This is a genomic window from Alteromonas gracilis, from assembly GCF_002993325.1.
In the GTDB taxonomy this organism is placed as follows: Bacteria; Pseudomonadota; Gammaproteobacteria; order Enterobacterales; family Alteromonadaceae; genus Alteromonas; species Alteromonas gracilis.
In genome coordinates this window covers 288,358-376,819 of the sequence record NZ_PVNO01000027.1, presented here as the reverse complement: position 1 = coordinate 376,819, position 88,462 = coordinate 288,358, and the positions used below count along the sequence as shown (strand labels likewise).

72 protein-coding genes and 2 tRNA genes are annotated in these 88,462 nt (G+C 44.4%); 37 read left to right on the top strand and 37 right to left on the bottom strand.

What is annotated here, in order from left to right:
* The first annotated feature begins 96 nt into the window (after positions 1-96).
* The 3 genes from C6Y39_RS14995 (at position 97) to C6Y39_RS14985 (ending at position 2,009) form a co-directional block, all read left to right on the top strand.
* A tRNA-Leu gene (locus C6Y39_RS14995) sits at positions 97-181 on the top strand.
* A gap of 3 nt (positions 182-184) precedes the next feature.
* Positions 185-260: transfer RNA gene (locus C6Y39_RS14990), tRNA-Gln, on the top strand.
* A 342-nt stretch (positions 261-602) separates the two neighbouring features.
* Positions 603-2,009 carry an alanine/glycine:cation symporter family protein gene (locus C6Y39_RS14985; RefSeq protein ID WP_105932032.1) on the top strand — a complete coding sequence of 469 codons (1,407 nt, stop codon included), beginning with the start codon at positions 603-605 and terminating at the stop codon, positions 2,007-2,009.
* 145 nt (positions 2,010-2,154) lie between these two features.
* Here C6Y39_RS14985 and C6Y39_RS14980 read toward each other — a convergent pair whose 3' ends face one another.
* Positions 2,155-2,811: a cupin domain-containing protein gene (locus C6Y39_RS14980; RefSeq protein WP_105932031.1), complete on the bottom strand. Its 657-nt coding sequence runs from the start codon at positions 2,809-2,811 to the stop codon at positions 2,155-2,157.
* A gap of 50 nt (positions 2,812-2,861) precedes the next feature.
* The gene (locus C6Y39_RS14975; protein WP_105932060.1) at positions 2,862-3,482 is read right to left on the bottom strand and encodes a flavin reductase family protein; all 621 of its coding nucleotides are present in this window, start codon (positions 3,480-3,482) and stop codon (positions 2,862-2,864) included.
* 92 nt (positions 3,483-3,574) lie between these two features.
* On the opposite strand from C6Y39_RS14975, the gene C6Y39_RS14970 reads away from it, so the two are divergent.
* Positions 3,575-4,168 (top strand): acyl-CoA thioesterase, encoded by a 594-nt coding sequence (locus C6Y39_RS14970; RefSeq protein ID WP_105932030.1) that lies wholly within the window; start codon positions 3,575-3,577, stop codon positions 4,166-4,168.
* Between the two features lie 115 nt (positions 4,169-4,283).
* Here C6Y39_RS14970 and C6Y39_RS14965 read toward each other — a convergent pair whose 3' ends face one another.
* Entirely contained in the window at positions 4,284-4,766 is a 483-nt protein-coding gene (locus tag C6Y39_RS14965) for an Lrp/AsnC family transcriptional regulator (RefSeq protein WP_268891183.1), read from the bottom strand.
* A gap of 152 nt (positions 4,767-4,918) precedes the next feature.
* Here C6Y39_RS14965 and C6Y39_RS14960 point away from each other — a divergent pair, with 152 nt between their 5' ends.
* The 3 genes from C6Y39_RS14960 (at position 4,919) to C6Y39_RS14950 (ending at position 9,024) form a co-directional block, all read left to right on the top strand.
* Positions 4,919-6,262, top strand: a complete 1,344-nt coding sequence (locus C6Y39_RS14960; protein WP_105932028.1) for a purine-cytosine permease family protein — start codon at positions 4,919-4,921, stop codon at positions 6,260-6,262.
* Between the two features lie 73 nt (positions 6,263-6,335).
* Entirely contained in the window at positions 6,336-7,919 is a 1,584-nt protein-coding gene (locus C6Y39_RS14955) for a hydantoinase/oxoprolinase family protein (protein ID WP_105932027.1), read from the top strand.
* 1 nt (position 7,920) lies between these two features.
* Complete coding sequence (locus tag C6Y39_RS14950) at positions 7,921-9,024, top strand: DUF917 domain-containing protein (RefSeq protein ID WP_105932026.1); 1,104 nt, start codon at positions 7,921-7,923, stop codon at positions 9,022-9,024.
* A 100-nt stretch (positions 9,025-9,124) separates the two neighbouring features.
* On the opposite strand, the gene C6Y39_RS14945 is transcribed toward C6Y39_RS14950, so the two are convergent.
* Together C6Y39_RS14945 and C6Y39_RS18800 are read right to left on the bottom strand one after the other, a co-directional pair.
* Entirely contained in the window at positions 9,125-11,686 is a 2,562-nt protein-coding gene (locus tag C6Y39_RS14945) for a TonB-dependent receptor plug domain-containing protein (protein ID WP_105932025.1), read from the bottom strand.
* A gap of 495 nt (positions 11,687-12,181) precedes the next feature.
* Positions 12,182-12,352: a hypothetical protein gene (locus tag C6Y39_RS18800; protein WP_167390667.1), complete on the bottom strand. Its 171-nt coding sequence runs from the start codon at positions 12,350-12,352 to the stop codon at positions 12,182-12,184.
* A gap of 184 nt (positions 12,353-12,536) precedes the next feature.
* Between C6Y39_RS18800 and C6Y39_RS14940 the strand changes: the two genes are divergently transcribed.
* Together C6Y39_RS14940 and C6Y39_RS14935 are read left to right on the top strand one after the other, a co-directional pair.
* Complete coding sequence (locus tag C6Y39_RS14940; RefSeq protein ID WP_105932024.1) at positions 12,537-12,719, top strand: hypothetical protein; 183 nt, start codon at positions 12,537-12,539, stop codon at positions 12,717-12,719.
* 14 nt (positions 12,720-12,733) lie between these two features.
* Complete coding sequence (locus tag C6Y39_RS14935) at positions 12,734-13,162, top strand: hypothetical protein (RefSeq protein ID WP_105932023.1); 429 nt, start codon at positions 12,734-12,736, stop codon at positions 13,160-13,162.
* 157 nt (positions 13,163-13,319) lie between these two features.
* Here C6Y39_RS14935 and C6Y39_RS14930 read toward each other — a convergent pair whose 3' ends face one another.
* Entirely contained in the window at positions 13,320-13,871 is a 552-nt protein-coding gene (locus C6Y39_RS14930) for a carboxymuconolactone decarboxylase family protein (RefSeq protein ID WP_105932022.1), read from the bottom strand.
* A gap of 152 nt (positions 13,872-14,023) precedes the next feature.
* On the opposite strand from C6Y39_RS14930, the gene C6Y39_RS14925 reads away from it, so the two are divergent.
* Positions 14,024-14,614: a TetR/AcrR family transcriptional regulator gene (locus C6Y39_RS14925; protein WP_105932021.1), complete on the top strand. Its 591-nt coding sequence runs from the start codon at positions 14,024-14,026 to the stop codon at positions 14,612-14,614.
* 81 nt (positions 14,615-14,695) lie between these two features.
* Here C6Y39_RS14925 and C6Y39_RS14920 read toward each other — a convergent pair whose 3' ends face one another.
* The 3 genes from C6Y39_RS14920 to C6Y39_RS14915 all read right to left on the bottom strand — a co-directional run bounded on the left by C6Y39_RS14920 (position 14,696) and on the right by C6Y39_RS14915 (position 16,629).
* Entirely contained in the window at positions 14,696-15,169 is a 474-nt protein-coding gene (locus C6Y39_RS14920) for a hypothetical protein (protein WP_105932020.1), read from the bottom strand.
* Positions 15,170-15,253: 84 nt separating this feature from the next.
* Positions 15,254-15,430 carry a hypothetical protein gene (locus C6Y39_RS18795; RefSeq protein ID WP_167390666.1) on the bottom strand — a complete coding sequence of 59 codons (177 nt, stop codon included), beginning with the start codon at positions 15,428-15,430 and terminating at the stop codon, positions 15,254-15,256.
* Positions 15,430-16,629 (bottom strand): FAD-dependent monooxygenase, encoded by a 1,200-nt coding sequence (locus C6Y39_RS14915; RefSeq protein WP_105932019.1) that lies wholly within the window; start codon positions 16,627-16,629, stop codon positions 15,430-15,432. The genes C6Y39_RS18795 and C6Y39_RS14915 overlap by 1 nt, the downstream gene beginning before the upstream one ends.
* A gap of 307 nt (positions 16,630-16,936) precedes the next feature.
* On the opposite strand from C6Y39_RS14915, the gene miaB reads away from it, so the two are divergent.
* From miaB to lnt, 5 genes are all read left to right on the top strand, one after another.
* Entirely contained in the window at positions 16,937-18,370 is a 1,434-nt protein-coding gene (gene miaB, locus C6Y39_RS14910) for a tRNA (N6-isopentenyl adenosine(37)-C2)-methylthiotransferase MiaB (protein ID WP_105932018.1), read from the top strand.
* Positions 18,371-18,399: 29 nt separating this feature from the next.
* Positions 18,400-19,563 carry a PhoH family protein gene (locus tag C6Y39_RS14905; RefSeq protein WP_105932017.1) on the top strand — a complete coding sequence of 388 codons (1,164 nt, stop codon included), beginning with the start codon at positions 18,400-18,402 and terminating at the stop codon, positions 19,561-19,563.
* On the top strand, positions 19,560-20,036 hold the full coding sequence (gene ybeY, locus C6Y39_RS14900) for an rRNA maturation RNase YbeY (protein WP_105932016.1): 477 nt from the start codon (positions 19,560-19,562) through the stop codon (positions 20,034-20,036). The genes C6Y39_RS14905 and ybeY overlap by 4 nt, the downstream gene beginning before the upstream one ends.
* Before the next feature lie 115 nt (positions 20,037-20,151).
* Entirely contained in the window at positions 20,152-21,009 is an 858-nt protein-coding gene (corC, locus tag C6Y39_RS14895; RefSeq protein WP_105932015.1) for a CNNM family magnesium/cobalt transport protein CorC, read from the top strand.
* A gap of 104 nt (positions 21,010-21,113) precedes the next feature.
* On the top strand, positions 21,114-22,628 hold the full coding sequence (lnt, locus tag C6Y39_RS14890; RefSeq protein WP_105932059.1) for an apolipoprotein N-acyltransferase: 1,515 nt from the start codon (positions 21,114-21,116) through the stop codon (positions 22,626-22,628).
* Between the two features lie 77 nt (positions 22,629-22,705).
* Here the strand turns inward: lnt and pta are convergent, their stop codons facing one another.
* Positions 22,706-24,847 carry a phosphate acetyltransferase gene (gene pta / locus C6Y39_RS14885; RefSeq protein ID WP_105932014.1) on the bottom strand — a complete coding sequence of 714 codons (2,142 nt, stop codon included), beginning with the start codon at positions 24,845-24,847 and terminating at the stop codon, positions 22,706-22,708.
* 44 nt (positions 24,848-24,891) lie between these two features.
* Positions 24,892-26,073 carry an acetate kinase gene (locus tag C6Y39_RS14880; protein WP_105932013.1) on the bottom strand — a complete coding sequence of 394 codons (1,182 nt, stop codon included), beginning with the start codon at positions 26,071-26,073 and terminating at the stop codon, positions 24,892-24,894.
* A gap of 390 nt (positions 26,074-26,463) precedes the next feature.
* On the opposite strand from C6Y39_RS14880, the gene C6Y39_RS14875 reads away from it, so the two are divergent.
* Positions 26,464-26,916, top strand: a complete 453-nt coding sequence (locus C6Y39_RS14875; RefSeq protein ID WP_105932012.1) for an Hsp20 family protein — start codon at positions 26,464-26,466, stop codon at positions 26,914-26,916.
* Positions 26,917-27,068: 152 nt separating this feature from the next.
* On the opposite strand, the gene C6Y39_RS14870 is transcribed toward C6Y39_RS14875, so the two are convergent.
* The 8 genes from C6Y39_RS14870 to dapB all read right to left on the bottom strand — a co-directional run bounded on the left by C6Y39_RS14870 (position 27,069) and on the right by dapB (position 38,324).
* Complete coding sequence (locus C6Y39_RS14870) at positions 27,069-27,461, bottom strand: DUF3224 domain-containing protein (protein WP_105932011.1); 393 nt, start codon at positions 27,459-27,461, stop codon at positions 27,069-27,071.
* Between the two features lie 91 nt (positions 27,462-27,552).
* Positions 27,553-28,092, bottom strand: coding sequence for an NUDIX domain-containing protein (locus C6Y39_RS14865; RefSeq protein WP_105932010.1), 540 nt, complete (start codon positions 28,090-28,092; stop codon positions 27,553-27,555).
* 72 nt (positions 28,093-28,164) lie between these two features.
* Complete coding sequence (locus C6Y39_RS14860; RefSeq protein ID WP_105932009.1) at positions 28,165-30,165, bottom strand: methyl-accepting chemotaxis protein; 2,001 nt, start codon at positions 30,163-30,165, stop codon at positions 28,165-28,167.
* Positions 30,166-30,440: 275 nt separating this feature from the next.
* Positions 30,441-31,850, bottom strand: a complete 1,410-nt coding sequence (locus C6Y39_RS14855) for a cytochrome-c peroxidase (RefSeq protein WP_105932008.1) — start codon at positions 31,848-31,850, stop codon at positions 30,441-30,443.
* A gap of 347 nt (positions 31,851-32,197) precedes the next feature.
* Entirely contained in the window at positions 32,198-32,674 is a 477-nt protein-coding gene (greA, locus tag C6Y39_RS14850; protein ID WP_105932007.1) for a transcription elongation factor GreA, read from the bottom strand.
* Positions 32,675-32,791: 117 nt separating this feature from the next.
* Positions 32,792-36,013 (bottom strand): carbamoyl-phosphate synthase large subunit, encoded by a 3,222-nt coding sequence (gene carB / locus C6Y39_RS14845; RefSeq protein WP_105932006.1) that lies wholly within the window; start codon positions 36,011-36,013, stop codon positions 32,792-32,794.
* 13 nt (positions 36,014-36,026) lie between these two features.
* Complete coding sequence (gene carA, locus C6Y39_RS14840; protein ID WP_105932058.1) at positions 36,027-37,157, bottom strand: glutamine-hydrolyzing carbamoyl-phosphate synthase small subunit; 1,131 nt, start codon at positions 37,155-37,157, stop codon at positions 36,027-36,029.
* A gap of 363 nt (positions 37,158-37,520) precedes the next feature.
* Positions 37,521-38,324: a 4-hydroxy-tetrahydrodipicolinate reductase gene (gene dapB / locus C6Y39_RS14835; protein WP_105932005.1), complete on the bottom strand. Its 804-nt coding sequence runs from the start codon at positions 38,322-38,324 to the stop codon at positions 37,521-37,523.
* A gap of 365 nt (positions 38,325-38,689) precedes the next feature.
* Here dapB and C6Y39_RS14830 point away from each other — a divergent pair, with 365 nt between their 5' ends.
* Positions 38,690-39,373 carry a cytochrome b/b6 domain-containing protein gene (locus tag C6Y39_RS14830; RefSeq protein ID WP_105932004.1) on the top strand — a complete coding sequence of 228 codons (684 nt, stop codon included), beginning with the start codon at positions 38,690-38,692 and terminating at the stop codon, positions 39,371-39,373.
* 68 nt (positions 39,374-39,441) lie between these two features.
* On the opposite strand, the gene C6Y39_RS14825 is transcribed toward C6Y39_RS14830, so the two are convergent.
* The 6 genes from C6Y39_RS14825 to grpE all read right to left on the bottom strand — a co-directional run bounded on the left by C6Y39_RS14825 (position 39,442) and on the right by grpE (position 49,268).
* Positions 39,442-41,358 (bottom strand): propionyl-CoA synthetase, encoded by a 1,917-nt coding sequence (locus C6Y39_RS14825; RefSeq protein ID WP_105932003.1) that lies wholly within the window; start codon positions 41,356-41,358, stop codon positions 39,442-39,444.
* 149 nt (positions 41,359-41,507) lie between these two features.
* Positions 41,508-44,078 carry a GGDEF domain-containing phosphodiesterase gene (locus C6Y39_RS14820; RefSeq protein ID WP_105932002.1) on the bottom strand — a complete coding sequence of 857 codons (2,571 nt, stop codon included), beginning with the start codon at positions 44,076-44,078 and terminating at the stop codon, positions 41,508-41,510.
* Between the two features lie 381 nt (positions 44,079-44,459).
* Positions 44,460-44,942, bottom strand: coding sequence for a c-type cytochrome (locus tag C6Y39_RS14815; protein WP_105932001.1), 483 nt, complete (start codon positions 44,940-44,942; stop codon positions 44,460-44,462).
* A gap of 325 nt (positions 44,943-45,267) precedes the next feature.
* Positions 45,268-46,401 carry a molecular chaperone DnaJ gene (gene dnaJ, locus C6Y39_RS14810; RefSeq protein ID WP_105932000.1) on the bottom strand — a complete coding sequence of 378 codons (1,134 nt, stop codon included), beginning with the start codon at positions 46,399-46,401 and terminating at the stop codon, positions 45,268-45,270.
* A 204-nt stretch (positions 46,402-46,605) separates the two neighbouring features.
* Entirely contained in the window at positions 46,606-48,528 is a 1,923-nt protein-coding gene (dnaK, locus tag C6Y39_RS14805; protein ID WP_105931999.1) for a molecular chaperone DnaK, read from the bottom strand.
* 116 nt (positions 48,529-48,644) lie between these two features.
* Positions 48,645-49,268 (bottom strand): nucleotide exchange factor GrpE, encoded by a 624-nt coding sequence (gene grpE / locus C6Y39_RS14800; protein ID WP_105931998.1) that lies wholly within the window; start codon positions 49,266-49,268, stop codon positions 48,645-48,647.
* A gap of 491 nt (positions 49,269-49,759) precedes the next feature.
* Between grpE and C6Y39_RS14795 the strand changes: the two genes are divergently transcribed.
* Complete coding sequence (locus C6Y39_RS14795) at positions 49,760-53,200, top strand: PAS domain-containing hybrid sensor histidine kinase/response regulator (RefSeq protein WP_105931997.1); 3,441 nt, start codon at positions 49,760-49,762, stop codon at positions 53,198-53,200.
* Here C6Y39_RS14795 and C6Y39_RS14790 read toward each other — a convergent pair whose 3' ends face one another.
* The 3 genes from C6Y39_RS14790 to C6Y39_RS14780 all read right to left on the bottom strand — a co-directional run bounded on the left by C6Y39_RS14790 (position 53,201) and on the right by C6Y39_RS14780 (position 57,417).
* Entirely contained in the window at positions 53,201-54,091 is an 891-nt protein-coding gene (locus C6Y39_RS14790) for a retroviral-like aspartic protease family protein (RefSeq protein ID WP_105931996.1), read from the bottom strand.
* Between the two features lie 122 nt (positions 54,092-54,213).
* Positions 54,214-54,879, bottom strand: a complete 666-nt coding sequence (locus C6Y39_RS14785; RefSeq protein WP_105931995.1) for a response regulator transcription factor — start codon at positions 54,877-54,879, stop codon at positions 54,214-54,216.
* A gap of 177 nt (positions 54,880-55,056) precedes the next feature.
* Entirely contained in the window at positions 55,057-57,417 is a 2,361-nt protein-coding gene (locus tag C6Y39_RS14780) for a TonB-dependent receptor (RefSeq protein ID WP_105931994.1), read from the bottom strand.
* Positions 57,418-57,679: 262 nt separating this feature from the next.
* On the opposite strand from C6Y39_RS14780, the gene C6Y39_RS14775 reads away from it, so the two are divergent.
* From C6Y39_RS14775 to C6Y39_RS14760, 4 genes are all read left to right on the top strand, one after another.
* Positions 57,680-58,975, top strand: a complete 1,296-nt coding sequence (locus C6Y39_RS14775) for a GntP family permease (RefSeq protein ID WP_105931993.1) — start codon at positions 57,680-57,682, stop codon at positions 58,973-58,975.
* A gap of 282 nt (positions 58,976-59,257) precedes the next feature.
* Complete coding sequence (locus C6Y39_RS14770) at positions 59,258-60,475, top strand: E22 family MetX-like putative esterase (RefSeq protein ID WP_240618909.1); 1,218 nt, start codon at positions 59,258-59,260, stop codon at positions 60,473-60,475.
* Entirely contained in the window at positions 60,475-61,533 is a 1,059-nt protein-coding gene (locus C6Y39_RS14765) for an extracellular catalytic domain type 2 short-chain-length polyhydroxyalkanoate depolymerase (protein ID WP_420808495.1), read from the top strand. The genes C6Y39_RS14770 and C6Y39_RS14765 overlap by 1 nt, the downstream gene beginning before the upstream one ends.
* Positions 61,526-62,293, top strand: a complete 768-nt coding sequence (locus C6Y39_RS14760; RefSeq protein ID WP_105931991.1) for a 3-hydroxybutyrate dehydrogenase — start codon at positions 61,526-61,528, stop codon at positions 62,291-62,293. Before C6Y39_RS14765 ends, C6Y39_RS14760 begins: the two co-directional genes overlap by 8 nt.
* 102 nt (positions 62,294-62,395) lie before the next feature.
* Here C6Y39_RS14760 and C6Y39_RS14755 read toward each other — a convergent pair whose 3' ends face one another.
* Positions 62,396-63,556: an iron-containing alcohol dehydrogenase gene (locus C6Y39_RS14755; protein WP_105931990.1), complete on the bottom strand. Its 1,161-nt coding sequence runs from the start codon at positions 63,554-63,556 to the stop codon at positions 62,396-62,398.
* 271 nt (positions 63,557-63,827) lie between these two features.
* On the opposite strand from C6Y39_RS14755, the gene C6Y39_RS14750 reads away from it, so the two are divergent.
* From C6Y39_RS14750 to tmpT, 6 genes are all read left to right on the top strand, one after another.
* Positions 63,828-66,185 (top strand): fatty acid cis/trans isomerase, encoded by a 2,358-nt coding sequence (locus C6Y39_RS14750; RefSeq protein WP_105931989.1) that lies wholly within the window; start codon positions 63,828-63,830, stop codon positions 66,183-66,185.
* Positions 66,186-66,275: 90 nt separating this feature from the next.
* Positions 66,276-67,151, top strand: a complete 876-nt coding sequence (gene nadK / locus C6Y39_RS14745; RefSeq protein ID WP_105931988.1) for an NAD(+) kinase — start codon at positions 66,276-66,278, stop codon at positions 67,149-67,151.
* Positions 67,152-67,423: 272 nt separating this feature from the next.
* A complete protein-coding gene (gene dps / locus C6Y39_RS14740) occupies positions 67,424-67,933 on the top strand; it encodes a DNA starvation/stationary phase protection protein Dps (RefSeq protein ID WP_105931987.1) in 510 nt (169 codons plus the stop codon).
* A 303-nt stretch (positions 67,934-68,236) separates the two neighbouring features.
* Complete coding sequence (recN, locus tag C6Y39_RS14735; RefSeq protein ID WP_105931986.1) at positions 68,237-69,922, top strand: DNA repair protein RecN; 1,686 nt, start codon at positions 68,237-68,239, stop codon at positions 69,920-69,922.
* Positions 69,923-70,046: 124 nt separating this feature from the next.
* Positions 70,047-70,403, top strand: a complete 357-nt coding sequence (locus C6Y39_RS14730) for an outer membrane protein assembly factor BamE (RefSeq protein ID WP_105931985.1) — start codon at positions 70,047-70,049, stop codon at positions 70,401-70,403.
* A gap of 100 nt (positions 70,404-70,503) precedes the next feature.
* Entirely contained in the window at positions 70,504-71,157 is a 654-nt protein-coding gene (gene tmpT / locus C6Y39_RS14725) for a thiopurine S-methyltransferase (RefSeq protein ID WP_105931984.1), read from the top strand.
* 96 nt (positions 71,158-71,253) lie between these two features.
* Here tmpT and C6Y39_RS14720 read toward each other — a convergent pair whose 3' ends face one another.
* Positions 71,254-72,540, bottom strand: a complete 1,287-nt coding sequence (locus tag C6Y39_RS14720) for a DUF445 domain-containing protein (RefSeq protein WP_105931983.1) — start codon at positions 72,538-72,540, stop codon at positions 71,254-71,256.
* Between the two features lie 1,026 nt (positions 72,541-73,566).
* On the opposite strand from C6Y39_RS14720, the gene C6Y39_RS14715 reads away from it, so the two are divergent.
* Both C6Y39_RS14715 and C6Y39_RS14710 read left to right on the top strand, forming a co-directional pair.
* A complete protein-coding gene (locus C6Y39_RS14715) occupies positions 73,567-74,238 on the top strand; it encodes a DUF4097 family beta strand repeat-containing protein (protein ID WP_105931982.1) in 672 nt (223 codons plus the stop codon).
* A gap of 39 nt (positions 74,239-74,277) precedes the next feature.
* The gene (locus C6Y39_RS14710; RefSeq protein ID WP_105931981.1) at positions 74,278-74,844 is read left to right on the top strand and encodes a sugar O-acetyltransferase; all 567 of its coding nucleotides are present in this window, start codon (positions 74,278-74,280) and stop codon (positions 74,842-74,844) included.
* Between the two features lie 156 nt (positions 74,845-75,000).
* On the opposite strand, the gene dkgB is transcribed toward C6Y39_RS14710, so the two are convergent.
* From dkgB to C6Y39_RS14680, 6 genes are all read right to left on the bottom strand, one after another.
* On the bottom strand, positions 75,001-75,804 hold the full coding sequence (gene dkgB / locus C6Y39_RS14705; RefSeq protein WP_105931980.1) for a 2,5-didehydrogluconate reductase DkgB: 804 nt from the start codon (positions 75,802-75,804) through the stop codon (positions 75,001-75,003).
* Between the two features lie 219 nt (positions 75,805-76,023).
* Entirely contained in the window at positions 76,024-76,920 is an 897-nt protein-coding gene (rluB, locus tag C6Y39_RS14700) for a 23S rRNA pseudouridine(2605) synthase RluB (RefSeq protein WP_105931979.1), read from the bottom strand.
* A gap of 39 nt (positions 76,921-76,959) precedes the next feature.
* Positions 76,960-77,553, bottom strand: a complete 594-nt coding sequence (scpB, locus tag C6Y39_RS14695; protein WP_105931978.1) for an SMC-Scp complex subunit ScpB — start codon at positions 77,551-77,553, stop codon at positions 76,960-76,962.
* On the bottom strand, positions 77,540-78,400 hold the full coding sequence (locus C6Y39_RS14690; RefSeq protein WP_105931977.1) for a segregation and condensation protein A: 861 nt from the start codon (positions 78,398-78,400) through the stop codon (positions 77,540-77,542). Before C6Y39_RS14690 ends, scpB begins: the two co-directional genes overlap by 14 nt.
* Before the next feature lie 110 nt (positions 78,401-78,510).
* The gene (locus C6Y39_RS14685; RefSeq protein ID WP_105931976.1) at positions 78,511-79,131 is read right to left on the bottom strand and encodes an L-threonylcarbamoyladenylate synthase; all 621 of its coding nucleotides are present in this window, start codon (positions 79,129-79,131) and stop codon (positions 78,511-78,513) included.
* 156 nt (positions 79,132-79,287) lie between these two features.
* Complete coding sequence (locus C6Y39_RS14680; protein WP_105932056.1) at positions 79,288-80,145, bottom strand: PHP domain-containing protein; 858 nt, start codon at positions 80,143-80,145, stop codon at positions 79,288-79,290.
* A 278-nt stretch (positions 80,146-80,423) separates the two neighbouring features.
* On the opposite strand from C6Y39_RS14680, the gene C6Y39_RS14675 reads away from it, so the two are divergent.
* Genes C6Y39_RS14675 through C6Y39_RS14645 form a run of 7 tightly spaced genes read left to right on the top strand, consistent with a single transcriptional unit; the run spans position 80,424 to position 87,483 of the window.
* The gene (locus C6Y39_RS14675; RefSeq protein WP_105932055.1) at positions 80,424-82,112 is read left to right on the top strand and encodes an anthranilate synthase component 1; all 1,689 of its coding nucleotides are present in this window, start codon (positions 80,424-80,426) and stop codon (positions 82,110-82,112) included.
* The gene (locus C6Y39_RS14670) at positions 82,109-82,741 is read left to right on the top strand and encodes an aminodeoxychorismate/anthranilate synthase component II (RefSeq protein WP_105931975.1); all 633 of its coding nucleotides are present in this window, start codon (positions 82,109-82,111) and stop codon (positions 82,739-82,741) included. The genes C6Y39_RS14675 and C6Y39_RS14670 overlap by 4 nt, the downstream gene beginning before the upstream one ends.
* Positions 82,734-83,765, top strand: a complete 1,032-nt coding sequence (trpD, locus tag C6Y39_RS14665; protein ID WP_105931974.1) for an anthranilate phosphoribosyltransferase — start codon at positions 82,734-82,736, stop codon at positions 83,763-83,765. Before C6Y39_RS14670 ends, trpD begins: the two co-directional genes overlap by 8 nt.
* Positions 83,758-85,167: a bifunctional indole-3-glycerol-phosphate synthase TrpC/phosphoribosylanthranilate isomerase TrpF gene (gene trpCF, locus C6Y39_RS14660; protein WP_105931973.1), complete on the top strand. Its 1,410-nt coding sequence runs from the start codon at positions 83,758-83,760 to the stop codon at positions 85,165-85,167. Before trpD ends, trpCF begins: the two co-directional genes overlap by 8 nt.
* A gap of 21 nt (positions 85,168-85,188) precedes the next feature.
* Positions 85,189-86,370 carry a tryptophan synthase subunit beta gene (gene trpB / locus C6Y39_RS14655; RefSeq protein ID WP_105931972.1) on the top strand — a complete coding sequence of 394 codons (1,182 nt, stop codon included), beginning with the start codon at positions 85,189-85,191 and terminating at the stop codon, positions 86,368-86,370.
* Entirely contained in the window at positions 86,370-87,179 is an 810-nt protein-coding gene (gene trpA, locus C6Y39_RS14650; RefSeq protein WP_105931971.1) for a tryptophan synthase subunit alpha, read from the top strand. The genes trpB and trpA overlap by 1 nt, the downstream gene beginning before the upstream one ends.
* 4 nt (positions 87,180-87,183) lie before the next feature.
* Positions 87,184-87,483, top strand: coding sequence for a YciI family protein (locus C6Y39_RS14645; RefSeq protein ID WP_105931970.1), 300 nt, complete (start codon positions 87,184-87,186; stop codon positions 87,481-87,483).
* 288 nt (positions 87,484-87,771) lie between these two features.
* Here the strand turns inward: C6Y39_RS14645 and C6Y39_RS14640 are convergent, their stop codons facing one another.
* Complete coding sequence (locus C6Y39_RS14640) at positions 87,772-88,236, bottom strand: pyridoxamine 5'-phosphate oxidase family protein (RefSeq protein ID WP_105931969.1); 465 nt, start codon at positions 88,234-88,236, stop codon at positions 87,772-87,774.
* Positions 88,237-88,462: the final 226 nt, after the last annotated feature.

Below are 88,462 nucleotides of genomic sequence, written 5' to 3'. Positions count from 1 at the left end.
TTGGTTAGAGCACATCACTCATAATGATGGGGTCGCAAGTTCGAATCTCGCCGTAGCCACCAACTTTTACTTATTCCTTAATTGGAAGTCTACATTGCGGAAGTGGTGGAATTGGTAGACACGCTGGATTTAGGTTCCAGTGCTTCACGGCGTGAGAGTTCAAGTCTCTCCTTCCGCACCAAATTGGGGTATAGCCAAGTTGGTAAGGCAGCGGGTTTTGATCCCGCCATTCATAGGTTCGAGTCCTGTTACCCCAGCCATATTCTTGAAAAAGCCGCTCTATTGAGCGGTTTTTTTGTTTATGATTCCCGTTTTTAAACAGTGACGATAGATTTAAGATTTAAATCTCAACGCCCTTCCCTCCTAAATGAATAAATTTGCTATAAGTGAGCATAAAACGTCATAGTTTCAGGTCGTTTTCATTGTCCAATCATTTAATTGTCGTGCTAGTATTGTTGCTTTATCGATATAGCTCGGCATACTCAACGTTTTAGCAAACCCCGTTTTGCATAAACCTTACGTTCGTTCTGACAACACACCTGTCATGTTCAGTTCATTTTTGCACGTCGAGCCACCATTAAAACAATAACGAAGGAAAGTGCGTGATAAACGAATTCGTTTCATTAGTTAACAATATTCTATGGGGTGACGGCCAGGTACTGATTATCATGCTGCTGGCATGTGGTATTTGGTTTACTGTAAAACTCGGTGGCGTTCAGCTGCGACACTTCGGCCATATGTTTAGCTTGCTAAAAGGCAGCACAACAGCGAGTAAAGATGGCATCAGTTCTTTTCAGGCCTTGTGTACCAGCTTATCTGCTCGGGTAGGCACAGGAAACTTAGCAGGTGTTGCAGTAGCTATATCGTTAGGTGGCTCTGGTGCTATCTTTTGGATGTGGATGATTGCCCTTTTGGGTATGGCTACGGGCTTTGCAGAAAGCGTATTGGGTCAGCTTTATAAAGTACGCGACGAAAACGGCGAGTTTCGTGGTGGTCCGGCCTACTATATCAAACAAGGTTTGAACAAAACTTGGCTAGCCGTCGCGTTCTCACTGTGTTTGTTTTTTGGTTACGGATTTGTCTTTAGTGCCGTTCAAGCCAACACTATTACCGATGCATTAAACAATGCTTACTCTTTTCCAAGTGAGTATGTAGGTTTAGCCATTATTGCACTGGCAGCCTTAATTGTGGTGGGCGGCCTTAAGAGCATTGCACGCTTTGCCGAGTTTGTGGTGCCATTTATGGGAATAGGCTATGTGCTTGTGGCATTGGCCATTACCTTTATCAATATTTCAGAACTGCCTGCTATGCTGCTTGATATTGTGAAGTCGGCATTCGGTTTACAGGAAGCTGGCGCTGGCGCGCTAGGTGCGGCTATTAAAAACGGTATTCAACGTGGGCTTTACTCAAACGAAGCGGGCAGCGGTTCAGTACCTCACGCAGCGGCCAGTGCGGTACCAAATCCAAACCACCCCGTATCGCAAGGTTATATTCAAATGCTGGGGGTTTTCTTAGACACTCTAATATTGTGTACGTCTACAGCCTTTATCATTCTGCTTGCTGGCGGTTCAAATTCTGACCAAATGGAAGGCATCCGTTTAACGCAAGATGCTATGAGCAGTCACTTAGGTGAAGGCGGTACCGATTTCGTAGCAGCCGCTATCAGTTTGTTTGCGTTTACGTCTGTTGTAGCAAACTATGCCTATGGCGAGAGTAACCTGCACATGTTTAAGCTAGATAACAAAATAGGCCGTGCGGCTTATACCATAGGTTATCTAGGCATGATTTATTGGGGCGCTCAGGCAGCACTACCTCAAGTATGGGCAATGGCTGATATGGCGTTAGGTTTAATGACCGTTATTAACATCATCGCTATTGTATGGATGACGCCAACTATTGTGTCTATCAGCAAAGACTACTTTAAGAAAAAAGACAGTGGCCAAACAGTAGAGTACAAGGTTGGTGACTGTGAGATACAAGGGAAGTCTGAAGATGGTGTGTGGGATTAACCTTACGCCTTCATTTGGTTAATTAGTACAAGAAAGGCTAACCCTCGCGTTAGCCTTTTCGCTTCTAGTAATTCATTACACGCCATTTTTTAGCCATACCCTCTCAAAAAAGAACGCTTAATTTTATAAATGAAGCTATCAAAACCTACAACGCCACTGGCAAATGCCCTGTCTTTACCCAAATCACCGTTTCTTCATCAACAAACGGATGATGCTGGCTCATATGCGGGCTTCTAATCCAGGTACCTTTTGGGTATTCACCGTGCTCGTCTTTAAATGTACCCGACAGCACGAAAATTTCTTCACCGCCAAAGTGCCTGTGAGGTTTAAAAACTTCTCCAACTGGCCATTTCACTAGGGCTACGTGTTCGTGTTCAAAGTTATGTAACGGCATCACTTTTAAACCACCCTGCCCTTGTAGCCATTCTGCTGTATTTGTATTTACCCTCACCTCAGCCAAATCGCGCTTATCAAACTGATTCAGTTTGACCAGGATCACACAACCTTCTTTACTGAACGGGCTGTGTTTACTGTCTGGAGGATTACGCAGGTATGTCCCTGCCGGATAGTCTCCGTGCTCGTCGGAAAAAACGCCCTCTAACACAAAGATTTCTTCACCGTAAGGGTGGCCGTGCTCTTTAAAGCTGGCGCCCGGCTCGTACCTCACAACGCTAGTCGTGTGTCCCGACTCCTTTGCTTCTCGTTCCAATGGCTTGCGCCAAACCGTAGCGGACGGCGACGGCTGCCATTCTTGTTTTTGTGTATTAATGGCTAAGCGTTCATCGAAGTTCATATTTAACATTCTGGTCACCGATTGATATTCGAGCTTTATCGCTATTTTGCAATAGACCGTTACTCAGGTCTTAGCATTTCAAAGAAGTTTTGCTGAGAGATGGTGTAGTAATCGCCTCTCCCGCCCCCACGACTTACAGGTGCGCTTTTTAGCGTACTGTAAACGCCATTTTCAATTAGCGATTTATCGATGTGCACACCTACCACTTCGCCCATGATAAACCAGCTATTCACCTCATCGCCTGAGGCTGATTTTAGCTGCACTACGTCGGTAAGCTTACACTCCATGCTCACCTTACTCGCTTTTACACGGGGAACCCGAACTATCTCACTGTCTACGGTCTGCAGACCAGCATGGTCGAACTCGCTTTCCTCTGGTGCTAGAGGCTTACTTGTTGAATTCATTGCGTCAACCAAATCTTCCGATACCAGATTCCAGCAAAACTCTCCGGTTTCCTGCACGTTTACCAAAGAATCTTTTTTACTGCCCACTACAGAAAAGCCAATAATAGGCGGTGTATAGTTCAAAGCGTTAAAGAAGCTGTAAGGAGCAAGATTTAACACGCCCGCTTTCGACTGAGTAGATATCCATCCAATTGGTCGAGGCGCAATAATGGCGTTAAACGGGTCGTGAGCCAGACCATGACCTTCTTTTGGTTGATAAAAATGCGTTTGTGACAAAACCATTCCTTATTTTTTATGGTAGGGTGAAACTAATACTGATATGAACGCTTAAATGGCTCTTTTCAAGTGCTAAAAATTAAAGGTTGTTTATGACTGCACGTAGTGTTGCGTTTTCAAGAACAAGACTCACTGAGTTAATGGTGCCTTCTTTCGCTAACTTTGGCGGCAAAGTGCATGGTGGTGTTATTTTATCCCTAATGGATAAAGTTGCGTACGCGTGTGCAAGTAAGCACGCTGGCGCTTATTGCGTGACCGTCACGGTTGATGGGGTTGAGTTCTTACAGCCTGTTGAGGTTGGCGATTTACTTCATCTAGATGCAACGGTTCATTACGTGGGAAATACATCGTTGGTTGTGGGAATAAAAGTCACAACGGAAAACATTAAAACGAATGAAGTTAAGCACACCAACAATAGCTTTTTTACCATGGTCGCCAAAGATGACAGCGGCACGCCGGTTACTGTGCCTGAACTGGAGCTCACGAACCACCACGAAATGCGAAACTTTGTGACCGCTATTCGCCGAAGTAAAATTCGAAAAGAAGCACAGGTCAAGCTTCAACGTGATTACGACGCTTTCATTCCCAAAGAGGATTTTGCGCTTATCGATGCCCACCGATGTACAATTAGTTTTGAAAGAGATAGCGCTTTTGATAAAACTAATTCTCAATGTGATGGAAAGTAGAGAGATAACTTGGGCGCCCGTTTATGTCAGTTACATAGCCGTTAAACGGCATATGAGAACACGGGCGAGTTACTACTTAGGCATTAATAGCGTTATATCTTGCGGACGGAAATCGTTAGTCAATCCATTTCAGTTTTTCCAGAGGGTACCCTAAGTACCACTTAGTACGCTCTAGCACTGGACGGATAACAATTCGGTTTATCCCCAAATTTGGATCGTCAGATAAACTGTCGCACATTTGCTTAAGTGCGTTGTAGTTAGGGAAACAGGTGAATGAAATATAATCAACATCACCGCTCATTCTTAAGCAGTCCATAAATTCAGGAATGCCTTGCAATGCGTTTTCAAACTGTCGCCGCTGCTGCGCTGTATTGCTTTTAAGATAAAACTCTACGTATGCCAACACATGCTCACAGATACGATCTAAATCCATCTCAGTATGAAAATTAAAAAAGTACCCTGCTTCCTGCAGTGCTTTCTTTCGTTGAAAGCATGCGCTTGCCGACAAGCCAACACGATCTGCTAATTCTTGATTAGAAATATCTGCGTATTTATGAATGGTAGCTAGGATTTTTTTATTGTACTCATCTAGCTTAATGGTCTTTTTGGCGATGCGATGTCTCCTACCAAATTTATCTTTTGTTTTGCGACTGTACTTAAAAAGAAAGTTTTTGAAAAGCGCTAAACATCCGTCAGAAATTCACCGTTAACTCACTTACACTAGGTTTTCTTTTCATCAGAGCAGAAGATATGGAACCACCATACGATACATCACAACAAGACATTGAAGGCGACGCATTAGTTTCATGGCCAAGAGTTGCTGCCGTGTCAGCTATGGTGTCATTTTCAATACCGACATTTATGACTGGCATAGAGCTATTCGCATTACTCTCTTGGCAACAAACTGTAATAACACTGCTTATAGGAGGTATGCTGCTCACCCTCGTTGGCGGGTTAATGGGTTCTATCGGGGCTATAACGCGTAAAAACTCTTACATGCTCGTTCGGGTAGCCTTTGGTAGTTTGGGGGCTCAAATCCTCAATTTACTTTTTGCCGTTTCACTGGTGGGCTGGTTTGGCTTAAATTTAGACTTATTTTCATCGTCTGTTGCCGCCATTTTAAATCACGACACTTCAGAGCTCCCCCTTACCATAGGCATAGAAGCTATTGTGGGCATACTGATGATACTTACCACTATGTATGGATTTAACGTCATCAACCGTTTGTCGGTAGTTCTGGTGCCTATCATGATGGCCGTAAGTGCCGTTCTTTTGTATCAGTCTCTTGCAATCACCTCGTTTGAACACTTTACCAATGACATGAGCCAAGCCCAAAGCTCTATTAGTCAAGGGGTCAGCCTTATTGTCGGAGTGATTATTATTGGTGCCATTATATTGCCTGATATTACTCGCTTTAGTCGTCAGCGTAGAGGCGGTGTATATACCGCATTTTGGTCATATTTAATTGCTCAAAGCGCCGTAATTGTTATTGCCGGCTTCGCCGCTTATGCGCTTGAAGCGAACAATATACTTGATGTATTGCTGGCTCTGGGAATAGGCAGCTGGTCACTGCTTATCATTGTCGCAGGCAGCTGGATTTTAAATGCGCTGAACCTTTACAGCGCGGAGCTTGCGGTCAATGCAAGCTTGCCCCGCTTAAAACAAAATCTTGTGGCTATTGGTTTAGGTGTGGTGGGCATGTTCGCCGCTTTTGCTAATATTCTCGAAATATTCGTGTTGTTCTTATCCGTTCTAACAGCCGTGTTTATTCCTGTGGCCGGTATAATCGCCGTAGACTTTTTTGTGCTAAATAAAAGCGCGTATTTTGTGAAACTAAATTCTGAGTCACACCATGCTAACTCTCTTTCTTCTGAACAAATGTCATCCGATGCGCAAAACCTTGACCATTCCGGCCACAAAAGCGCGTTAATAGCTTGGGCAGTAGGCGCGGGAATTGCCGGCTATGACTTGTTCGAGCCGATCTCCCTTGTAACAGGGATTGCCGCGTTAGACGCAATTTTAGTCAGTGCGATATTACACTTTGTCGTTTATTCAGGCTTACGCTTGCTTGTAGTTAGACGAGTTTCACTATGAATTTAGATGACATAACACAACCTGTAATTATCTGCTTTCTTACTACTTCATCTTACCATTTTGAGGCACACTTATGCGTATAGGCATTGATGTTGGCGGTACACATACTGATGCTGTACTACTCGACAATGAGACGATTATAGCCACTAACAAGTCATTAACGACTGCAGACGTGGCAAGCGGAATTATAGATAGCCTTAACGCCCTCCTTAACAAGGCATCGGTATCTGCAAACAGTATTAATGCGGTAATGATTGGTACAACGCAATTTACTAACGCTATCGTAGAACGTCGCCAGTTATCTAACATTGCTGTTATTCGCTTAGCTCTTCCTAGCGGAAAAGGCTGCCCTCCTATGATTGAGTGGCCTGAAGATTTGGTCAACGCCATAAACCCCAGTATTTACGAATGTCATGGTGGCTACTTGTACGACGGCAACCCTGTTGCGGATATCGATATTCAAGAAATAGAAGCCGTCATTGCTGATATCAAACAAAAAGAGATAAAGTCGGTTGCAATTGCGTCAGCATTTTCAACCATGAATGCTGAGCCGGAATTGCTGGTAGCTAACCTTATACGCACGGAAATTCCCGACTGTGAAATCACGTTGTCTCACCAAATTGGTAGCATTGGCCTGCTTGAGCGAGAAAATGCCGCCATCTTAAATGCGACGTTACGCCCATTTGCTCAATCTGTGGTTAATGCATTTGAAAACGCGTTGACGAAGCATGCCTTTAACTGCCCATTTTTTATTAGCCAGAACGACGGAACACTCATGAATGCCGACTTCGTGCGAGCGTATCCGGCTCTTACTTTTGCATCTGGGCCCACAAACTCACTCAGAGGCGCCTACAAACTTACCGGCAAAGAAAACGCAATCGTCGTAGATATTGGCGGCACCACATCAGATATTGGTGTTCTACAAAACGGGTTCCCGAGGGAGTCAAACCGAATTATAAAAGTAGGCGGGGTGCGAACGAATTTTCGCATGCCTGATATTAATGCTGTTGGACTTGGTGGTGGGAGTATTGTACGTGATGAAGGCAAGCGCATTGGGCCAGATTCCTGTGGGCACAAGTTGGTAGACGAGGCATTGATATTTAACGGCAACACCTTAACTACCACAGACATTATTGTTGCCAGTGGCCATGCAGACATTGGTGATAGTGAGAAAGTGAAGCATGTATCCAGTGACGTCATCCAAAGCGCCATAACAACCATGCGTGAAACCCTGAATTATCACATTGAAATGATGAAACCCGACGACAAACCAGTACCGGTAATTTTAGTGGGTGGAGGAGCCGTGTTGATACAAGGCGACTTACCTGCTGCCAGCGAAGTTATTCGGCCCGTAAACGCTGGTGTAGCTAATGCCATCGGCGCTGCTATTGCGCAAATTGGCGGGGAAGCTGAGAGCATGTTGTCGTACCGAGCGATGTCACGCGACGACGCAATAAAAGGTGTAACCCAGCTTGCCATAGACAAAGCCGTTACCGCTGGTGCCGACAAAACCACAGTACGTACTATCGATATAGAAGAAATAGAGGTGCCTTACATGGAAGGTGATATGCGACGTGTAAGAGTGAAAGTCGTGGGTGACATCGCCACTGACGACGCTAGTGTCAAAACCGCTGAACACCACACAGGAGCCTACTAACATGCAGCGTAATTCATACGTAACGATAGACGATTTAGACGCGCTAAGTATGGGCTCAGTTTTTCTGGCAACGGGTGGCGGTGGTGACCCCTACTTGCCCATGCTCTTAGCTAAGCAAGCTTTGTTAGAATACGGCCCGGTGTCCCTTATCGCGCCTGATGAGTTAAACAGCGAAGACTACGTGGTAGCACTTGGCGCCGTTGGTGCGCCCACGGTCAGTCTAGAACTGCTGCCCTCTATTGATGAGGCTGGAGACACACTTCGGGCATTTGAAAAGCATACCAGCAAAAAAGTAAATGCCATTGCATCGTTTGAAATCGGTGGAGGAAACTCACTATTACCGCTTGTGGCCGCTGCCGGTGCTGGCATTCCCATGATAGATGGTGATGGTATGGGCCGCGCTTTACCCGAAGCGCAAATGATGACCTATGCTATTGCTGGCGCAAAGCCGACCCCTGCGGTAGCACGAGATTACGCAGGAAACACAGCTGCGTTTTCGACATCAGATACAACAACTTATGAGCGCCATATTAGAAGCTTTTCTATGGCGGCTGGCGGCATGATAACCGCGGCAGAGCACCCTATGTCAGGCGCGTTTGTTAAAACAGCGATTATTCCTCACACAGTTTCGTTCGCCATAAATTTGGGCAAGGTGCTGATAAAGCATCGAGGTCACGTTCAACAAATGATGCCACATTTGAAAGCGTGCTTTGAGAAATCAGTTTACGGGCAGTGCAAACTGCTATTTGAAGGTAAGATCACCGATAAAAGTGTAGCTATTGTTGGAGGGTACGACGTTGGTGAGCTTACTGTAGCGGGCTTTAATGGCCAACCTCCCGTGACCGTAAACATCAAAAATGAATATCTGATTGCAAAACAAAGCGACAAGGTGTTAGCAAGTGTTCCCGACTTGATCGTACTTGTAGATATTGAAACTAGCGAACCTATTAATGCTGAACGCATAAAATACGGACAACGGGTAGCAATTATTGCCGTGGAATGCCCAGCGTTTTACAAATCGAAACGAGCCCTTGCTGCGGTTTCGCCCAGAGCCTTCGGTTTTGATTTTGACTATGTTGCGCTGTCTGAAAAACAAACGTTTTAAGTATTAATACAAAAAGCCCCTGATAGATGATGTATTCTCCTATCAGGGGCTTTTTCATTGCAGTTTACCTCTTTTTTCAAACCGTATTGCTACGCCTTAATTAAAAGCTGTAAGACACTTTTCCGTAAACGAAACGGCCAGTAAAACCGTAAGGCGAGAAACCAGAATATGAGAATAAGCGAGAGAATGTAGTTACATCATCTACCAAATCTCGGGTTGGTTCTGGGTATACATCAAAGATATTGTTAGCACCTACAGAAACAGTAAGCCCTTCTGTTAGCGCAATGCGAACGTCAAGATCTGTGATCCATTCTGAAGGAATAATTTCGTTGCGCGCTTCAATGGACGACGGGTCTTCCACTTCACCGTAACGCGTGGTACGTAATGTTGTTGTGTAACGATCGTAATTCCACGTAACACCTAAGTTCAGTTTGCTGTCAGGTGAAGCTGTTTCAAAACGACGAAGCTCCACATCGCTGAACAGGTTGTCTTGATCGAACCCAGCGTTTTGCAGCACATCAGGAGCATCAATGATATTCGTTACTTCGTTATCATTAAAGTTAGCGCCAGCATTAAAGTTAAACGCACCGTAATCTGCAGTATTTAGCGTATAGGTAGAAACAATATCCACACCCTGTGTGCGTGAATCTATCGCATTTAAGAAGAAACGTGCTTGATTTGCGCCGGTCCCCTCTAGCAAGGTTTCAATCGCGTCACCAGATAGGTTATTCGACAAAACAATACGATCGTCGATGTCAATACGGTAGAAATCTACGGTCAAGTTGAAGTCAGCATTTGGTGAGTAGGTGAAACCTGCGCTGTAGTTATTAGACTCTTCCGCATCTAGCCCTGGGCTACCTAATGCTTGCGCTACATCGCTTGATGGTGCGAATGTACCGGTTTCTGTCGGTTCTCCATCAACAAAAACAGTAGCAATAGACGTAAAGAACTGTTGCTGCAATGACGGCGCTCTAAAGCCTGTTGATACCGACGCACGAAGTGCAAACGCATCACTTAGCGTTACACGGTGCGACATTTTCCAGTTAAACGTGCTGCCAAAGTCAGAATAATCCTCAAAGCGCCCAGCAACAGCCACGTTCCAGTTCTCAACCACATCAGCTTCTAAATCAACATAAAAGCTGTAGTTGTGACGACTATTGTTACCTGCAGATTCTGGTGTAAAACCTGGGAACACTTGCGAGCCAGCGGCACCAAACGGGCCGTTGACCGGATCAGTTACCACACCACCTGGGCCAAAGGTACCTTGGATATAAGAATTCTCTTCACCCGCAGTAATTTCATATCCCTCGTGGCGATATTCTGCGCCCATTGCAAAGTTCATTTCGCTGTAAAACAACCCTGTATCCACAAGACGAGACGCGTCTGCGTTGATTATAGTCGTATCGTATTCAAGGGTACCCGCGTCGAATTCGGTCTGGCTTGTTGGGCCAAGTGACGTATTTAGTGTGTTTACTACGCCGTATTCTAATTCGTTACCACCGTGAGTTAACGATAGGTCGTAATTCCAGACATCGCCGTAGCCTTTGATTCCGGCTATAAGCGACATATCTGTTATATCGGTTTGAATGGCAGGTAAGAAACCATCTGGGTATATTTCGACAATGTTGCGCGAGTCTTGTGCACGGCGATAGAAGCCACTACCAAGAGAGTCTCGCGTGCTATAGCCTGCTGTAGTGTAAAACTCTACGCTATCGGAAAGCGCTTTACCTGCATTTATAAATAATGCGTAGTCTTCTACTTCACCGTTGCCGTAAACGTGGTTGTAACGGTTAACGGTAAGTTCACGAGGATCTAAGTTACCGTCGGCGTCCCGTGCATAGTTTTCACGCTGGTCGTAGTCTGCACGATTTGCTTGACCGCGGTCGCGATATTCACCAGAAACATTGATAAAACCATCGTTGCCCCATTCAAAACCCACGTTGCCTCGAAGGGTAAGAGTTTGACCATCGGTTAACTCTCTGTCACTGCCCTCTTCAAATGCTAAATTACCATCGGTACCAATGCCTACGCTCTCAAGATTTGGTACACCGTCCATGGTAGTAACGTTAGCACCGTACGTTGCCGATACTTCACCGCCTTCTGCCGCGTCTTTAAGAACAATGTTAATCACACCGGCAATAGCGTCTGAACCGTATTGCGCTGCAGCACCGTCACGCAATACTTCAATTCTTTTTATAGCGTTTGCTGGAATTGCATTTAAATCTACTGCAGAAGAACCGCGCCCCACTGAACCGTTAAGGTTAAGTAGCGCCGAAGTATGACGACGCTTTCCGTTTACCAGCACCAGCGTGTGATCTGGCGCTAAACCGCGAAGTTGGGCCGGACGAACGTGGTCTGTACCGTCAGTAATCGATGGCTGCGGGAAGTTAAAGCTAGGCAGTAACTGATTTAAAATCATGTTGGTTTCAGTAAGACCCGTCGCTTCAATAGAAGAAGCGTCGATGATATCGATAGGTACTGGAGAATCATTGATAGTGCGGCCTACACGGCGAGAACCTACAATTTGAATTTGTTCAACATCCTGCTCATCAACTGCAGTTTGTTCTTGTGCAAGCGTTGAAGTAGAAAATTGCATGCCTGCTATTGCAGAAGCAATTAAGGAAAGCTTAAAAACAGAAGCGTTAAATTTTGCCTGTTGCATTGTGATGTTCCTGAATTTTATGTGTTTAATGCATTGAAAACTGTGCTTCTTACTCTATCGAGTAGAAAAAAGACCTACAGATACATTTTCTTTTTCTGTTGTTGGGGTACTGCTAAACGCCGAATTGTCTGACTAGACTTATAATTATTAGAAGTGGTAAGCAAATATGCTATGAGGTGAGTAAATCACAAAAATATTCCACCGCACAATACTAAAGTTGTAATAATTTAGAAATATCGATGACAGGTGGGATTTAAGGGACAAAATATTGAACAAGGTTTTTCTAGTTTTGCAATGAAAAAAGGTGGCCGTAGCCACCTTCACAAGCATTACATAGCGTTATGCTTTTTTTAGCTTTTTCTTAAGCTTTTTTAGTTTGCTTTCTTGCTTAGCGATTTTTGCTTTAGCTACTTTCATCTCTTTTTTGATTTCTTTTTTCTTAGCCATTTTTTATATCCTTAATATTTTCTGTAGTGTATTGCTGTCTGCCAGCATCTATTTTCCATTGTGTTCTTCAATGAATTCACGAATAAAGCGCCTTACTTCACGAGCCGCAGACGTATCCAAAGAATCGCAAAGCGCAATAAACTGCGCTCTTTCTTCGTCATTAATTCGAATAATCATCTGACTATTCTTTTTCTTCTTTTTGTTGTTATTTTCAGACATCTCGACTGCTTTAAAAGGTAAGAAACACCAATCCGAACAATGAACGTATATCCAATGTATATACATTTCAAGGGCGATAGTGAACTTTTATTGATTTTTTTCATAAAAAAGTCACATAAACGTCACACGAGTGACTTGAGTATTCGACAAAGTTTCACTGTCAACGTAACACAATGAGAAGTATATGACACAAGCACAATCAACAACTCACCTTTCTTGTTTCATTGAAGCAATCGCCCTTGCTAAACACACCAAATGTGCATCACGCGATGATTTACAAGCCCTGCTTCAACAAAAAGGTTATGAAGAAATAGTTGCTCTTAATACTGCCGAAGAGTTAGAGCCACAGTTGCCAATCGCTTCATAAATCAACTGGTTAAAATGACCCGTTTTATACCCCATGGTGAAGTGCGTGTTCACCGAGAAGGTCGCATACTCATACTGGAAGGACATGGCCCTTGGAATGTTGAGGCACTTCAACATTCAACTGACAAGGCACAACCTATACTACAAGAACTTAGCGGCGCTCCTTGGGGAGTGATGGCGAGCATTTATGGTGAACCCATTCATGTGCCCGATGCAGAGGCACATCTGATTCAGCTTGTAAAAAAAGATATAGAAAACGGTAGAGTCGGCACGGCGCTCATTGTCGAAAAGTCCAACTCGCCCAGTTTCGCTACGCAACATTTCAGCAGTATTTATCACCGAGCTGGAGATAACGTTGAAGTGTTTAACGACATAAACGCAGCAAAACGTTGGCTAATGGAAACCATTCAGCTAGCGCAGTCAAACTTGGAAAAAATGCAGTAGAGGAAAAAACGATGCTGTCTGCAATTCTAATTTATGTATTTTTTAGTGCAGGGTTACTCGCTGCCTTACAATGCCTGTACTTATATAAAAAGTAGTGTTCATACACGCACAAAAAGAAACAAGAGGCGTACTCTTGTTTCTTTATCATTAATTCTTTTTATTTAGGTGACCACTCATATTTTTTGAAAGGCTCATCCACCGGTGTATCAGCGAGATGGTTGGTGTAATTACTCATCACCTTTTGCGCCAGAATTAGTATGATCTCCAAAAGTTGCTGATGCTTATATCCAGCTTCGTAGAAAGCATCTAGCTGAACTTGTTCAATATTGCCTCGACCACGGGTAATCGCTAGTACTGTTTCTTTTAGCGTATTTAATTTACTGTCAGACAATGTTTCATCATTGCGCAATTCTTCAATCAAATCATCACGCACCTTCATACTTTTCGCTATACCGGTGTGGGCTGGAACACAATAGTGGCAGGCGTGTTCGACGTTCACCGCTTGCCAGACCACCGTTAACTCTTCCGCATTGAACGAGGTTTCTTGCGCCAGCTTGTGCAGTACTTGATAGCCGTCAAGTAACGTTGGCGCTTCTGCCATTACCGCGTGTAGGTTAGGAATCATGCCAAACGCTGCTTGTGAATTGTCAAGCAAAGGCTTTGCGGCTTCTGGTGCTGTGTCTTTTGTATGTAATTTGAAATCGCTCATATCACTCTCCTGTTGATGTGACTAGAAATTCAAGTAACCCCTTTGATTACCCTTATCTCTGTAGTGTGTGAACAATAATAGGTTTACTTGAACGATCGTTCAAGTGATAATTGAACGCGTGTTCAAAACATTCACGTATAAGGTATGCTGCGATGAAATATGACCATGATGACATTATTGAAAAAGCCACTACACTTTTTTGGCAACGAGGCTTTCATGCAGCGGGTATGCGCGATATCCAACAAGCATTAGATATGCGCCCAGGCAGTATCTATGCTCGCTTTCAAAGTAAAGAAGGGCTATTTAAACTTGTTGTAGAACACTATGCACAAAACAGTGCAGAACGCTTAAAGCAGGTGGCAGAAGCAGCATCGCCTCTAGACGCGCTTTATCGCTTTTTTGAAACGGCATTAACTGGCCCGGATGAGCAGCGCTACATGCGTCAGTGCTTACTGGTAAAGTCTATTGCTGAATTAGAACTTATTGGTGATATTGCCAGAAAAGCAGTAATCGAAAGTATGCAAACTCTCAAGGCTGGTTTTAAAGACATTATAGAAGCCTGTATCGAGAAAGGTGAGCTGCCCGAACATACACCAACGAAACTGGCCGCAGAGTGGCTTCAAAATCAGTTCGTGGGTTTACGAGCGTTCGCCCTTATGCAAGATGAAAACACAGCAACCATTCAAATGATCGACAAGGTAATACTCGATTTAAAAGGGCAATGGCCTCAAAAAACGCATTAATGTGAATGCGGCTCAAAGAGGCTGAAACAGTATATTTTCACAATGAGTGCTTTTGAAACATTTGGATAAAATAAGGTTTAATCAAACAAACCACCTGAAATTCTTTAACCAAGCAAAAAGGTTATTTTTGCTAGTTTTCGAACTAACATAAGTTCGCTTTATTTCAACCCACTGTTCTCGGTCATCAATCACTTTGCCATGAGCAAAGGGAACATATAACTGTTCACCTTCAAAGTGAGTTCTAAACTCTAAATAAAAGTCGCCGTGTAACTCCTCAAGAAAGGCATCGGACTCTCCCAAACCGTCGGGCAGAAAATAGTAAAACTTAGTAAGAATAAGCCTTCCTTCAGCACTTAGCTGGTATTGGCCTGCGTAGCCATCCCAACAAGCAGACATTACCTGAACCTTTTCGGGGTTAGGTCTATTCTTCAACTGATAAAAGTGTTTCTCGCCTTTGTCTAGTGGGTGTCCTTGCCAAATATAGTAAAGGCTATAACCTTTTAGATTAATCCGTGGACATTGATTGGAGAACCCTTGTGAGAATTGTACGGTCATTCCTTTGAACCTTTATAGTTATGAATTGGGTTTGCTCAAGCAAGTGATAAAGCTTTACGGCTTTTCAAACTTAATCGAAAGCTTTTAAGAAAAGACCAAACGCAGTAATTGCGCAACAAGTAAAATCCCCATTAACGGCCAAATCCACTTGGCCCATTTGGCCGCATCTTCATTACTTATACGCATTTTAGAGCGCTCGATTAGCGGCACTATCAGTGCCAATGCACCGAACAACACCGCAAGCAAAATTAACACTTCCATTATCGTATCCCTATCGCATATTTAAGTACTTCTTGTTTGGCAGGCTCTATGCGCTGCGCCACAGAAAGTAGCTGATTTCTTATCCATTTTATGGGGGTAACGTCATTGCTAAACAAGGTATAAAACCCGTCCATGGCCGTCATCATCACCAAATTGTCTCGCTTTCGCGGCTTTTCATAGCTGCTGATAAGCTTTTGCGAAAATACTTTATCGGTTATCGACAATGGGCTGTCGTTACCACTAGGCTTGAATGCTGCACTTACAGAAAGAAATGTTTCTACGTCTTTAAAACCCAAGTTAACGCCCTGCCCGGCAAGCGGGTTTATAGTGTGTGCGGCATCACCAATTAGCGCGCAACAGCCTTTTACATAATGGTTAGCATGAGAACGCGTGAGTGGGAAAATTGCTTTATCAATAACCGAAAAGCTATTGTCATTTTTAGTCAGTTCATCTGGGAACGTTTTAAGGATGTCACTTTCAAGTTGGCTCGCTTTTAAACTTTTCAGACGTCTAAGTTCGTCAGGCGAGTCGTACCACACGAGCGACGCGTAGTTATCGAACATGGGCAGAAACGCTTTAGGGCCGCTTGAGGTAAACTGCTGCCAAGTTACAGGATCGACGGGCTCGTCCATTTTAATGGTGATACCCATTGCCTGTTGCGCATATTGCCAACCTATAGTGCCAATACCAATAGCGTTTCTTACCTGAGAGTTCGCACCGTCTGCGCCAATAAGCCACTTTGCCTTTATTGCTCTGCCATTCGATAGTGTAACCGTAGCAGTAGTATCCAGATTGATGTCCTGCACCGTTAGACCACTGATAAGCTCAACATTGTCAAACTGCTTTAATGCCTGATGACATCCCAGCTGTAGTAGCCGATTTTCCACAAAAAAACCCAGTTGCGGCATACTGATGCTTTGTGCAGTAAAGTCTGTTCTATGAGCGGGGTCGTCCCAAACGCTAAGCCCGCTATAAGGTTTAACGCGCATAGCAGCAATGTATTCCCACGCGCCAAGTGCTTTCAAGAGAGTAACTGAAGCATCGCTAATTGCGGAAACCCTTAAATCCGGACCGTCTGTCTGGCTAAAAGGTTTTGGCAAATGCGGCTCTACAACTACTACTTTGTATTGCTGCTGTGCTAGCCCTAATGCCAGCGCAGCCCCCACCATTCCGCCACCGTTTATACAAAAATCAATCATTTACTTTCCTTAAAACACGCATTTGCATTATGTCGCAAAATGCGAAGTCTTGTGAAGTGAAACGTACAAATACATAGAGCTAGATCAAATATAAATGAATCGTCGTATTACACTGGGAATATGGTTGTATAACAGGTAAAATATGCGGCTATTTTGAACATCTTCTTGTAACAGACATTTCCCGTGTTTCTACATGTGGGCGGTTTAAACGCAGCATGTAAATTCACTTTACGGTAGACACCTTAATTACACCGAGGTGAGTCTACTTTCACTTACAGGAACACTAACAGGTTATCGAATAGTTGTTATGACTAAAAAGCTGTATATCAAAACCTGGGGCTGCCAAATGAACGAGTATGACTCGGAGAAAATGGCAGACTTACTAGACTCAACGCATGGCTACAGTGCTGCGGAAAGCGCTGAAGAAGCCGATATTATTTTGCTTAACACGTGCTCTATTCGCGAAAAAGCACAAGAAAAAGTTTTCCACCAGCTTGGTCGGTGGAAAAACCTTAAGCAAGATAAACCTGAACTTATTATTGGCGTTGGAGGCTGTGTGGCCTCTCAAGAAGGCGATACTATTCGTCAGCGCGCGCCATTTGTTGACTTGGTTTTCGGCCCGCAAACACTGCATCGTTTGCCTGAAATGATTAATCAACTTCAAGGCGGTGCAAAGTCAGTGATTGACGTAAGCTTCCCTGAAATTGAAAAGTTTGATCGCTTGCCAGAGCCACGTGCGGAAGGTCCAACGGCGTTCGTTTCAATTATGGAAGGCTGTTCAAAATATTGTACGTTCTGCGTAGTACCTTACACCCGTGGTGAAGAAGTAAGCCGCCCTGTTGACGACGTGCTGCTTGAAATTGCGCAACTTGCAGGTCAAGGCGTACGAGAAGTAAACCTGCTCGGTCAGAACGTAAATGCATACCGCGGTGAAAATTACGACGGTACAGTATGTCGTTTTTCTGAATTGCTTGAACTCGTTGCAGCAATAGATGGTATCGACCGCATTCGCTATACTACATCACACCCAGTTGAATTCACTGACGACATCATAGATGCGTACGCATCTATCCCTGAGTTGGTAGACCACCTGCATTTACCTGTTCAAAGTGGCTCTGATCGTATCTTGAATCTAATGAAGCGTGGTCATACGGCGTTAGAGTACAAATCTAAAATGCGTAAGCTGAAAAAGATTCGCCCTAACATTAGTTTGTCTAGCGACTTTATCATTGGCTTTCCGGGTGAAACCGATGCTGACTTTGAAGCCACAATGGATTTGATTCAGGCCGTTGATTACGACTTAAGCTTCAGCTTTATTTATAGTGCCCGTCCGGGTACACCAGCCGCTGATGCGGTAGACGATGTAAGTGAAGAAACCAAAAAGCAACGTCTTCACCTACTTCAACAGCGTATTACGCAGCAAGCACTTCGTATTGCTCGCCACATGGTCGGTACAGAGCAACGAATTTTAGTTGAAGGCCCATCAAAGAAAAACCCAATGGAGCTTTCAGGGCGTACTGAAAATAACCGTGTTGTGAATTTTGAAGGTACACCAGACATGATTGGCGAGTTCGTTGATGTAAACATCACAGATGTGTTTACCAACTCACTTCGTGGTGAAGTTGTGCGCAGAGAAAGTGAAATGGGCTTGCGTGTTGCCGTTTCGCCCCAATCTATCATGGCAAAGCATCGGGCAGATCTGCCTGATGAACTTGGCGTGGGTCAATTTAACCCAGCCTAAATACATTTTAAAGCGAGGAAAAAAGTAGCTTGAGTACATTGGTTAGTAACGAATTTGATTTAGAACCGGCAGATAGCAAACGTTTGTCGAGTTTATGTGGCCCCTTTGATGACAACATAAAGCAAATTGAGCGTAGGCTGGGTGTAGAAATTACCTACCGAAATAATGCGTTCAAGGTCTTGGGTGAACCGCAGCAAATAAAAAGTGCTAGCGAACTACTTAAGCTTCTTTATATAGAAACTCAGCCAATTAAGGGCCGAGTTCCCGAGCTAGAAGCCGAACAGGTTCACCTTGCTATACAAGAAGCCCGCGTTATCGAAAAAGATGCGACGGGCGGTTATGGCGAAGAAGTGAATATTAAAACTAAACGCGGTGTAATTAAGCCGCGTAACCCTAACCAAGCGCAATATGTTGCTAATATCATCAACCATGATATTACGTTTGGTATAGGCCCTGCAGGCACAGGTAAAACCTACCTCGCTGTTGCTGCGGCTGTTGACGCACTTGAGCGTCAAGAAATACGCCGTATATTGCTTACTCGCCCTGCTGTAGAAGCAGGTGAAAAACTTGGCTTCTTGCCTGGCGACCTTTCACAAAAAGTCGACCCATATTTGCGCCCTCTTTACGACGCTCTTTTTGAAATGCTGGGCTTCGAAAAAGTTGAAAAACTAATGGAGCGCAACGTCATTGAAGTTGCGCCGCTTGCCTATATGCGCGGAAGAACGCTTAACGACGCGTTTATCATTTTGGACGAGAGCCAAAACACCACGGTAGAGCAAATGAAAATGTTCCTAACCCGTATTGGCTTTAATTCAAAGGCGGTAATTACCGGTGACATTACGCAGGTCGATTTGCCCCGTGGTGCAAAATCAGGTCTTCGCCACGCGATTGAAGTACTCAGTGAAGTAGATGATATTTCATTTAACTTCTTTCATGCAGAAGATGTTGTTCGACACCCAGTAGTGGCGCGCATTGTAAGAGCATACGAAATACACGACGCAGAACAAGAGCGTTTACGCAAAGCGCGTAAAGAAGAAGCATTGCAACTTCAGCGTGAACAAGCCGCTCAAGACAACAGCCCTGAGCGAGTAAACAACAGCACTGAGCGTTCAAACAGCCTTGAGCGAACAAGCAACCCTGAGCGAGCAAACATCGATAACGCCACGCAAACGAGAGACGACAACGCATCGTGACCGCCATAATTGACGTACAACAAGCATTTGAAGGTGACGAGACGATTTTATCAGCCATCCCCTCACCTTCAGAACTTGAGCTTTGGGCTAATGCAGTGCTCGCTTACGAAGGCTTAGATGAGCAGGAAGTGACTATTCGCTTTACTGACGAAGCAGAAAGCCAAAGCCTTAACCATGAGTACAGAGGAAAGGATAAGCCTACGAATGTGCTGTCTTTTCCTTTTGAAGCGCCTCCTGGTATAGAAATTAACTTATTAGGCGACTTGGTGATTTGTGCCCCTGTTATAAGCCGCGAGGCAGAGGAGCAGCAAAAAGCAGTGAGCGATCACTATGCGCATATGACGGTTCATGGGCTATTGCATTTAATGGGTTATGACCATATTGATGATACTGATGCCGAGGAAATGGAAGGCAAAGAGATAGATATTCTTGCGAGCCTTGGCATAGATAACCCCTACGAAATTAACAATTAATATTTAGCACAAGCGGTTGTTAAATAACAAATTTTACAGTTAACAATAATAAACCATTGACGACCAGCACGAACCATTTTAACGTTGGCGTTGAACTAACAATTAAACGGACATTATGAGCGACGATAATCCTCACTCTACCAACGGCTCATCAGGCAAGAGTTGGTTAGATAAACTAAAAAATTCAATTTCTGGCGAGCCGAGAAGTAAAGAAGAGTTAGTATCGGTTATTACTGATGCAGAACACAACGAAATCATAGACCCACAAACCCGTGAAATGATTGAAGGGGTAATTGGGGTAAATGAAATGCGAGTGAGGGATATTATGATCCCCCGCGCTCAAATGACCACCATAGATGTTGAGAAAAAGGTAGAAGAGTTTCTACCTCTTATGCTTGAATCTGCCCACTCCCGTTTTCCCGTAATAAGCGAAGATAAAGACCACATTGAAGGTATTTTACTTGCTAAAGACCTACTTGCCTTTGCCTTTAACGCAGAGAAAGAATTCAACTTAAAAGATATTTTACGCCCGGCAGTTATCGTGCCTGAAAGCAAACGTGTTGATGTTCTATTAAAAGAATTTCGTCAGCAGCGCTATCATATGGCCATTGTTGTAGACGAATACGGCGGTGTGTCTGGCTTAGTTACTATTGAAGACATTCTCGAAATTATCGTGGGTGAAATTGAAGATGAATACGATACCGAAGAAGACGGTACTGACGATATTCGCCCGTTAAATAAGTCGACCTACACAGTAAAAGCGCTAACTCCTGTAGATGACTTTAACGAATTTTTTGAAACAAAGTTTAGCGAAGAAGAAGCCGACACCATTGGTGGTATTGTGCTAAAAGCGTTTGGTCATATGCCTGAAACTAATGATGAGATCACCATTGGCGATATTCTGTTTAAGGTGACTAACTCTGATAAACGCCGTCTTATTCAACTAAAGGTTTCAGTACCTTCGCTGGAATAGTAAATCAGCGAGACCCATCTTGTTTCAGCACAAGGCTACGCAGCTTTGAACCCGTATTCTTGTGCTGAAGCTACTATCCCATTAACCACAATCAGATGACACCTATGCTGAAACGGTTTTTCCCCCACCTTATTCTTGTTTTAAGCGGTGCGAGCTTAACGCTGGCATTTGCTCCTTTTAACATGTGGCTTTTGACTATTCCTGCATTTGCACTTGCTATTCGCCAGGTCATAAAGCTTAAGCACCGCCCATTTCTTGCTGGTTGGCTATTTGGAGCGGGGTGGTTCGGCGCAGGCATAAGTTGGGTTCACGTAAGCATTGCTGATTTTGGTGGCTTACCACTTGTTGCTTCAATTGGTTTAATGGCGCTGCTTTGCGGTTATTTAGCCTTGTACCCTGCCCTTGCCACTAAACTCACCGCAAAATATTTTTCGCCCCGCTTATGGCCTATGGCACTGCCCTTTTTCTGGGTGGCCGCAGAGTGGCTTAGAAGCTGGATGTTAAGCGGGTTTCCATGGTTATCGCTGGGCTATAGCCAGCTAGAAAGCCCATTGTCTGGCTTTGCACCTATTATCGGGGAAACAGGAATAAGTGCGCTTATCGTTATTAGCGCCACCCTATTTGCATTAATAAACAATAAGCGAACCCTTGCTAACGCTACACTCGTTATACTTTGCCTGTTTATAAGTGGCTACATTTTAAAGCAGCACACCTGGGTTACGCCAGAAAAGACCTACTCGGTAGGCATGGCCCAGGGCAATATTGCGCAAAGCTTACGATGGGTACCTGAGCAAGATGGTCCTACCATGGATACATACTGGAAGCTAACCGAAAGCCTATGGGATAACGACCTTATAATTTGGCCCGAAGCTGCCGTACCGAAACTAGAACCATTAGCACAGCCTTATCTTGCTAAAGTTAACGAAAGAGCATTTCAGGAAAACACAGCGCTTATCAGCGGGATCGTAAATTATAATTGGGAAACCGATGAGGCTTGGAACAACCTAATTGTATTGGGCAAGCGAACACCCGATGCCGCCTACCCCGATTACCAGTATTTTCACAATAACCGCTTTTCAAAGCATCACCTCTTACCCGTAGGTGAGTTTGTACCTTTTGAAGACTGGCTGCGCCCCCTCGCCCCGCTGTTTGATTTACCTATGTCATCATTCTCTCGCGGTGATTATCAGCAAGCCAACCTGGAAGCTAACGGCATTCACTTAGCGCCCGCTATCTGTTTTGAAATTGCGTTTCCTCACCAAGTGATGGCAAATGTATATGAAGATACAGACATGATCATTACCGTAAGTAACGACGCGTGGTTTGGACATTCTCATGGCCCAGCTCAACATTTACAAATTGCGCAGATGCGTGCTCTTGAGCTGGGGCGGCCGGTTGTGAGAGCGACCAACAATGGTATTACTGCCTTTATCGACCATAAAGGTCAAATTACAGCGCAGTTGCCACAATTCATTACCGCAAACATTACGGCCCCCGTGGTCGCAACTCGCGGATTCACTCCTTATTACCACATTCAAGAATTTGGCGTTTGGTCTTTAGTAATTATACTTTTGCTCGGCGCAATGAAGCTTAAACGGCGTCAACCATTGCATCAGTAAAAATGTTTCAAGCAGACGATAAACAAAAAACGGCGCGTTAAGCGCCGTTTTAATTTATCTATGAACGTATTTTTACGTTAATGAGTACCCGCAGCCTGAATAGCAGTAAGTGCTATGGTAAATACAATATCATCCACCAAGGCACCGCGGCTTAAATCGTTTACCGGCTTTCTCATGCCTTGCAGCATTGGGCCAATACACACTAAGTCGAAGCTACGCTGTACCGCCTTATATGTGGTGTTACCCGTATTTAAATCAGGGAATACAAATACATTCGCTTTCCCTGCTACTGGGCTATTTGGCGCCTTGCTCTTACCTACGCTTTCAATGGCCGCCGCATCGTATTGAAGCGGACCATCAATCAGCAAATCCGGGCGTAGTTCTTGCGCGATTTTAGTTGCCTCACGCACTTTTTCCACGTCACTACCTGCACCTGACGAACCTGTACTGTAGCTGATCATAGCAACCCTTGGCTCTATGCCAAACATCTGCGCTGATTCAGCAGACTGTATAGCAATGTCTGCAAGTTGTTTTGCATCAGGATCTGGGTTAATCGCACAGTCACCGTAAACCAAAACTTGGTCAGGCAATAGCATGAAAAATACTGATGACACTAGTGATGCGTTTTCAGCAGTCTTAATTAGCTGAAGCGCCGGGCGAATCGTATTGGCCGTAGTATTAACCGCACCAGAAACCAAACCGTCTACATCGTCTTGCTGAAGCATCATCGTGCCTAAAGTCACGTTGTCTTCTAGAAGTTCTTGCGCAACCACCTCAGTCACCCCTTTGTGACCACGCAGCGCAACCAAACCATTCACATACTCGTTCTTAATGGCGCTAGGCGACAAAATTTCCACGCCATCGCTAAGTACAACACCTTGCTGTTCAGCTACGCGCCTTATCTCGGTTTCATCACCAAGTAAAACAGGTCTAGCCAACCCTCGCTTTGCGCAAATAGACGCTGCAACAACGGTTCTCGGTTCATTTCCTTCGGGCAGTACAATGCGCTTGTTAACTTGCCTTGCACGGTTAGTGAGATAAAAGCGAAACGCCGAGGGAGAAAGCTTCTTCTGACGAGATACTTTTTGGGTAAGCGAATTTACCCAACTAGCGTCCAGACTTTCCGCTGTGTGAACCATTACTTTTTCTATGCGTTGACTGTCATCAACTGGCACTTCTTGGTTAAAAGCGTGAAGCGCTTGCGCTGTTTGCCACGTATTAGAGTTTATAAGCATTACAGGCAGGCCCGTCTCCATGGCTTGGCTGCATAAGGCCATAATATTTTCATCTGGCTGGTAGCCGCCCGTAAGCAGTAATGCGCCTAACTTGGTGCCGTTTAGCGCCGCAAGACAACAGGATACAAATACGTCACCGCGATCACCCGACATCACCAATAACGCACCTGGTTTAAGGGTATGGGTCATGTTGTGAATTTCGCGCGCACAAAAGGTTACACTGCTTAAACGACGCTCAGAAAGCTCACCTTCATTAAGCAGTGTCGCTTTGAGGTGCTTAGCTACATCAGTCGCACGAGGAGATACTAAATCAGCGCTCCAATCGATGGTACCAAGTAAACTTAAGCCTTTTCTGAAGATGGGGAGTTCGCGAAGTGCTTGTGTACGCTCTTCGTCATGTTCGGGTGCTTCTATTGCGCCGATATCGGCACGAAGCCTTCCATGCTCATCAAACGGTGCATTGACTTTATTGAAGATACAACCCACTACCTTCTGCCCTTTATGACCGCCGTAAGTGTCGACCACGATTTCCAAACGATGATTGATATCAGTGATGGTATCGTTTCCAGGTACAGCGACAAACACAATGTCAGCATCAAGAGCACGGCTTATTTCTAGATTCAAACGCTCGGCGTAAGGATGGTGTCGTGTTGTCACTAAACCTTCAATGACGGTTACCGCCTCTTGCTCGCTATTTTCTTCGAAGCGTTCAATGATTTCTTCAAGTAATTCATCGGTACTGTCATTACTTATCATACGTTCAACGTAGTCAAGCTCAAATGGCGTAATAGGCGACACGCTAGCGTGATGAGCGATGATGGCGGTTGAACGTTCTTCACCGTTATCGCCTCTTCGTGGCTGAGCCACAGGTTTGAAGAAATTTAGCTTTATACCCTGCTCTTCAATTGCTCGAACAAGGCCCATGCTGACCGTTGTGAGGCCCACACTAGTGCCTACGGGGATCAACATAATTCTGCGAGACATAGTTACTCCTGGTTTTACTTATTCAATGCGCTAACGCATTTAATTTAGGCGAAGGTTGCAGCTTCTGCGGCGATAACCCACTCTTCGTTAGTAGGTACTACGTAAACGGCTGTAGATGCGTTTTCTGTTGATATTTTGCCGCCCTGACCAAATCGCGCATCGGTATTTTTTTGCTCATCTAAAGTAATGCCAAAGTGAGCAAAATATCCCATGGTCGTCTCTCTAATAAGCGAAGAGTTTTCGCCTATACCGCCTGTAAATACAATGGCATCTAATGTTGGTACTGCAACCATATAACCCGCAATATATTTTGCTAAACGATAACAAAAGATTTCTATTGCTAACTGTGCGCCCTCATGCCCTTCTAATGCTGCATCTTCTAGCGTTCTGCAATCATTACTTAGCTCTGAAATACCCAGCAATCCTGACTGTTTATTAAGAAGATCGCTGATTTCATCTGCCGTTTTACCTAACTTTTTCTGTAACGTGCCAGGTAAACTTGGATCGAGATCGCCACAGCGAGTCCCCATTACTAAACCTTCAAGTGGGATGAAGCCAAGACTTGTATCTACTGCTTGGCCTTTTTCAATAGCCGACACACTGCAACCATTACCTAAGTGCGCACTGATGATGCTGGTGTCTGACACAGGCTTATCAAGAATTTTCGCCATGCTATCGAGGATAAACTTATGACTCGTGCCGTGGAAGCCATAACGTCTGATGCCATGTTCGCGATAGAGCGACATAGGTAAGGCATAAATAAAGGCTTTCTTCGGCAAGGTTTGAAAGAAAGAAGTATCAAACACAACCACGTGAGGTAAATCTGGGTATGCCGCTTGTGCAGTGACGATACCTTTTAAATTCGCCATATTGTGAAGGGGCGCCATGCTCGCATAGTCTTCGATAGCCTCGAGGACGCTATCGTCAACCAGTGCTGCTTGCTTGAATTTTTCACCGCCATGTACCACCCTATGCCCAATGGCTATAGGCTGAACGCCTGTACTAGCGATAACCTTAGAAATTGCATCAAGCGCTTCGGTATGGCCGGCTTTTTCTGGCAACGCCTGCTTTTCTTTTTTACCGTTTAGCTTATAAGACAAACTTGCGTCGCTGTTGCCCAGTGCTTCGGCAATACCTGACAGTCCAGCTTCGCCAGTTTCAGCGTCTATAATCGCAAACTTAACGGATGAGCTTCCGCAATTTAAAACTATAACTTCTTTCTTCATGTTCAAATTTTACAAATGTAAGTGGTAAACTTTTATTAGCGCTAACTGTAGCATTTATAAACATTTTAGTTAGTTAAAGTAATGCTAAATGTTTTATAAAAACTTTCGAATATTTGTTTTACCTACGCGACTTTCCCTTGATTAAAGCGAAAAACAGGTTTATCTCTGCGCCCACCCTAATTAAAACCAAAAAAATTAGTCAATAAAATCTGAAACTTAACCATTAAAAAGAAATTAATTTGAAATTTTTTTAAATTTTTTGCTTGAAAAGCATTTCGGCCATTCCTATATATGTTTTGTCGGCGCTGAAAGGTCAGGTCGACAAAACCGCCGCCGCAAAGTCGGGGCATTTAAACTTTAAACATATTGCTTAATTTTGAGGATATGACTATGCGTACTATCGATCTATCTCCACTTTACCGTTCATTCATCGGCTCTGACCACTTAGCATCACTTATCGATGCAGCATCTCGAGCAGAGAAACAGAGTACTTATCCGCCATACAACATCGAGTTGCTCGGTGATGATAAATACCGCGTAACCATGGCAATTGCAGGTTTCAGTAAAGATGACGTTTCAATTCAAGTTGAAGAGAATACGTTAACCATTACTGGCACTAAAAAAGCGGAAACGGAAGACAAAGAAAGTAAAGAACGTAAGTTCTTACACAAAGGCATCTCAGAGCGTAACTTTGAGCGTAAATTCCAGCTTGGTGATCACGTGAAAGTGTTAGCTGCAGATATGGAAAACGGCCTACTTCATATCGATATGGAGCGAGTCATACCTGAAGCCAAGAAGCCGCGTCAAATAGAGATTGGCTCTCGCCTACTTGAAAATCAGTAATTAACTTCTTGGTTTGTTTCCCAACTTTTAACGGCGCCTTACGGCGCCGTTTTTTTGTTTTTGAAATTGATACATTTCGTTGTTTGAACATCGATAAGATTGGCCAACTAAGAAGTCAGCATGGGTATTCATGTAATATCGCTTTTAAGAACCTACCTTTCATTCAGTTCGATGACGTATTCTGCTTTACCAGACTCTCCCGACTTAAAGTTACCCGTAATTGATTTCCCAGCTAACTCACCGGTAGCCGAGCCGTCTATGGAAGCGAATTCACTACTCGCAACACCATTTTCGAACATACCAATATGTTGAAAAGTTACAGTTCCTCTTAAACCATTTATAACACCAATAAAACTTTCAAAGCCTGTGAATTTTGCAGACGTAGGCGCCTGATAAGACATCAAAAATTCAATGGTTGATTCTCCAACCATGCTGCCTGTATAAGACTGCTCGATGCTTGCATGAGATGTTTTTATCCCTTCTGACTTTTCTTTAAGTATTTCTTCATTCCATTTTAAAATGGAAAAGCTTCCCTCGAAGGCCATGGCGTTCTCTTTATAATTGTTAGTAAACCTAAGTCGGTAAACCCTAGCTTGTCAGTCACAATAAAACAGCCAGCAAATTGTAACAGAGTGTTTATATAAGCCCTTTAAGCATTGCTAAACCCACTGCGTTGCAAGTGCTCGCATCTTTAATATCACCGCTGATTATTTTTTCTTTTAGTTCGGTAAACGTAATAGGCACAACGCGCAGGTCTTCTTCCTCTTCGTCGAGCTTCTGTTTACCTTGAGTAAGTCCTTTCGCTACGTATATATGATAACCCTGGTCGCAAAACCCATAGGCTAAGTATTGGAAGCCTACGTACTCCATCGAATCTGCGATTAACCCAGTCTCTTCCTCAAGTTCACCCTTTGCGAGTTCAATAGGATCAGCGTCCGGATTCGCCTCCCACGCGCCCTGCGGTAGCTCAAGCTGACGCTGTTTAATGGTATAGCGGTATTGCTCAACCATGAAAACCGTATCGTTTTGAATAGGTAAGATAATGGCGAAATCTGGCTTCTCCACCACACCGTATATACCTTCATTCCCGCTAGCTCGACGTATCTTGTCTTCCCTTACCCGAAGCCATTTGTTCTCATAAACTATTTTTGAATGAAGTGTTTCAATGTCTGCCATTATCGTCCTTATCAGTGCATTCAAGTGGTTTAACAACATTACTCGACAGACATAGTGGGCGATGAAAATTGCTCAGTCAATTGTGAAATTAGCGATAGTTCGGCTGAGAACCAAATTATTCTCTTTCATTAAATTGGATAGTTTTGATAATGCTTGGGCTAACTCGACTTCATGCTTTGCGGCAGCTTCAACGTCAACAATGTCTTTTGCTACTTCTTGTGTGGTAACTGACTGTTGTTCTGCCGCCGCAGACATGTTGTTGGCCATAAGCTCAACGTTAGATGCGGCATCTTTTACCTTTCTAGCTGTTTCTCGCCCTCTGCCAGTAATTTCAACTGACTGATTCACTGCCAACGCATTTTTATTAACGTCTTGCACAACCACCAAACTTGCTTGCTGAAGCGCCGTAAGCAGTGTGGCTATTTGAGCTGAAGCATCTCGACTGCTCTGTGCGAGTTTGCGAACCTCATCGGCAACAACGGCAAACCCTCTGCCGTGCTCTCCTGCGCGGGCAGCCTCTATAGCTGCATTAAGCGCCAACAAATTTGTCTGGTCTGAGAGAGTGTTGATTGTTTCAAGTATGCTGCTGATATCGGTCACCTGCTTTTCCATAGCCGCAGCATTATCCTTAACATCTGTCATGTCGTCTTCTAACTGCTTCATCGCCGTTCTGATCGACTCGTTAATATCAAAAGCCTCTATTGCCAGTTGATCCAGTGATTTACTCGCAGCTAGCGTATCAAAGGCCGATTTAGCAATGTCGGTACTCGTTACCGATATTTCTTCTAACGCTGATGCGATATTAAGGGAGCGTTGTTGCGTTTTTCCCGCATCCTGTACCATTTCCGTACATGAGGCTTCTAATTCTGATGATAGACGAGAGCTTGCGTCAATAGACTGCTCTAGCCCTCTGATTAAATCTTTAAGTGCCAATATCGTTTTATTAATCGCAATAGACACGGTGCCAAGTTCATTTTGTACCTGCATCTTTACATCAACCGTCAAATCTCCTTTCTCGGCAATCTTTGAAAGATTTTGTGTAAGACGGGTGAGTTGCGTGTTGAGTATGTATAAGAGCGCGCGATAGATAAGGGTAATAACCACAATGCCAACAAAAATAATGATAAGTGTAAGTATTAATGCGAACGAGGCTTCACTGTGCATGTCTTTTGCATTTTTGTTTACTTGTACCCATATATTGTCAAGTATCGACTTTACATCATTGATTTGTGATGTCGCTGCCCCAAACCATTCGCTGTTAGTAGGAAGCATAGTAACGTCGACTTTCCCTGAATTGAGATTTTTTAGTGTTCGGTTTATCAACGTTGCTTTATCTGATGTCATTGCTCTCGTGAACATCGCAACACTGTCTTTAGATAAACTGTTTTCCAGTTTTCCTGAAATATATTGTATTTCTTGTTGATAACGCTTTAGCTCACTTATGACGGTATCACTGGCCTCTTGTTGCGCTATTATGCCATTCACTTTCCCTCGTTGCTGTCCCAATCGCTCTTTTAACTGCGCTAAAAGAATGGCGCTGGACAACTGTTCTTTTGACGCTAAGTTATTAACGTACATTGTTAATGCCGTAGCGGCATTCAGCGCTGATGCGTTAAGAGAACTGTAGAACCTAAACGCCCGCGTACCTTCTTGACTATCCACCTCTCGTCTTAGTGCATCTTTATCACCTAAATAACCTAGTAATGGGTTGAGAATTTTGGTTACCCTATTGCCGTACGCACTATCATTTTGAAGTAATAAGGATAATTGCGCTGCTGCGCGATCTGCCTGTTTGCGCTGAGCCTCAACGTTATCTCGGCCTTTAGGGGTTGGGTTACCTAAGTAGCCGGCCGTTAACCCTCGTTCAACTGCATGATGGTGCGCCACAGACTCCACGGTGGCAATTAGCGCTATCATTTCGATATCTGTTGAAGCCGCTCGGGTGTCGTCCAGCGACCGTTTGATATCTTTGAAAGCCAAATATGCAACACTAATTAATAGTATGCCCGCACCCAACACAGACAGCTGAAGAATAGAAAATCGTTGTAGCAAGCGCACTAATAAAGACTCCATATAAAACACTACTGCTCAACAAGACGGATAAGGAAAGAGATACCTCCTATAATTGCCGTAAAAATAGGCAGCTCGTTTCAGTATAGGAAACACTGGAATAAGCGCAAATCGATTATCTACGTGATGTTTTATGCGGCAAATAAAGGCAAATATAATGCAGTCATCGGTGATATGACTTACACGAAAAAATCGTAATGAAAAGACAAAAAGTAACGAACGTAAGTTCTTAGTTTATTTTCCTTTGCTTAGCGTCGCCGGTTGGCGCCTTTTTCTATCTAGAGTGCGCAGTTTAGGTCTATCTTAGATTGCTCATCTGCTACAGGAAAACATGCTCCTGATGGCAAAGCATCGGGTATATATCTTTCCAGATGCGGGTCATAAAGTCCTTCTTCCAAAAATGCGACTAAATCATCAATTTCCTCGCCATTGAGATTCAAAGGCACAAAACGATCATCTATAACGCCATCCGCCAGTCTTTTTTGTGGCACACCGGCGTTCTTGTATAACACCACCTGTTTAACACTCGTGAAACTTCCACCGTGACCAAACACATTTGAATCTTTTAAGTTATAAAGCTGTGGTACCTTAAACTTATAGTTATCTTCTGTTCGGCCAGTAAAACCACCCCTACCCTTTGCATCATTTTCAGTTACTACACCAGTTATTGTGGGGTTTGATGTATCGAGGTCAGCAAATCCAATGGCCATAAACATTTCTTCGTTAGCAGCCCCTATTTTCGAGCTCAACGCGGGGCCAGTATGACAGCTTGCGCAACCCGCTTTGCCAAAGAAAAGTAAAGCGCCTCGCTTTTCTTGGTCAGTGAGCGCTGCGTCTTCGCCTTGTAACCAACGCTGGAAAGGCGCTCGATTTGCTAGTACCGTTCTCTCATATGCGGCAATTGCCTTACCCATATTTTCAAGAATATCGTCGCCCCCCTCTGGAAATGCAGCTTCATACAACAATTGATATTCCATATTTTGCTGGACGAGTGAGTTGTTGAACGTGTTGAGTCTATGTACTTTTGTACCAGCAATTGCTTGGGTTTCTAAGCCTCCTAAACCACGAGTATTTTCAGCTTTCGGCGTACCAGGCGTAGCTAATATCTCATCAGGTAATTTAGCATTAACTAGCCCTCCATGCTGATTACCAAACTGACCGTTCCAAAGCATTACTTCTTGATACGCAGTATTTAGAATACTGGGGGAAGTTAACGGTTGAACATCGGGAACTAGACTAGGATCGGTGCTTGATTTATCAAAGCCTTCGGCTAAGACACGCATTTTTCCAGCAACACCAAAACCTGTTCCGCCTTCTCCAATTCCCTGCACAACACCGGATTTAAAGCCAGCAGCGGCATGGTGACAGCTTGCGCATGACCAAGTGTTGACCAGTTGCTCATGAACCCCTTCCGTTGCAACGGCGGTTTCATGAAAGAGCATCATACCGAGAAAAACCTTCTCTTCAGTAAGAGTGTTATTTGGATCAGCGGGAATACTTGAGAAATCTGTAGACTGAGGCAATAGAAGCCCTACCGCGCCGCCATCTAATTGCTCGTTTAAAGTTGTCATTAATTGTGTAGACAACGAACTTTCGTCGACAGTAGGCGCTTTATCTGCCCCACAACCCGATACGGTAATAACACTAGTGAGTATCAATACATTTTGAATATAAGGAATCGACTTCATGACTTCACCTTGACTACATTCAACGAAGTTTAAATTTCAAAGCATCAGGGCCACGAAGCAGCGGTGGTGCTAGTTGAAAGCACATTTATTAAAATGGTTTAATAAATAATATAGTAGGTCGAAGCAGAAACTTCGAGTGATTGTCACTATTTTTGCAAATTTAACGTAGAGCACGCGCCTTTGAAAAACTGAGGTATGTAAATCATTCGAGAAATGATGTGGGAAAGTGATTAAGAGACTTTGTGAGTTTTAAGCATGAAAAACCCCCAGTTATTGGAATATCCAATTGTGTGGGGGTATTTCGAATTGCTGCTTTTTTTAATTTTTCACTTAAATTAAAAAATAAACTAAATGTACTCGACTTCTATGATTTCCACTTCAACTGCGCCAGCTGGCGTTTGAATAGTCACCGTATCATCAAGCTCTTTACCTATTAGCCCTCGTGCAATAGGTGAGTTCACCGAAATCAGGTTATTCTTAATATCAGCTTCATCGTCACCCACAATGCGATAGGTCGTTTCTTCATCATTAGCAACATTAAGAATTGTAACCGTAGTACCGAAAATAACTTTTCCGGTGTTTTCCATTTTAGTGACGTCGATGATTTGCGCATTTGAAAGTTTGCCTTCAATATCTTGGATACGACCTTCACAGAAGCTTTGCTGTTCACGGGCCGCGTGATATTCCGCATTTTCCTTCAAATCACCATGCTCACGCGCTTCGGCGATAGACTCGATAATACGTGGGCGTGTTTTAGTTTTTAGCTCATTTAATTCGTCACGCAGCATTTGAGCGCCGCGCGCTGTCATTGGATACTGACTCATGAATACTGTCTCACTTAGCTAGTAATTTAAACAGAAAAGTGCGCCGCGAAGGCGCACTTTTTATTCGTTCACACAAATGTAATATTGCTAGGATACCTCGTATCCTAGCTTATGTCATTAGTGTTTAAGTCTAGCGTGCAGTTCTTGAACTGAAGCTACTTTATTACGGTCATCGGCAGACTTAGCTCGAATAGTAGCGAATGCTGCATTCATCGTGGTGGTGTAAGTTACCTTATTCACCAAGGCTTCACGACGAATATAAACCGAATCGGTAATAGCTTGACGACCTTCTGTTGTATTAATCAAGTAGGCGTATTCGCCGTTCTTAATGGCATCAACAATATTTGGGCGGCCTTCCGATAGTTTATTAACCACCGTGCTCATTATGCCTGCATCGTACAAAGTAGTTGCCGTACCGCGCGTTGCTTCAATGCTGAAGCCAGCGGCAACCAGCGCCTTAGCAAGTTCGATGATTTTGGGCTTGTCGGTTTCACGCACCGAGATAAGCGCTTTACCTTCTTTAGGCAAAGGTGCACCTGCGCCTAAATTCGCTTTAGCATATGCCTCTTCGAAAGTATCACCAACACCCATAACTTCACCAGTAGAACGCATTTCTGGGCCTAACAGTGGGTCAACACCTTGGAACTTAGCAAACGGAAGTACTACTTCTTTCACAGAGTAAAAAGGAGGAATAATTTCTTCCGTTACACCCTGTTCAGCAAGGCTAACGCCAGCCATGGCGCGTGCTGCGACTTTCGCTAATGGAACACCCGTTGCCTTAGACACGAATGGCACCGTACGCGCTGCACGAGGGTTAACCTCGATAAGGTATACTTCACCGTCTTTAATCGCAAACTGGGTATTCATCAAGCCCACAACGCCAAGTTCAAGGGCCATGGCTTTTACCTGTTCGCGCATCACATCCTGAATATCTTTTGAAAGCGAATGCGGAGGTAATGAACAGGCAGAGTCACCAGAGTGAACACCCGCTTGTTCAATGTGTTCCATGATGCCGCCAATCACAACCTCTTTGCCATCGCAGATTGCGTCGATATCAACTTCGATAGCATCGTCAAGGAATCGGTCTAGCAATACTGGCGCGTCGTTAGACACTTTTACCGCTTCGTTCAAGTAACGCTTAAGGTCTTTGATGTCGTAAACGATTTCCATCGCGCGACCACCAAGCACGTAGCTTGGACGAACAACCAGCGGGAAGCCAATCTCTTCGGCCATAGTTAGCGCTTGCTCAACGTTAGTTACCGTAGCATTCGCTGGCTGCTTAAGATTAAGCTTGTTAACCATTTGCTGGAAACGTTCGCGGTCTTCCGCACGGTCAATCGCCTCTGGCGATGTACCCATGATTGGAACGCCAGCGGCTTCGAGAGCACGGGCAAGCTTAAGTGGCGTTTGACCACCATACTGCACGATAACGCCTTTTGGCTGCTCTTTAGCAACGATTTCAAGCACGTCTTCAAGAGTTACTGGTTCGAAGTATAGGCGATCTGACGTGTCATAGTCGGTAGACACCGTCTCAGGGTTACAGTTAACCATAATAGTTTCGTAACCGTCTTCACGCATTGAAAGCGCTGCGTGAACGCAGCAATAATCGAATTCAATACCTTGACCGATACGGTTAGGGCCACCGCCCAATACCATAATTTTGTCTTTATCAGTTGGCGCAGCCTCACACTCTTCGTCATACGTAGAGTACATGTAAGCTGTGCTGGTAGAAAATTCTGCGGCGCAGGTATCTACACGCTTGTAGACTGGAGAGATACCAAAACCACGACGAGTTTCACGAATATCACTCTCTGCCACTTTTGTTAATTCAGCAAGACGCGCATCTGAGAAGCCTTTACGCTTAAGTGCACGCATAAAGTCAGCATCGATACCCGGTAAGCCAAGTTCAGCTACTTTCGCTTCAAGAAGAATAAGATCTTCAAGTTGAACAAGATACCAGCGGTCGATATTCGTAAGGTTAAATACTTCATCAACCGTCATGCCCATACGAAATGCATCACCGATGTACCAAATACGCTCTGCACCCGGTTGGCGAAGTTCATAAACCACTTTATTGCGTGATTCAGGGTCTTCAAGGTCAACCATAGGGTTAAGGCCTGTCGCACCCACTTCCAGACCGCGAAGGGCTTTTTGAAGTGATTCCTGCTGGTTACGACCAATGGCCATCACTTCACCTACCGACTTCATTTGGGTAGTTAATCGGTCGTTAGCACCGGCAAACTTCTCAAAATTAAAGCGTGGGATCTTAGTCACGACGTAGTCGATAGAAGGCTCGAACGACGCTGGCGTTAAGCCACCTGTAATGTCATTCGCTAATTCATCTAACGTGTAACCTACCGCAAGTTTCGCCGCTACTTTCGCAATTGGGAAACCCGTTGCTTTTGAAGCAAGCGCAGAAGAACGAGATACACGTGGGTTCATCTCGATGATAACCATACGGCCCGTTTTCGGGTCTACACCGAACTGTACATTTGAACCACCGGTTTCAACGCCAATTTCACGTAGTACAGCCATGGCTGCATTACGCATTATTTGGAATTCTTTATCGGTCAACGTTTGTGCCGGAGCAACAGTGATTGAGTCACCGGTGTGAACACCCATAGGGTCGAAGTTTTCAATAGTACATACGATGATGCAGTTGTCTGCTTTATCGCGTACTACTTCCATCTCGTATTCTTTCCAACCTAGTAACGATTCATCGATGAGTAGTTCGTTGGTTGGAGAAAGGTCGAGACCGCGGGTACAAATTTCATTGAACTCATCAATGTTATAAGCGATACCACCGCCTGTTCCACCCATGGTGAAAGACGGGCGAATAATACAAGGAAAACCGATGCGGCTAAGGACATCATGGGCTTCGTCCATGCTGTGCGCAATTTCTGCACGTGGACATTCAAGGCCAATGTTTTTCATTGCTTTGTCAAAGCGTTCGCGATTTTCCGCTTTATCGATAGCGTCTGCCGTTGCACCGATAAGCTCACAACCGAACTCTTCAAGCACACCGTGCTTATCGAGCTCTAATGCGCAGTTAAGTGCAGTTTGACCACCCATTGTAGGTAAGATGGCATCTGGACGTTCTTTTTCGATGATCTTGCGAACTACTTCCCAGTGGATAGGCTCGATGTATGTTGCATCTGCCATTTCTGGGTCGGTCATGATGGTTGCTGGGTTAGAGTTAACCAAAATAACACGGTAGCCTTCTTCGCGAAGGGCTTTACACGCTTGCGCGCCTGAATAGTCGAATTCACAAGCCTGGCCGATAACAATAGGGCCAGCACCAATGATAAGAATACTTTTTATGTCGGTACGTTTTGGCATAGCGGGCTAATTCCTACTGCTTGTGTTGTTCAATAAGTTCAATGAAGTGGTCGAATAACGGCGCCGCTTCATGAGGACCTGGGCTAGCTTCAGGGTGACCCTGGAAACTAAACGCAGGCTTGTCGGTGCGATGGATACCTTGCAACGACTTGTCGAACAACGAAATGTGAGTTACTTCTAGGTTATCTGGCAAGCTAGACTCATCCACAGCAAAACCGTGGTTTTGGCTGGTGATCATAACTACATTGCGCTTTAGGTCTTTAACGGGGTGGTTTGCGCCGTGGTGACCAAACTTCATCTTCACTGTTTTGGCACCGCTTGCAATAGCAAGTAACTGGTGACCTAAACAAATACCGAATACTGGCGTACCGGTTTCAACGATGGTTTTAATTGCGTTAACTGCGTAGTCACATGGCTCTGGATCGCCTGGTCCATTTGACAAAAATACGCCGTCTGGATTCATGGCTAGCACGTCTTCGGCAGGCGTTTGCGCTGGAACTAAAGTCACTTTACAACCGCGGTCAGCTAGCATGCGAAGAATGTTGTTTTTCACACCGTAATCGTATGCTACAACATGGTACTTAGTTTCACTTGGCGTTACGTAACCTTTGCCAAGTTCCCAACTACCTTCTGTCCATGTTTTTGGTTCAGTGATGCTTACGACTTTTGCTAAATCCATGCCTTTAAGACCTGGGAAAGCTTTTGCTTGCGCTAGGGCGCTAGACTCGTCTAATTCATCAGAGCATATAATGCAGCCGTTTTGTGCACCTTTGTCTCGCAAGATACGCGTCAAGCGACGTGTATCAATGTCAGCAATACCCACAACGCCTTTCGCTTTAAGGTATTCAGACAGTGTTTGCTGTTGACGAAAGTTGCTAGCAACAAGAGGTAAATCACGGATTATCAGACCCTTCGACCAGATTTTATCTGCTTCGACGTCTTCTTCGTTAGTTCCGGTGTTGCCAATATGTGGATAAGTAAGGGTGATGAGTTGTTCAGCGTAGGATGGGTCGGTGAGAATTTCTTGATAGCCGGTCATGGAAGTATTGAAAACAACTTCCCCGACGGCGGAGCCAGTAGCGCCTATCGCCGTACCTTTAAAAACAGAACCATCCTCTAACACCAAAAGGGCAGAATTAGCCAAGTCAACCTCCAGATTAAGGATAACTATGTGTTTGCGCATTTTTTTGCACAAACCCCACAAAAAACGGGAGTTATTGATAACAATACATCCCGTTTTACGATCTTTGCAGCTAATAAAACCGCACTCTTCAGCCGGTTTGACAGCTTCAGAATACGAAATTCTGGCAAATTCCGGCGAGTATACATTACTGACCGAAAATGGCAAATTTATTTGTAATAATTTACTAAAATAACGCTTATACCACCTTTTTTGCGCAGAACCACTGAAAGTACGGCTTATTGCTCATTTATAATGCAACTTTAGTTTAACACTTTAGTAACGCACTAACGTTAGCTTGCTTCTTACAGGGTAACAGATAGCCATTTAAAGCTTCAATTCTAGTACATCAACCATGGAGTATAGACCAGGTTGCTTACCATACAACCATTTTGCTGCATGCACTGCACCTTTAGCAAAGGTTAAGCGGCTTGACGCTTTATGGGTTATCTCTAATCGCTCACCTATGTCTGCAAATAGCGCGGTATGCTCACCTACAATGTCACCAGCTCTAATTGTCGCAAAACCAATGGTCCCTTGGTCTCGCTCTGGCTCTTTGCCTTCACGTCCATAAACTGCACATGACTTTAAATCTCTGCCCAATTCATCGGCAATTGCTTCGCCTATTGCCATTGCTGTACCTGATGGCGCATCTTGTTTAAATCTGTGATGGGCTTCAGTAATTTCGATATCTGCGGTTTCACCTAGTACGCTCGCCGCCTGTCGAACGAGTGACAACATAAGGTTTACGCCAACGCTATAATTTGCCGCAAAAACAATTGGGATATGTTTAGCCGCCTCATCTAACGCATTAAGTTGACTGTCGTTGAGACCAGTGGTCCCAATAACTACAGGCATGTTGTTGTCGACACACCACGCTAGATTGCTTTCAATAACAGAAGGTAATGTGAAATCGATCATCACGTCGGCGTCACTTCCGCTCAAGTCAGATAGCGCCGAGCAATCGATGTTTTTCTTACCAATACCTGCGAGCTCGCCTACGTTTAAACCGACCCATGGAGAATCGTCACGCACTGTTGCAACACTGAGTTCTGCATCATCACTTAAATCAAGTGCTTCAACAAGAACACGCCCCATGCGCCCATTGGCGCCAAACAATCCTACTTTCATTATTCGTATTACACTTTTATTTGCCTTCAACTAGCACGCATTTTGCCAAATACCCCCACTATTGCAATGTGAGTTTCATAATAAATACGCATAACAACAAACGTAGAAAACGCTTGGCTTCTATACAGTCCAGTATTAATTCACGGAAAAGCGTGGGTATAGGCTCAGATAACATTGTTCTAAAGACAATTCGATGAAGTTTATGCACTGTTTGCACTCTTCACACACTAAAATTCATTCTCCCCAGACTCGATAGATATTTTCGATAAATATACACACTTCGACGCTCATCAGGCTTGTTTTCTTAGCCTGGTTGAGTGACGCTGTAGTCACTTATTACTATTTTCAATGTAAATAAAAATACTATGCAGAAAGTACTCGTTTGGGATATTCCCACCCGCGTTTTCCATTGGCTTCTTGTTTCAAGTCTATTGGCCCAGTACGCCACAGCCGAATGGTTAGAAAATGCAATCCAGTGGCATTTCTATATTGGATATTTCACCCTATTCCTGGTTATCTTCAGGATTTTATGGGGTTTTGTGGGAACGCAGTACGCTAGATTCAGCAGCTTTGTTACAGGCCCGCGAAAAGTTATCCGCTACATGAAAACCTTGTTTGATAAAGACTCAGTGCCTTCAATCGGGCACAATCCATTAGGAGGCTGGTTTGTTGTCATAATGCTTGTTTTAGTAGCGGTTCAAGCAATTTCTGGCTTGTTTATGACGGACGATATATTTCTAGATGGTCCCTACCGACCGCTGGCAGATGAACAAACATTAGCGCTGATGAATTCTCTTCACCACCTTGCTTTCGACTTATTGCTCTATGTTATTACTCTTCACATTGCCGCTGTCGTTTTTTATGGCATTTATAAGAAGCAAAAATTGGTGCCAGCTATGGTACATGGAAAAAAGGTGTCAAAAACAGTGGGCATTACTGGCTCTCGATTAATTAGCGCACTTGTCGTCGCATTACTCGCCGCAGCTATTGTATATGTAGCAATTGAAGTTTATCCGCCAACCCCAGAAATAGAAGAATATTATTATTAGCTTGGCGTGCAAGGGCCTTAGACATAGCGTCCACAGGCCCAAACCATCTCCACTTCAGCAGTTAAAAACTAAGCCTCACAATTAAGTGAGTTTGATACTTCAACCAAACCTTTTTGACGCATTAAGGACTCAATTTCTTTTACGCTGGCGGGATCATCAATCGTCGATGGCACAGATACCGTCTCGTTCGCTGCAATTTGACGGAGCAGTTTCCGTAGAATTTTACCAGAGCGAGTTTTAGGTAGTCGCTCCACAACAATTGCTCGTTTAAAGCACGCTACAGGTCCAATGGCGTCACGTACACGTTGAACGAGGGCTTTCTCCAATTCTTTTTCATCAACTGAAACCCCATCTTTTAACAATACTAACCCAACGGGTAGTTGACCTTTGAGTGCATCATTCACACCAATTACACTGCACTCGGCGACGGCAGGGTGTGCAGCTAACACCTCTTCCATCTCTCCTGTTGAAAGCCGGTGCCCTGCAACGTTAATGACGTCATCAGTGCGCCCCATGATGAACACATAACCATCTTCGTCCACATAGCCATTATCGCCAGTGCTGTAGTATCCATCAAACTCACGTAAATAGCCGTCCTTAAAACGCTGATGGTCTTGCCAGATTGTTGATAAGCAGCCCGGAGGTAGCGGTAATTTAATTGCTATCGCCCCCTTTTCTCCCGTTGTTTGTTCTTCATTGGGGCCTTTTAACACTTTTACATTGAAGCCAGGTGTAGGAACACTGGAAGAACCGGGCTTGGTGTCCATGGGTTCCAACCCCATTGGGTTAGAACAAATGGGCCAACCTGTTTCTGTCTGCCACCAATGATCGATGACTGGTACACCTATTTTTTCAAGTGCCCAATAATAGGTAGGAGGATCTAGTCGCTCACCTGCCATAAACAATGTTCGTAGGCTAGATGTATCATATTTGGAAAAAAACTCAGCATCTGGATCTACTTTCCTGATTGCTCTAAACGCTGTGGGGGCAGCAAAAAGCACATTGATTTTATGGTTTTCGATCATACGCCAAAACGCACCAGCATCAGGTGTGCCGACGGGTTTTCCTTCATAAAGCACAGTAGTAGCGCCTTTAATCAGCGGCGCGTAAACAATGTAGGAATGGCCTACAACCCAGCCTACATCTGACGCTGCCCAAAATACGTCGTCCTCACTAATGCCGTAGATAGCACCCATAGAATAGTGAAGCGCGACAGCATGCCCACCATTATCCCTCACCACACCTTTTGGCTTGCCGGTAGTTCCCGAGGTATAAAGCACATAAAGTGGATCGGTGGCGTCAACCGCGACGGGTGCGGCTGGTGTACTATTTTCTACCAATGTATTCCAGTCATGGTCGGTCTCCTCGTCTACTTTTGCCGTTAGCTGCTCTCGCTGAAACAAAACACAAGCGCTAGGCTTATGGCTGGCTAACGATACGGCTTCATCAACAAGAGGTTTGTAAGGAAGTATTTTAGTTCCCTCGATGCCGCAAGATGCGGTTACAATGACTTTAGGTTTTGCATCATCAATTCGCACGGCAAGTTCATTTGCGGCAAAACCGCCAAATACGACCGAGTGAATTGCACCAAGACGAGCACAAGCAAGCATGGCAACTGCTGCTTGAGGGATCATAGGCATATAAATAATGACCCTATCTCCCTTTGACACCCCTAAGGTCGAAAGTCCGCCCGCGAATGCAGCAACCTGTGAAAGTAATTCATTGTAAGTAAAGTATTGCGTTGTCTGTGTGACCGGTGAATCATATATCAGGGCAGTCTTTTCACCTCGCCCATTTTTTACGTGATGATCTAGCGCTAGGTACGATGTGTTGAGTTGACCACCCCGAAACCAGTCATAGTAGCCATTATCTGTCGCTTGGCAGCCTTTTAAGGGAGGCTCGAACCAGGCAATGTTGCTAGCCTGTTTTAACCAAAACTCATCGGGATGCTGTGTAGAGGCAATGTATTCATTTTTATAAGTCATAACCATGTCCTGAGTAGGGTTTATGTTCAACCTACTTCAGTTCACGACAATATGGTTATAAGACTTCAGGCGTAGACTTTATAACCACATGATTTACATAATATTAAACTTTTATTTTCAATTCGGGCGCGAAATATTTACATAGAACGCTATTGCGAATTATGCCCTAACCTGTCACGCCAATCGCTAATGCTCATGGGCTTATCAAGATAAAAACCTTGAAAAGCACTGCAACCGCACGCTTTAGCTTGGTCGAGTTGCCCAGTGGTTTCAATGCCCTCTGCTACTGTATTCAAATGGAGTGCTTTGGCCATATTGCAAATACTTGTTACTAAGAGTGTTTTCTGTTCTGAACCTTCCATCGCTTCAATAAACACCTTATCAACCTTCAACTCTTTAATAGGTAAATCTTGAAGATAATTAAGGTTTGATTCTCCTATTCCAAAATCGTCGATTGATAGGGAAAAACCTTGTTCAGCAAGCTCTCTTACACGATATTGAATGATACTTACCCCCCTTATTAACGCGCCTTCTGTCAATTCCAGCGTTAAACTTTCGTGCGGTACTTGCCATTTGTTTACGATCGCTAAAAACTTGCCAACGAAATCAGCTCTCGCCAAATGCTTAGCGCTGATATTGATGGATAACTTGGTGTCGATATGCTGAGTTTGACAATCTTTCAACAACTTACATGCTTCATTGCAAACCCATAGGCCAAATTCAGCAATGTATTCATTCTCTTCTGCAATTGGAATGAATTCAGCGGGGTTGACTACGCCGAGATGTGGGTGGTTCCATCTTAATAGTACTTCAGAGCTGATAACATTATTTAGCCCATCATATTGAGGTTGTAACTCGATAAATAGCTCGTCATTGGAGATTGCTCTTCCCAATGAACGCTTCACGTAGCTGTAACGTTCGACATCGCTTGCTTTGATATGAATATAATCATTTGCACTCGGTGGTTGGTCGCTAATTACGCGCCGAGGTTTGTGCGCTAACGTCTCACGTATTTTTTTAAACGAAAAATGCGTAGTAGGCAAAGTACAGCTAATTGTTTGCGTTTCTATTGTTAGAAGGCTGTTATGAAGCGTGATTGGCAGCAGAACATGCTCTTGCAGCTGGTTTGCGTAGTTTTTTGCAACCCTTATCGCATCTGCTTCTTCGCTAAAACACTGGTCAATGTGAAGAAAAAATGCGCCCCTACCGCATTTGAATACACGCGCTTTATAACTGCCTTTATCTTCGAATACTCGAACGAACCGGCTAGCTAAAATACGTGATATGTAATCAATAGTTGGCTCTCCAAATGCTTCTTCATACTCGTTAAAGTTGCAAATATTTACGCACATAAATAGCGAGAGAGGCTCAGATGAACTCGTTAAGCGCCCTTTCTCGCCAAGATAACGCTCAAATTGGTGCTGGTTAGGAAGACCTGTTACCGCGTCTGATAGCGCTAGTTGCTTAAAGTGCTCTAACTCGAAGTGATGGGATGACACGTCTCTAATGGAAGCTACCATAAGCCGCTGCCCATCAATGACACAAGGCTTTAAGCTCACTTCGCATGAAATGCGCTTGCCACTCTTATGCCGCAAGCATTCCCTTACATCTCGTTTTTCAGCACAGGTTTTAAAAACTGCACTAAGATTCGAAAACAAAGAGAGGCTATCGCTATTTTGCACTTTTGTGGAAATCAATCTTACGTCCTGCCCTATCAACTCGTCAGGTTCGAAACCTAAAACGCTAGAAAGATGATCATTGGCTGACAAAATAGTCCCATTTTCATCTATACATAACACTACGCTATCAACACTGTTTAACAATGTGGCCAGATAATTCGTATAGTTATGTTGCGACTCAGAAAGTCGTTGAATATCAGTTTCATCCTGAGCCGTGCCATAGAAGCGCGCTATCTTGAAGCCTTGGCGTTTACTTTTTTCAATTTGTAGAAATACGGAAAGCTTAATACTTTTTGTTTGCCCTTGCTTATCTCGGAAGTTAAAGTGCATAGAAAACTGACGGTCACCCTTCAACGCTTTTATTATTTTACGCTTTAGCGTTACCTTATCGCTCGGCGCTATCATCGAAAGGACTTCACGGAGGCTGACATTTCTAATCTGTGGCAAGCCCAAGAACTGTTTCATGACCGCAGTTGAGGAAAAATTACCTGTAAATCTGTCAATCTCCCACGCGCCCACCTTAGAGATTGAACTCACTTTTTCTAAAAGGGAAAGCTGCTCAGACAGTTTATCGGAGTAAGGGTGTCTTACTAGCTCATACTGATAACTCACCTCTACCTTTTGCCGCGTGATATCAATAAGCGCGTGTTGTCGGGCATTCAGCACATTGTGTTGCACAAAGGTAAGTAAAGCGCCTATCACCTCACCTTGAACATCACGTATCATTGCCACCACAATATGGTGGTTGCAATATTGCTTGAGGGAGTCTGGCAACTCAAATTCACTGCATGGAATAGGCGCACTCAAGTGCGTAAGTGGAAACATAAGCAAAACGTGAGTGGGAAATACAATGCTTTGGGCATCATCTAATGAATGATTTGTATCGCTTGCGACAATCGTAGCTCGACCGCTATTTTGATTTATTGAAGCTAATAAAATGCAAAGGGCGTGCGCTTTCGTTTTGTTCTCAGTGAGAAGCGCAGCGAAGTTGTGCTGCGTGGTTCGTACTGTCGATAACATGCGTTCACTGCGTAAATCCATCTAAGCAAACCTTTTAATAATCCATTAATTTAAAAATAGTGACATCACATGATGTTAGTAGAGTAAAGGCAGCATTCCTTGTGTACCTTCTATTTACCTGTGTAGCTTATGTTTTAATTCACCTTTATGGAAGGTTTCATCAACATTCTAATTGCTAAATTAACTGTTTTTAATGACAAGCGACGTGTTGACATGCTCTGAAATATAGCCAACCACCGTATATTATTCCAGCAATTTCACTTAAATAAATGCTCAGACATTAGGCGAAGTTATTAAGAGAAGAAGTAAGGACTATTTACTGAAAAGGCGCTCCACCGTTCCACGTTGTAAGAAAGAAAAAATGAAATGGAAAAAAGAAGCGCCTTAAAGATATTTGATTACTTAATCTTTTTTATAATCGTCGTGACACGATTTACAGCTTGCGCCTATTTTTCCAATAGCACCGCGATACGCACTTTCATCGCCCGCTTTAACTGCCGCTTGTAAGCCTTGTGCAGCAGTTTTAAGCGCCATCACTTTTGTTTCAACATCTGAGAAATTGTCCCAAATTTTATCTTTAGCACCGGTTTCAACGTCAAACTTGCGTGTATCAACGGAAAGATAATCACCCATCATATCAGCAAGCTGTTCTAGACGTACTGCGTTGGTTTCCATAACGCTTTCATCAAACGGTAGCGCGCCTTTTGCCATTCCACCAAGCGGCCCCATATTGCTGCGTACCAGCTGAAACACTGCTTGACGGTACTGCGTAGCCGCTTTAGCGTGTTTTTCTGAAGACGCTTGTGTCACATCAGCTGCTACTGATGTTGACACTACCACACCTGCCGTTGCCGCAGCGATAATCGCTTTATTGAAAAATTTCATGCCTGTTCCCTTTGTTTGAGTTGGTTATATCTACAAAATACGTATGCAAATATCTAATCTTTTACTTATAAGTCTATCGTGACGAATAGTTTGTGCCAGCGCAAGAAATATAACGGTGAATTGACGTAGTGGAGAGATTAATCCCAATCTAAGACACCAAAAAACATCTGTAAAGTCCCACCACAGGGCAGTTTCGGACAGTCATTCAAATTTGCTCGCAACAAATTTTGTCCAGTATCATTAGCTTGTTGAACGACTTTTTAGGCATAAAAAAGCCCTCTGAATGAGGGCTTTAAAATAGAACCAATGATAATGGCATATCTAATTAGTTAGTTAAGTCATCAAAGAATTTTTTGACACCGTCGAAGAAGCCTTGCGCTTTAGGGCTGTGCTTGCTCGACGCTTTGCCCATAGACTCTTCTAACTCTTGCAATAGCTCTTTTTGGCGCGATGACAAGTTTACTGGCGTTTCAACCACAACTTTACACATCAAGTCGCCCATGGCGCCGCTGCGTACTGATTTGACGCCTTTGCCGCGTAAACGGAACATACGGCCCGTCTGCGTTTCGGCGCTAATTTTCAGCTTCACCTTACCGTCTAATGTTGGTACTTCCAGCTCACCGCCTAAAGCAGCGGTCGTAAAGCTTAAAGGAACTTCGCAGTATAGGTTGTTGCCGTCGCGCTTAAAGATCTCATGCTCACGCACGTGAACCTGAACGTACAAGTCGCCTGACGGCGCACCATTTTCACCCGCTTCACCTTCACCAGAAAGACGGATACGATCGCCTGTGTCCACGCCAGCTGGAATTTTAACGTTAAGGGTTTTGGTCTTTTCTTTACGACCATGCCCATGACAGCTGTTACAAGGATCTTCAATGATTTTGCCTTTGCCTGAACACGTTGGGCAGGTTTGCTGCACAGCAAAAAAGCCTTGGCGCATTTGAACTTGGCCGTTTCCATGACAGGTTGGACAGGTTTTAGGTGAAGAGCCTTTCTTCGCACCAGAACCATCGCACACGTCACACTCAACCAAAGTCGGTACACGAATATCGACGCTTTTACCGCGAACCGCTTCTTCAAGACTTAGTTCTAAGTTATAGCGAAGGTCTGAACCTTGACGCGCGCGAGACTGACGTCCACCGCGACCACCACCGCCAAAAATGTCGCCAAATACATCGCCAAAAATATCGCCGAAGTCGGCACCACCACCGAAGCCGCCACCACCGCGGTTTGGATCAACACCCGCGTGGCCGTATTGGTCGTATGCAGCACGCTTCTGCGAATCTGACAGAATTTCGTAGGCTTCCTGGATTTCTTTAAACTTATCTTCCAGGCCTTTATCGCCTTGCGTACGGTCAGGGTGATACTTCATCGCAAGCTTTTTGTACGCTTTTTTAATTTCGCGTTCGCCTGCGCTTTTATCTACCCCGAGTACTTCGTAGTAGTCTCGTTTCGACATATCGTTTACATATCCTACTTTTTGTCGACAAGCTTATAATGCTTATCGAATCTACATCTGACTGTTGTGAAAATAACCTGATTAAGTTCTCAATAACCCCAGGCTATTTACACCAAGTTATTTACACAACAAAGGCGCAACAAGAATGTCCTGTTGCGCCTGAACTGCTTACACAGCCCGGCGCACCGGGCTAATCACAACAGTTTATTTTTTATCGTCGTCTTTCACTTCTTCAAATTCTGCGTCAACAACGTCATCGTCTGCTTTACCAGAAGATTGCTGCTCAGCACCTTCCGCGCCACCAGCTGCTTGTTGAGCTTGCGCCGCTTCCATCAACTTGCTAGACGCTTGAATAAGTTCTTGCGTTTTTGCTTCGATTTCTGCTTTGTCTTCGCCTTTAACTGCAGTTTCAAGTGCAGTAAGCGCTTCTTCAATTGGCGCTTTGTCTTCTGCACTTAGTGCATCGCCAACTTCTTCAAGCTGCTTACGTGTGGCGTGAACCATACCGTCAGCTTGGTTACGCGCTTGAATTAGCTCTTCAAACTTCTTATCAGCTTCTTTGTTCGCTTCCGCGTCAGCTACCATTTTTTCTACTTCTTCATCGCTTAGGCCTGAAGAAGCTTTGATAGTGATCTTCTGCTCTTTACCTGTGTCTTTATCTTTCGCAGACACGTGTAGGATACCGTCAGCATCTAGGTCGAAGGTTACTTCGATTTGCGGTACACCGCGCGCAGCTGGACGAATACCTTCAAGGTTGAACTGACCAAGAGACTTGTTGCCACTCGACTGCTTACGCTCACCCTGTAGTACGTGTACTGTTACCGCAGACTGATTGTCTTCTGCCGTCGAGAACGTTTGTGACTTCTTCGTTGGAATAGTCGTGTTCTTCTCGATTAGCGCAGTCATTACGCCACCCATTGTCTCGATACCTAGAGACAGAGGCGTAACGTCTAGAAGTAGTACATCTTTAACATCGCCAGAAAGTACACCACCTTGGATTGCCGCACCTACTGCTACCGCTTCATCAGGGTTAACGTCTTTACGTGGCTCTTTGCCGAAGAACTCAGTTACATACTTCTGTACTAGCGGCATACGCGTTTGACCACCAACAAGGATGATGTCATTGATGTCGCCTACAGATAGATCTGAATCAGCTAGTGCTTGCTTAAGTGGGTTAAGCGAGTTCTTAACTAGATCTTCAACTAATGACTCAAGTTTTGCACGAGTAAGCTTAATCGCTAAGTGCTTAGGACCTGTTGCATCAGCAGTGATGTAAGGCAGGTTAACTTCAGTCTGTTGTGAAGAAGAAAGTTCGATTTTCGCTTTTTCACCGGCTTCTTTAAGACGCTGCATAGCAAGCGGGTCTTTACGAAGGTCGATGCCTTGGTCTTTCTTAAACTCTTCAACTAGGTAGTTGATAACACGGTTGTCGAAGTCTTCACCACCAAGGTGTGTGTCACCGTTAGTCGCTAATACTTCAAACGTGTGCTCGCCGTCTACTTCATCGATTTCGATGATAGAGATATCGAAGGTACCACCACCTAAATCGTAAACTGCAACAACGTTGTCGCCTTGCTTCTTGTCCATACCATAGGCAAGAGCAGCAGCAGTAGGCTCGTTGATGATACGCTTAACTTCCAGACCTGCGATGCGGCCCGCGTCTTTTGTTGCTTGACGCTGAGAATCGTTGAAGTAAGCAGGAACAGTAATAACTGCGCCAGTTACTTCTTCGCCAAGGTAGTCTTCAGCGGTCTTTTTCATTTTCTTAAGTACTTCAGCAGAAATCTGAGGAGGCGCCATTTTTTCGCCTTTTGCTTCTACCCACGCATCACCGTTATCAGCACCTACAATTTTGAAAGGCATGATGTCGATGTCGCGCTGTACTTCTTTATCTTGGAAGCGACGACCAATTAGACGCTTAATAGCGAATAAGGTGTTTTCAGGGTTAGTTACTGCCTGACGCTTCGCTGATTGACCTACAAGTGTTTCACCATCGTTTGTGTAAGCGATGATTGAAGGGGTTGTACGATCGCCTTCCGCGTTTTCAATTACGCGAGGTTTGTCGCCGTCTAGAACTGCGACACATGAATTCGTTGTACCTAAATCGATACCAATGATTCTACCCATTTCGTGTCTCCGAATGATTTTCTTAATACTGTACTTTTAGTGGGGTTATTCCCCGTCTTTTCAATAGATGCCAGTAAAAAAACTGGCATTTTTGTGTGTTCGTCGCAAAAAGCGTCTTAGGCCTGCGTATCCACACCGCCGCTTGGCGCACGCGATACCATAACCATGGCAGGGCGTAGCAAACGACCATTAATTTGATAACCTTTCTGCATAACCGCCATTACTGTATTTGGCTCGTGATCTGCACTTTCTTGCATAGACATTGCCTGATGCAAATCAGGGTTAAAGGTTTCGCCCTGCGGATTAATAAGGCTTAATCCAAATTTCTCAATAGTGCTTAAGAAAGTTTTGTGGGTCATTTCCACACCTTCTAATAGCGGCTTCACAGCTTCATTGTCACCATCGGTCATTTCGATAGCGCGCTCTAAGTTGTCGATAACCGGAAGCAATTCGCCAGCAAAACGTTCAAGCGCAAATTTACGTGCTTTTTCTACTTCGCCTTCAGCGCGACGACGTGCGTTATCAGCATCTGCGCGCGCGCGAAGTACACCATCCTGCTGTTCTTTAATCGTTGCTTGCGCTTCAGAAAGTGCGGTTTCTAGTTCGTAAATGCGCTGTGCATTTTCGTCTAGCTCTACACCTTCTGCTTCTGATGCTTCTACCTGCGCTTCATCAGCATTAATTACAGTCTCATCTACTGTGTTTTCTTGTTCTGCCTGCACGTCGCGATTATCGCTCATGCCTACCTCCAAACGTTTTTCTTAATTAGGCGATGCCCAATAACATTAAAATTACTGGGAATAACTTCGTTGCGCTTAGTTATGGGGCTAGTTTTAAGGCGATCAAGGGTAACCACAATAATTTTGTGGATGATTTTAAAAAATACTGAAGAATTTAAGTTTTAATACATAAACTACCCAGGATCCGCTTTATCAGCACCCAGCTTTCAGCCAAGGGCTAGGTAATGCTAAGCCACCTTATGTGCTTTATCGCTCCCGCTTTGAGCAATAAATATAGATAGAGAATAAAGCCTATTCTCCCTTCTTTTCCCTAATCATCACGGGGGGCCAATTAGCCCTTCACTTCTACCAATAACTGAATTTATGTGAGGAAATTCAGAGATGTGCCACATGTGAAAACCGTGTTAATGTAAACGTATGAATAAAATGAGTTTTCGAGAGAATTAATTTGTGCGTCCAACTGCACGAACTCTCTACTACACGGACTACCTATGCTAAGTATCTGGACGGTGGGCACTATCGTCGGTTTCTACCTTCTCGCGCTTTTCGCATTAGCATTTTGGGGCGACAAGCATTTGCGCGATAATCGGCAGCATCCTGTGCTTTATAGCCTAGGACTTGGCGTACACTGTACATCTTGGGCTTTCTTCGGCACCACGTCGCAGGCTGCCCAATATGGCTGGGCAGTTATTCCCACCTATTTAGGCATTATGCTCACCATGGCATTTGCCTTTCCTGTAGTGCTTCATATAAGTCGATTATGCCAGCAGCACAACATTAGTTCGCTAGCTGACCTCATCTCACTCAAGTACCAACACTCTCATCTAATCGCCGCACTTATCACGTTGCTATGCTTTTTTGGCGTTGTGCCCTATATAGCATTGCAGTTAGACGCCATTACGAAATCGATAAATTTGCTTACCGCAGAGCCACAATCAAGCACACCTTGGTTGAGTATTTACGTAGCAAGTTTACTGGCCATATTTGCCATAACTTTTGGTACGCGTACGCTAAACTTGACGGAAAAGCATCCTGGATTACTTCTAACCATTGCTTTCGAGTCGGTGATAAAGCTTGTGGCGCTTTTGGCAGTAGGCGTTTTTGTTTGCTTCTTTTTATTCGATGGCGTCTTAGATTTAGTTTCTAACGCCTCGTCAAATGACAGTGCCAGGGAGGTCATTTACGCTGATAGCGCACCCTGGGTTTATGCATCACATGTAGTTCTTGGCGTTTGTTCCATGTTCGTACTACCTAGGCAGTTTCATATGAATTTTGTCGAGCAAAACGGTGAGAGCGAGCTTCGTACTGCAAGGTGGTTGTTCCCACTCTATCTACTCGGTATGACGTTGTTTGTTATCCCCATCGCCCTTGCCGGCAAAATGCTGCTTCCATCAACAACAAGTTCAGATGCCTACGTACTTGCCCTGCCCCTATCGACCGACAACATTGCTCTTTCCGGCTTTGCTTTTATTGGGGGATTATCGGCTACCACCAGCATGGTAATTGTAGCTACTTTAGCCCTCGGGATCATGATTTCCAATAATGTGGTCACGCCACTTTGGCTAAAGGCGCGACTGAAAACGTCACCTAACCGCTCTATGGAGCCGAGCAACATTCTTTCAATCCGGCGGCTTACCGTTTTAATCGTACTTAGCATCGCACTGTGGTATCACTTAAATATTAGCCAAGCTGCGCCTTTAGTGAAAAGCGGCGTGATTGCCATTGCTTTATTGGGGCAATCTATGCCTGCACTTATGTTTGGTATTTACTGGCAACGGAGTACGAAAGCTGCAGCGATTTGCGCATTGCTAGTAGGCTTTATTTGTTGGGCTGTATTTCTGCTCTACCCCAGTTTAATGTCTAGCTACTATTTTGACCCAGTACCTACTGACCAAGCTCTAGGCCTTGGATTTGCTTATTCATTAATGGCCAACTGCATAACCTTTATTGCAGTAGCGCTGATCACATCAAAACGTGGCGCTAACGAGAATAATGTAGAAACACCACATGACGGTGCTCCTCACCTACTGGTAAAAGTCCGTGATTTAATAGCGCTTACCGAGCGTGTTCTTGATACCAGTACTCACAGTCAACTTGTGCAGCAGCTTTCTGTGGATGTTAACCGCGCCGCAAGCAGCGGATATGCCAGTCAGGCTCTTATTGACAGAGTGAACAAACTGCTTGCCGCCCAAATAGGAGCACCGAGTGCGCGAATTTTATTGGGCGCGATTGCTGATACCGGCAGTGATAGCTTGCCTGAACTGGTTGATTGGGTAGAAGAAGCGTCCCAATCGTTTCAATTCAACCATGAAGTACTTCAATCGTCTGTGCAAAATATCGAGCAAGGAATAAGTGTACTTGATGACAAGCTACAGTTACTGGCATGGAATGACAGATACGTAGAGCTTTTTGCCTATCCCAAGGGATTTCTCAAAGCAGGCATGTCTATCACTGAAATACTCAATTTCAACGCCAAGCGAGGGTTATTTAGTTCCGCTAATATAGAGCCCGAATCTATCACTATTCAGTCTGAAATTAATAAACGCGTTAGTTTTATGTTGGATGGTAGTCGCCACAAATTCATAAGAAAACAACCTGATGGAAAAGTAATAGAATTAAACGGCGCTCCGTTACCTGGTGGTGGATATGTGACTACTTACAGTGACATAACCGAGTACATCGCGATTCAGCAGCAGCTCGAAAACTCAAAATTAGAGTTGGAGGAACGGGTGGCTATACGCACCGCAGAGTTAGAGGAGGCTAAGCGTCAGGCAGTGCTGGCAAATGAGAGTAAAACAAAATTTCTCGCAGCTGCCGGCCATGACTTAATGCAACCTTTCAATGCGGCGGCACTGTTTGCCTCAATGCTTAATAAAAAAACCGAAGGCGGTGAATTGGCAGTTCTGTCAGAAGGAGTCGTCAACTCGCTTGATAGTGCTCAGAGTATACTTACAATGTTACTGGACATAACCAAGCTAGACGCTGGTGTATTAAAAGTTCAAAGAAGTATTTTTCCTTTGAATGAAATCTTATCTTCATTGGCTCAAGAATTCAGAATTATTGCTGAACAAAAGGGACTCAGCCTTAGCTACTTACCTTCAAGTTTATTTGTATATAGCGATAAAAATTTATTGAGAAGAGTTGTACAAAATTTACTGTCCAACGCCGTTCGCTATACGTCAAAGGGAAAGATAGTAATCGGTGTAAGAAGAGCAGTTTGTTCAAACGAAAACATCGAAAAGTCTAAAAAGATAAGTATAGTAGTCTGTGATACCGGTAATGGCATCGCCGCCGATGAGCAACAAAACATTTTTAGTGAATTCCACCAGTTAGATAACCCAAATAGTAGTGAAGGTATCGGTTTAGGTTTAACGATAGTCGAACGAATATGCCGCTTGTTAGGCCATCAAATATCCCTAGAGTCAACTCTAGGGAGAGGAAGCTGTTTCTCCATTCATCTAGATTTAGTGCAGAAATGTGAGCCATACAACCAACAAGATATTGCTCATACCTCAGCTTTGCCGCTAGCAAAACATGCTGAACCGAATGTCAGTTCGCCTTCTGCTTTTTTACTTGGTTGCTCTATATTGCTCATAGAGAATGATGATCAGGTCGCAGCAGCAATGCGTTCGTTGCTAGGAGATTGGGGAGCTGAGGTTTCTTGGGTTAAAGGACAGCAGGATACTCTACCTACTAGAAAAAATTTTGACGTACTAATTGCAGACTATCACCTTAATGCAGGTGAGAAAGGCATTGAATGCGCAGACGTACTCATTCAAAACGGCTTTTCGTTCCATTTCACGCTACTCATTACAGCTAATCGTAGTCATAAAGTTCGGGAGGAAGCGGCTTCACTTGGTATGGCTTACTTACCGAAACCTGTAAAACCGCTAGCGCTAAAGCGTTTATTGAAACAAGGTCTTGAAAAATAACTACTCTGGCAATCCAATATGCATTTTCGCGGTGCTATATTCTAGGGTAATAACAAAGTCTTTCAACAGGTCATAACCAATGAGTCCAACCACTTTTTTACCACCAAGTCTGCTTCCTAACTCTTTGTATTGGCTTTCTATGTGTGTCTTTTGACCCTCACCAGGAAAACTCACCTTAACATCACTGATCTCATACGGCCCAAATTTGACAGTGTCAGCTGTTGCTATCTCATTAATACCGGAACCGTTTACTCCAAAAGATTCTGACGACGCCTCAACTTTATCTAACAGACCAACTCTAGACGCCACTTTTCTGTCGACAAACAGTGATCCCGAATTACCTGTATCAATAAGAAGCCAATGTGCTTTACCGTTAATTTCAATTTCCGCAATAGGCATTCCACTTCCCTGCTGTACCACAGTGCGAACATTAGCCACATCGTACATATTTACGCTGTCTCTAGTTACCAGTCTCATTTTTTTGTTGGGATAGTCTAATTGAACAATAAAATTTTGAAAAAAGCTTGCCCCTAAAAGCAGACCGTTTGAATGATGGCCCAGATTCCCTTCGACCAAACTGTCAAGCTCGAAATCTGAGCCAAATATATTTACCTTCACATTGTTAAATGTGCTTCGCTTCTCAATTTTATATACCCCCTGAATATTGACCGCTCTTCCGCCATCTAACTCAAGGTCATGTTTTCCAATGAATGCTTTATTGATACTGTTTATCTGCGCGCCGGAATCGAGCATGACGCGAGACTCTATACCTTCTATGGTTACAGGTAAAAATACGTGGCCTCTATCGAGTGTAAAATCGGTCCAATGGGTCGCTGCTGCGCGGCAAAAGAGAGGGAAAAATAAAGCAATTAATAGTGCAGAACGCTTCATAAAAGTCCTTTTTATTAAATACAAAGTTTTTATTTTTAAATTATCCTAAGATACGCTAACACATTGCTGTTGCGTCTTCTATACCTACAAAATATTCGTTAAACCTTAATACAATCAGAGCGCTAAACATGCATCGCATTTTTAAACGCTATGCCAGCCTTGGTTCTATTGATCACGCCAAGCTTTCTTAATACGGCTGACACATGTTGTTTAACAGTGGACTCTGAAATTGCTAGCTCGTAGGCAATCTGCTTATTAAGCAAACCGTCTGATACCATGCGAAGTACTTTAAGCTGATGAGGCGTGAGTTGCTTCAATCGGCGAGTAAAATCATCGTCGCTGCTACTACTATTATCATCAAGACCCGCGGACGTATTCAGCCCGCCTGATGACATTTGTGATGTGGCAGGAACCCAAGTCTCACCTTCAAGTACAGTATTAACCGCGTCAATAATGCAATCGACAGAGGCTGACTTAGGAATAAAACCGCTTGCACCCAGCGCAAACGACTTAGCCATAACGTCGCAATCTTCCTGCGCAGTAATCACAACAACCAACACGTCGGGATGTAACGCATGCACCTCGGCAAGGCCATTTAATCCTTCGTTGCCAGGCATGGTAAGGTCTAAGAAAAGTATATCAATATCGTCATTTGACGATAAACAGTTAAGGGTATCAGGAAAGGTGGACGTTTCTACAAGCGAAATGTGCTCGATGCTATTAAGTGCATGGCACATTGCGGCCCTGAACAACGGATGATCGTCAGCAATCAGGATTTTTACAGACATAATGCTATCAACTTGTAACTACCTTGTTAATATGCATATTACCACGCCAGTGAAAAAAGTTAACGTTATTGCTTAGGTAAAAGCTCGCATGGCATGAGCATCTCTGCATTGAGAGCCAAAGCAAGCATGCCTAGGCAGTTAGGCCTAGGCATAGCAAGTGAATCTAAATAGTTTTACCTAGAATCTATAGCCAACCGTCAAGTGCACCGTGCGCGGGTCGCCATAGTAACCAATAAGCGTAGTGTCACCGCCTAGGCCGGGACCAAAGTTACCTTCGCCATCTTGAGTGACAAAGTCGTAACCGCCAACCAGATATTCTTCATCGGTCAGATTCTTAACGTGTAATCCGGCATACCAGTCGCCTTCAACACTTTCCCAGCGGGCGCTTAAATTCACCATGCCGTAGGCATCTTGCTGAATTAGGTCGCTGGTTTCAAAGATAAGGTAGTCATCGCGATAATAATAGTTGGCGTTGAACGTAACATCCCCAAAGCTTGTTTCCAGTAAGTAGTTGGCATTGAAATTAAACGTATTTTCCGGCGTGCTTGCCAAACCGATAAGCGGGGGAATCGCGTTATTTTTCTTAATCTCAAAGTCGATATAGCCATAAGCAACATCAAACTGTAGGTTATCTGACGCTACCCATGTCATTTCTAATTCTGCACCTTTTGCCGCAGTTTCCGCCGCATTGCGTAAGCGCTGATCAAGAGCAGTAGGGTCAGACAAATCTCCCTCAACACCTATGTATTGACGGTCCTTATGATCATAAGAGAACAAGGTTACGTTCAGGCGAAGTGCATCGGTTAGGTCACTTTTAACGCCCAGTTCAAAGCTATCTACTACCTCTGGTTCAACACCAGGCTCATTAATTTGAGCGCGTGGGTTAAATGTGCCAGATTTAAAGCCTTGGGAATAGCTGGCAAAGAACATAGTATCTCGGTTCATCTGATATTCTACGCCCACTCGCGGCGTGAATCGCGACCAGCTTTCCACCGCAGGCGCATCAAGTAAATCATCACCGTTAGTATCTGTACCAAGTACCTGGGGCACAAGCTGCCCATCGGGACGAACATAACCGTCAATCCAATCGGTATAAGGATACACGTTGTCAAACACCAAGCCGTTATTTACGAAGGCTGATTTTTCTTCATCAGTAAAGCGAGCACCTAAAGAAAGCGATAGCTTTTCGGTAACGTCATAGCTCATTTGCGCATAAGCGGCCCAGCTTTCTGAGTTGTTGCAACCGGTCACTTCTCTGGTTAATCCTGGCGCTCCTAATGATTGACCGAGCACACCTAGGATTGCGTCAAAGTTTCCGCAGCTTTCACCGTCATAGAAATATAATCCCGAGACAAGACTGAAAGTGTCTCCAATATAGTTTGCTTGAAGCTCGTGGGTATCATTACTGTCATCATATTCTGCAGGCACGTCAAAGATGGGCAACGGCGTGTTGTCAAAATCGATATTAGTAGGTGAATAACTTTCTCGATGTGAGCCAATATACTTAAGCTCTAAGTTGTCATTCACGTTATAGCGCGCTAACCAGTTATATCCTTCTAGCTCAACTTTATTCCACGTTGGTAGACTGGTATAGGAGTCGTACACTGAATCGGGCACAGGTGCATCGGTTAAGATACTTGGGATTAAGCGGTAGCCTCCTTTTGCATTAGACGAGTCTTCTGTTTTGTCCCATCCGATTCGGAAAAATAGATCTTCGCTAGGGTGAATTTCAAGAGATACTCTCGCTGCCCATAAATCTTTGTTGTAGTTTTCTTTATCTTGATTTGGCAGTGCGCTGATAAGGTATTCGCCAAAACCATCGCGGTTCAAGTTAGCATATCCGACGCCGAGATAAACCGTATCTTCGATAAGGGGAATTTGACCGGTCACTTTAATATCACGCTGACTATAGCTGCCTACCGTGGCCTCTACATTCATTTGAGTGTCGCCGGTCATCTCTTTGGTCACATACTTTACTGCACCACCGATAGTATTTTTACCGTATAGCGTACCTTGAGGACCGCGCAATACTTCAATTCTTTGCACATCCAACAGGTCAAGTACCGCACCTTGAGGGCGCGCAATATAGACGTCATCAACGTAAATCCCAACCCCTGGTTCATAGCCCCATAGCGGATCTTGCTGGCCTAAGCCACGAATAAAAGCAGTAAGCGTTGAATTCGTTCCGCGGCTTGTTTGCAGTGTGGTATTCGGAGAAAACTGCTGGATTTCGGTTAGCACGCTGATGCCTTTTTCGCCAAGCTCAACGGCGCCAATGGACGTGATCGCAACCGGTGTTTCTTGAAGCGACTCCACGGTTCTTCGCGCTGTGACTTCGATGCGTTCTAACTTACCTTTCTCTGCATCCTGATCACTTGTCGGCGGTTGATTTTCTTGTGCAAACGCTGGCGTAGAGCAAAGTACGCCGGCGACTGCAAGAGCACAGAGGCTACGAGCGGGCCTGTTAGCCACAGCGCATGTATTTGATTTTCTTTTGTAGGATGAAACCCAATTTAGTGTGTGTGTTGATTTAGACATAGTGAGTCCTTGTTGTTCTAAGTTCTGATCACTGCCGGATGTATTGCCTACGGTCAAAATCACTTTAGTTAATTAATTGTTAATAGTATGTAGTACCATCGTACTATGGGATTTTGGTAAAAGTAACGTCAAACTCTGGGTCTGTTATGAATGCTTTTTATCTGATTTGTATACACTTTGCGGTTTTGAGTGTGTGCAAATCACTAATCGACTTAACTGTTTCGGATCATCTGCGGTCACAGATTTTTAAGGAATAATAATTATGTTAAGTATGATTGGCTTGGTAGGCGGTCTGTTGTTGCTTATTGTTTTGACAATACGCGGAATGAACCTGTTTATCGCTGCCCCCTTGTGTGCCCTCGTCGTCGCTGTAACCAACAACATTGGGGTATTCACCGGTGACGTAAATTTTGTTGAGACCTATATGAGTGGGTTCTCAGGCTTTATCGCCTCTTGGTTTTTTATGTTTTTACTTGGTGCTCTGTTTGGTAAATTCATGGAGGACACTGGGGCCGCCGATGCGGTATCTCGCTGGATCATCACGAAGATTGGCTATAAGCGCGCCGTTTTAGCGGTTGTGCTCGCTTGCGCTATTTTAACTTATGGTGGCGTCAGTGTTTTTGTGGTGGCATTCTCTGTTTATCCTATGGCAGTAAGCTTGTTTAAAGATGCCAACTTACCCCGTCGCTTTATTCCTGCAGCTATGGCCTTTGGATCGGTGACTTTCACCATGACCTCTGCGGGCTCACCTGAAATCCAAAACTGGATCCCTATAAAGTACTTGGGTACTTCACCCTTTGCAGCGTGGGAAGTTAGTCTGATTGTCGCTGTGTTTATGGCATGTTTTGGCTATTGGTGGCTTGCTAAAATGATAAGAAAGGCCGTGAACAATGGCGAGGTTTTCGAAGCTAGAGCAAGTGATCCGAAACTGCGTGAGAGAGCCCTGCCTCACCCACTTACCGGCATTGTCCCACTGGTTGTGGTGTTAGTTATTTCTTTTTTATTTCATAAAGAACTCGCGCAACTGGCGCTTATTCTTGCATTGGGCGGTGGCGTATTGTGTTTGTTGACTATTAATTTCAAGCATTTTCAGAGTCTACCTATGGCCATTAACGCAGGCACAACGGGTGCGCTTATTGCGATAGGTAATACTGCAGCAGTGGTAGGTTTTGGCTCAATTGCAAAGAACACTGACGCGTTTCAAACCACCGTTGCATTAATGACGCAAATTCCTGGAAACGAGCTAATTGGCGCCGCCATCGCTGTTAGTGTTATTGCTGGCTTAACCGGCAGCGCATCTGGTGGACAGGCCATTGCCCTTCCCTTAGTGGCACCTCATTATCTTGACCAAGGCGTTGAGCCTGAACAGTTACACAGAATTGTTTCTATATCGTCAGGTGCGTTAGATTCGCTACCCCATAATGGTTACGTCGTAACTACCATACGTGCGATATGTCATGAAACCCATCAGGCCGCCTATTGGGCCGTTGGCGCGCTGACTGTAGTAGTGCCGGTTATTGGCCTTGCCATGGCCATTGGTCTTTTTAGCATTTTGTAGGGTTGCATAAACGTTATGAAAAAAACAAACACTGGATATGCTGCGCTATGCAAAAGACGCAAAACAAAAGACGCAAAAAAGAAAGGTTCTATGACTGCCAATAGTGAGTGTTTAAAAAATATAGCTCAACTTGCCATGAGGCTCTTATCGACTAATAGCAAATTTCAAAGACTATCGATTTCGCCATTTATGATGGAGTTAACAGACCATTTCTCTATAAAACAACATGCTACTTCTAGAAGAAAATTGAACCTAAGACTTTCTTTAGGTTTTTATTTAGTTTTGTCTTTCGTAACCATACTAAGTTCTCCGTCGCTTGCTAATGAAGCGAAGAATACCGGAAAACCAGAAGCGGCACCTTCATCTCCGTTGGTAGTAAAAAAGCGGGTGTTTAAATTGCCGCTTTTTAAAACATTTGGCGGCCAGCATATAAAAGATGTGAAGGTCGGCTGGGAAGCGTACGGAAAGTTAAATGAGGATAAAAGTAATGTTATTCTTATTACGCATTATTTTTCAGGTTCATCCCATGCAGCAGGAAAATACAATCCCTATGATGCTGCTACAGGATATTGGGACAGCATCATTGGTCCAGGAAAAGCCATAGATACGGACCGCTTTTACGTTGTCAGTGTAGATACATTGGCTAATTTAAACGCTTATGACCCCAACGTTATTACTACAGGGCCTGCTTCAATTAACCCAGATACAGGAAAGCCCTATGGTTTAGACTTCCCAGTGGTCACTATTCGAGATTTCGTTAACGTGCAGAAGGCGTTGCTTGAAAGCCTAGGCATTAGCAAGCTTTACGCTGTTATCGGCCCCTCTATGGGGTCAATGCAGGCCATTGATTGGGCAAGTGCCTATCCCGACTGGGTTGAACGAATGGTCTCTGTCATCGGGGCTGGGCAAAGTGACGCTTGGACCACATCTGCCCTTGAGCACTGGGCTAATCCCATCAAGCTCGATAGCAAATGGAACGACGGTGCTTACACCGTAAACGATAGACCAATTAAAGGCTTGGTGGCCTCGCTTATGCTGATCACTCAACATGCGCTTACCCCAACATTTTTTAATGAGCAAGGCAGCAACCTAGGGTTTAAAAATATTGAATCTGCTCCGCTTGACGATATTCGTCAGTCGCATAGCATTGTGAGATGGCTGCGGGAACGCGCTGAAGCCCGTGCAGAAAGTATGGATGCTAATCACCTTTTATACTTGGTTCGTGCCTGCCAATTATTTGTGGCAGGACATGATAATAGTATTAAGCGAAGCCTTGCATCGATAAAAGCAAAAACACTTTTTATACCGGCAGAAACCGATTTACTTCTAATGCCCTATTTGTCACAAAATGCCCACCAAGGCTTACTCTCACAGAACAAGAATTCCACACTTTTAACACTAAAGGGTAAGTTAGGACACTTAGAAGGCGTCAGTAACATTTCTGCTCAGGCAAAGGCCATTCGCCAATTTTTAGAAAATGAAAAGGAAGCAAATTTATGATGAAAAAACATTTTTATTTACGCCGGGCTCTGTGTCTTTCTTTTTTCAGTGCTAGCGCGCTTGCGTTCAGTGCTGCTTCAGTTGCTAACAACGATATTCCCAAGCTCGCACTCGATTTAGAAAATGTTACCGTGTCTGGCCTATCCTCTGGCGGGTATATGGCCACCCAATTCCAGCTAGCTCATAGCGACTGGGTAAAAGGCGTGGGCGTTATCGCCGGTGGTCCGTACTTTTGTGCTCAAGGAGACATAACCACTGCGCTGGCACAATGTGTCAATAAAGTTGAGGGTGAAATAGACATTAAAGCGTTAAACGAAAAAGCTGAACACTATGAGTCGGAAGGAAAAATCGCGCCGCTCAATAATATGAAAGATACGAAAGTTTGGCTTTTCCATGGCACCCAAGACACCAGAGTGGTCGCGAAAGTCAGCGACTTACTTTTTGAACAATACAAACTATGGACAGACACGCAAAACATTACCTATATCAACGACAAGCCCATGGCGCATTTATTCCCAACAAAGGAAGAGGGCGTAAACTGCATGAAATCAGAAAGCCCTTTCATTGGTAACTGCGACTATGACGCCGCAGGCGCCCTGCTCTCTCACCTCATTGCAGACGTTACCACTCCTGATGAATCACTTTCTGGGAAAATACATTCCATAGACCAGCAAAAAATAGCAGGGAGCAACGCAAAAACCTTAGCAAGCGAAGGCTTTGTGTATATACCAGAAAGCTGCGCACAAGGAGAGGCCTGTAAAGCACACATTAGTTTTCACGGCTGTAATCAATACGCAGACGCCGTTGGCGACGCCTACACAACTCAAACAGGGCTAAATGAGTGGGCCGATGACAACAATATTGTGGTGCTTTATCCGCAAACTAAAAAATCGCTGTTTATGCCGCTAAATCCGCAAGGTTGCTGGGATTGGTGGGGCTATGCGTCCAGTGACTACGCTAACAGGGATGGCGCACAAATCGCCGCCGTTAAAGAGCTGCTATTTTCACTGAACACTCGTCTTCCTGTGAAGGACAATAAAGGAAACGCCGATGAGTAAGCGAACGATATTTATCACAGGTGGCGCCAGCGGTATTGGTTTCGGTATTGCTGAATCTATGATCAGACAAGGCCACCACGTTATCATTGCTGATATAAACGAACAGGCGGCTAAGGATGCGGTAACTAAGCTTGCCCATTTGGAAGGCTCGGCTAGTGCTATTGCCGTTGATGTTTGCGATGCTAAACAGGTGGCAGCACTGCCTGACGCTTTAGGCAAATATACTGTTGATGTATTAATTAATAATGCGGGCATACAGCATGTCTCTCGCCTTGAGGATTTTCCTGCGGATAAGTGGCAGCAGCTGATCAATATTATGCTGGTAGGCCCTGCTCTGCTGACCCAAGCCTTTTTACCAGCCATGCGCGAGCAAAATTATGGACGCATAATCAATATAGGTTCAATACATTCTCTTGTGGCTTCTCCTTTTAAATCCGCCTATGTAGCAGCCAAACACGGGCTTTTGGGATTCGCAAAAACCATTGCTCTTGAAACCGGTGACTGTGACGTGACCATCAACACACTATGCCCCGCCTATGTAAAAACGCCGTTGGTAGAACAGCAAATTGCGGCCCAAGCAAAAGAAAATAATTTGAGCGAAGAAGAGGTAATAACAAAGATAATGTTAGAGCCCATGCCCAAAAAGCAATTCGTAAGTGTGGAAGAACTCGCAGATACAGCGAATTTCTTAATGTCGCCCAGTGCCCGCAACATAACCGGGCAAACCATGGTGCTTGACGGTGGTTGGACGGCAAGATAGATGCGCAGTGCTGCTATGTTCATGCTTTAGAAGTGAAAAAGACTGCTCTGTGCAGTCTTTTTTTTTAGCCTGATACGCTCTTTAAACTAACGTTATACTTCTCTAGTCCCACAACGAAATATAGATAGCTACCATTTCTTCAATAGTCGGTATGCGAGGGTTATTTCCCGGTGATCCTGAGGCCAATGCTTGCTCAGCCATGGTGGAGGTTATCGTAAAGAACGCCTCTTTATCTATTCCAAAATCCTTTGGAGTTGGCACTTGGAGGTCGGCGTTAAGGGCTTTCAATTCATTAATTAACTTTTGATTAGCTAAGTCGTCTGAATCACCTTGCGTCGCTATTCCCATCGCGCGAGCACATTGTGCATAGCGCACGGGAGCGCTAGGAATTGAAAATGCAGTAACAGCAGGTAATAACATAGCGTTCGAAAGCCCATGGGGAACATGAAAGGCTGCGCCAATAGGGCGACTCATCCCATGCACCAGCGCCACTGATGCGTTAGAAAAGGCAATTCCCGCCAGCGTAGACCCCAGCATCATGGCCTCACGAGCATTCTCGTTCTTACCATCTGCAAATACGGTACGTAAGTTCGGTGCAATTAGGGCCATGGCAGAGAGTGCCTGTGCGTCGCTGTATAGATTCGCTTTGCGACTCACATAAGCTTCAATAGCATGAGTGAGCGCATCTATACCAGTGTCTGCGGTTACTCGTTGAGGCAAACTCAAAGTAAGAGAAAAATCTATAAGTGCAGCAGTGGGCATAAACCCTGAGCCCACACACAACATTTTTTCACTTGTTTGTTCATCAGTGATGATAGTGAAGCGCGTCACCTCAGAGCCGGTGCCTGCCGTTGTGGGAATTGCGATTATAGGAAGCCCTTCTTCGTTCACCACTCTGGGGAACTTATAATCGCGCATCTCGCCACCGTATTTACCTAAGATACCAATTGCCTTCGCACTATCAATTGGACTGCCGCCGCCAAGCGCAATAATGCAGTCGTAAGGTTTGGCGCGCAAAGCCTCAACGCCAGCTGATATAGAGGCCACTGTCGGTTCAGGTACAGTATCAGAAAAAACATCAAGTGCTATGGAATGCTCGGCTAAATAGCTCGTTATCCGATCTGCATATCCCAGTTCAACCATCACCTTATCGGTAATAAGCAAAGGCTTAGAACAATTTAAGCTAGCCAACGTTTCCGTAATTTGCTTGCTAGCATCTTTGCCTATCTGCATCGTTCTTGGCAGTATAATTTGATGAGCCATGTTTCCCTCGCTGCAACTATTTGATGTGTGTCTTACCGTAAAGCGAGTTACAAGATAAACAGAAATTGCTTCTTTCGGTTTTGCATTGCACGCTTAGACAGTATTTCTTTCAGCATACCTACCGTTGTACGCAAAGCAATAAACATGTGAAATTGATGCTAAAAAAACGCCATTTTTGGAAAAAACTACGACTATGTAAAAAGATAATGTGAACCTCCTTTTCCTAAAATTGAATGGTAAACTGTCATCACTTCTACTGTGGATAAAAATTATGAAAAAGTTCGGTGTAATTGCATTGCTTGCAATCGCTCTCTGTATAGCGTTATGGCAATGGCCGAAACCTGAGGCCCCCTTATTAGCTGAAACGGAGAATTTTTCCGTTGTAAAACAGCTGCCTAACAATTTTTTTGATGAGCAAGTTAACCCCGTGCTTACTCAGCGCTGTGTGGTTTGTCACGCGTGTTATGACGCGCCTTGTCAGCTGAAAATATCGTCCTCGGAGGGCGTTGCCAGGGGAGCGAGTAAAGAAAAAGTTTACGAAGGAACCCGAATAACGGCCGCTCAACCCAACCGCATGTTTCTAGACGCGCACAGCACACAGGCGTGGCGTGAGCGAGGCTTCTTTGATGTCTTGCCTGCAAATAAGGAAGCATATGAGCCTAAAACACAATCATCAGTTCTAGCGCAAATGCTTTTGCTAAAAAAGCAACATCCACTTCCTAATACATCTCATTTAGGTTCTGGCTTTGACATTAGTCTAAGCCGCGAAAACCAATGCCCTACTATTGATGAAATGGGTGAATATATTGCTGATCAGCCTCTAGGAGGAATGCCCTATGCCCTGCCTGGATTATCAGACGCTGAGCACAATACCCTCATGCAGTGGCTACATCACGGTGCTCCACTTTCCTCAAGTAATGTCATATCAGAAGAACTAAACGCTGAAATAGTGGCATTAGAAAAATGGTTAAATGGCGATAGCAACAAAATGCGGTTGTCTGCCCGCTATATCTATGAGCATTTATTTACATCTCATCTTTATTTTAAAAATGTCACAGCAGAAAAAGAGCAACCTCAGTTTTTTAACCTAGTACGCTCTCGCACTCCCTCTGGCGAACCCCTTGATATTATTGCTACGCGCAGGCCTTTTGACGACCCAAAGGTCGATCGCGTTTACTACCGCCTTCAGCCTGTGTTTTCCACTATCGTAAGCAAAACTCATCAAGCTTATGCCATCAATGAAACACTAACCAATAAATGGCAAGCCTGGTTTGTCGACGCCGATTATACCGTTGAAACGCTCCCCTCTTACGAATCAGAAGTCGCCGCTAACCCCCTTACCGCGTTTACCTTGCTTCCTGTGGAAAGTCGCTATCGCTTTATGCTTGAGCGGGCGCAGAACACAATTATGGGTTATATCAAAGGCCCTGTTTGCCGCGGTCAGGTCGCACTCAATGTGATTAACGACAGATTTTGGGTGTTCTTCGTCGACCCCGATATAGCTGCCTCTGAAGAAATGAACGCGTTTTACGCTTCGCAAAAAGAAAACCTTCACCTCCCCGCTGAAAAAGACAGCTCTGCTTTAGCTGTTAACTGGGTCAAGTATGCTAAACGTCAAGGCGAGTATATGCGCGCTCGCACCGCGTTTATGAATGAAGAATTTAAAAACGGTGAACACTTAAATATCTCCAGCATATGGGATGGCGATGGCGACAACACTAACGCAAGCCTAACGGTGTTCCGTCATTTCGATAACGCGACTGTGGTAAAGGGTATGACAGGCGAGCCTACTAAAACCGCATGGGTTATCGATTACGCTTTGTTAGAGCGAATTCATTATTTACTCGTGGCAGGTTTTGATGTTTACGGTAATTACGGCCATCAATTGATGACGCGTTTGTATATGGACTTTTTGCGGATGGAGGGTGAGTCAAATTTCCTTAATTTACTGCCTCCCGAAACGCGCCATACGCTACTTAAGGAGTGGTATCAAAATGCAAGTCCTGAGTTAACCGACTACCTAGAGGGAGATATAAACAGCTTTGAACAACCCTCGGGCATTGTATTTGAAACAGAAAACCCTCAACAAGAGCTCTACCAAATGCTTTCTACGCATTTATCCAATGTTCTGCCATCAGGCACGACCTACGATAAAAATATATTGTCAGAGAAACAGTTTTCAGCGCTAGCGAGTCTTGACTTTCTTCCCGCACAGCAAGCTACCTTAATGCCAGAGACCACCGTAATTGTAATAAAAAACGATGAAGAACCTGAAAAAATTGACGTTTTTACGGCGCTTAGAAACAGTGCTCATTACAACGTGAACAGCCTTTTCGAAGAAGAGGAAAATCGCGAGCCATCTAAAGATACTCTTACCCTTGTGCATGGATTATTAGGGAGCTACCCCGACGCATTTTGGTTTATCAAAGCCTCGGATATTACGGGTTCAATTGAACAGTTAAAATCAATTAAAAACGAGAAGGATTACAAAGCATTGCTTGATAAAGTGGGAATGCGCCGCACTAATCCAGAGTTTTGGACGTTTAGCGATAACCTACTAAGGTGGTCAGAAGAGCAATACCCTATTGAAGGGGGGCTTTTAGACTACAACCGGTTAGAGGATAGATAAACCTCATGCTTTGAATCGCTTTACGCTTTTCTTTTACGAAATACCTGTGCTAATGTCCAACCATTGGAAATGAAAGGACATTAGCATTCCATGCCCTATCAAACCGTTGCGTTAATCGGAAAGCCTCAGCACGCTGCAACCCATGACAGCTTAAACATTCTTGCGGACTATTTGCTGGCCAAAGGATGCAAACTGCTTGTTGAAGAAACCATTGCTGAAGAGCTTGAAACTGAAAATTTTGAAAGCTGTAATCTTGTTGCCATCGGTAAAAACGCTGATTTAGCTGTTGTTGTTGGTGGTGACGGTAGTATGCTCGGCGCCGCTCGTGTACTGGCACGTTTCGACATTCACGTGGTGGGCGTCAATCGCGGAAATTTAGGCTTTTTAACAGACATTCACCCCGATGAAATTACTCAACAACTCGATCTCATTTTTACTGGGGAATGCGTAGTTGAAGAACGGTTTCTGCTTGAAGTGGGTGTTTACAGGCATGAAAAACTCAAAAGTAATAACTCTGCAATGAATGAAGTGGTGCTGCATCACGGAAAAGTTGCTCATATGATGGAGTTCGAAATCTATATAGATGAGCAGTTCGTGTTTAGCCAACGCAGTGACGGGCTGATTGTTGCCACACCAACAGGTTCAACGGCGTATTCACTCTCTGCTGGTGGCCCTATCATCATGCCTAAACTAGACGCCCTTACGCTAGTGCCCATGTTCCCCCATACTCTTAGCAGTCGCCCTATTGTTGTTGACGCCGACAGCCAAGTATCGATGAAGGTATCAAAGGTAAATAGCCATTCTCTACAGGTGAGCTGCGACAGCCATATTGTACTTCCGGTTCTGCCGGGCGACGAGATTCGAATAAACAAAAGTACCGATAAACTTCATTTAGTCCATCCCAAAGGCTATAGCTATTTCAATGTACTTCGCAAAAAACTAGGTTGGGGCAGCAAGCTTTACTAGATTCCCGCGCAACACCCTCTATCGTGCATTTATTACATGAGCCTGTAGCATTTTCCCAAAGCTACAGGCTTGAAAAATAAAGATTTTTTAATACTACCAAAAATGGTTATAGAAATCCGTTACTTATAAACATTCTCGTATACGGCATACCTGTTGCACCTTCTTAGTCAAGTTCTCAGCGAAATGATTTACAAGGCGAAGCTAGACTTCCTTTACTCTCATGAGTTCTTGTTAACAGTTCGCTGATATTTTATTCAGCAATAGGAGATATCATGAGTAATACCAATATCAAATTTACAGCCCCAGGAATGGATAACGATGCCGCTGCCAAAACTATTAAGGTATTGGATCAACGATTGGTCGCGCTATTAGATTTACAGCTTACACTTAAACACGTTCACTGGAATGTTGTGGGACCGAATTTTATCGGTGTGCACGAAATGTTGGATCCGCAGGTTGATGCGGTTCGTGGTATGACCGACACCATCGCAGAGCGTATTGCCACGTTGGGCGGTGTACCTAAGGGCACACCAAAAGCGATTGTAGAGGGTCGCAGCTGGGAAGATTATCAGCTAGGTAAAGGCTTAGTGCTTGACCACCTTAAAGCGCTAGATGCTGTTTATGATGGCGTGAACGGCGATCACAGAAAAGCACTAGAGATTTTGGGTGACATTGACCCTGTTTCAGAAGACATGATTACAGGTCAATTAGCTGATTTAGAACAGTTCCAATGGTTCGTTCGCGCCCACATCGAATCTGGCAGCGGTGAATTGCAACAGTAATCTCTAGCCTTGGGTGCGCTGCTAATTTAAAGCAGCACAATACAGACTTAGATAGATTTTTATAAAGGAGAGCTTTTGCTCTCCTTTTTACTGTATAAAAAAAATAACCTCTTATTCTGATATAGCTGTTACTCGTAACCAACCTGCACTAAAATATTTATAAGCCTCATAAATTCAAAAGCTTACCCCTCTCCACTCTATTTTTTATCAATTTTCATACGACTTCACTTTACACAGCTAAACACTGTATATATTATCAGTTACTGTATATATCATCATGTTCAACTTTTTCCGAGTGTGGTTATGTTAGCGCATCTTTCTATTTCTAATTTTGCAGTTGTCAAACAGTTGTCAGTTCAGCTTGAAAACGGGCTTACTGCGATTACGGGTGAAACCGGTGCTGGTAAATCTATTGCTATAGACGCTTTGAGCCTTTGTTTGGGAGAACGTGCAGATGCAAATGCCGTTCGCAAAGGCAGTGCTAAAGCTGAAATCATTGCTCACTTTTCACTCAGTGAAAATGAGTTGGCCAAAGCGTTTCTTGACGAGCATGAGCTAACATCTGATGAAGATGAAAACAGCTGCTTCATTCGCCGCGTTATTTCAAAAGAAGGTCGCTCAAAAGCATTCATCAATGGTGTGCCTGCTTCATTGCAGCAGTTAAAGGGACTGGGGCAGTTTTTACTTGCCATTCACGGGCAAAACACCCACCTTCAACTACTTAAGGAAGACCACCAACGCGACCTCGTCGATGGGTATGCAAAACACAATGATGTTTTAGAAAAGGTAAAAGACGCATACTCCCAATGGAGAGACAAGCAGCGCACACTCAAAACACTTCAAGAACAAGCTCAGCAACGAGAAGACCGTCTTCAGCTTCTTACCTATCAAGTACAGGAACTCGACGAGTTCGCTATTGAGGATGGCGAGTTTGAAGAGCTGGAAACGGAGCACAAGCGTTTAAGTAATGGGCAAAGCTTGTTAGAGCAAGCGCAAACAAGTGTGTATAACTTGTATGAAAACGATGAGGGAAACGCGCTTTCTGTCATACAAAGCAGCATAGAGCGATTGGGTGAGTTAGAAGCGCACGACGCTAGTCTGACGCCAATGATTGCACTATTAAACGATGCCGCCATTCAAGTAGAAGAAGCGGCAAGCGAGTTGCGTAGCTATTGTGACCAATTAGAAATCGATCCTTTACGCCTTCAACAGGTTGAAGCTCGTTATGCCAAGGCGATGGATTTGGCGCGTAAACATTCAGTCATGCCCGAGGCCCTTTATCAGCACCATCAAGAATTGGCTGCTGAGTTCGCATCACTGTCAGATCAAGAAACGCTTTTAGGCACATTAGAAAGTGAAGTCGCCGAGGCAAGAACAGCTTATTTAGTTGCAACACAAAGCCTTTCGGAAAGTAGGCAGCGGGCGGCGCGAAAACTAAGTGAAGATATTGAAACGCAAATTCGTCAGATGAATATGCCTCACGCAAAAGTTGATATTCAAATACAGTATGATGAACTTAAAAAACCTGTAAGTACGGGGTTAGATTCAGTGGAATTTAAGGTCTCGACTAACCCGGGTCAAGACGCAGATAAACTGGACAGAGTCGTGTCAGGCGGTGAGCTTTCTCGCATTGGGTTAGCGATTCAAGTGATTGCAAGCGACCATCACGCCACACCAACAATGATTTTTGACGAAGTGGACACAGGCATCAGTGGCCCTACAGCCTCTATTGTTGGCGGCTTGCTTCGTAAGCTAGGCAGCCAGTCACAAGTAATGTGTGTAACGCATTTGCCTCAGGTTGCCGCCCAGGCACACAATCAACTTTTTGTAACCAAGATTACCGATGGTGAGAGCACAGAAACCCAAATGCTGCCGCTTACCAAGCAAGATAGAATTGATGAACTTGCGAGACTGCTAGCCGGCGATAAAGTTACAAAATCAGCGTTAGCGAATGCAAAAGAGCTGCTTAAAAGCGCTGCATCGAACTAAAATGCAGTTGATTGGTCATAGTTGTCAATGTAGCATGCCTTCGCGCTTGCAATAAAACAGCCGCGAAATTCGCATTAGCGAGCTTCGATGGCACTAACAAAGGCAATACTGGACAAATTAACGAATGAAGTTGCACCATCTATTAGTAATTCTTGGTATCACATTAACATCAACGGCTTGCTCGAACTGGATCTATCGAATCGACGTTCCTCAAGGAAACTTTCTAGACCAGAGAGACGTTGAAAAGCTACGCGTTGGAATGACAAAAGAGCAAGTTATCTATGTACTAGGAAATCCGGTTGTCCAAGACTCGTTCGACGATGATACTTGGTACTATGTATATGATATGAAGCGCGGTATGAAAAAACGCGGAGAAGATTTTCAAAAGCAAATGGTCATAAACTTTGTCGATGACAAAGTGACAACTGTTGAAGGTGACTTCGAATTATCTGAAGACTTCAACACACCGCTTGATAATTAATATCTCTATAAAAGCAGCCATCTCGCGCTGCTTTTTTATCTTCTTTTGAAAATAAAATTGTTTGCGGAGCTCGCTCTGCGTATTGCTAAGAGGTTTTCTAATGGAACATAGTTTTTGGCATAGTAAATGGCAAAAGAACGAAATTGGATTTCATGAACCAAAAGGCAATGCACTTCTTGTAAAGTACGCGTCTTTTCTACTGGGTGACGAAACCTCTCAAGCTTCTTTAAAACGTATATTTGTACCACTTTGCGGGAAGACACGAGACATAGGCTGGTTGCTTTCTCAAGGATGTGATGTAGTAGGTGCTGAGCTTAGCGAATTAGCAATCATTCAGTTGTTTGAAGAGCTAGATGTGGAGCCTACCGTTACCACTACAGTAAACGGTAAAATTTATGCTAAAGATAGTTTGACCATATACGTTGGTGATATCTTTAAACTAACGCTAACCGACTTAGGCGAGGTAACGGGTATTTACGACAGAGCGGCATTGGTAGCACTACCTAGCCCGCTTCGCGAGCAATATGCTGCGCATTTAATGGCTATTACTCAATGCGCCCCCCAGCTAATCATTTCATTCGAGTACGATCAAAACGAAATGGCAGGCCCTCCATTTAGCGTAAATGAAGATACAGTTTCGTCCCTTTACTCCGATAACTATACTATCAACCGTCTTGAACGCTCTGTATTAAAAGGTGGTTTAAAGGGTAAGGTTGAAGCTGATAATCTAGTATTCGCTCTTCACGTTAAATAAAGAGAGCGTGCAGCAGCGATTATTATTTTAATCTCCAACTAATCAATGCTGCGACAAATTTTCAACTATGCTGCATTTGTCTGTTTGCGAAGAACGCTATACGCCAATCAGTGCTTCTATCCCAAACAGTATTGCCCCAATTAGTCCACCGACAATCGTGCCATTAATTCGCACTTTTTGAAGGTCGCGCCCAATATTCAGCTCTACCTGCTGCGCCATTTCTTGTTCGTCCCAACTATTTATCGTGTCACGAATGTGGCGTGTAAGAAATTCAGCCAGCTCTGGCGCCATATATTTAGCCGCTTCACCAATATGCTTGTTAAATGCTTTTGCTAATTCACTGTCTTGCGTCAACGTAGTGCCTAGGTCTGTTAAAAGGCCAGAGACCTTTACCTCTGCTTTACCATTTTTCTCTTCAAGAGACGCCAACAGCCATTGATGGAACTTGGCCCACGACTGCTGAACGTAGGCGTTTAGTGCTGGATCATTAATAATCTTTTTGCGGTAGCTGTTTACCTTTTTCTCCATTAATGGGCTGTGCTGCAACTCGTATAAAAATTCGTGCACATGCTCATCAAAGGCATGGCGAATCGGATGGTGCTCATCTTCGTATATGTCTTCTAAAATACTCGAAACGGCTTTTACAGCAATTAACGCACCCTGTTCACTCAACCAGCTAGACGGCAACAACTTTTCTATTCGACTGTATTCAGTTTTTAACCAAACAACTAATGTATCTGCTATGTATATCTGGGTCTCTGGCTCTGCGAGCAGTTTGGCAAGTTTTCCTAGTACCCTATCAAGGACAACTTGATGCTGCCGCTCTCTCGTCACAGCGCCTAATGACGTTACCATCATCTGCCTAAGATCAAGTTGATCAATACCTTTCTGAGCGGTTTTAGCGATAAATGCTTTCACCGGTTTATCATCAAGTACACGCATCACGCCAGCCAAAGCATCACACAAAAATCGGCTCAAACGAGCAGCGTTTTTCTTTTGGGACAACCATCTTCCCGCTCCTTTGGCAGGATCACTATCGCGAATAAGCTTTTCTATCGCTTCTGGGTGAAAGAACTTTTCTTTTACGAATAATGACAAGTTATTAGCAATAACAGACTTATTGCTAGCGACTATGTTGGTGTGAGGAATGGGATATTTTGCAGGTATTGGTTTAAACAGTGCGGTCACTGCAAACCAATCGGCGAGGCCACCAACGAGCGCGGCCTCACTGGCCATCTTTATAAGCCCCAACCACCAGGCACCTTGCAATTCTGTATAAAACTTAGGAAATAATATTGTTGAAACAAATACACACGCGGCAAAAATTAAACAGTACAAGGCTAGCCGCTTAGCTTTATTCAATTGTGCATATTTGTCCTGCATCTACTGCTCCGTTTAGATTAGTCGTTTGTCATCTTGGCCGATTAGATGAATGTCGTTTTTTTTAAAAACGTTCTTAACCACAGAAGGAAAATATCTAAGGCGCCTTGTTCAGGCGATGTCGCTTTACTATTTTTCTCTGACTATTAATAGCGTTCTTACCACCTCTTATCTGTGAAGATACTGAAGTCGGCAAGTCGTACTCATCATTTAGTATGCAAACTATAGGCCTTATCACCAAACCGGGGGTCTTAGCATCAAGTTAAAAGGAATTTGTTTGTCACTGAGTCATCAAGTAGCTCTAATTCAGCTATTGCCAAACCTGTCATGAAGATCGCTTCTCGGGTGAGAAGGAGGGCAGCGTTCAATAAATAAGTTATACGCATATCCAGCCCTTACTTACTCTATCACCGCTACTTTATATTGCGAAACCATCATCAGTGCCAGTGCATTTCTTGGTGTCATCTCTGGTCACCTGTCATCTCTGGACACCCACTTAAATCCCTCAGCGGATTGACACAAAATCACATTTATCAAACGCCTCCTCTCAATTTAAAGCGGAGTTTCAAGTGTCTGTCCACGTCTGTACTTTCGTAAATGTTTTACGTGCAAGTTTTGGACACCCACTTAAACCTTATTAGGTTGGCTTCAAACCACTCTTTTCAAGTGTGTGTCCCTTTCTGTGCTCTAGCGAGCCGAGTGTCTGTCCACTTCTATCAATTCTCTAGCGAGCCGAGTGTCTGTCCGCTTCTGTACTTTCGTGCATCCATATCTCAGATGGTCAAATGCACTACACGTTAGTTGATGAGGCTATTAAGCTAATAATTACGCCACAGTGTAGAGTTCCGCCTTTCTAACAAAAACGCTATCTCCATGTTTTTATTAGATTTAAAATAATGGCACGTAACGTGAAAAACGTGATGGGTAACGTGATAAATAACGTTGAAGTAAAGCTCGATAGTTTACTAATCAACACATCGAAATAAGCGTGCTATCAAAAATATATAAAACCGTTAAGGATATAAAAATATGAAAAAGTCTATTTTAACTTCAACAGCGCTACTGCTTTCTGCATCTCTTCTTTCTGGTTGCGTTATACATGTGGGCAACGCGAGTGCATTAGAAGGCAGCGACTTTAGTTCTATTCTTGGCAATATTGATATTGCTGAGGGAAAACATGCCGGTGATATCTCTTCCGTTAATGGAAACGTAGAGATAAGTGATCATGGTGGAGCTGATGAGGTGAGTATCGTTAACGGCAACCTTGAAATGGGTAGTCATGTGACTGTCCGAAATATTGATATCGTCAATGGAGACGTGAGTGCATCCTCACATTTAACTGTGCTTAAAGACGTAGAGACTGTAAATGGGAACGTAACGCTGCCTTCTCAAAGTAGCGTGGGCGGCAGCGTTGAATCAGTAAATGGTGATATCACGGCAGCGGATACCAAAATTGAGAAACATATCAAAACATTAAACGGTGATATTACGCTTTCTGGTAATTCTCACGTACATGGCGATATTATTTACAGAGAGAATGAAAGCTCATGGGGAAGCAAATCTGATGACAAACCTACGCTGTCTATAAGCGCTTCAGTTACTGTTGAAGGCAATATTATTTTAAAACGCCCTGTCAATTTAGATATTGAAAGCGAAGCGTTAAAACAAAAAGTCGTTGTAAGCTATGGTAGTGCGCAGTAACGTATCGACATTATTTTATAGCGCTGTGTTCAAAACCTTATGACCGAACAAGAAAAGATGCTCGCTGGCGATTTATACTACCCGTCAGACAAAACATTAACGGCATTGCGTAAGCAATGCCGTAGTCAATTAGACGAGCTCAATGCGACCTGTCAAAGTGACCATAAAAAGCGTACAAGACTATTAAAAGCGCTTTTCGGTTCGACGGGGAAAAGGCTTTACATTGAGTCTTCGTTCAAATGCGATTACGGTGAAAACATCTATGTAGGCGAAAATTTCTACGCTAATTTCAATTGCGTTATTTTAGATGCGGCCAAAGTAACCATTGGCGATAACTGTATGATCGCACCTCAAGTTGGGCTCTACACCGCAACTCATCCAATTGACCCAGTTCAACGGGCTACAGGAATAGAGTTTGCAAAACCCATAACCATTGGTGATAACTGCTGGATTGGTGGAATGGCTGTTATAAATCCCGGCGTGAGCCTAGGGGATAACGTGGTTGTTGCCTCGGGCTCTGTGGTAACAAAATCTTTCGGTAATAATGTTGTTATTGGAGGCAACCCAGCCAGAATTCTTAAACACGTAGAAATAGAGAAGAGCTAAACGCGCTGGATTTTATTGCGAGCAGATCGAAACTTACCTTCATTTCCTCAACTCAATGTTTTGCCGCCGCCTAAAGTTGATAATTGCAGGCGGCGACATCAAAAGCTAATCTATTACTTCACTATTTAACTTAACAGCTATAAAAACTGTATGAGGTTAATCCCACGCAGGTGCAAAGTCTGGATTAACGATACGTTCACCATTGTCTAAATCGTCGACAAGCGCTAATTCCTCATCAGTTAAATGCACACCACCATAAGCTAGATTTTCCGCCAAGTGCTGTTTACTGGTTGATGATGGGATAGCGTAAATATGACGTTTTTCCATCCACGCCATTACTACTTGTGCAGGTGTTGCATCGTGATTTTGAGCAATTCGCATCAGCGTTTCATCCTTCATGACTTTCCCTACCGCGAATGGCATATAAGCAGTCGCTCGAATTCCTTTCTCTTTACAAGATTCCACTACCTTTTTGTTTTGCATGAAAGGATGGATCTCAATCTGATTGGTATACACTTCACCCTCGCCTAGAATACTCTCTGCTTTGTCTAGCAGGTCGATGGTAAAGTTCGACACACCGATATGTCGCGTCAAGCCGTCCGCTTTTGCTTGCGCAAGACTTCCCAAATAACTTTCTAACGTTATGTCATTTCCAGGATAGGGCCAATGGATAAGCAGTAAATCGACGTATTCTAGCTTCAATTTTTCCAAACTTTCATGCACGCTTGGAATAAAATGAGCGTCTCCCAATGACTCATGCCACACTTTCGTTGTAACAAAAAGCGAGCTTCTGTCTAAGCCACTGGTCTTGATCGCGTCTCCCACTTCCGCTTCATTTCCGTAAAACTGGGCGGTGTCTATGTGTCTAAAGCCAACGTCCAGCGCCTTACTGACTGATTCTCGGGCTTCCTCACCTTCTAAACGAAAGGTTCCCATTCCTAACTGAGGCATGTCTTTCATTACCATCTCCTTTTCCGTGTCTTAGACTTTCGTCACGTAGCATATTCCTTTTTTGCTACGCTAGGTTTCACTAAGAAGATCGGTATAAACACGGTATAAATTGACGCATTCAAAAAGAAAGGATAAATATTTGTTGACCCCTCAATAAGCGGAAGACATAAAAAAGCCGCGAGTAATAACTAGCGGCTTTGTTAGTGCTGTGTAAAAGCGAGTAGTTAGCTATTTGCGTTTTGCTGGGCGCCCAGCACGTTTACTCAAGCCTTGTTGCTTACGTACTTTATGCTTTTTAACCGAGCGGCGCATGCGACTTAAACGCGCATGGTCAAGTTTGCCCTGTCTCACGTTGATCATAGTTTGCGTTTCATCTGGCAGCTGAACATGGCTACGTAGCGCGTTTACATCTTCTAACCCAAGCTCAACCCACGCACCTTGAGGCAAACGTTTTTGAAGCTCTATTGGGCCATACTTAACACGTATGAGTCGGCTAACCTGGACACCTTGTGATTCCCACAACCTACGTACTTCACGGTTACGGCCTTCTTTTAACGTTACGTTATACCAGCGGTTCATGCTTTCATCTTCGGCATGTTGTGGGGTTGGAGCGCCAGAGATGGTAAGGAATTTCGCTTCACCATCCTCAAGCTCAACGCCTTTTTGCAAAGTATGCAGCGTTTTACCCGTTACTTCACCAAATACGCGAACGGCATATTCGCGCTCTACTTCGCATTTAGGATGCATCAGGCGGTTTGCTAATTCACCATCATTGGTAAATAACAGTAGGCCGCTAGTGTTCATATCTAAGCGCCCCACCGTGATCCAACGACCCAATCGAATAGCTGGAAGTCGGTCAAATACTGTGTCGCGCCCTTCTGGATCATGACGGCTGCATAGTTCACCTTCAGGCTTGTTATACATTAGAACACGGCATACCGGTTGTTCAGTTTGACGAGACAAAAGATGACCATCTACGCGAATTTGTGCGGTGTGGTCAACTCGATCGCCAAGGGTTGCTTTGGTGCCATCGACCGATACACGGCCTTCTTCAATCCAACGTTCCATTTCTCGTCGCGAGCCTAGCCCTTGGTTAGCCAGTACTTTTTGCAACTTTTCAGTCATGGTTTTTCACTCTTAATTGCTTGTTTACGGTCGCACGGTCTATTCAGACGGTGCCTCATTTAACACCTTAAGCGGCGAGTCTGACGCAATACTTTCGGCCATATTTTCAAAGGCATGAGCATTGGGCAAATCGCTCAATGACGCCATTGAAAAGTAGTCTAAAAAGCCTTTCGTGGTAGCATAAAGTGCAGGTCGCCCCGGTACTTCTTTGTGACCAACTACCTTAATCCAGTCTCGTTCTGTGAGTGTCTTTATAATATTACTGCTTACCGCTACACCTCTTACCTGCTCAATCTCTCCGCGGGTAATAGGTTGACGATAGGCAATGAGCGCAAGTGTCTCAAGCATTGCTCTTGAGTACTTAGGCGCATTTTCTTGCCATAATTTACTTAACCACGGGCTCAATGCATCTAATGATTGAAAGCGATAGCCACTCGCTACTTCCACTAGCTGAATGCCCCGAGGTTGATAATCTAACTTTAGTTCGTTAATTACCTTACTCAAAGTTCTATCAGCCACGGTGAACTCGTTAAGCACCGTTTCTTTCAACTGCTGCTTCGTTACGGGCGTATCGGCCACAAATATTGCGGCCTCGACCAATTGTTTCAGCTGCGCCGTGTTAATTTTCTTCATGCGACCCTAATTTTACATGAATTTTTGCATAAGGACCTGCCTGAATGCACAAAATTAGCTGTTCTTTTACTAATTCTAAAATTGCTAAGAAGCAAACCACTACACCGGCCCTTCCTTCTTCAACGGTGAAAAGGCGTTCAAGTGGCATATACTCTGACGACGTAAGCAACGATAAGATAAGCGACATGCGCTCTCGCGTGCTCAAGGCTTCCCTTTCAATAGTATGGTTTTCAAACGCTTCCGCCCGTTTCATCGCTGTGCTAAATGCCAGCACTATCTCGGCTAAAGATACGTCAGGCTCCACACGAATTGGCGCAACGTTCTCACTAACTTCCACATGTGCTTTAAATACATCCCTTTCAAGACGAGGCTGAATATCCAAGTCTTCTGCGGCCTGTTTCACCAGTTCATATTCTTTTAGACGTCTGATCAACTCGGCCCTAGGATCGTCTTCTTCCTCACTGTCGTCACTGCGCTTCGGTAATAAAAGACGAGACTTTATTTCAGCCAGAATTGCAGCCATCAGCAGATACTCTGCTGCCAGCTCTAGCTTTAGCGCCATCATGGCGTCTACATACTCCATATATTGCTTAGTAACAGCAGCAATTGGCAGAGTTGTGATATCGAACTTTTGCTTACGGATCAGATATAACAGTAAGTCGAGAGGCCCTTCGAAAGTTTCAAGGATAACTTCAAGGGCATCAGGGGGAATGAACAGATCTTCCGGCTTCTCAATAAGCGCCTCGCCATTAATAAACGCAAGGGGAAGCGGCTGCTGAACAGGTGTCGAAAGCCCCTTTTCATGAGGCGTTTCTTTGTTGTTATTTGTTTTAGTTAATTCAGACACAGTCCCACAACCGTTTTACCTGCAGCAGCGAATATTATTGGTTCTAACGTTCATTCATTAAAGTCATATGCCCCGGGGCCATTTTCGTAGATGGGCAGAGCCACCGTCAATTATTCGAACGGAGACGGATCGCCAGTACCATGACGTAAAATGACGGGCGTATCTTCCGATAAATCAATCACAGTTGTGGGATGTTCGCCAATATAACCGCCGTGAATGATAAGCCCAACTTGCTTTTCTAAATTATCTCGAATCACATCAGGGTCTGATTCGGCCATGGTGTTGCCAGGCAAAATCAAAGACGTAGACATCAACGGCTCGCCAAGTTCTTCCAGTAATGCTAGCGCAATGGCGTTATCAGGCACGCGGATCCCAATGGTTTTTCGTTTGGGGTTCTGTAAGCGCTTCGGAACTTCTCGCGTTGCTTTTAGCACAAACGTGTAGTGACCTGGCGTATTATTTTTTATCTGCCTAAAGGCAGTGTTATCAACCTTGGCATAAATTGATAACTCTGACATATCACGACACATCAAAGTAAAATTATGGTCTTTATCTATTTGACGAATACGGCAAAGCTGCTCTAACGCCTTCTTGTCTTCCATTTGACAGCCTATGGCATAGCCTGAGTCTGTAGGGTAGACCACAACCGCACCCTCGCGAATTAGCTCGCATGCTTGGCTTATCAAGCGTTTTTGGGGGTTATCTGGGTGTACATAAAAAAATTGACTCATGATGACTTCCTTTTATAAAAAACGCTATTCAACTTGTTCTAGTTGCTAACACTTTTTATGGTTGTTTATGTGGGCATTGATTGGCTAAGGACCGACTCGTTATCGCTTTACTTCTATCAACGCCTTATTACCACTGAATTTCAACTATAGATTTGCTTACGGTGTACTTTCAAGCTCTTTAATCTGCAGCCAATCGTGCCAGATAGGGGTTAGTTGGCTACTAATTCCAAGGTTTTTACCCAACTCAGTCCAGCGAGAGGGGAAGTGAAAGTCGGAGCCCGCTGAAGCTAGCAAATTGTGAGTTTGTGCAATTTCATTGATCAGTTCTTGCTTAGTTTTGTTTATACCGGGGAACGCCGTCTCAATAGCATCTCCACCAGATTGTGCGAACAAATCTACTAATCGCCTTAGCCATTTAGCCGTCATATCGTAATGCGCGGGGTGCGCGAGCACGGCTTGGCCACCTGCATCGTGGATCCATTCAATTGCACTTTCTATACTTGGCCATTCGGCTTTAACCGCTGCCCTTTTACCTTTGCCTAAATACTTTTTAAAGGCAGCCTGCATAGTCGGCACGCCATAATTGTTCACTAAGACTCGAGCAAAATGAGCGCGAGTAACTTGCCCTACACCGGCTAGTGCTTTAGCTCGCGTTAAAACGCCTTCAAACCCACATTTTTCAAGTTTATCAGCTATTTTTTCAGCGCGTGCCTCGCGGACTTGAGCTTGACCATTGAGATGAGATAAGAACGTTGGGCATTGTCTGTCTACGTTCAAACCTACAATGTGGATATCAAAACCGTGCCAAGTAGTGGAAATTTCAACGCCGTCAATAATGGTTAAAGACCGCTTTTGTTTTGCTTGAGTGGCATGAGCCTCGTCCAAGCCCGCTACGGTGTCGTGGTCGGTAAGCGCAAGTACATCCACCTGCATGGTGTGAGCTCGAAGGATTAATTCTTCTGGCGTGAGATGGCCGTCTGAGTATTTTGTATGGCTATGTAAATCTATTTTCAAAGTAATATGCAAATTTTAGGTTGACACGAAAGGCAATTTGTTTTCTTCTATACGCACAAAGTATACGTACTAACGGCTTCAAATCCTATTGAAGTTTGAAAAAACAACGAGTAATTCATGCATTCATACAACATTTCTACAGCAATGACAGTTGCAGCTTGGTGGTGGCACTCCCTAACTTAACGGGCGGTGTGCACTGTAGTGCGTGAATGAAAACACATAAAGGCCCGTTTATACGGGCCTTTTTTTTATCTTTTTGCAATTGGAGAGTAGCAAAAATGAGTTTAGCGGAACTGGGCACTTCCCCAGGTAAAGTAGAGACAATAGAGCAGGTAGGTCATTACGTTGATGATCCACTCGCCGCGTTTGCCCACCTTTGTGGGAATACAAGTAACGCACTACTTTTAGAATCAGCAGAAATCGACTCAAAAGATGACCTGCAAAGTTTATTGATGGTTGATGCCGCCCTTCGCATGGAATGTAGAGGCAACCGAGTTGAGGTTAAGGCACTAACAGGAAACGGCGCTTCAGTTTTACCTTTGTTTGCTACGCACGCTCCCGAAGGCCTGAATGTCATTGATAGGACAGACACTTCTATTGTTCTTCTTTGCGATGACGCAAACAACGAATTAGACGAGGATAGCCGATTGAAAGCCGCGAGCGTTATGGACGCGCTGCGTATTGTTCTCAATAAAGTAACCCCCATCCGCCAACACCCTCACGCTATTTTTCTGGGCGGTGTATTCGCTTACGACATGCTTGCGGGCTTCGAAAAACTGCCGGATGTTGCTGAAGGTGAAAATGACTGCCCTGATTTTGTGTTCTATTTGGCGGAGACATTAATTACCGTTGATCATCAAACCCGCGAAACTCATCTTATCGGCAGCGTATTTAGCGGTGAGGATGTAGCTCAGCAATACTTTGCAATTGCGCAGCGATTGGAGGCTATTCATCAACTGCTTCATGAGATGCCTGCTGAGCCACTATTAACAAGTAGACAGAATGAATCGCAAAATGGACAGACATTCAAATTAAAAGAATCGACACAAAATGGACAGACACTTTCTTCTATCGAAGCAAGCGTAGACATTAGCGACGAGCAGTTTTGTGACCACGTGCTTGATTTAAAGCAGCACATTCTTGCTGGCGATATTTTTCAGGTTGTGCCTTCGCGCACATTTTCTCTCCCCTGCCCTTCGCCACTTCTCGCTTACGCCAAACTTAAAGAATCTAATCCAAGCCCTTACATGTTTTTCATGCAAGATGCCGCTTTTAGTATTTTTGGAGCCTCACCCGAGTCGGCGCTTAAATACGAAAGAGAAAGCAATCAAGTAGAAATTTATCCTATTGCAGGAACTCGTCCTCGAGGCAAGCGTCCAGACGGCAGCATTGATAGAGATTTGGACAGTCGCATAGAGTTAAACCTTCGCGAAGATACGAAAGAAAAATCTGAGCACATCATGCTGGTTGACCTAGCGAGAAATGACGTGGCTAAAGTTAGCCGTCCGGGTACTCGCTTCGTTAAAGATTTGCTCAAAGTAGATCGCTACTCACACGTAATGCATTTAGTGTCTCGCGTGGTAGGTCAACTGCGCGACGACCTAGACCCATTGCACGCGTATCAAGCCTGCATGAACATGGGTACTCTGGTAGGTGCACCGAAGGTCAGCGCAGCCACCTTGATCCGTGAAGTAGAGAAAAAGCGTCGTGGTAGTTACGGTGGTGCAGTGGGCTACTTAAATAGCCAAGGCGACATGGACACTTGTATCGTTATACGCTCTGCCTTTGTGAAAAATGGCACGGCTTACATTCAAGCAGGCGCAGGTGTGGTATACGATTCCATTCCCCAAGCTGAAGCTGATGAAACGCGAGCCAAAGCACAGGCCGTTATAGGTGCTGTCAAGGCGGCACTTCAAGAGGAAGTAAAACACATTAGTGCAGCGTCAAATGAAGGGGGCAACGCATGAACCACCAAGTTACCACTTTATTTTTGCTCGATAATGTAGACTCGTTTACCTATAACCTTGTCGATGAACTGCGTACATTAGACTTAGACATAAAAGTTTATCGAAATACTGTGTCAGCTGAACTTCTTTTTAATAAAATGCAGGAACAAGCGACGAAAGGCCCTGTTTTATTGATGCTTTCCCCGGGCCCTGGCGCTCCCAGTGATGCAGGCTGTATGCCTGCTTTGCTTAAAATGGTCAGCGGCGTATTTCCTGTCATTGGTATTTGCCTTGGCCATCAGGCAATTGTGGAGTACTACGGCGGTACAGTGGGGCGAGCTAGCCAAGTAATGCACGGAAAGTCGTCGGCCATTACGCATTCGGAAGAAGCCATGTTTAAAGGTCTTCAGCAACCGCTGCACGTTGCACGCTACCACTCATTAGTAGCCCACGAATTGCCTGAGAAGCTTACCGTTTGTGCATCAACAATAAACGATGATGGAAGTGAGGCAGTGATGGCAGTTTACAATGATGAAGACCGCATGCTTGGCTTCCAATTTCATCCAGAATCGATTTTAACAGCACACGGCAGTTTGTTGTTGAAACAAAGTATTGATTATTTAACGCTACAGGGAGCGAACCATGCTTAACGCAGGCCCTCTACTTGAACAAATTATGCTGCGGGAATCGCTGTCGCAAACCGAAGCGTACAGCTTATTCAACAGCATCATGCACGGTGAGCAAAGTGAAGTAATGATTGCTGCCGTGCTTACCGCGCTGAAAATGAAAAAAGAGTCGCCAGGCGAAATAGCCGGCGCAGCTAGCGCAATGGTCGCCAATGCCCTGCCTTTCCCTACGCCGTCATACGAGTTTGCAGATATTGTAGGCACTGGTGGTGACGGGCATAACACCATCAACATTTCTAGTGCTGCGGGCGTAGTCGCAGCATCGTGCGGCGTAAAAGTGGCAAAACACGGGAATAGAAGTGTCTCAAGCAAGTCTGGTTCAGCCGATTTGTTTCGTCAATTTGGTTTAAATCTAGAAATAAGCCCAGAAACCTCTCGCAAATGTTTAGATGAAGCAAATTTCACATTTCTTTTTGCACCGGTATATCACGCGGGCATGCGCCACGCAGCCCCCGTGCGCGCTGCGATGAAGACCAGAACGCTATTCAATATATTAGGCCCATTGGCAAACCCTGCGGGTCCAACTCATGGCGTTTTCGGCGTATACTCTCCCCAACTGCTAGAACCCTATGCAAAAACACTGATGCTGCTTGGCCAACATCGCGCCATGATTGTTCACGGAGACGGACTGGATGAATTGGCTCTTCATGGCGAATCAATCATTTACGATCTAGAACATGGCGATATTCGTAAGCTGTCGGTAACTGCACAAGATTTTGGTTTGCCCCACTATCCGCTATCGGCAATTGAAGGTGGTGAGCCAGAAGAAAATAAACAGTTTGTTGAAGCAGCCCTTAACGGTGAAGGCAAAGAGGCGCACCGCGCGGCTATTGCAATGAACTGTGGTGCTCTGTTGAAAGTCACGGGCAAAGCTACCACGTTCAAAGAAGGTGCCGAAATGGCAATGAACGCCATGGCAGAAGGGTTACCCATGCAGTTGTTATCAAAGGTTGCCAAAATTACTCAGGAGGTAAGCACGAATGGCTAATGTGCTTGAGAAAATTGTTGCAGACAAGCGAGAAGAAGTCGCCGCGCGTAAAAAGGCGCTGCCGCTAGATAGTTTTAAAGCTAATTTGACTGCTTCCAAAAAAAGCTTATTTGCTGCGCTAAACGAGCCAAATGCAGGCTTTATCTTTGAATGTAAAAAGGCATCTCCTTCAAAGGGGCTTATTCGAGAGAATTTCAATTTAGACGAGATTTTATCGGCCTATACTCCTTATGCAGCTGGCATATCAGTGCTTACTGACGAGAAGTACTTTCAAGGGAAATTTGAATACCTAGCTTACGTGACAGAGCGCGTTGCTCAGCCGGTTCTTAACAAAGATTTTTTTGTCGACAGCTATCAAGTGTATCTAGCCCGCCATTATAACGCTGACGCTGTACTGCTCATGCTTAGCGTTTTGAACGACGATGAGTATCGCGAGCTGGCTAGCGTAGCAAATTCGCTATCATTAGACATTCTTACCGAAGTGAGTAACGAAGAAGAAATGGAGCGAGCCATTGCGCTTGAAGCTAATATTATTGGTATCAATAACCGCAATCTTCGTGATCTCTCTACTGACCTAGCTACTACTGAGCGCCTTGTGCCGATGTTAGAGAAAGCCGCGCACGACTACGTTGTTATTTCAGAGTCAGGTATTTACACCCATCAAGACGTATTGCGCTTGGCACCTGTATCACAGGGCTTTTTGGTTGGCAGCGCTCTGATGGCAGAGACTGACCTTCGACGCGCTGTGAAAACATTGGTTAATGGAGCAGTGAAAGTCTGCGGATTAACCAGCAAAGAACAAGCGCAGATGGCATTCGATAGAGGCGCTAGTTTTGGCGGGCTTATATTTGCAGAGAAATCTCCCCGTTGTGTATCAAAGGAACAGGCGATATCTATCACGCAAGATGTAGAAGGTGCTTTTGTGGGGGTGTTTGTAAACCATGATGTTGATGAAGTGGCGTCTCTTGCTGCCTCACTAGGCCTTTTTGCCGTTCAGCTACATGGTAACGAGGATGAAGCATACATCACAGCATTAGCAGATAAACTTCCTGAAGGTTGTGAAATTTGGAAAGCAGAAGGCGTACAGGCAACATCCGCAGGCGCCCTTCCCGAATCAGTGGACAGACACTTAAAGAATGGTCTACTAAGCCGCGTACTACTTGACTGCCAAGTAGGCGATGCGAAAGGTGGTACAGGTGAATCTTTCAACTGGCAACTTATTAATGATATTGAAACCAAGCATAAGTTAGTGCTTGCTGGCGGTATAAACGCTGACAATGTGGCGAATGCAATTGCAACAGGCTGTGGCGCTATTGATGTAAATTCAGGCGTTGAAACCACGCCAGGCACAAAAAGTGAAAGCAAGCTCGACGCACTTTTTACTATTTGCCGCCGTTACTAATTTAAAAAACAGGACAACGTAATGAACCAGTTAGACACAAAATTTGGCGAATTTGGTGGCATGTACGTGCCCGAATTACTTATTCCAGCATTGGATCAGTTGGAAAAAGCGTTCTTAGATGCCAAAGACGATCCAAGTTTTAACGAAGAGTTTTTATCACTGCTAAAAGACTATGCCGGTCGCCCTACGTCGATGACGTTAACCCGGAACCTTGTTAGCAACCCAAAAGTGAAACTTTATCTTAAGCGTGAAGATCTACTTCACGGTGGCGCACACAAAACCAACCAGGTATTGGGTCAAGCGCTACTTACCAAGCGCATGGGTAAAAAAGAAGTTATTGCTGAAACGGGTGCTGGCCAACATGGTGTTGCAACTGCACTAGCGTGTGCCTTACTTGGCCTTAAAGCGCGCATTTACATGGGTGCAAAAGACGTAGAGCGCCAAGCGCCGAATGTATTTCGAATGAAATTAATGGGTGCTGAAGTTATTCCCGTAAATGCCGGGTCTGGCACGCTTAAAGATGCGGTAAACGAAGCGATGCGTGACTGGTCTGCAAACTACGATACTGCACATTACCTTTTAGGTACTGCAGCAGGCCCTCACCCTTTCCCGACCATTGTTCGTGAATATCATCGTATGATTGGTGAAGAAACGCGCGCACAAATCATGGAAAAAGAGGGCCGCTTGCCTGACGCCGTAGTTGCGTGCGTAGGTGGAGGGTCAAATGCAATCGGTATGTTTGCGGACTTCATCGATGAACCGTCTGTTCGATTGGTGGGCGTTGAGCCTGCCGGAAAAGGGGTTCACACCAAAGAACATGGTGCCACCATAGTTACGGGTACGAAGGGTATTCTTCACGGCGCTTATACCTTCATTATGCAGGACAAAGAAGGTCAAATTGAAGAGAGCTATTCCGTATCGGCGGGGCTCGACTATCCCGCTGTTGGCCCTCAGCATGCCTACCTGCACGACATTGGACGGGCTGAATATGTGGCTGCAACCGATGAAGAAGCGTTGAATGCATTCCAGCTTCTAGCGCGAAAAGAAGGGATTATCCCAGCATTAGAATCATCACATGCTCTTGCACACGCGCTCAACATGGCTGACGAAGCTGACGAGGAAACGATTATTGTAGTTAACTTGTCGGGCCGTGGTGATAAAGACTTAGCGCACGTTATCAACATTTTGGGGGACGATTTATAATGGATAGATATGCACAAATGTTTGCTGGCCTTGAGGAAAAGAACCAAGGCGCATTCGTACCCTTTGTGATGGTTGGCGACCCGGACTTAGCGCAATCTGAAGCCATCATTTGCCAACTTGTAGAAAGCGGCGCAGACGCTCTGGAGTTAGGTATTCCGTATTCAGACCCGATAGCCGATGGTCCAACTATTCAAGCCTCGGCTATCCGCGCCCTTAAAGGCAAGGTTACCGTAGCAGATTGCTTGGAAGTAATTTCGCGAGTACGCGCAAAATACCCAGAAGTACCCATTGGGCTGCTTTTATACAGCAACTTGGTAATGGCACAGGGTGTTGAAAACTTTTACAGCAAAGCGCAAGCGGCAGGCGTCGACTCGATACTAGTGGCAGACGTACCAATCCGCGAAGCTGCACCGTTTCAAAAGGCTGCTGAGGCGACAAACATCTCACAAATTTTGATTGCTCCACCGAATGCAACTGACGAAACCATGGAAAAGATTGGTGAATACTCAAAAGGTTATACCTATCTACTTGGTCGTGCTGGCGTAACAGGTGCAGAGACCGCAGCAAATATTCCAGCATCTGAGCTTATCGAGCGTTTGAATAAGCACAAAGCTGCACCGGCACTGTTAGGGTTTGGTATTTCTACACCAGAGCAGGTTAAATCTGCCATTGATGCTGGCGCTGCCGGTGCAATTTCTGGCTCGGCAACAGTAAATATTATCGCAGCTAACTTGTCAGACAGTCATAAAATGCTAAGCGAGCTCGGCAGCTTTGTTGAAAGCATGAAAGCTGCAACGGCCAAGGGATAAGCGCATGCTATATATGATTTGTGCCACCGATGTGGCGGACAGTTTAGAAAAGCGCTTAGCTGCGCGACCTGCACACCTTGAACGTTTAAATGTTTTGAAAGATGCGGGACGTCTGGTTATAGCTGGCCCTTTCCCAGCTGTTGACAGCCCAGACCCGGGGCCGGCTGGATTTACAGGCTCACTTGTAGTTGCAGAGTTTGACTCGTTAGAGGATGCACAAACGTGGGCAGACGCTGACCCGTATATTGAGGCCGGTGTTTATGAAAGCGTTATAGTGAAACCGTACAAAAAAGTTTTACCCTAGCTTTTGGCCTAGAGATTTTGATTTTTATAAATATCAAAAGCCCCAAAAAATCGGATAACTCCGAATTTCTGGGGCTTTTTCTTTGTAAAGTTGATTCAATGTAGTTTTGAACTCGTTTTGGACAGACACTTGTTTTGGAGCTTGAATGTAAATTTGTCCTTGAAGCCTGATTGCGAAGCTGATTATGAGTTAGCTATGGATAGTTAACTATGGACAGACACTTAAGTGAGCTGTTCAATCGAGTCAGCATCGCTACAGGTCAAACGCAAGCTGCAAACAAGCTTACCTTTACAAATCTACTTTCTCGTGCGCACCCATTTCCTCAGGCTTTACTGTTTTTCCGGTAAGCATTTTAAACATACCTTTGAGCGATGGATCAGCGTCCCACACTTCAGCGTCTGTAAGTTCAAAACGAAGCATCAGTAGAGAAGGGTCATCTTTACCTTGCTCAAACCACGCTTTAACTGGATTTGACCAGTATTTGTCTATTATCTCTTTACGCGACTCAACGGTAAGCGTTCCACGAATACAGGCAAATACATCATGTCCTTTAGATGCGAAATGCACCATTGCCTTTCCGCCTTTAGCTATGCGATTGTCCCTAGAGGTATAAAACCAAAATTCACCATCAGCCTCTTTATCAAGCTGTGCATACATTGGCTCGGCATGCATATCTTCGCCTATCAAACTAACCATGACTTTTGGGCTGTCTGACATTGCTTTCCACATTGTTTTCTTGATATCGCTAGACATTATTTCTCCTTAAAAGATAAAAGTAGAGGTTGATACCTGAAAAGTGCTTCGGTACGAGTCAACCTAACGCATACTTCTATTCCATTTATGAATACTCGGTGAATAGATTCACGCACATGTCATGCCAATGCTCTAAGCCTCGATCGCTATTTTGCAGAGCTTCGAACTTTCGTAACTGGCAAACTAGTTACCTCCCCGCACCAACACGCTTCTTCTTGGCCTGTAC

Bases quoted from the DNA above. Each gene is read 5' to 3' on its own strand.
- C6Y39_RS14980 (WP_105932031.1), bottom strand. From the start codon at position 2,811: ATGTTAAATATGAACTTCGATGAACGCTTAGCCATTAATACACAAAAA.
- C6Y39_RS14970 (WP_105932030.1), top strand. From the start codon at position 3,575: ATGACTGCACGTAGTGTTGCGTTTTCAAGAACAAGACTCACTGAGTTA.
- C6Y39_RS14960 (WP_105932028.1), top strand. From the start codon at position 4,919: ATGGAACCACCATACGATACATCACAACAAGACATTGAAGGCGACGCA.
- C6Y39_RS14955 (WP_105932027.1), top strand. From the start codon at position 6,336: ATGCGTATAGGCATTGATGTTGGCGGTACACATACTGATGCTGTACTA.
- C6Y39_RS14950 (WP_105932026.1), top strand. From the start codon at position 7,921: ATGCAGCGTAATTCATACGTAACGATAGACGATTTAGACGCGCTAAGT.
- C6Y39_RS14945 (WP_105932025.1), bottom strand. From the start codon at position 11,686: ATGCAACAGGCAAAATTTAACGCTTCTGTTTTTAAGCTTTCCTTAATT.
- C6Y39_RS18800 (WP_167390667.1), bottom strand. From the start codon at position 12,352: ATGTCTGAAAATAACAACAAAAAGAAGAAAAAGAATAGTCAGATGATT.
- C6Y39_RS14940 (WP_105932024.1), top strand. From the start codon at position 12,537: ATGACACAAGCACAATCAACAACTCACCTTTCTTGTTTCATTGAAGCA.
- C6Y39_RS14935 (WP_105932023.1), top strand. From the start codon at position 12,734: ATGACCCGTTTTATACCCCATGGTGAAGTGCGTGTTCACCGAGAAGGT.
- C6Y39_RS14930 (WP_105932022.1), bottom strand. From the start codon at position 13,871: ATGAGCGATTTCAAATTACATACAAAAGACACAGCACCAGAAGCCGCA.
- C6Y39_RS14925 (WP_105932021.1), top strand. From the start codon at position 14,024: ATGAAATATGACCATGATGACATTATTGAAAAAGCCACTACACTTTTT.
- C6Y39_RS14920 (WP_105932020.1), bottom strand. From the start codon at position 15,169: ATGACCGTACAATTCTCACAAGGGTTCTCCAATCAATGTCCACGGATT.
- C6Y39_RS18795 (WP_167390666.1), bottom strand. From the start codon at position 15,430: ATGGAAGTGTTAATTTTGCTTGCGGTGTTGTTCGGTGCATTGGCACTG.
- C6Y39_RS14915 (WP_105932019.1), bottom strand. From the start codon at position 16,629: ATGATTGATTTTTGTATAAACGGTGGCGGAATGGTGGGGGCTGCGCTG.
- miaB (WP_105932018.1), top strand. From the start codon at position 16,937: ATGACTAAAAAGCTGTATATCAAAACCTGGGGCTGCCAAATGAACGAG.
- corC (WP_105932015.1), top strand. From the start codon at position 20,152: ATGAGCGACGATAATCCTCACTCTACCAACGGCTCATCAGGCAAGAGT.
- lnt (WP_105932059.1), top strand. From the start codon at position 21,114: ATGCTGAAACGGTTTTTCCCCCACCTTATTCTTGTTTTAAGCGGTGCG.
- pta (WP_105932014.1), bottom strand. From the start codon at position 24,847: ATGTCTCGCAGAATTATGTTGATCCCCGTAGGCACTAGTGTGGGCCTC.
- C6Y39_RS14880 (WP_105932013.1), bottom strand. From the start codon at position 26,073: ATGAAGAAAGAAGTTATAGTTTTAAATTGCGGAAGCTCATCCGTTAAG.
- C6Y39_RS14875 (WP_105932012.1), top strand. From the start codon at position 26,464: ATGCGTACTATCGATCTATCTCCACTTTACCGTTCATTCATCGGCTCT.
- C6Y39_RS14870 (WP_105932011.1), bottom strand. From the start codon at position 27,461: ATGGCCTTCGAGGGAAGCTTTTCCATTTTAAAATGGAATGAAGAAATA.
- C6Y39_RS14865 (WP_105932010.1), bottom strand. From the start codon at position 28,092: ATGGCAGACATTGAAACACTTCATTCAAAAATAGTTTATGAGAACAAA.
- C6Y39_RS14860 (WP_105932009.1), bottom strand. From the start codon at position 30,165: ATGGAGTCTTTATTAGTGCGCTTGCTACAACGATTTTCTATTCTTCAG.
- C6Y39_RS14855 (WP_105932008.1), bottom strand. From the start codon at position 31,850: ATGAAGTCGATTCCTTATATTCAAAATGTATTGATACTCACTAGTGTT.
- greA (WP_105932007.1), bottom strand. From the start codon at position 32,674: ATGAGTCAGTATCCAATGACAGCGCGCGGCGCTCAAATGCTGCGTGAC.
- carB (WP_105932006.1), bottom strand. From the start codon at position 36,013: ATGCCAAAACGTACCGACATAAAAAGTATTCTTATCATTGGTGCTGGC.
- dapB (WP_105932005.1), bottom strand. From the start codon at position 38,324: ATGAAAGTAGGATTGTTTGGCGCCAATGGGCGCATGGGGCGTGTTCTT.
- C6Y39_RS14830 (WP_105932004.1), top strand. From the start codon at position 38,690: ATGCAGAAAGTACTCGTTTGGGATATTCCCACCCGCGTTTTCCATTGG.
- C6Y39_RS14825 (WP_105932003.1), bottom strand. From the start codon at position 41,358: ATGACTTATAAAAATGAATACATTGCCTCTACACAGCATCCCGATGAG.
- C6Y39_RS14820 (WP_105932002.1), bottom strand. From the start codon at position 44,078: ATGGATTTACGCAGTGAACGCATGTTATCGACAGTACGAACCACGCAG.
- C6Y39_RS14815 (WP_105932001.1), bottom strand. From the start codon at position 44,942: ATGAAATTTTTCAATAAAGCGATTATCGCTGCGGCAACGGCAGGTGTG.
- dnaJ (WP_105932000.1), bottom strand. From the start codon at position 46,401: ATGTCGAAACGAGACTACTACGAAGTACTCGGGGTAGATAAAAGCGCA.
- dnaK (WP_105931999.1), bottom strand. From the start codon at position 48,528: ATGGGTAGAATCATTGGTATCGATTTAGGTACAACGAATTCATGTGTC.
- grpE (WP_105931998.1), bottom strand. From the start codon at position 49,268: ATGAGCGATAATCGCGACGTGCAGGCAGAACAAGAAAACACAGTAGAT.
- C6Y39_RS14795 (WP_105931997.1), top strand. From the start codon at position 49,760: ATGCTAAGTATCTGGACGGTGGGCACTATCGTCGGTTTCTACCTTCTC.
- C6Y39_RS14790 (WP_105931996.1), bottom strand. From the start codon at position 54,091: ATGAAGCGTTCTGCACTATTAATTGCTTTATTTTTCCCTCTCTTTTGC.
- C6Y39_RS14785 (WP_105931995.1), bottom strand. From the start codon at position 54,879: ATGTCTGTAAAAATCCTGATTGCTGACGATCATCCGTTGTTCAGGGCC.
- C6Y39_RS14780 (WP_105931994.1), bottom strand. From the start codon at position 57,417: ATGTCTAAATCAACACACACACTAAATTGGGTTTCATCCTACAAAAGA.
- C6Y39_RS14775 (WP_105931993.1), top strand. From the start codon at position 57,680: ATGTTAAGTATGATTGGCTTGGTAGGCGGTCTGTTGTTGCTTATTGTT.
- C6Y39_RS14765 (WP_420808495.1), top strand. From the start codon at position 60,475: ATGAAAAAACATTTTTATTTACGCCGGGCTCTGTGTCTTTCTTTTTTC.
- C6Y39_RS14760 (WP_105931991.1), top strand. From the start codon at position 61,526: ATGAGTAAGCGAACGATATTTATCACAGGTGGCGCCAGCGGTATTGGT.
- C6Y39_RS14755 (WP_105931990.1), bottom strand. From the start codon at position 63,556: ATGGCTCATCAAATTATACTGCCAAGAACGATGCAGATAGGCAAAGAT.
- C6Y39_RS14750 (WP_105931989.1), top strand. From the start codon at position 63,828: ATGAAAAAGTTCGGTGTAATTGCATTGCTTGCAATCGCTCTCTGTATA.
- nadK (WP_105931988.1), top strand. From the start codon at position 66,276: ATGCCCTATCAAACCGTTGCGTTAATCGGAAAGCCTCAGCACGCTGCA.
- dps (WP_105931987.1), top strand. From the start codon at position 67,424: ATGAGTAATACCAATATCAAATTTACAGCCCCAGGAATGGATAACGAT.
- recN (WP_105931986.1), top strand. From the start codon at position 68,237: ATGTTAGCGCATCTTTCTATTTCTAATTTTGCAGTTGTCAAACAGTTG.
- C6Y39_RS14730 (WP_105931985.1), top strand. From the start codon at position 70,047: ATGAAGTTGCACCATCTATTAGTAATTCTTGGTATCACATTAACATCA.
- tmpT (WP_105931984.1), top strand. From the start codon at position 70,504: ATGGAACATAGTTTTTGGCATAGTAAATGGCAAAAGAACGAAATTGGA.
- C6Y39_RS14720 (WP_105931983.1), bottom strand. From the start codon at position 72,540: ATGCAGGACAAATATGCACAATTGAATAAAGCTAAGCGGCTAGCCTTG.
- C6Y39_RS14715 (WP_105931982.1), top strand. From the start codon at position 73,567: ATGAAAAAGTCTATTTTAACTTCAACAGCGCTACTGCTTTCTGCATCT.
- C6Y39_RS14710 (WP_105931981.1), top strand. From the start codon at position 74,278: ATGACCGAACAAGAAAAGATGCTCGCTGGCGATTTATACTACCCGTCA.
- dkgB (WP_105931980.1), bottom strand. From the start codon at position 75,804: ATGAAAGACATGCCTCAGTTAGGAATGGGAACCTTTCGTTTAGAAGGT.
- rluB (WP_105931979.1), bottom strand. From the start codon at position 76,920: ATGACTGAAAAGTTGCAAAAAGTACTGGCTAACCAAGGGCTAGGCTCG.
- scpB (WP_105931978.1), bottom strand. From the start codon at position 77,553: ATGAAGAAAATTAACACGGCGCAGCTGAAACAATTGGTCGAGGCCGCA.
- C6Y39_RS14685 (WP_105931976.1), bottom strand. From the start codon at position 79,131: ATGAGTCAATTTTTTTATGTACACCCAGATAACCCCCAAAAACGCTTG.
- C6Y39_RS14675 (WP_105932055.1), top strand. From the start codon at position 80,424: ATGAGTTTAGCGGAACTGGGCACTTCCCCAGGTAAAGTAGAGACAATA.
- C6Y39_RS14670 (WP_105931975.1), top strand. From the start codon at position 82,109: ATGAACCACCAAGTTACCACTTTATTTTTGCTCGATAATGTAGACTCG.
- trpD (WP_105931974.1), top strand. From the start codon at position 82,734: ATGCTTAACGCAGGCCCTCTACTTGAACAAATTATGCTGCGGGAATCG.
- trpCF (WP_105931973.1), top strand. From the start codon at position 83,758: ATGGCTAATGTGCTTGAGAAAATTGTTGCAGACAAGCGAGAAGAAGTC.
- trpB (WP_105931972.1), top strand. From the start codon at position 85,189: ATGAACCAGTTAGACACAAAATTTGGCGAATTTGGTGGCATGTACGTG.
- trpA (WP_105931971.1), top strand. From the start codon at position 86,370: ATGGATAGATATGCACAAATGTTTGCTGGCCTTGAGGAAAAGAACCAA.
- C6Y39_RS14645 (WP_105931970.1), top strand. From the start codon at position 87,184: ATGCTATATATGATTTGTGCCACCGATGTGGCGGACAGTTTAGAAAAG.
- C6Y39_RS14640 (WP_105931969.1), bottom strand. From the start codon at position 88,236: ATGTCTAGCGATATCAAGAAAACAATGTGGAAAGCAATGTCAGACAGC.